This window comes from Candidatus Poribacteria bacterium (assembly GCA_009839745.1).
Taxonomy (GTDB): domain Bacteria; phylum Poribacteria; class WGA-4E; order WGA-4E; family WGA-3G; genus WGA-3G.
Window position 1 is genome coordinate 27,677 of sequence record VXPE01000041.1, and the last position, 115,343, is coordinate 143,019.

Below are 115,343 nucleotides of genomic sequence, written 5' to 3' on the forward strand. Positions count from 1 at the left end.
GATTAGAGAAGATATCCGTTCACTGCGTGCGTTTTCTTCTCAAAGGAATTCCTTATCAGAAGCCGATGTAGTTCTCCTTCACGCGGATCCCGGAACTGCAATAACAGACTTCACCCAACTTCGAAAATCCCAAATCGAAAAGCAAAGGCTTGAAATATCAAAGCAAGTTGACATCCTATCACAACGGGAAGATAATTGGGATGGACGCGGCTCACAAAAACCAACCGATTTAACCCTAGCTCACGCGAACGAGGTTATGGGAACATTGTTAGATTCTGTCATTTCTGCTGGGTATCACTGGGATACTCCGTCTATCTCCAGCGATGGAGATGGCAATGTAACCGCAGCATGGTACAAAAACGAACGGCAATTACACCTTCAAATCGGAGAACATGAGGCGGAGTACTTCAGAGTTTGGGGCACGAACATTGATACAGAAATGGACGTAGATTTTCTAAAACCTGAACATTATCTACCGCTTTGGGAATGGTTAGTTTATGGTCTGCCATTCCGATCAGACATCGGTGCGACACTTCATCTATATCCAGCGATGGAGGCAACAATATAATCGCTGCATGGTATAAAGACGAACGACAATTACACTAACCTGAACATTATCTACCGCTTTGGAAATGGTTAATTGATGAATAGCAGAGAGCCCGTGCAAGATAATGAAAAACTCTATCGAAACGTGCGAGGCAAATTGGAAGATAACGAATATTCTATTCAGGACGGAAAACTTAGGATTGAGTACCACGCCTTTTGGGATAGTTCTAAAAAACCGTCTGTAGATAGAGCGAAGTTAAAAGGTTGCGATCCTACTTCGGCTCTATTATCTAAGACGAATGGGATTGTTAGCGTTAAAGCGAGTGATGTCCGCGCGATAGGGGCTGTAAAAACAAGACATCAGAATGAAGTGATAGCTGATCATGCTGTAGATGTTATCCCTGATCCGACGGACGAAAATCCCGCTCATGCTATAATTGTTGTAAAGCCCGAATTCTTTGATTCAAAGAGCAAGCAGAGAAATGCATTTAAACTACTACAAATCGCACTTGCTGAACTTGCTACTAAAAACGGATGGACTTTAGAACCGAGCCCATAATAACGCCTTGTGCTAATTGACCATGTGTTTTGTTAAATTTCACAGTCGTTGGGGTCTCGTTGTAAATTCGACCTTGATTTCATTTCCTCTTTGTTCTCATATAGAAACCTTGGTTTAAAAATAGGGGAATATGAACCGAAACTGTCAAATTACAAATGGCAAAGAGTTAACACTGTGAAATCTAAATCTACAGAAAGTTAATTAGCACAAGCCGTCATAATAATAGGCGTAGAGAATTTCTCGGACATCCTCCTAAAGCGAAATTATATGAACTTTACAGAACTGTGAAACGTTGAATTCGACAATTTTAACATTTCTACTGGATAATCCACTAATTATGGCATATCTCTTGGTTCTGATTTCAGTGCTTTTAGGATCGCGTCTACGTGTTCATCGGGAATTTGATCCAAGTTGGCAAATTTGCCCATGTTTTCACTAAGCATATTGGAAAAGCCTGCGGGGTTGGCAAATCCAGAATATTCGGGAGATCTGCCACTATCAGTCACATAGTTCCCAGAGGAGCCTAAATACAATTCACTAACCTTTTCCATAAGGGGATGTCTCGAATTTACGAAGCCTTTGTTACAAACTTCAAAGCAATCTGTGAGAATTGAAGATAAGATTGGGGTAATATTTGGGTTACCGAAATTATCTAAATCAATTTGATCTGAATTCATAAATAATTTTACTACGTTGTGTTTACATTCCATCATCAAAATCGTCCGGAAGTCAGTGCCTATCAGAATTTACGTCTATAGATCAAATGGATATTGCAGAACTATGGAAGCCTTGCCATGACTGGATCCGGAGCCACAATGTAAACACTACCTAGGCAGAGTTGGCGATAAGTGAGTTCCTCAAGATAATTTAAAAGACGGTGATATGTATCTATATCAAAATCTGAATCGAAATGGACATTCTCAGTTAAATTCGCCATAAATTTTATCTTGGGTTCTTCTGTTGTTTCCATTACTTTTTTCAAGGTGGATTCCACGACTTCATCTATCTTGGATCGATCCGTAGGAGTTTTCTCAAAGACCCCATCCTCACGGTATTTTTCACCATTTGCCAATCTTTGAGCAATACCTTCCGCCGCTTGTTTTCCCCATTGAAACAGTCTTGCAGATTGCCTTTCACTCATCAATGGTGTAATAAATCTTTCTAAACCCCACTGAGTAATTACCGGAGCAACTGCTGCGGATATCCCAGTAAGATCCCCAATAGAGGCTGCCACGAGAGCACCGGATATTTGGTGAATAATCTGACTTATGGGAAATTCTTTTGCTTCTTCTTCTTGTTTAACAAGATTCATTTCGGTATCTGCCTTTACTATAGACTTTGTGCCTGCTGATGGGACACGGAAATTTGGTATGTGTGCTATAAACATTCGTTCAACCGAAGTGTGGGAATTAGCGTGCTACCGTGAGTAACGGCTAACGGCCGCGAAACCACGAAGTAATACTTAAGACTGATCCAATGATACCGAGTACTAATCCAATGATACCGAGTAGGGCAAAAAACCAATTTTCTTTTGTCCTTTCCATAACAAACGCAAAATAATTACCATAGATTCCCGTTAGTTTGGCGTTAGTTTTGAGCGTGGTGTCAACAGCTCGATCTGCGATGTATGAGATGATACCAACCTTGCAAAGGGTTGATTGATGTAGTTTTACATATTCGCTATTCTCAAACGCTTTAGCTTCGTCTGGTCCTTTGAGGAAGTTAGGGTGAGTGAGAGAATTTTTTTCGACCAAATTTTCAAGACGTGGGTGTTCAATGTAATCATGTCCGTACAGCCGATACAACAACAAAGACAAATCACAACGGCATGATTCATGAATTTCAAAGGGTTTACCACCGAGCACTTTGTAGCGGTGTTCCAATGCTGCGAAACCGTAGTTAATGTCTCGCATGTTCCAGTGCAGCCACGTATCATTCTTATGTTTTTCCGCGTAATCATAGAACTCTTTAATCATTTTCTTTTCTAGTTCATCGTAATGTACGTTAATGCTTTCAATTGGGAGTTTTTTATTACGCTCGGCAATTTGGTGAATTGAAAAGGACCCCGTTTGACCTGTTGCTAAATTTCGGACAGCAATTGACGTGATTCGTGGAGACGTTCCGTCAAGCCGATTATAGAAACTTTCACACGAATAGTGAATGACGACAACGTTATTACGATCCTTGTTAATCTCGGTTAGTTGCTTTTTAGCCTCACGGCGGCGGCGTAACCTTTCAGACGCTTTGCTCATAGGCATTTTGCCTCGGGTTTACTTGTGGTGGATAGTGAAACATGAAACAGATTCTTACTATTTCCTACTTGGGTTTCTGCAAGTATCGCGGCCTTACTCATCAAGGTACCAACTCGGAAACGGAATACCCTTCAGTTTCAGTTTCGCCAATTCCGCGTCAAGGTCACACTTAGACTTCTTCCCTCCGTGGATACTCGGTTCAGCACAGAGCATTTCACGCAAGGTCTGCATGGCTGTGAGAATACCGAGACTCTTGATACCAAGCACCTCTGTTAACAAATCTGTATCCAATTCGTGCCGGACAGGGTCATGGTCACACTCGTTGACAGGTAGCATCCGCTTATACTTCAACCGCTCAAAGAGAACATCAGCATTCGCTAACTGTTTATTAGAGAGGGTGTGCACATCCAGTGTTGGGAGGGTCTCTAATGTCTGCTGACGCAGCGTCCCCCGTCCCATATCCTGCTTACTGCTGTGTAACCAGTGACAGAAAAAGCCTAACGTCGAATTACACCACAGGGTCCACGCAACTTCGTGCCGCGGATCTTTGAGCAAAACATTTATCATCGAACGGACACCGATGGAAGGGTCCTCAGTGAAGGAAGATATAATTGAGTTTGCGGTGAATCTCAGATTAATATGATAATGCGTTTTGCTGAAACAGTCTAAGACTCGCTTAACCATAGCATTCTCATTTGAACGGGGTATCGCTTTATAGTCTGGTGCAGCAATCATGGAGCGTTGTAAAGGCGCGTCAACTTTCCATAACGCATCGTAGCCATCGCTATTGGGTTCACAGCCTTCTACCATGATAAATGGACCGTCCTTTTCTCTGTAAGAATCAGCAGATCCAACTTTTGCGATGTCCTGTACTTGACAGATGTCAATAGGGATAGGTTCTCTTTCCATAGGAAGATGTAGTTTTCCAACAGTAAGTTTGTGTCCACTCTGTAGCAATGCCATTGATCGCGTCCGTGTTGCAACCCATGCGACACCATCCTTGATAGGACAGTCTAACATCTGTCCACTGTTCGTGTCTCCTATGGGGATAGTACCACCACCATTGGGAGCATCTTCGAGTTTTCGCGTGCTGCTGCTTCGGGATATCTGATTTGCGACTTCCATGGCTTCGAGAGTGCTTTGAGGTCTTTGTTTCAAACAGACGAATGTGCCTCGCCCTGTATCATCTCTTACTCCCTTCGTCGCTACAACAATGCATTCCGCCTTCTCTGTGTCAGCGGAGAACGCACAATCGGTAGCACCAGTTTGTGCCATAGTTATCACAACGACGTTGTGATATTCGGTTGCCCACATATCTCTAATTCCTTGTGTAATGGGGGACCTCAGCACCGTTAATAGTAGGATAAACCCCATGGTGCCGCCGTGCTTAAGTTTCTTGTCCGCTACGTCAACGAAATTAGGCGCGAAATCAGTAGTTGCTTTGGTTACTCTCCTATCTTTAGACTTCAGCGTCGCCTGCATCATTTTTTGGTCTTCTTCGGGACGTTCAATTCCTTGAAATGTAGACTTCGGGGTTCCAGTGTTGCTGTCTGCCCCAGGCCGCGTAAAAGGTGGGTTCTGTATGACAATGTCAAAGTCTCCGTGCTGGAAGGCTTGTTGGAGTTTAACTATCCTCTTTTCCTCACCACCGATTTGTTCTGCATCGGTGTCAAATAGTGACACATCATCGAGTAATTCCAATGAACCGATTGCATAACTACCGCCATCCATAAGTCCGTAAGGCGCTGTGAGGATACGCGTATCAGTAAGTTTAATATCCGCATGCGTGCTTGCGAGGGCTGCTGCCGTTAAATGTGTAGCATTCGGCATAATGTCTGCACCGCCGATGTTATTCTCCAACATTTCCTGATGAATATCTCTGCCATTTCCACCTTGCTGTTCGTATAGCGATAAAATGCGTTGGTATACACCGTTGAGAAGCGCACCAGTTCCACAGGCAAAGTCCGCCACTTTCGGAAGTTTACCTTTAGGCAGTTCAGGCATCACAAGGGTTGATAACAGTGTCGCGCTCTCTGGCAACGTGTAGTTCGCCTTGACGTATTTCCTATCAGTGATTAATTTTTGGAAAACTATGCCAGCGAGTTCGTGAATCTGCGCGATGCCGGTGTCAATGAGGTCCTTGGCTGCCTCACATAGGAGTTTCAAAATATGTTTAACCAGTCTGTCGTCCGTTGCAAGTGCCTTAACGAGCTCGCGGGCATCTTCAAAGATGGGACGGTAGTTGACCTTGAGGATAATATTCCAGTCCGCGATAACATCGGCGTAATCAATTGTAGGTAGGAGTTGACGGAGTGAGCGGACGGATGTCATTTCTGCTTTGCCTGCGAGGGAGCTTTGGAAAACGAAGGCATCGGTAATAATCAGTGCCGCCATGCGGAGGGTTTGTGTATTGAGTTCTTCTTCGTCATTTTCATCCTTAGAGAAAACTTCTTGGTGCAGAATCGTCTCAATTTTCATCCCGATGGCACGGTGTTCAGTGATAGCGTTTTCAAATAGATGGGCTGCTCTGTTGATACCAAGTTCCATATCCTCCGCTGCTTGTTCCAGTTGAGAATTGGGTATTGCACCAACGTGAAGCGCGTTGGCGATGTCTCCCACGGTCCCAGTTGTCCACCCGTTTTCTGGAAAGTGTCCAACCGTATCTCCAAGAGTACTGACGAGTTTGTACTGTAAGTCATCCGCCTCATGGAGTGATGGAGTGATGTCCCGTCCTGGCATCGTCTTAAAACGGTCAGGGTATAGGATTGCCATAACGTTGTTGAGGGTTTTCGCTGAGGTATAGTATTCCGCTTCCAACTCGTGAACAAGTCTGGTTTCTGCCTGTTTAATGAGGTTTCTGGCGTTGGTAGTGGTAGCGAATTTGGCTTCAATACCGATGGGTTCTCTACCGCGTTCAATCACAATGGCATCGAGTTCGCTGTTGCCTTTGATGAAGGCATGAACAGCTGTTTCGACTTCCCATCCATGGCGCATGTTTCGTAGGATGTTAACCAGGTGATTTGTAATCGTCGTTTCGTGTTGATTCGGCATAATGTTTCCTTAGGATTGCTTTCGAGGGGTGTGGATCAGATGCGGTTAAGAAAGAGAACCTACCACAGGCATGATGGGGATATTTTTTTATAGAAACGCTATCGCTATGGGACTAAAGTAATTAACCTTGGGACTGGCCGACGTTACAAATCCTACCAACGGGAAAAGGACATATATAACACTACCAAATTTTCACAAGAGTAGCAACGATTTGCAAAACCTGAATAACAGTTTCGTCTGGCATGTCCCCTGCGTACCGCGCGCGTCTTTCCCACCAATCAAGACTTTTGATATGATCTGCTTGGATGACTCCGTCAAGCTCAATAATTTGGGTGAGGTCCTTGCTACGAATTTCTACTTCTGGTGGGATCGGAACATCAAGGTCTGCACGGTAGGGCTTCCGGCTGGTCGTGATTGGACACATAATTGCCAACCACAATCTACGATTATAGATTTCTTCAGAGAGGACAAGAGCCGGACGCTCTTTTGCTTGCTCGTGTCCAACGTGGGGTTCAAAGTCAATCCACACGATATCACCGTGTCGTGGAACGTACATAATGGCGTTTACCAAACCTCCCTACCCACTAGTGGTCCGGTGTCTGTCTCTTCCGAAAGGCCAGGTTTTCGGGATTCAACTTTGGGTTCTGGGATCTTGGCTAAAAGTTCTTCTATTGTATAATTCGGACGCGGTATAGGTCTACGCCTTTCTTTGCTACGAGGTGTTATCCCGGTCTTTTTACCGCGCAATTTGGATGCTGGAACTTTGGCAGAAAGTTTCTCTGGTGCAAGATCTGTTTTTTTCATAACATAGCCCCCCTTCGGGAAAGAGATTTAAAATAAAATAGATAGAACATCGGAGAAATTATAGCACAAATAGAACAGTTATTCAAACGAAATGAGTTCGGTATAGGGCTATTTATACCGAATAAAATTCCGCAGCGTTTCCATAGAAGAGCCTATTTCTCTCCGCGTCCGACGCGTCCGCCACGGTACCTAAGAGTGTCGCGACCCATTCCTGATATGTCGCCGCTAAGGTGCACACGGGCCAATCGCTCCCGAACATCAGCCGTTCATAACCGAAAGCCTCCACGAGATGTTGGATATACGGCTTCAGTTCCTCACGCGTCCAGTCCTCACTTGCAGTCGTCACAATCCCCGATACCTTGCAGTGAACGTTCTCGAAGGCGGCGAGTTCGTTGATGTGTGTCGCCCATGGCTCGAATTGCCCGCCCTTTATGTCGGGTCCCCCGCAGTGGTTAAGAGCATGCCGAACGTCCGGTGTTACCTTGACGAGTTCGATTGCCGCCGGAAGTTGTGCATGATTCGCACAGAGTTCAAAGGAGAGATCGAATTTCGTCAGCAATTTCACGCCGTTAATCAGCTCAGGCATGGCGTAGAACTGCGGATCGGGATGATGCCACGCCATGCGCCGCACGCCTACAACAAGCCCGAATCCTGTGAGTTGTTCGAGAATCGCCTCGGCGTTCGGTTTTTCAAGCGGTGCCGCTGCCGCTATCGCGCCAATCATTCCATCTGTCTCGGATATGTGTGTGAGCCACTCGACCTCCTTGACAACATCCGTTTCAGCGGGGTCGCCTTCAACGTGTACCGACCTGACGACGTTAAGGTCCCCAATCGCCTCGCGGTAATCTTCTGCCGTGTATCGTTTTCCCAATAGATCGAACCCTTCTAACCAAGGGTATTCCAAATTAGAGGTATCCCAAAAGTGTTGGTGGGTATCTATTATTTTAAACATCTATCACTCCTCGTCTATAAACATGTCGCCCCGCTGGGGCTTTATAGGTGAAAATGATTTGAATTTCGTCAAGATATTCTGTATAATTACTTAACCTAACAGATATGCATTAAAATCAGACCGCAAGCCTGCAACAGCGGCGCAGGCGGATTTGAGAAAAGCATGTGAAAGAGAAGCCCCACGTTGTTTCTCCGCAAGGTAAAATTAAAAATCCGCAAGGTAAAATTAAAACTATCGAACCACAAGCCTGCAACAGCGGCGCAGGCGGATTTGAGAAAGGCACGTGAAAGATAAGACTCACGTTGTTTCTCCGCAAGGTAAAATTAAAAATCCGCAAGGTAAGATTAAAAAGAGGTGTTTATTATGTTTTTGGGTTTCTTTGATCCACTCTATTTCGTATTCCTCGCACCGGGACTGGCACTGTCCCTCTACGCCACGTTTCGCACAAAATCGACATTCTCAAAATATTCACAAGTCGGATCGCGTAAGGGATTGACAGGCGCGCAAGCCGCCGATCTGATGCTGAAACGGCACGGTGTTAGCGGCGTCCGAATCGAACGCTCAAGTGGATGGTTAAGTGACCACTATGATCCGGGCGAGAAAGCACTCAGGTTATCCGATGACGTCTATTCAAGTCAATCGCTTTCCGCAATAGGGGTTGCCTGCCATGAAGCCGGACATGCGATGCAGGATGCACACGGCTATGCAATGCTGAACCTACGGACCGCCCTCGTCCCAGCGACGAACTTTAGTTCGATGGCCTCTTATATTCTGATAATGGTCGGTTTCTTTATTCAACCCTTCCTGCTGTTCGGTGTTGGATTTTTTGCAGTAGGAGTCGTCTTTTCGTTAATAACACTTCCCGTTGAATGGGATGCCAGTAAGCGAGCCAAAGTCGCAATGGCAGAAGCAGGCATGCTCACGCAAGAAGAGAACCAGCACGCCAGTAAAGTGCTCAACGCGGCATTTTTGACGTATCTCGCAGCGGCAGTGACGAGTCTCCTTACACTGCTCTACTACCTATTCCGATTGGGACTGTTGGGTGGCAGTGACGAATAATTATATTGATGGCGCAGCGTGAAGCCGCGCCTATTGATGTTACCGTGAATTATCACTTTAAGACTTACTATCAATGTCCACACCGGGCCACTGGTCGTCCTGCTCGGTAATATCGACGACGATACCATCCGGGTCTTCTATTTTGAAGGCTTCTGAAGGCAATTCGTCCGAATTTGGGTCGTAAGGTTTGTCACCCCCTAATCCTTCCCATGTGATTGTGAAACCGAGGTCCTCACACCGCTGCGCCGCTTCTCGCAGGTTCGGAACACGAACCCCGATGTGGAGGTAGTCTAACATCCCGCCGACATGTTTTGGACGATCCGGACCGCTGTGTTGAAACACGCGGAAGTTGTGATAACCGTCCGTAAGATCATAACATCCATTCATCGTTGAGAAGACCCGCAATCCGAGCGCATCGCGCCAGAAGCGAATGCTTTTTTCCAAATCGGTCGTGCGAACGCCGATGTGTACAAGTGTCGTTGACATAAAAGATTTCCTTTTCTGTTACGGCATAGGGAGTATGCCTACTACTTTAAATCCAGACAGTCGGTTCCCGGTTTTCTGCTCGGTGTTCATAGAGCAATTTGACATCGTCCGGTAACTTATCGAACGTTTCGCCCGGAATCGTGGCGGTATTCGCACCAAAGAGTTCTAAATTCAGCCACCACGGCGCGTATCTGACGACGACTGCAGTCCGCTTCCCAGCACTCGGATTTTCTGCATTGGAATGCCAAATCCGGCTGTCCATGATGAGCACACTGCCGGCGCTGCCAACGGCTTGCATCTCCCCGTCAAGTGGATTCCGGTCACCGATGTTGTCTTCTTTGCCTCTGGGGTTCCGGAGGTCCACATGCGTTTTGGGAACAATCCAGGTCCCGCCGTTTTCCGTTGTGAACTCGGAAAGCATCCAGAGGGTAGTGATACCGATGACAGCACTCGGAAACGGTTGCGGAATGTGCCACTTCTGGTTCAGATCATACGGAAAATCGGAGTGGTATGCACGCACCAATTCGTAATGTGGGGGACGGATCTTATACTCAGTCTGCGAAATACGCACTTGCGGTCCGAGGAGCTGTTGGATAGTGGTGAGGAGCCGTTCGTTCGCAAGGTGTGCGGCGAACTTCGGCATGAAACTGATGACATTGCGTCCCCAGACACCATGTTCTTTTCTAAATTCATTATAGTCCGATTCAGAGGTTTCGACCTCTTCACGGACCTCACCAACCACATCGGGGGGTATAACGTTCTCTAAGACGCACCAGCCCTCTTCTCGCAGTTGTGTAACGTGGGGTTCAATTGTTGCTAATAGATTATCGGTTTCCATTGATACCTCCTTTTTGGCGCGGCGACACCGATGTGCCGCTTGCAAAAACGCCGCGAATTCTCTAACAGCGTCGCGACTTAACCGAAAACCTGCTTGTAATGGAAAGCAGTCCAGTAGCCCATAAATTAAAAGCCTGTTTCTCGCTCGCGGTTGTAACCGACTGCTGTCTTGATAAGCGGTGCGAGCCGCATCACTTTACCAAGAGAGCCGATGACACCGATCTCGCGTGTTGTTATCGCTCCCATAACGTTGAGTTCGCCTGTCCAAAATTTGTAGGCGGTGTCACCTGTCATAGTGAGTTCAACGTCTGGAGCAGTGTCGGCACAGGTGCCGCGGGCAAGGGTATATTCGCCATTTGCTGCCGTTAGGATCATCTTGCAATCGGGCATGCTGTAGTTGAATTGGACGTTCACCGTCAACGACTTCAGTGCCTCTTGCGCTTCCGGTAGCGTGGCAATTTCTTCAAACAGTTCACTGATGTAACTATAGAGTTGATCGGGTGTTTCAAATATAGCCATAGTTTGCGGTATAGCATACTCCATAATAAATGGGAAGTCAAATAAAAAATGAGAATAAATCCATTCAAACTGTTTCGTGAGGAAATCTCTAAGGAGATACCTTTTGATGCGCAAGCTTACAAAGATGCGCGAAATTACTTCATCTCTCGGACTATCGCCTATGCGTCTCCGATGGGGTGTATGGGCATAGTCGCGGCGGATACGAGGAGTCTTTCGCATGTTTTCTTTACCGATGATTTTCCCTTCGGTGAATCATCACCCATCCATAGTCAATATCCTGTACTCACTTATGCACAGGAGCTGCTCGACCAGTATTTCGCTGGTGAGCCACTCGAGTTTTCTGGGGTTCCGATCCGATTCAACTGGGGAACGGACTTTCAGAACCGGGTGTGGGAGACTATTCGTCAGATTCCTTATAGAGAAGTGCGGAGTTACAAATGGATCGCAGAACAGGTAGGAAAACCGAAAGCAGTGCGTGCCATTGGAAACGCAGTCGGGGCGAATCCCGTATCAATTCTCATTCCGTGCCACCGTATCGTTAGAAGTGATGGCACATTAGGGGGATACGGGGGCGGTCTGGAACGTAAACGTCGATTGTTAACACTTGAAGGTCATCCTATTGAGCAATTAAGGTGAAGTTATTAAGAGGTTTTTGCTAACTCCAAGCCTATAGCCTGCAACAATACGCAGAATTCCCCCGGGGAAGCCCACACGGGCTTCATACCCGGGGAAGTCCATACGGACTTCATACCGTTGATTCTGATTCGCAAAAACACGCAGGCGGATTTGAGGAACGCACGTCCAAGTCCAAACGCGCGCTATTTCTCCGCAAGGAAAAATTAAAATATGACATCGCAAAAAAGTTTAGGTAAAGCCACCCAAGCCATCCATGCAGGTGAAGCACGGACATCCTCCACGCAAAAAACAGGGATGCCTCTGTTACCGCCTATCTATCAAAACAGTACATTCCGTTTCGCAACCGCCGCTGAGTGCGCCGAGGCATTCCAAGATGAAGAGAGTGGTTATGTCTATACGCGCTGGGGGAATCCAACACAAGAGGTGTTAGAGCAGAAACTCGCCGTCCTCGAAGCCGGTGAAGCCGCACTCGCTACCGCGTCAGGGATGGGAGCAGTCAGCACAGCACTCCTCACGGCTTTGGCGGAGGGTGGACATGTCGTCGCAATGGAGAACCTCTATTCCGCTACGTTCCAAATCCTCAATGAGGAGTTGCCGCGATTCGGGATTGAGACTACGTTTGTTGATGCTACAGACCCTACGCAAATCGCGCACGCTATCCGAGCGGATACCAAGGTCCTTTATCTTGAAAGCCCAACAAATCCACTCCTAAAACTCGTTGATTTACAGGCAGCCGCCGAGATTGCAAAAGCACACGGTGTGATCTCAATGATTGACAATACATTCGCTACCCCGTGCGGTCAGCAGCCGATTACCTTTGGCATTGATGTCGTCGTTCACAGCATGACGAAGTACATGAGTGGTTCCGGGGCAGTTATTGCGGGCGCGATTATTGGACAAAAGGAATTCATCGTGCGTGCCAAGGAGGGGGCACTCCGCAACTTTGGAGCAGTTATTAGTCCGTTCAACGCATGGTTAACACTTCACGGGCTCACGACTCTACCGTTACGGTTTGCACGGCACAGTGAGAACGCCACACGTGTCGCAGCGTTTCTTGAGGCACATCCGGCAGCGGCATGGGTCCGCCATCCCAGTTTGCCGAATCACCCGCAACATGAACTCGCCAAACGCCAGATGGATGCGTTTGGTGGTATGATAACGTTGGAATTGAAAGGTGGACGCGCCGCGGGTGAACACCTCGTCGATCATCTCCAGCTCTGTTCGCTGGCAGTCAGTTTGGGCGACGTGCGCACCCTCATCTGTCATCCTGCATCAACGACGCATTCACATGTTCCCGCAGAGATCCGTCGGCAGACCGGCATCACGGATGGGTTAGTCAGAATCTCCATCGGTCTGGAAGATACCGAAGATATTATCGCCGATCTCGGACAGGCGTTAGAGACCTGTGCTCCTTAAATTTTGGATGTAATTCTCATTGATATTATTCGACGGATGGGTCGCCTCTTTGTGCGGTTCCGGGAATTCTGTGATCAACTTCTGGTATGCGTCTACTGCTGAATCCGCATCGCCACCGTCTTCATGGATTTTGCCTACCCAGTACTGTGCCTGCCGCCGGTTATCGTAATCGTAAGTGCTGTTGTCTGCGACCTTCTGATACGCGTCAATGGCACTCGCCATGTCGTTGTTGGCATAGGCAATTTGCCCGATATAAATCTGTGAGTTGGCGGCATTCTCATTGCGCGGGTACAAGTCAATGGCTTCCTCAAGTCGAGCGATGGCTTCGTCATATTTGCCAAGCCGCTCATACGCCCACCCCATATAAAAGTACGCATCCTGACCCACTTTGGCATCTGGATAGAGATCTATGACTCTCTGGTAGCCGTCAATCGCCTCCTGATATTTCCCTTCCGCAAGGTAAGTTTGGGGAATGCCGAAACTCGCGAGCGGTGAAAGGTCGGGATCTCCGGAATCAACAACGTTTGTAAATTCCACGCGCGCGCTTTCATAATCCTGTTTCTTGATGTAAATTTCGCCGGTGACGTATAGAATCTGGTAGAGCAGCGGACTGTCACTGAACGGCTCTCTGAGCGCATCAAACTGAGCAAGTGCGAGGTTCAATTCACCCTTTCCATAATAACACATCGCTTTATTAAACTCCGCCTGATCCGAGAGTTCACTGCCCGGGTATATCGCAGTTAATTGGTTATAAAGCGCGAGTGCCCGGTCATAGTAAGCATCTACGGATTCAAGCGTCCCTGTCTTTTTTAACTGCTCCGCGATCTGATAAGAGGCGAAAGCGATGGCATACATCGAATCGTCTGCCCACTCACTATCTGGATAATTGTTGATAAGCCGACGAAAGAGTGCGAAAGCCTCTTCATCGGTGCGTGGAATCCGTGAAGCGAGTTGGTAGATAGCATCGTCTGCCCATAGACTGTCAGGATATTTGTCGAACACTTCGCGATATGCGGCTCGAACTTTGCGTAAACGGCTTTTGTCGGGTTCGTCAAGTGTGATTGGCGGATTGTCGAGTGCTTGTGCTGCTGTCCATGCTTTGTCGGCGTTGTCGTAGTAGTTTTCGTAACTCGTGTCGGTCCCCGTGATACGTCCGAGCCAAAACCCGAGGATGAGCGCGAGCACAACGCAAATTTCTGCAATTATGAATTTCTTCATCTTTTTTCTCCTTGGCAAGTATTGGTTCAAACTATACTAACAAGGTTGCTGAAATATGTCAAGTGTAGTTTATAGTAGAAATCCTGGCGTATGCACTTAACTTTAGCAAATTCTGTGCCGATCTGACGGCATCAACTGGTGCGACACTTAGCCAAATATTGAAGGTGTACTGCACCAAATAGTGCATACCTTGTGTTCAATTGCACGGAATGGGGCAGATTGACAAAGCCTTTAATTTGCTTGACAACATAAGGACAGTTTGATAGAATGTATGAAAGTATGACAATCGCTTTTCTGTTTGAAGAGAAGCATAAAAGAGATTTTAGTGAAATTGTGAGCAAATATAAAAAACGTTAATCAATCAAGGTATGTTGTTAAACGATCCCTATAGTCGGGATCATATTGAAAAGAGAGGATTTCTGTGCGTAAATTATTGTTTCGTGTTTCCGCATTCGTTTTAGCGATAGCATTGGTAGTCCCATTACTCGCCGAAGGTGAGGAGAGTATTCTGGATAAAGTTAAAAACAGAGGCAGACTGATATGTGGTGTGAATAAGGAATTGCCCGGTTTCGGTTTCCTCGGTCAAACTGGTGAATGGAAGGGGTTTGACGTAGATTACGGTCGGGCGATCGCTGCTGCCGTTCTGGGGGACCCGAATAAGGTTGAGTTCCGTCCCTTAAAGGCTGCTGAGCGTTTCCCCGCTCTCCAGACGGGCGAAATAGATGTGCTTATCCGCAACACCACTTGGACCCTGACTCGCGACACTGATCTCGGTGCTGACTTCTGCCCACCGACCTTTTACGACGGCCAGGGTTTCATGCTCCGCAAGGAGCTGGGGATAACATCACTCGAGGAGCTGGCGGGAGCAACTGTCGGTGTCACTGCTGGCAGTACCACCGAGTTAAACCTCGCCGATACGACACGCGCCTTAGGAATTGAAGTTGAACCTGTTGTCTTTGAGGAGACTGAAACGCTTTACCAAAGTTACGATCAGGGGCGTTGTGATGTAGTGACAAGCGACAAATCCCAATTAATCTCCCGTCGTCAATCCTTAAAAAACCCAGATGACCATATTATTCTTGATGTAACCATTTCAAAAGAGCCTTTGGGACCCGTCACCGTCCATGGTGATAACAAATGGAATGATGTCGTGAGTTGGGTCGTTTATGCCACGTTCGCCGCCGAGGAACACGGTATTACGCAAGCCAACGTCAGCACCTTTAAAACAGAGAATCCCGAAATCAAACGGTTCTTGGGTTTAGATGGAAGTGGTGGTATGGGTGAAAAACTCGGGCTGTCAAAAGATTGGGCACGCCAAGCCATCGCTGCTGTTGGCAACTATGGCGAGATTTTTGACCGTAATCTGACACCGTTGGGTCTACCGCGTGGGGTTAATAAACCGTGGATGCAAGGCGGTTTACTCTATGCGATGCCGTTCCGTTAAAGATGGAAAATAATTTACCTAAAGGTGTATCGGGAAAAATCCCCTTCTGGCGAGATATCCGAGTTTTACGGGTCCTATTTCAAGTTATTTTTTTGCTCGGTGTGATCCTGTTGTTAGTCATTCTTTACACGAACATGCTAAAGGGGCTCCGTGGGCTTGGGTTAACACTGAATCTCGATTTTCTTCAGGACGAAGCCGGGTTTGACATTTCGGAGGGTATTCCGTATGAACCTTCGGATGTGTATCTCAAAGCGTTCTGGGTTGGGATCCTGAATACCCTTAAAGTTAGCATCATCGGGATCGTCTGTGCGACACTGCTGGGACTCCTTTTCGGCATCGCTCGACTGTCGAGTAACTGGTTAATCCGAACGATAGCGACCGCTTATGTCGAATGCTTCCGGAACGTTCCGCTCCTACTTCAGATTCTGTTTTGGTACACTGCCGTAGTGGGTCAACTCCCCAGAGTTAGGGAGAGTATAGCACTATTCGGAGGCGTGTTCATTAACAACCGAGGGATATACCTACCATCGCCTGAGCCTACCTCAGGTCTGAGAATTTGGCTCGGTTTTCTTGCCGCGGGTCTACTCTTGGCAGTGGTTCTCTATGTTGTGCGATGGCGGAAACTCCAACAGTTGGACCGCCCCGGTTTTCGCGCCAAGTGGGCACTGCCCGCCTTCCTTATCGTGGCACTTTGCGGATGGTTTCTCACACCGAGTAGACCGTTTACGTTGGATTTACCGGTGTTACAAGGTTTCAACTTCAGAGGGGGGATGCGCTTTTCACCAGAGTTTTCTGCCCTTTTAATTGCGCTTTCTGTGTATACAGGGGCTTTTATTGCCGAAATCGTGAGAAGCGGTATACAATCGGTCGTTAAGGGCCAACGGGAAGCAGCGAAAGCCATCGGTTTGAAGGAATCGCAGACATTGCGGTTAATCGTCCTTCCCCAGTCTATTCCTATCATTGTGCCACCGCTGACAAGTCAGTACCTGAACCTCACGAAAAATTCAAGTTTGGCTGTCGCAATCGGTTTCCCCGATCTGGTTAGCGTCGGAAATACGATGATGACTCAAACGGGACAATCAATTCCCGTTTTTGCGATGATTATGGTGAGCTATCTGGTGATGAGTTTGACGACATCAGCCGCCATGAATTGGTACAACCGTTGGATTACCCGAGTTGGTTTTTAATTTTTCCTTGCGGTTCGGTCAGATAAGTTTCAAGTTTGACGTTCCTTTCCGTATATCCGTCCTCCATTACATTACGGACTACGGTTACGAAAATTAACTTAAGATGGTAGCCTGCAACAACGGCACAGGCGGATATAAGGGTATACCTTTCAATAAACAGAAGACTGTCGTTAACGCTTTGCGAATAATTAAAAATATGCAAGAAATGAAGCCCCCAGCCCATACAAAAGGTCCCGCACGATGGATTAAGGATAACTTATTTAACACTTGGTACAACGTGCTTTTAAGTTGTTTGGCGTTTATCTGCCTCTTTTTTATTTTTAAGGCACTTTTGACATGGGCTTTCACAGAAGCGAAGTGGGGTGTTATTCCGGCTAACCTTCAGCTCTTTGGTGTTGGGGCTTATCCACGGGAACAGATATGGCGCGTATGGAGTGTGATTTATATTTTATGCGTGCTTGTGGGTTTGAGTGCCGGGATATGGGGTGGCTTGGTTCTCCGATTTGCCATTGTGCTTGGGGGTATTTGGTTCATTGGTGCGCTGCTCCCTTTTGAACTCTCGACGCGAGGGTGGTTTTTAGGCGCGGTCGCCATAACAGCAGCCTCTTTTTTTCTTGGACGTGGCAGAACAGGGTTACGCCCTTGGATTTTGGGGGGTTGGTTGCTCTCCTTCCCCTTGATAATGATAGTGTTACGCGGGTTCGGGGAGAATGGTGTTCTCACAAGCAATTGGGGTGGACTTCTATTGACCCTAATTTTAGCGGTTGTAGGTATCGTCGTCTCTTTTCCACTTGGTGTATTTTTAGCACTCTGCCGTCAGAGCAATCTTCCTGTTATCCGATGGGTTTCAACGGCTTATATTGAGATGGTTCGCGGTGTGCCGTTGATAACAATCCTATTCATGGGGAGTATCTTGATACCGATCTTCATGCCGGGTTTTGATATTAACCAGGTTTTACGGATGATGATCGGGATCACTTTCTTCTCTGCCGCCTACATGGCGGAGAACGTTCGTGGGGGGCTCCAAGGGATTCCGCGCGGACAACATGAGGCAGCACAAGCGATCGGACTTAACTACGCACAGACAATGCTGTTGATCGTCTTACCGCAAGCACTCCGATCGGTCATTCCAGCGATTGTTGGACAATTCATCGCGTTGTTTAAGGACACATCTTTGGTTGCTATCATCGGGCTTATTGACCTCTTAGGTGTCGCCAGAAGTGTTATCGCCAACCCAGACTGGTTCGGACTGCAAGCCGAGGTCTATCTGTTCGCTGCAATTATCTATTTCGTTTTCAGTTATTCCATGTCCTACGGCAGCCAGGAAATTGAGGACGCGCTCCGTGTTGGGGAAATTTAGGAATAGGTGTCGGAAGCATGTCACTGCACCAACCTACTTCGTTTAATTCATGACCGACCTGACCGAACCGCAAGGAAAAATTAAAAAGATGAAGACGCATCTGACGGAACCGCAAGGAAAAATTAAAAATCCTATTATTATCTGCGAGGATGTACACAAATGGTTTGACGATTTCCATGTCCTCAAGGGGATTACGACCTCGTTTGAAAAAGGCGAAAGGGCGGTGATATGTGGTCCCTCCGGCTCCGGGAAGTCAACATTCATCCGAACCTTAAATCGCTTGGAGGAACATCAGCGCGGCACAATTGTCGTTGATGGCGTTGAGCTCAGTGATGATCTCCGCAATATCAATCTCATCCGTCAGGAAGTCGGTATGGTGTTCCAACAGTTCAATCTGTTTCCGCACCTGACGAACCTGCAGAATATCACCTTAGGTCCCATCCGAGTCAGGAAGATGACGAAAAGTGAAGCCGAAGAGATCGCTTTATCGCTCTTAGAACGGGTGGATATTGCGGATCAGGCGGATAAGTATCCCTCAGAAATTTCAGGTGGACAACAGCAGCGGGTCGCAATCGCACGGGCATTGGCGATGGAGCCTAAGATTATGCTTTTCGATGAACCGACAAGTGCCCTGGATCCGGAGATGATTACGGAAGTGTTGGATGTGATGCGTGAACTCGCACGTTCCGGCATGACGATGTTGGTTGTGACGCATGAAATGGGATTTGCACGTGAGGTCGCCGATCGGATCCTTTTCTTTGATGAGGGAGCAATTGTGGAGGACGCGGCACCCGCAGATTTCTTTGATAACCCACAGCACGAACGCACGAAGCTTTTCATCTCGCAAACGCTACAACATTAGGGATATATTGAAATAGGATACTTCCGCAGCATATTCGTTTATAGTAAAGTTTAGAATTAAAAAGACATTTTAACGCTCCGACATGCCTGCCTCACCTCGTAGGGGCGAGGTCCCCTCGCCCGCTGTCAAATGTCCCATTAATTATGGGTTTTACTATAATGTATTGCTTGTAGAAGTGTAATCGGGATTGTTTCGGAAATCGAAGGTGTATACGATGAGAGCAAAAGCAGTTCATTACCCGGGGGACGTTGGAGAATCTCCAGCACAATCTCTTGCAGATCCTCGGGTAACTCCGCTAAGCCCGTGAGAGGAAAGCTCCGAGGTCCCATATCAGTCTTCTGAGCGAGTAGAGAGTATTCCAGAAAGGTCAACCCAACAGCCCTACGTTCTTGTTTATTGAACCGCAGTAAAATGTGGGGAGTCAGTTCAATACCTGTTGCCTGTTCACCGGGGGCAAACGAAACGTAGAGTGTATCACTTACTTCATCGTAGTTAAAAATTGGTTGGGCCATATATTTTCTCTTTACGTGTTAAAATACTAATCTCAGTCTGGTTTTTATTATATCATACAAAATAAGTGAAAGCAAAATATGATTTTTCAGAGGGTGAACGCGGCAGATTCTATAATTCAAAAGCCGTCTTTAATATCCTCAATTCTCACAAAAAAGAGATAGGACAAAAGATGCGGTTGAATGGTAAAATAGCCATTGTCACAGGAGCTGGACGCGGTATCGGCAGGGCGGTTGCGCTTCGGTTCGCCGAAGAGGGAGCGAAAGTCGTCGTTGACGACGTGAACGATGCCCTCGGCACAGAAACCGTCGCTGCTATAATCGATGCGGGTGGTGAAGCACTCTTCATTAATGCCGATGTCTCCGATGCTGCCGATGCGGAAAGTCTGGTTACGAGAACTGTTGACACCCACGGCACGGTTGATATTTTGGTGAACAACGCTATCTGCTCGACGGCTGATGTGCTGAACAACAACTGGGAAGCGAACTTAGCCGTCGCGCTTCAAGGCACCAGCCACTGTTCCAACGCTGTTATCCCCGTGATGCAAGCGGCTGGTGGCGGTAGCATCGTCAATATCGCTTCTGTCAACGGTCTCATCGGGTTACAGGCGATCCATGCGTATTCTGCTGCGAAAGGTGGCGTTATCGCTTTGACCCGCTCGATGGCAGTCGCACACGGTAAAGACAACATCCGTATCAACTGTATCTGTCCCGGAACGATTCAAACCGAAGTCTGGGAGCCGATGATGGAGCGGAACCCACAGATCTTGGACGAAATCACGCCCTGGTATCCGTTAGGACGGATTGGACAACCGATTGATATCGCGAATGCCACGCTCTTCCTCGCCTCCGATGAAGCCAGTTTTGCAACAGGAGCGGTTTTCGTCATTGATGGTGGGTTGACGGCAGGCAATCACCAATTTCCGATCTGACGACTGATACTGCTAAAGTGTGGAAGTTGATTTATAGAAATGGTCTGTTTCTGCTTCCATTTTCACCTTGAAATTTGCCAACTATCAGGGGTATAATAACCTGAATTCTATAGAAGGAACTATGTGTTTCTGCTACGCCATCTACGAAAGGAACACAGCAACTCTGTAGCGAACATCTGGAATAACAGAGAGAAGTCGAAAAGGAAATTAAAATGGAATTGACTGTTAAATTGACAACCCAGCAGGTTATTGATTTTATCCGACAAATGCCCGGAGAGGAAAGGTTAGCGGTTGTTCTTGCGCTTGCAAAGGAGTCCCTGCCCGGACGCACTGAACGGATGAAGTCCCTTGAATCAAATGTCCAGAAAATCTGTGCTGAACGAGGATTAGATTGGAACACAATGACAGACGAGGAGCGCCAAGATTTCATCAACGATGTTGTCCATGAGGACCGTGAATGCGTCCAATAGTAGTTTACGATACAAATATCCTGATATCGGGCATGATTTGGGGAGGCACTCCTTATGACTGTATTGCGCTTGCACAACGAAATAGAGTTGAAGCGGGAACCTGTGCTGAAATACTTGATGAATTTTCGGAAAAGTTAACGACCAAATTTAAGGCTTCTCCGTTGCAAACAGCGGAAATAGTGACTGAACTCCTCACTTTTCATCAATCCATCAAAATTGTGAACCAACTTAAGGGTGTCACTGCGGATCCTGATGACGACAAGGTGATAGAATGTGCTGTTGTAGGCGGTGCGACTCACATTGTTACGGGTGGTGATAGACCTCCGACTGATGAAGTTTGTGCTACACAATAGGGTGTTGACATCAAAGAAGAGATAATCTTGACCATACTAACGTGAGTTTGATAAAAGTGGGATGTCGGGTTTCGCTATCGCTATTTAGACGAAAAAGGTCTTGAAAAAAGGCGTATTTTTCCAACTTTTCCAGTTTTTAGGTGTATTTACCGCTCTACCTAGAGGAAACACCCCAGCAAAAACACCTACAAATTTATTTTCAAACTGGCGTTATCAGAGATATTGATAGAAATAGAGGGCGATGTGTATCGGAAATCAAAACTGACGAATTTGTGGAACATTCCAAATGCCAGTTTGCATCTTGAAGGTGGCGTTGAGTTCAAAAATGGCAAAAAACCCGAAGTGTTGCTTAAAAAAATACTTAGTTTCGGCACGGTTGAAGGCGATCTGATTATGGATTTTCACGTTGGGAGCGGTACAGCCGCCGCGGTTGCTCATAAGATGGGCAGGCAGTATATAGGCATTGAACAGATGGATTACGTGAAAACCATCACAATAGAACGCTTAACAAAGGTGGTTGCTGGCGAGTCGAGCGGCATCTCCAGATCTGTCAACTGGCAAGGTGGAGGTGACTTCATTTATTGTGAATTAATGCCCTACAACCAAGTTTTCATGGAACGAATCCAATCAGCAAGATCAAGTGAAGAACTTTTGGGCATCTATCGCGATATGTCAAAAGATTCCGTTCTGAATTGGTACATCAAACCTCAAAAACCCGAGGAGGCAGAATAACACTTTATCGCTATCAACGACGCTGAGAAACAGAAACAACTGTTAGCGGAGCTGCTGGATAAGAACCAATTGTATGTCCATCTCTCGGAAATAGAGGACGAGACATTTGCGGTCAGTGAAGCAGATAAAGCATTAAACAGGGCATTTTATGCGGAATAAAAAAGTCGCAAAAGGAGCTCCTTCAATCCGTCACTATTTCGTAGATGAAGGCGGCGATGGTATCTTATTTTCACGTAAAGGAGAAATTCGCGTTGGGACAGAGGGGTGTTCTCGGTTTTTTATACTCGGTCTACTTGATGTATCGGATCCGTCGGTATTAAAGGAGCGTTTTGATGAACTGCGAGCCCGACTGATGCGTGATCCCTATTTCAGAGGTGTACCGTCTATGCAGCCGGACGAGCGAAAGACAGCAGTTGCATTCCACGCGAAAGATGATTTGCCTGAAGTCCGCAGGGATGTTTTTAGGATTTTACGTGACACTGAAGGATTACGTTTTTTCGCTGTCGTTGCTGACAAATTGAGCGTCCTTGAATACGTACGCCAACGCAACAAACGAGAACCTGATTATGGTTATCATCCTAACGAACTTTACGACTATTTGGCAGAATGTTTGTTGAAGGAACGATTAGGTCAGCATAGCAGCTATAATATTATTTTTTCAAAACATGGGAAATCTGACAGGCTCGACGTTTTGCAGAACCTTGTTGAAACTGCATCCGAACGACCATCACAACAACAGAATATCAGCACCGATTCTGTTCCGTATGTATCCGCTGCGACACCGACGGAACATGCAGGTTTGCAAGCAGTCGACTATTTTGTTTGGGCACTACAGAGACTCTGTGAACGAGATGAGGAGCGATATCTGGCATATTTATGGAAGGCTTTTCGACTTATACACGATATTGATGATACACGGGAAACCATTAATGGCATTTATTATACCCAAAGGAATCCTTTGACAGCGGAGACCTTAAGGTGGAGAAAATAAGAAGTCAGGGATATAGGATTGTACGAACCGCAGCCCGACAATCACGTGGCATGGAGCCATTTCGTCCCTGACTTTCCAAAATTATAATACATTTAGTGCTAAATGTCAACATTTTTTTTAAAGATTTAGTATCAGTAAGGAAATAAGGCGTTTTATGGCGATTCTTGATAAATCGTCCTACATTGAGACGGAAAAAGAAAGGTAGATCGAGAGATGCTAATAGACGAGTTTAAGGCAACATATACCTTGCGTTCCAAAGCCGTTCATACCGGAGAACTTCCGCAAACAGTCAAGATTAGGAAAGGTGAGTCTATTCCTAACGTGAACTTGAAAATAAATTCGTAGGTGTTTTTGCTTGGGTATTTCCCCCAGGTAGAGCGGTAAAACAACCGAAAAAACGCAACTAATCCGCGTGCTGATGAGAATCACGAGGCCGAGCGTCTCGCGAAAGCCGAAGAATGGTTTGCTTTTAATGGTCTCTACGGCACCGGTGAAGAAAAAGCATTCGTGCAATTTCTACAGACACATCTTGAGGAGCTACAAAAAACTTACGATGGTGTTTATCTCATCCGCAACGAGAGACATTTTTCCATCTATAATTTTTTTGATGGACAAGCCTTCCAACCCGATTTTGTCCTCTTTTTGGGCAAGGAAAACGGTGAGACACTGAGTTACCAACTTTTTATTGAACCTAAAGGCGAGCACATTGAAGACTTTGACAGATGGAAAGAAGATTTTCTGAAAGAGATTGATACCGAACGTAAAAGTGAACTCATCATAGAGGATAAGCACTATCGCATTATCGGTTTACCGTTTTATCAGGAGAAAAACCAAAATCAATTCCGTGAAACTCTTGATGAAGTCCTACAATTATAAACATCAAATTTACGAGGAACAGCCAATGGTAACACAAGAGCAGGTCGATTTTTTTCAGGAAAACGGCTACCTTAAATTTGGGAGCGTTTTAGATAGCGATGGCGTTGCAGCCATGCGCGCCGGGTTGGATGCGGTCATTGAATTAGAACTTAATGAAGGCGACGATTCCTCACCGGAGTTCAAATACGGACACGACCGACGCGAGAACCGACTCAATCGGGGAAGCGGGCACCCGCGCGCGATTCATCAGTACATTAACATGTGGAAGCGGGATCCCCATTATGAGGCAGCTATTCATCACCCACTTATCGCTGGGACGGCACGCGCCCTGCTGAATACACCTGAGGTCCGGCTTTGGCACGATCAGGTGATTTCCAAACCCCCAGAGGATAACGGTCATTTCGCATTCCATCACGATTTTTTCTTTTGGCCCCTCAGCCCACCGAATATTGTAAGCTGCTGGCTCGCGTTGGACGATGCAACGGTGGATAGTGGGTGCATGCACGTTATGCCGAAGAGCCACAAAGACGAACGCTTTTCCGTCGCAGCGAGGGCTGCAGCAAATGCAGCAGCAGCAAAGGCGCGCGAGGCAGGGCGAGAACCGCCGTCTGACCAGTGGGCAGAAAGACGGGAGTTGAGCATTGATCACGGCATTCCGGTGGAACTGAAAGCCGGCGAATGCATGTTTCATCACTGTCTCAACTGGCACGGCACGCCGCCGAATGTTACGGAGCATCAACGCCGCGCCTTCGTCATGATTTTCATGGCACAAGAGGTTTGCTATAACAACGCGCAATCCCCGAACCACGTCCTCGTCCCGACAATCGAGGTCGCGGATGGTGAGCAGCTCGTCGGCGAAGCGTTTCCCGTCGCGTAACTGTACCTCTTTTATACTGTTCGTAGTAGCGCAATTCATTGCGCGTTCAAGTAGGGTTGATCCAATGAAAAATTCAACGTTTATTACAAGAGTTGTTCTAAAAAACTATAAAAGCATCGCCGCATGCGATGTCCAATTGGGACCTTTGACGTTCCTTGTAGGACGCAACGGTTCGGGTAAGAGCAATTTCCTTGATGCGTTGCGATTTGTTGCGGATGCGTTGAACTTATCACTTGACCATGCCATACGCGATCGCGGGGGTATCAATGATGTTCGCCGCCGTTCTCGTGGGCATCCAAACCATTTCAGCATTCGTCTTGAGTTCGCGCTGCCTGAAGGTTCAACGGGGTACTATGCCTTTCGTATTGCTTCTCGTCCGCTCGGAAATGGACATGACAGGGTACGAGGAGGTTACCGAGTTCAGACAGAAGAATGTAGAATTCAAAATGAGAAACGCCTCACCCCAGAGCAATATTTTCGTATTGATGATGGGACTGTGGATACAAGTGTGAATGTAGCACCCGCTGCTGCATCCGATCGACTCTATTTGGTGAACGCTTCTGGATTGCCCGAATTTAGACCTGTTTATGATGCATTCTCTCGGATGGGGTTTTATAACCTCAATCCTGATATAATCCGTGATCTCCAAGCACCGGATCCTCGTGATGTGCTCCTTCGCGACGGGAGTAACCTTACGAGTGTCCTCACCCAACTTTCGCCCATTGTGAGAACAGACATTCAGGAGTATCTATCAGCGGTTGTCCCTGGTGTTCATGCGGTAGGTGTCAAAGATTTTGGAACGAGGGAGACCTTAGAGTTCAGGCAGAGCGTCACAGGGGACAAAAATCCATGGCGGTTTCGTGCAAATAATATGTCCGATGGTACCCTCCGCGTGTTAGGAATTCTGGTAGCACTTTTTCAGGGAGATCAGGACGCACAGAAACGCGTGCCACTCGTCGGAATTGAGGAACCAGAGATCGCGCTTCATCCAGCTGCGGCAGGTGTTCTGCTTGATGGGCTTCGAGACGCTGCCTACAGAAAGCAGGTTATTGTGACCAGCCACAGTCCAGACTTGCTTGAGGACAAGCACTTGGATGTAGAATCAATTCTTGCAGTTGAAGCACAGGATGGGAATACAGCAATCGCTCCTGTGGACGAAGTTGGAAGGTCTGTCGTGCGCGACAAACTGTTTACAATAGGGGAGCTGCTACGTGTAGATCAATTGCAACCGGATGCGGCATCCGTGGTTTCCGCTGAAAAAGCGAAACAACTCCGTTTGTTCGATTTTGAGAGAAGAAATTCTGGCAAAACGAAAAATAAGGAAAGACGCGGATGACGGTCAAAATCGGTTGCATTGTCGAAGGACATGGGGATGTAGTAGCTGTGCCACTACTGATTCGCCGCATCGCTGCAGAACTTCATCCAGACATGGGGATTGAAACGCCACGCCCGATTCGTGTTCATAGAAATCAGGTCATTCAAGCGGATAAGCTTGAGCAGAGGGTTGAATTAGCGGCTCGGAGGATTGGTGGACAAGGAGCTATACTTATTATCCTCGACGCTGATGATGACTGTCCTGCACAGCTAGGCCCTGAACTGCTTAATCGGGCATCACAAGCCCGCAGCGATCTACCCATTGCCGTTGTGCTGGCAAAATATGAGTTTGAAGCGTGGTTTCTTGCAGCAGCCGAGTCACTTCGTGGACAAAGAGAGTTAAGAAACAATATCCAGGCTCCAAACGATCCGGAAACAATCCGTGGGGCAAAAGAATGGTTAAGTCGACAAATGGAAGGAACCAGAAGGTATAGCGAAAGGTTTGACCAGCCCGCGCTTGCAGCATTTTTTGATATGGAGCAGGCACGCCAAGCGGTTTCGTTCGACAAATGCTATCGGGACATCACGCGCCTCCTTAGCGAATTACGACAAGCAATGGAGGCAACCCATGAAAATGTGTAAGATGGAGGACCCACTATGGAAAACAAGCCAAATGTCATCTTTGTTTTAACGGACGACCAAGGACCGTGGGCAGCGGGTTGTTGCGGCAACGATGAAGTCCGAACGCCTTATCTTGACCAGTTAGCCGCAGAGGGAACCCGTTTTCCCAACTTCTTCTGCACAAGTCCCGTTTGCTCACCGGCACGCGCAAGTCTTATGACAGGTCGCATCCCGTCAGCACACGGTGTACACGACTGGATCCGTGACGGAAATATGCCACCAGATCCCGCCCAATACCTCGATGGATTGACCTGTTACACCGATGTGTTAGCCGACAATGATTATACCGTCGGGTTGAGCGGCAAATGGCACCTTGGCGATAGTTTAACGCCCCAGCACGGGTTCAGCCACTGGTTCGCTTTGCTTACAGGCGGAAGCCAGTATAACGATGCAGATATGATCCGAGATGGACAAGTTGAAATGCAACCCGGCTACCTGACCGATGTCATCACTGACGATGCGTTGGACTTTATCTCGGCGAATCAGGAGGGACCGTTCTATCTCAGCGTCAACTATAACGCGCCGCATACGCCGTTTACGGGACACCCTCAAGACATTGTTGACTCCTATGACGATTGCCCCTTCAAAACATGTCCACAGGAGGCGTTGCACCCGTGGGCTGTCCAAGGTGCCGCTGTACACATGGGCAACCGCGAGTCGTTGAAAGGCTATTTCGCAGCGATTACCGCACTTGATTTGAACGTCGGACGTATTTTAGAACGGCTTGCCCAGTTAGGGATCCGTGAGAATACGCTCGTGGTCTTCAGTAGTGACAACGGCTACTCGTGCGGACATCACGGATTCTGGCATAAAGGGAACGGAACATTCCCGCTAAATATGTATGAAAACTCTGTAAAAGTCCCCTTCATTATCAGTCAACCCGGCAGTATTCCGGAAGGTCGCACCAGCGAAGCGATGGTGAGCCAATACGACTTCATGCCGACACTCCTCGATTATCTTGGATGTCCCGATCCGAACGACGATATGTCTCCGGGCAGAAGTTTTGTGCCCGCACTCTCTGGGGAAACAAACGACGCGAAAGATGAGATCGTCATCTACGATGAATACGGTCCCGTCCGCATGATCCGAACACAGGAGTGGAAGTATGTCCATAGGTATCCGTATGGTCCACATGAGTTGTATGACTTGGTAAACGACCCGGATGAACGGAAAAATCTAATAGATGACAAGTCTCAGAACGCTCGCATCACTGACATGAAACAACAGATGGGTGCATGGTTTCAGCGATACGTCTTACCGGAGTTAGATGGCGCGAGGTGCTCCGTTACTGGTGGTGGACAGGCAGCAAAAATTGAGGCGGGGCAGTGTGGTGAAGGTGCTTTCCATCCCAGATACGCCCCACCTCGACGGGGTGTGTAGAATGACGAGAGCCTTTGCCCCCGGCAACATTTCGTGTGTTTTCAAGGTTATTCCGCACGCCGATGCAACCCGTATGCATTCGCTCGGTATGGGGTTCACCGTTAAGGAGGGGATAGAAGTTACCGTCTCTGAGCACCGTGAAACAAATGTGTTGTTTAACGGACAAAGCATCGATTTTCCGACGGTCGGGGCTGTTGCGGATCGGCTAACCCAGGCGGCAGGCGCGGCAGGTGTGAAGGTAGACCTTACGTCTCCATTACCGCTCGGTTGCGGTTTTGGTCTCAGTGGTGCTGCTTCGCTCGCAACAGCCTACGCGCTCAATGAACTGCTCCATCTGGGTAAGGATATGGAGACCCTCGCGATGGTAGCACATGTCGCAGAGGTTGAAAATCGCACTGGATTGGGTGATGTCTGTTCACAATACCATGGGGGGTGCCTCGTCAAGTTAAAAGAAGGTGCCCCGTTGGTTGCCGATAGGTTACCCATAACGGAACAGCCTATCTATTACCGCTACTTCGGACCGATTCAGACCAGTGAGGTACTCGGAAACAGAGAACAAACAATCCGTATCAATCGCGCAGCCGATGCTGCATTGAGCGTTTTACAAACGCTTACCAGTGCTGAGCCTAATACCGAACTCTTTAACGCTTGTTTTAGGGTATCAAAGCGGTTTTCAGTGGAGAGCGGCTTGCTCAGTGATGCCCGTGTGATAGAGACAATCGAACAAATTGAGGCGGAGGGCGGTGTCGCTTCAATGATTATGTTAGGAAACGGTGTTTTCAGCACGCATCCATTTGAGGCAGCGGTGGAGACAAAACTTGTTCATAATCCAGCGCGTCTTGTATAGCCGAATAGCCGTCGGAAACCGGAAAATTAAGCACAAAAACGCAGCCTGCCACAACGGCGCAGGCGACTCGAACGCGAAAACCCTAAAGTTACCCACATCGTTATTACTCCGCAAGGTAAAATTAAAACATGGGAATTAAACATAGTATAAAAATCTTGGTTCTGACTTTTTTTGCGGCATCTATTGCTGTTAGTGCGGTAGAGATTGAGGATGTGACATTCGGATTCGGCGAGGGTTACAGAATAGGCACGTGGGCACCTTTAACTGTAACTGTCTGGAATCAAGATGAAGGCACTGTGTTTAGGGGTGAGTTGGTTGTGGAAGTTCGGAACTTTTCTTCGGACATCCCTATCGAACGTTACGCTACGTCCCTGCATCTTATTGGGCTCGAACGACAGCAGAAAAATTTCTATGTTTACTGCCCGAAAAACGCTACGCAACTCGTCATCCGACTTGTCCCCTCTACACCGTCCGAGACGGCAGGGGTACGCAGTCCGGCATCAGGTCTGGTGAAGGATGTACTGTTGCCAACACCCCTTGCCCGCCAAGACTATTTTATGCTGGTATTGGCTCCGAGCGGCGACACGTTAAAACGATTTGTTGACAAGAAACAGTTGGCGGTTCCTGGAGACGCACAGGTGCATGTCAAGTACCTTCCGAATTCGAGGGCGTTGCCGCGCGACTGGATAGGCTACAATGCCGTTGATATACTCGTTGTGCGTGAGATTGGCTTAACCGCACGGCGTATCCTAAAAGCACAACAGACGGCGATGCTGGATTGGATACAGCGCGGTGGGACGCTTATTGTCTCCGGCGGTAGCAGTTTTAACTACCTACAAGACAGTTTTATAGAACCCTTTCTTCCTGTCGAATTAAGGGGTATAAAGAAAACTGATAACTCTTCCGCCGACAGCCATTTTGAGTATATCCAATTTGCACCGAAAGCAGGCTGCGAGGTTTTAATTGGCACGGCGGAGCAAATTTATGTCGCAAAACGGAAATTTGGAGATGGACAGATTCTCTGTTTTGCGTTTGACTACAATGTTCCTCCCTTTGGTGTCCATTCCGAAGACAGTGTAGGAGGGGTTTCCAATTCTGATGACGCTCTCGCTGAAACGTTCTGGCACGGGTTACTGAGTCAGCACGGTAAATCTCCGCGTCACCTCGCGGACCGATACGCGCTTGCCCTCCAACATGAAGCGGAAATTCATAAGTACTTTCTATCGGAGATGTCTACCCGGGTGCCGCTCATTAAACTGTTGGCGATACTTCTGCCAATATACCTGCTGAGCTTTGGTGGGTTCTTGTTGTATTTCGGGAGGTCGAAGCAAAAATCACGCACGTATTGGATAGGCGGAAGCCTCTTCGTTCTGCTTTCGGTAATTGCGGTTGCATCGGCGCAAACTGTCTGGTTTCCGAACACCGTCACAGCGGACAGGTTGTCAATTTTATCGGTTTATCCTGAACGGCAGCGCACACACTTACTGAGTTATGTTTCCCTAAGAGCCGCATCGCGTGCCGAAACATCTATTGACCTTGCCCACGGAACATTCGTGCGTCATCCAGGGGTTGAGGTGTCAAAGGGTGAATTCTTTGAAAAAATTGGGACATTGATTCAAGATTCACGCGTTCAACTGCAAGATTTATCGGTGGAGCCGTGGCATCCAACGACGTATGTGGAAGAGAAATTTTTGACGATGGATACCCAGAAACTTCCGCCCACCCTTGAAAACACGTGGCGTGTTGCGGGAAAAGAGATGATTTACTTAGGGAGCGTCTCACTAAGAGAAGCATCGGGGTTGGAAATCAATCCTACATTCGATCCTTCAATGGCGGGACTTCGGTTGCGAGTGACACCAAAAATGCCGCCTGATGAGGCGTTGGATGGTGCCCGAAAGACGTTTGCGCGAATCCTACAGCGAGATTACGTGCTGCGGTATCTGGAGACAGAGGCGAACCTGAATCCTCCACCCTACTTTATCGGGTGGGTTTCTCAGGAGTACGGACGAGGTAACCTCGCCCCTACGATAGCAGACGAGAATATTGACACAAACGATGAAACCTTAGTAATTTTTCGTCCGGGTGCTTTTTAATTTGTGAACTCAAGGAATAATTAAAAATCCGTAAGGTAAAATTAAAAAATGGATGTGCTATCGCTCGGCATTTATGTCGTTGATGTGTTGGGACGACCCATAGATGAGTTTCCTGAAAAGGGGAAATTAGTCCTCTTTGATGAACTCGAAATCCATACAGGCGGCTGTGCGAACAACACGGCTATTGCGCTCACGCGCTTAGGTCTCTCTGCTGGCGCGATGGGTAAGGTTGGCACTGATGCGTTTGGCGACTTGATTCTGCAAAAGCTCAGGGATAACGGGGTCGATACAGTGGGCATGCAACAGGATCCGGGTTCCAGCACTTCCTTTACGTTCGTCGCAGTTGCCTCCGATGGCGAACGAACTTTCTACCACTACATCGGTGCCAATGGCGAACTCTGTGAGGCAGACCTTGATTGGGAAGTTATCAAAAGTGCCAAAATTTTGCACATCGCTGGGGCACTCGTCATGCCACGTTTTGATGGCGCACCGATGGCGAACGTCCTTCAAAAAGCAAAAACTTTGGGAATAACCACCTCACTCGATACAGCGTATGACGCCACAGGGAAGTGGATGGAGACACTCGAACCCTGCCTACCTTACGTGGATATGTTTATGCCAAGCATCGTCGAAGCGGAACATCTCACCGGTCTATCTGATGCTCGCGAAATCGCTCAATTTTTACGGCGTAGCTACGGTATCCACACAATTGCTATTAAAATGGGTGAAGACGGCAGTTACGTCTCCACGCCAGAGAGGGAGCATTTTGCGACAGCGTATCCGGTGACCGCTGTTGATGCAACAGGGGCAGGGGACGCTTACGTCGCCGGTTTCCTCGCGGGGACTCTCATGGGTTGGGACCTAAAAGCGACAGCGGAATTGGCTTCCGCAACCGGTGCCGCTTGTGTTACTGCCATCGGCACGACTGCCGGCATCCAAAATCTTGAAGAGACCCTGAAAATCTGTCAGGCGTGAATCCCACACAGAAAAAATATGAACAATACAGCAATTGTGCAAACGGAAAATCTATCCAAATGGTATGGCGAGGTAATGGGGGTAAACGATGTAACCCTCACAATTTATCCCGGAATAACTGGCTTGCTGGGTCCGAATGGGGCGGGAAAAACGAGTTTGATTAAGCTCATGACCGGGCAACTCAAACCCAACCAAGGCGAAGTCAGCGTGCTGAACCAGCCCGTATGGAATAACCCGGAACTCACGAGACGGGTCGGCTACTGCCCAGATATAGAATTGGCGTATCAATTCATGACGGGCTTTGAGTTTATCACTTTCTTTGCCACGTTGAGCGGGTCCGATAAATCAGAGGTTGAATCTCGGAGTCTACGCGTTCTTGAAACAGTGGATATGCTACCCGCAAAGGATCGTCCTATCGCCTCTTATAGTAAGGGGATGCGGCAGCGTGTCAAACTTGCACAGGCGTTGGTCCATGACCCGGAACTCCTTTTTCTTGACGAGCCGCTTACCGGCTTAGATCCGAATGGGAGACGACATGTTATTACGCTGCTACAGGAACTCGCTGCGCAGGAGATTAGCATCATCGTTTCGAGCCATATCCTGTATGAGATTGAAGCGTTAACAGAAACGATCCTACTCATCCATCAAGGGCGTATTCTCGCAGAAGGCACCATCTCCGACATCCGCGAACTCATTGACGAACACCCACACAAAGTCTATTTGAGCACAGATGAACCGCGCCGTTTGGCGCAGGTCTGCCTCCCGTTTGAGGATATTCTGAGCGTTACCTTTGTTGATGGCGATGGTCCTGTCAGTGAATCACAAGCAGAAAAAGAATCAGGCGATATTATCATAGAAACCGCCAAACCCGATGCATTCTACGCACGGCTCCCTGAACTTCTCATCGAGAACGAATTGAATGTCTCCCAACTCTATTCACCTGATGATAACCTTTCCTCTGTGTTTAAATATCTCGTTGGGTAGCCTATGCGATAGATTGTTATGCGCAAGCCTATAGAGGAGACCTGCGGGACAATGTTTCGGTTTCCGTAGGTTGCCCCAATTTCACAAGTTGTCCGATATCGGGTCCGTTGTCTGCTAACGCTGCGAAGCTCCCCTCACAAATAGCGCGTCGAATCCCACGCATTAAACTCACATAAAAATGTAAGTTGTGCAGTGTATGCAATTGTGAACCGAGGATCTCATTTTCGATGTGTAGGTGTCGGAGATACGCACGTGTAAAGTTCTGGCAGGTATAACAGGTACACGCTGCATCCAACGGACTGAAATCGTTCTTATATTTGGTGTTGCGAATGCGAATAATGCCTGCTGTTGTGAATAGAGAGCCGTTGCGCGCGTTTCGGGTCGGCATCACACAATCGAACATATCGATCCCACACCGCACTCCATGGACTAAGTCTTCAGGGGTGCCGACCCCCATGAGGTAGCGCGGCTTCTCTTCTGGTAGGAGCGGGGCGACATAAGCGAGTGTCTCATACATCAAATCCTTTTCCTCACCCACGCTTAAACCACCGATTGCATATCCCGGAAAATCGATCGATACAGTCCCGTCGACACTTGCCTGACGCAGATCGCGTTCCATGCCACCTTGCACAATCCCAAAGAGGAGTTGATCCGGGTTCCGATGCGCCTTTCGACACCGCTCTGCCCACCGCAAAGTCATCTCCATCGAATTCTTGAGATATGTGTAATCGTTCGGTAACGCAGGACACTCGTCGAACGCCATAATGATGTCAGCACCAAGAGCGTTTTGGATCTCAATCGAACGTTCCGGGCTGATAAAGTGTTCGGTTCCATCTATCGTGGAACGAAACGCCACACCTTCCTCTGTAATCTTGCGTAGGGGTCCGAGGCTGAAGACCTGAAATCCGCCGCTATCCGTAAGAATGGGGCTTTGCCAACCCATAAACGCATGCAAACCACCCGCTTCGTGAACGATCTCGTGTCCGGGGCGTAGATAGAGGTGATAGGTATTTGCAAGAATAATTTCCGCCTGAATCTGATCGGATAGCATTTGCGGTGTGCACGCTTTCACCGTCCCGCGTGTCCCAACAGGCATAAATATCGGTGTGTTCACAACACCATGCGCCGTTTGAATTGTTCCGACTCGGGCTGACGTTGCTTTGTCTTGATAAACAAGTGTATAGGAGGATGCTGTCATGTTGGGGTATTTCGGAGGAATGGCAGTCGGCATTAATGGTTATCGGTCTTCGGTTGAGTGGTTGTCGGTTCGTTCCGCTTCGCTCCACTTTCGGTTATCGGTTATCGGTGAAGAGGATCTCTTTTAACGAAAACCTCTTAACCGACAACTGAAAGGATTTTCGTAGAAAATCCGAACCGATAACTAATAACCAGCTAATGAATAATTTTTACCTTGACGATAGGGCTATCCTGTTCAAAGGGTTTATCGTTAATCGTCACAGATCCTCGGAATCTAAACTCGTATGTCTCCGGCATTAAGGAGCTGAGAGCCTTGAGTGGGACTTTTGCCTCCGTCTCATCTGCCGGGATGGTCACCGCTTCCGTGGTGAAGCCTTTAGGGACATCAATCGGTGTCAACGTTATTTCATCTGTGAAGCTCCCTTGTCGGACAATCGTTAACGTCAAGATCGCTTCCTTTGTTTGCGAATCTTCGGCTTTTGCTGTTTCGGTGTCTGCTGTGAGTGCGACAGTTTCGACTTCAGACCCTGAAGTTTCCGTTGCTGGGAAGACAATGCTAAAGCGCAACGGCTCAACCGTGACAATAAAGGGTGCCTCGACGATCGTCAAAGGGATAGCAGGGGTCGATTGTTTGACCGCCTCGCCATTGACAGTCGCCGTTCCGGTAACTGAAATATAACTGGTACCGGGTGTCGGCAGGACGGAAAATTCCTCTCTCCGTTCAAAAGTCCCGGCTTTAACCGAAATCATTGCTTCTGTTTCGCCTTCTGCAAGAGTGACAGGTTTTTCGGTAACAGGATCAGGAAGTGCCGAAACGCGATTTGGAAGTCCTGATACCGATAACGCGATCGGACCGACGAAATCATCGCGTCGTGTTGCTGTCACATGAAGATCAACCGTCTTGTTGTGGATAGCACTTAAGCCTATCTCTGCGAGCGTCAGCGTGAATTCCGGTGCATCCATCACGGTAAGCAGGATTGGAGACGGCGTGGCAACGCGCTCTATCTGGCGACCTCCGACAGCACAAACCCCAACGATAGAGAGCGGCATGAGTCCAAGTGAAGCATCCGATGGAGCTGTTATCGTAAGCATTGCTCGCGCTTGGTCTGCGCCAACGATGGTCGGACTTACATCGAATGTTTTCGGAAGGTCTGGGCAAAGCAGGCGAATTGGACCATCAAATAAGTCAAGACGCGTAACATCAACCTGCAATGTAACGCTGCTGCCTCTGCTGACGCGCGGGTTATCCAGAGCAGTCGGTTGATTCCGAAGGTCAAGCGCAACCACACTGAGTTCGCAGTCTGGTTCCAACGGGCGGATGTTTAATCGGTACGGGTAGGCTTCACCGCCTTGAGCGTTCAGATCTCGAATAGCGACAGAGTACTTTCCAGTTTCTTCAAAATTCCAGTCAATACGGGCATCGGCAGTGATGCCGTCGTCGTTTATCATCAAGACCTGTTCTTTGCTGTCATCCCATGCCATTTCTTCCGAGGCTTGCTTGTGTTCGCCTTGGGGTTTTCCCGGTCCGTAAAGCGTGAGGAGGGCATCCAGTTTTGATGACAGTTTATTTGCCTCTACCTCAAAAACGAGGAGTTGCGGTTCTTCAATTTCAAACGAAAAATAGTCAACATCACCGGATTTGTCGATTTTCCCATTGAGTGTTATCGGTGTCGTTACGGCGTTCGCATTTCCCGTTGTGTTATTCGGTTCAGTCTCCACCATCTCCCTCCAATTACCGATAGCAAACGGGTGTGAATTGGTAGCCAATCCAGAGGGTGTCTGGACCCGCAAGGATTGCTCGCCTGCCGGTGTTTCAGCACCTATTGAAACTTGTATGGATTCTACCATTTCAAGGTTCGCACCGGTGACAGTGACTGTATTCTCAGTGCTGCGTTGTCCACCAAGCGGAAAGATCGTCTCAAGATAGGGTAATTCACCGATGCTCAAACGATAGGCGTATCCATCTCCGCCTTTGTAACGAATATCGCGGATGTGGAGCGTGTATTTCCCGGTTTCAAGTGCTGTGTAATCCAAAACGGAGTCAAAGGCGTTGCCAAGACCGCTGTTGGCGACCTCAGTCCCATTCGCATCTCGGAGAACGAGGTAGGAATCCAGCAACGAGCCGATTTGCTGTGCTGCCACTTCACAGATAAGTCGCGCTTCCTTTTTCAATTGAAAGGTGAAACTGTCTTCATCGTCGATTGAAGCGATGGTGCCGTTCACGGTAACCGGCAGGGCGAGCCAGTCGGTTTCCATTGTAGACGCGGTTTCCGACTCCGATGCGGCTGTCTCTTCTTCAATGATTTCTCGCAGATTTCCAACGACGAAGCTGCCTGCATTGGAAACACCATACGGCGTGACGGCGCGTATCTCTTGGATACCTAACGGTGCGTCGCTGGCAATCGTCAGCAATGCGACCAACTGCGCGTCGCTCGGAATATTTCCAGAAACACCAACACCGTTGAAAACAACGGCGGCTTGCCCGGTTTTTTCTTTAATTTCCGCGGTGATACCTTTCCCACTGAACCACACCGCCGTTGCTGTGCCGAGATTTGTGCCTGTGAGTGTGACTTCTACACTGCGTCCCTGTTGACCGCCTTGAGGGAAGACAGCCGTCAAGGTCGGTTGAACCTGGGCGTATGCGAAACCAATCGTTAGGAGATAGATCGCTATGACGAGAAAGGACTTGCGTGGAAGGGTGGAAGGATGGAAAGATGCGTACCCAATCTTCCCGTCTTCCAATCTTCCATTCGAGCGTCTTCTATGTTTCCGAAATAGCGTATTCGGCATTTTTAATTACCTCATGTTTGAAAAGTCAGCGGAAGAATAGGGGTCAGCAGGCAGCGGTCAGCCATCAGCAAAAAGGGTAGGTTCATCAAAAACCCTCTTCACTGATAGCTGACAGCCAATGTCCTGATAATCAGTTAAAAGATTCCAGCAATCGGTTCGCCTTTCACCAACTCACGTGGCTGATCCAAGTGGTTGTACACGATGGTGTGCGGGTCGATACCGAGTGTATGGTAGACCGTGGCGAGGATGTCTGTCGGATGCACCGGGTTCTCAAGTGGCGTTGAGCCTGTTGCATCGGATTTCCCGTAGACCTGTCCACCTTGAACACCAGCCCCCGCAATCAGACCCGTGTAACAATAGGGCCAGTGATCGCGTCCATCAGGCGCGTTGCTGTTACCGGAGGTGCTAATACCCATCCGCGGCGAGCGTCCGAATTCACCGATCGTTAAGACGAGTGTATCTTCCAACATACCGCGTTGATCCAAGTCTTCCAGGAGTGAGGAGACAGCACTGTCTAACTTCGGACAGTGGAGGTTCTTCAACGGACCGAAGTTCGTTGCGTGCGTATCCCATGCCGTGGTATTCGGATCCCCGTTAGCAACAGAGGGCCAGTTCACCTGCACGAAACGGGTGCCTGCTTCCACCAAACGGCGAGCGAGGAGTGCGCTCTGTCCAAACGTGTGTCTACCGTATTTATCGCGCATCTCATCGGGCTCTTGAGACAAGTCGAACGCGTTGCGTGCCCGCTGCGACAGGATCAGATTATACGCCTTCTCATAATATTCGTTCAAGGCGTAGGAATCTGCGACCTTATCAATTTCGGGCATCCCTTTGTTAATCGTCTCAAGGAGGTTTTTCCGACGTTTCAAACGCACCGGCGGCACCTCTGGACGCAAACTCAAATCGTCGAGGTTAATCTCCTGATTCGGGTCTTGGAAGAGGAAATACGGATCGTATGCCCTACCAAGGAAACCAGCGTTTCCACCTTTACCGATGATGTTACTCTCTTGCATCGGACGCGGAAGTTGGACTGCCGCGAGCATCGGTTCATCGGGTGGACGATAGTTTGCGATATGCGATGCGGCATTCGGATGGTCGGCTGGAGACGGCGGATCGAGCTGTCCCGAAGGCGCGACCTTGTCCGGCGTTTCACCGGTTACCATTTGATACATCGCAGCGGTATGGTTGAACAGTCCTGCCGGTGTGTAACTTACGGAACGGATCAGACAGGCTTTATCCATCTGTTGTGCCAAGCGCGGCATCGTTTCAGACAACTGGATTCCTGGCACGTTGGTCGGGATCGGATTGAATTCACCGCGGATATTCGACGGCGCTTCCGGTTTCGGATCCCAGATGTCAAGGTGGCTCGGACCGCCTTGTAAGAAAAGAAGGATGACCGAGTTGGCTTTCCCCCATCCGTTGAGCGGCTTGGCGGGGTCAACCGCTGTATTCGCGTTGGCTTGGAGTGACAATACCTGTGGCAAACTAATGCCGAGCATCGCCGCACCACCGACACGTAGAAATTCACGACGTGAGAACCCGTCACATAAGCGTCCGGGTAGTTGTGGTAACGATAACATCGATTGTTTCCTCCGTTATGGTTGTCGGTTGTCAGTACGGGTTGCTGACGCAACCCTTTCGGTTGTCGGTGAAGAGGTTCTATAACGGTTTACCGCTTTTTGAAGCCCTCAAAGTTTGAGGTAATTGTTACAAACCTCTCTTAACTGATAGCCGAAAACTGATAACTAATTAGCGATTGAATAAGAAAGCGGGGCTGTTAATGAGTGCCCACAACAAGTCTTGCGCACCTTCTTCCTTAGATTCGGCATTCGCAAGGTGCTCAATCGCTACTGCGTATTCGTTCTTCTCCGGTAACCGAGAAAGCGTTGCGAGATAGAGTTCCTCGACGAGAACTCGGTCATCATGATTCGTTTTGATGAGTTGTGCAATACGTCCTTCAGGATCAATGAGGGACTCTGCAACCGTCGGTCCATTAATAAGGTTCATTGCGTGTGCGAGGCTGACCTCGGTGGTCCGTTCACATTCACACGAAGTTTCGCGCTCAGGTCTGCCAAACAACTTCAAGAATCCGTCATCTTTGACCTTGCTGTCTGGCAACTGCACTGCCCGGAATTTTTTCGGCATCTCTTCAAACCGTGGTCGGCTTCCTGTCGCGATCCCAATCGCATCCAACAACTGTTCTGCCGTCAAACGTCTGGCAGCTGCGTGCGAAAAGTTGATCGTATCCGCCTTGTTCCACTTATTCGTTGTGATGCTCTGTTGGTAGGTTCGGGAACGTGTGATTGTCTTCATGATATGTTTCATGTCAAACCCGCTGTCCACGAAATCCTTTGTCAATGCGTCAAGCAATTCCGGGTTAGTGGGTGGATTACTTGTGCGGATATCGTCCACAGGTTCGATGATTCCGCGTCCCATGAAGTAGCTCCAGATACGGTTCACACCTGCCCGAGCAAACATCGGATTCTCTTCATCGGTGAGCCACGCTGCAAGCATTTCGCGTTTGTCGTCTGTTTCCGCTGCGACTTCTCCGAACGGGACTGAGGGTTCAACCACCGCTAACGTCCGGGGGTGTTTTACAGGCTCTGGACTGTAATTGGCGTAGACGATCTCATCGCCGGGAAGTTGACCCGGTTTAACTTTAACATCCGCGAAGAACGCCCCGAATTCATAGTACTGGTTTTGCGTCCATTTTTCAAACGGATGGTCATGGCATTTGTTGCATGAGAATCGAACACCTAAGAAAAGTTGCGTCGTATTTTCCACTGCAGCCGTGTATTCACGGGAAACGCGGAAATAGTTCGCTGCGGGATTCGTGTAAGTGCTACCGGTTGCGGTAATCAGATCTCGCACAAACTCGTCATACGGACGATTCTCGGCAATGGCTTGATGGATCCATTGCTGGAAGAGCCAGATCCCACGCTCACCGAGGAATTTACGGTTAGACTGCAACAGATCGCCCCATTTATGCGTCCAGTGGTCGATGAACTCTGAGGTCTCGGCGAGAGTATCGATGAGTTTTTCCCGTTTGACTTTAGAGGCTGTGGTATCGGTCAAGAAACTCCGCACCTGTGCTGGCGTCGGTGGGAGCCCTGTTAAATCGAAATAGATGCGTCGGACAAACTCTTCATCTGTGCAGAGTTCAGAAGGTAGGATTTTCATCCGCTTCAGTTTATTGTGAACGTGCGTATCAATGTAGTTGTATTCAGCGGTTTTGACCCACTTGTAACCGCTCCTGTCGCCCATAACGATGATGCCGTTCGTGCTATAGGCACCTTCGTATCGGGTGAGGATCGCTGTTTCGCCGCGGCGTTCTGCGGTTACCACACCGTTGTCTGTGACCTTCGCCACCTCATTGAGGCTGCTTGTGAATTTCGCTTCACGGGTGACATCCCGTGTTGTGCCGTCGGGATAGTGTGCGATCACTATGAGTTGTTGCTTCATACCCGGCATTGCGAGTTCAGCCGAATCTGGTATGACTTCTAACCTTTCGACGCGTTTTGTGGTGTGAACGTCAGGAATAGCACCTTCCGCTATCCATTGATGGATAATTTCATAATCCCGATCTCCTGGAACGATGACCTGCCCACCTTTGTGCGGCACCTCCGATGTCGGTTTTAGCAACATCAGACTCTGTTCGGGAAATGCTCGGTTGAACCGCCGTCCGGATATGTCCTCAATCAAGAGTTCATAGTCGAAATCGGGGTCGTAGCCACGGAGTGAGAGTTTGAACCCATTTTTGCCCTTTGCTGCACCGTGACATGTGCCGTTATTACATCCAGCATGGCTCAAGAGCGGCATAACATCTCGCACGAAGCTGACAGGGGGTGCATCCATGCTTTTAACAGTCACGGGCAATTCAGTGCTGACCCCTTTAACCGTCACCTTAATTTTCGTTGTGCCAACCGCCATCGGGAAGATATAACCATCTTCATATACCTTCACCCCTGCGGTGGTGGGGGTCAGTGTGGCATAAGGTGTTACGTCTACATACATGCCACTTTTCGTTTTTCCTGACACAAGCACCCGTCTACCGTCGCGTGCATGCTCCAATGTCAGTGACTCAGGATGAACTTTCAACGCTTGCACCGTTGGAACTTCTGCGCTCACAGGCTGCTCCATCTCACTCGCCGCTGTCAATTGGAACGCGAGACAGATGGAAAATGCAACAAGGAATGTTGTTACAAAGTTAAACCTGGGTTTCATCTAATCTTCGGGCTGGAGCCCCTTGCCTTCAGGTAGGAGAGGAAGCCCGCCTCCTTTTTTAATTTTACCTTAAGTAAAGTCAGTAAAGCGTTCTAAAATCTGTAAAGTTCGTAACTTCGCAACTTTCGCACACTTGCACACTTCGTAACTTTGAACTTTCGCCAACTTATTATCTGTTACGCAAGCCGCGTGTGGGCTTGCGGGACAATCTATGTTAATGATTTACGTGATATCCCAAATAAGTACGGTGTGGTCGTCGCTGCCACTGGCGAGGACGCTCCCATCAGGAGAATACGCCACATTCCTAACACTCCCTGTATGTCCTGTGAGTGTTGCTTTAAGTGCTGCTGCCTCAACATCCCATAAACGAATCGTGTTGTCATTCCCACCACTTGCGACGGTTTTGCCATCAGGTGCGTAAGCCACGCCCCAGACATAACCGGCATGTCCCGTCAGGGTCGTTATCAATTCCCTTGTATCTGTATTCCACAACCGAACCGTGCCGTCAATACTTCCGCTCGCAAGCACCGCTCCATCAGCGGAATAGGCAATCGAATCGACAATATGTGTATGCCCCTTGAGGGTTGCTTTGTGCCTTCCGGTCGTAGCGTCCCACAATTCCACTGTGTCGTCTCCAGTTCCAGCGGCGAGGGTGCTTCCATCTGGGGAATATTTAACACATCTGATAGAGTCTGCGCGCCCTGTGAGTGTATTTTTAGCCGTTCCTGTGCTGGCATCCCATAACCGCACTGTCCCATCAGGACTTCCACTTGCGACGGTGGCACCATCCGTGGAATATGCAACACTCCTAACAGCATCCGTATGTCCGATAAGCGTCGCTGTCGGAGCTCCAGTCGTCGCGTCCCATAAAACTACCGTGTTGTCTATACTCCCGCTGGCAATCGCGCTGCCGTCAGGGGAATATGCGACACATCTGACGTATTCCTTGTGCTCAACGAGGAGGTTAAGTCCAAGACCGCTCTCCACGTCATAGACCCAAACGCCGATGTCGCAGGCGACAGCGAGTTGCGTGCCATCTGCTGAAAATGCTATGTCTCCGGTTAGGTTTCCTTGATCCAGGCGTGCTTTGACCCCCTCCGGTAAATTCGATTGTGCGTCTGTTTGTGTTTTTAGAGTATCCAATGGTAGAGTATCCTTTTTAGGCAATCAAACTAAAATTTGTTATTATTGCTACGCAAGCCGCGTGTGGGCTTACGGGAAAATGTAGTAGATTTGCAAATGCTGATACAATGTGAATCACAGTTAATGGCTATTCTTCAATCGTCCCCACACAATTGGGAGCTTACCGCCAGCGGAAACCGCCGCGTATTCCGATTCACTTGCTAACCAATTAATGACGTTTTCTGTGAGTTTCTCCAGTTGTTCGATATCCTCATTATTCTTGTGGTAGTTCGGCAGTCGCCAGTTCATATTGAATACCTTTCCGGCACCAGCCTCCCAATAGCCGAACGCTGCAATCCTGTCCTTGTAGTTGGTCCCCTGCTCCCAAGCGTGTGCGAGCGTCGTAAAATTCTCCCAAATCGTGTCGAAATAGTCACCACTGACTGGGTATCCGGTTGAATTGACTTGAATCCAATCGTCAACTTTCGGTGTTTTTCCATCAACATTCTTCAGTCCGTCTACCAACCCGAGTTCCAGTGTCTCTTTGAGGACGATGATACCGACATTGCTTCCATCGTTTTCAACGGGTCCAAATTTCCGTGGTTGCGCGTCTTCTAATCCCAACAGCGTAGCATACCGGATAGCCGCGCCCGTCAGCAGCACAGCACCGCCACTTTCAGCGTAATCTAAAAATGCATCAATTTCTGCGTTGGATAATCCGCCCGGATCGCTATCGCCATCATGCCACCAGATAACGCCGAACTGCTTGAATGTGGCACTCTGCAAGTCTGCTTTGGCGAGTTGTTTTGTTTTGAACGTCTTTTCAGCAAACGCCAATGCGGGTTCAGTAAAGTTGCCCTTATCACCGAGACAGATAAACCCGACTTCCATGGCTGCGTTGCCAATACTCATACCACAAAGGAGAAGAAATGTCAAGCAAAATACCATTTGGCGAGACGTGTGAGCCAAATCTTGCCATTTAAAAATTCGTTCCATGAGTACCCCTTGTATCTTTACACGAAAGTAGCGTGCGGAGGCTTATACCGACTGATAACATCCTCAAAGATGGCGTTGGTGTTCGTATCAGGTTCCTTTTTCCTCTGATTTACGATAAATAGTATCATGCAACAACGTTTTTGTCAAGGTTTTTGGCGTAGAACGCGTGGATACTATCCCGATACAGACAGACATGATCCATTATGGCACTCACGAAGCCTTTTATTCCCCGCTTTCACGAAACTCGGTTCAATCTCAAACCCAATGAAATTCCGCTGATGCCGCTGACACACCACAGGACAAGTGCCGACACCCGCAAAGGGATCCAGAACCAAATCCCCCGGTGATGAACTCGCCAATACGATCCGTTCAATGAGTCTCTCCGGTTTTTGGATTGTATTAAGGGCTTTCCTGCTCACCAATTCCTTGGATTTATAAGTTAATTGCTTTATATCGCCCCAGACATCGCCGGGATTCTTTCCTTTCGGATTGTATTTCGTCTTGCCAAATTTGCCGTTCGTTACCGATGGCACATTTTCGCACCGACTCCGATGCGCTAACTCAACAAGTTGCGAGACTCTGATAGCGTCCAAGTTGTAGCACCGCGGCTTTTTGCCCTTGATGAAGTAGCAGATAATGTCGTAGTTATTCGTGTAACTGATGCGTCCCTGTGCGAGCCGACTCGGTTGATACCATACGATTTTTGAACGCAGATTTAAGTATTCTCGATAGTCGATGAAGTCAATACAATCCGGTTTCCCAAACAGATAGAGCGCGCCTCCAGCCTTCAGTTTCGGCGCGAAATTTTGGATAAGCGTGAGATTAAATTCCTGAATTGAGGAAATCTCGTCCCACGAATTCCCTGTTATGCCATACGGTCCATCGCACACAATCAGGTCCACCGAAGCGTCTTTAATCTCTTTCAGTAGATTAAACATATCGCCACAATGAATAGTGTTTCGCTCAAGCATAATTCCGTTTTATCTCAATCTTTGCTAGCGTGGTATATCGAATTTCCAGTGACTATCCTGAGTCGAATGATAAACACTGCAAACGTGGTAATTGCAACCCATTCCATCACAATTCCTTCAAGATTTCACATCGGTCCCACGCGCCGGGAGCCTCTGTCCATGGCGAGCATGGATGCATCAAAACTCTGTTTTAAGAGTTCAAATTTGACCCCCTGTTTTGCATCGACATGCCAGAGATTCTCAAACTCGTCCGGATCATTGACGAGGTCGTAGAGTTCACCCTCTTCGTGTCCGTGATACACGACTAATTTATAACGTTCATTTCGGTACATTGTTGCGAAAGTGTGATCGGGCAGATCCACAGCGTCGTAATACTCACATCGGACGAAATCCCGGTGATGGTTCGGATCCGCTTCGCCTCGGAGCATCGGCAGGAGTGATCTGCCGTGCATCTCCTCGGGGACTGTTAAGCCTGCCAATTCCAAAAGCGTCGGTGCTTTGTCAACGAGTTCAACGAGTGCGTCACTCTTGAGTCCGCTCGCAAATTGCCTCTCCCATGAGAAAATCAGTGGCACTCTGACCAAACCCTCGTAAAACCGACATCCCTTTTGGATGAGTCCATGGTCGCCAAGTGTCTCTCCATGGTCACTTGTGAAAATGATGACGGTGTTTTCCCGTTGTCCTGTTTCATCAAGTGCTTCAAGGATCCTACCGAACTGCTCGTCAATCAGTTGGATCATGGCGTAGTAGGCAGCTACGAGTGTTTTGGCATCTCTTGCCCCGACCGCGTCTGCTTCTTGACGCGGGGTCTGGGGTAGAATTGGACTCCGAATGTCCAGTTCATCAGGTGTCCGCGCTTTGGATTGAAAATCGACTGCTTGTAGCCGGGTCTGCTGTTCCAGATCGCTGTTTTGGAAGAGTGGCTCTGGCATTTCCGCCGGATTATATTGTTCTCGATGTGTCTGTGGTGGATTGAACGGCGGATGCGGATCGTAGATATTGACACTCGCGAGCCACGGACAATCCCGATCTTCGCGAATGAATTCAATCGTCTTTTCCGCGCACCATGTCGTCTGATGCAACGCCGCTGGCACGCCTTCTGGGTTCCGGTTCAGTTCGCCTAAAATGTATCCCTTCGTGCGCACCCAATCGGCGTAGTCGTGTCCGTATTCCCAATCATCGCGTGGGGCGTGGCTGTATTGCCAGTACCGGTAGCCGTCGTTTACGCGGGGTTCCACCCGGCGGTAAGCACTCGCAAGATGGAGTTTGCCAATCAATCCGCAATCATAGCCGATGTCTGCAAGCGTGCGCGTTACAAGGGGATACGCATTTGGAAAAAAATCGTTTCCGTTGCGGATCGCGTGTGTTGCGTTTGGATACATCCCCGTGAGAAAACTCGCTCGGCTCGGGGTACAGATAGGGCTTTGACAATACGCGTGCGTGAACGCGACCCCTTCCGCCACTAAATTGTCGATGTTCGGTGTGAACACATACGGATTCCTTAATGCACCGATTGTATCGTAACGCTGTTGATCCGTGCAAACCCAGAGGATATTCGGCGTGTTAGCAGCCATATCAACCTTTGTGTATCTGCGGATTAGAGAAAGAAACTCTTGATAAGGGCGGCAAGGGCGATGACAGTTGTGCCTTACTTAACCCTTGCACTAAATCCTGTGGCTTTCACGATGTCTGCGAGATCGTCCGCAGTTGCAGTATTTTTTCGGACTTTAATAACGGCTTGATCGGGGAGAGTGACTTCAACGCTAATAACGCTTTGATGTTGTGTAAGTGCATCCTGCACTTTGGCGACGCAAGCCGCTCACGTCATGCCTGTCACTACCAGAGCGACATCCTGACTTCCCGCGGGTTCGATCGGGACAGACATAAAGGCATTCAGGAGTTTACCGGTAGCGGTATCAAATATCCGAATCTTTCCATCAAAGCCGCCTGTAGCGAGCTGCGTGCCATCCGGATGAAACGAGACAGCGAAAACACCAACTGTATCGCCTTGCATGCTTGCTAAACGCGTTCCGGCTTCTGTGTTATAGACACGCGCTTCACCACCTGTACTACCAGTAGCTAACCGACTGCCATCTGCCGAAAACGCGACCCCTTCAATCGTACCTGATTGTGCTTCATACGCTTGGATGAGATTGAAATCTGTGTTACCTACATCTCTCCGTATTTCACGAAAGATTTTATAGAGTCGTGGAATCCGGTCTTCACCGCCATTTAGAACCCAATCTTCAGTCGGGTGCCGGGCAATAGTGTTGATTTCTCCGTAACCTTTGTTACTGGAGTTGATATCGTCAACGAAAGAACCTGTGTCTACCTCAACCAACTTGAGGGCGGTATCCCGCCCCGCACTCACGAAATGGGAACCATCGGTAGAGAAAATCGTGCCGAAAACCCAGTCACTGTGGTTGTCGAACTTAATCAGTTCTTTCTCGTCTTCAACGGACAGAACGCGGACCGTCTGATCCGAACATCCGAAGGCGACGCGACTGGCATCTGGTGAGAAGGAGAGACCGTACACGGTGTCATAGCTGGAACGTATCGCTTTGATGAGCGTATTTGTTGCGGTATCCCATAGTTGCACTTCGCCGAATTGTGCGGGGGAGCCGCCTGCCATGCCTAAGATCTTTCCGTCTGCCGTATACGTCAGCGATTCTATACGATGCGCTTTGCCTACGAGTCTCGCTTTGAGTTCAAAGTTCGTTGTGTCATATAACAAAATTTCGCGGAACCCGGACACCGCGAGGGTGCCACCATCAGGCGAGTATGCCAGCGCGGTAACCACGGGCGGCACTGTGTAAGTCGGATAGTTTCCCTCACCCATATCGTCGACTTCAGTGGGTGTGTCGTCCGGCGCGCCTTCAAGAATCCAGCGTCGGAATAATTCGACCTCTTCGGTTGAGAGGGGTTCCATGTTTTGGGGCATTGCCGGTTCATCGCCGGAGATGAGTTCGATAAGGAGACTTTCATCCGGTTTTCCAGGGACAATTGCATTCCCCGCCATTCCACCCTGCTTGAGATCTGCGTAGGTTGTCACAATCAAATCGCCGTTCGGATCGCCGGGGTGATGGCATCCTTGACAACTCCGTTTGAGAAGTGGGACAATTTGGGAATGGTAACTGATGGCTGAATCTGTCGCGTGCTGGTCTGCCGTTACATACGGGCTTAATGCTACAAAACAGAGCAGATACACCCCTAAATGAATCATAAACCTTGATCGCGATGCTTTCATATTTGTTAAAAACCCTCCCTCTCATTACACCATTTCGGTAAACTTCACCCAAGATAGCACAGTTGACACGCTTTTAATTTAATAATTATATCACAATTTCGTAATGGAATTCAAGAAAAATGTTATGCAGAACATTTCACGTTGACATCTGTCAAAAAATACGATATACTGATTTTGCCGAATACACGGCAATATACTCTTAACAAAACTTAACTATCAACTGAATCAAGGAGATTTTTCTCAATGAAAATTCGCTCAGGACGCCCCCGACAAATTCCCTATGCTGCTGGTGTTATTTTAGCCTTACTTATCATCGGCTTCACTGGAAATATACAACTCACAAATGCCGCAGATACATACGAAATTGATGCAGCACATTCGATGATAATTTTTCGCGCAAAACACAGCGGTGTTAGTTACAATTATGGCAGATTCAACGAATTCACCGGCAAGATCACGATGGACGCGGACGTGTCCAACAACATGGTAGAATTTGAAGTCAAGGCAGCGAGCGTTGATACTGGCAACGAAAAACGAGATCAGCATCTCAGAAGTTCCGACTTCTTTAGTGCGAAGCAGTTTCCCGTTATTACCTTCAAAAGCACGAAAGTCAGTGCGAAAGAGGGGAAAGAGGATGTGTTGGAGGTCACAGGCGACCTCGAACTGCACGGTGTTAAAAAATCGGTCACGGTGGACGTTGAAATTACAGGGCGAGGTCAAGGCAGACAGGGTGAATCCCTGATCGGCTTTGAGAGCACCTTTACGATTCAGCGGAGCGAATTCGGTATGACTTACGGGATGGGATCCGTCAGCGACGACATCCGAATCACCGTCAGTATTGAAGCCGCGCAAAAGTAGTTTTTTAGTAATTCGCAAGGCGTTGAATGAACGGAATAGGACATCAATGCGTCTTAAATGCATTGATGTCCCAAAACACACAGAGGATATTGGCGGTGTTAATATTCAAACAACTGATCCTCGGTTTACTGCTACCGGCTGTTGTCACCGGCGGGATTCTTGTGTTCGCAAGGTCTTTGGTCTCTAAAGAAGATGGAGATGGCACTATAGGCGGAACCGGTATATCCTCCGGGTGCCGCATCGCCGTCGCGTTGGGTGCTGGATACATCGTTGGCTATATCGGTTTGGAAGGCTTGCCGCCCTTCCCGCCGCGTGAGGGTGTCCAGTGGCTTCCCTATTTCGCTGTACTTGGGGGGATCCTTGGATGTTTTTGGCATCTTTCGCTTTGGGGACGCGTGTGCGTCCAAGTCGTGCTGTCGATTGCTATACCACGGTTGCTTCTGAACTCAGCATTTAAGTATACATGGGGACCCCTTGAAGGGATCGTCTGGTGGGTATGTCTCGCCGCTGTAATTTTTATCTTTTGGCATCTGGTCCAGCAGAGTTTTACGCGCTTACCGACAAGTGCTGCCCGTTCCTTTGTATATTTTGGGATTTCTGGTGGAACTGCTTTAATCCTCGCGGTCTCCGGGACGCTGCGATTAGCGCAACACGGCGGTATTCTCTTAGCACTTTTCGCCGTGAGTTGGATTATGGTGCTTGTTCTACAACGGCGTCCCAGTAGCTGGGACCTCTTTCCATCCGGTGCGTCCCCCGTCGTGACACTCCTTCTTGCAGGTATCTGGATGAACGGTTATTTTTTTGAGGAGGTGCCAGCGGCAAGTGCTGTGCTGTTAGCGATCTCACTCTTTTTCGCACCCATCGGGCGGATAGCGGTCGTTCAGAGACTTGGTGCATGGCGTTCTACCCTTGTCCAGATAGCAGCGATAGCGTTACCCGTTCTTATTGCGATTGGTATCGCTATCGCACGCTCCGGCTTATTTGGGGACAGCAGCGGTTATTAATTAATGATGAACAAAAGGTTGAAGGCATTTGCCTAAATATCTTAATGTGAGCTCGGCTTAATGTGGAAAGAACAAACAATCGGAGGGAAAAATGAGTTTGGCACGTAATCTAACCCGTTTTGGCGTGTTGTATGCGTTAAAACTCGCTGTTAATAGTTTTGTCATGCCACTGCTGCTTGGCATCTTGTTCGTTTTTAACGGTTGTGTAAAGATGGAGGCAACCCGAAAGGCGGATTGGGAGACACACTTCACGGATCTGCACTTCGTCAATCACAAACAGGGATGGGTTGTCGGGGAAAAAGGGCTAATTATTCATACAATGGATGGCGGAAAAACGTGGAAGCAACAAGAAGTTGACACAACAGGCGTTGGATATCGCATACCCGATGCCTCCTTAGACTTCAAGGCGGTCTACTTTACGAACGCAAACAATGGTTGGGCGGTTGGCGATGAAGGGTTAGTTGCGGTAACTGACGATGGCGGTAAACACTGGACGCTGCAACGAAGCGGCACCTCGGCGATGCTCCTTGATGTGTATTTCGCCAATTCAAAAGAGGGGTGGATCGTTGGAGAAGATTCGGATGTCCTCTATACCAAGAACGGCGGAAAAGCGTGGAAACGGTTCGAGTACGTCAGCGAATTTATGCTCAACGGGGTCTGGTTCGTTAGCGATTCCACAGGATGGGTCGTCGGCACTCACGATAGAATTCTTCATACCAAAACCGGGGGCGAATCGTGGCGAGAGCAGAGTAACCGCTTTGCAGGTGAACGCGACCGAATGATCAACGACAATAAACAGGTCTTCTTCGTCAGCGATAACGAGGGCTGGATTGTCGGCAGTGACGGCTCTATCTTCCACACAGCGAACGCTGGGGTCAATTGGCAACGCCAAGATAGTCGGATTCCACTCATTAATGGACACGTCCGAGATACCATCAACAGTATCCATTTCACAGATGAAAATTACGGGATCGCCGTAGCAGATGTCGGCTTTATTACGCGGACCGAGGACGGTGGCGACAACTGGCAATTGATGGACAGTGGCACCGAAAACAATTTGACTGGCATCCAGTTTACGACACCTACAGAGGCATGGGCGATTGGGTGGTACGGCACTATTTTACACACGACGGATGCCGGGGCGACATGGGAGATGACCAGTGGAACGACTGCGAATGATCTACAGAATGTCCAATTTACGAATGCAAATCGCGCCATTGCAGTCGGTAGGCGCGGGACTATGGCGATGAGCGAGGATGGCGGACAAACTTGGAACGAAATTGAAACGGATATCTGGGACGGCATCTGGAACATTTATTTCGCAACGGACAAGCACGGCTGGGCTGTCGGTGAACGTGGACTCATCGTCCACACAAGTGATGGCGGCACGAACTGGGAACGCCAGCGCGGGCCTTCTGCCTTTACACTCCGGTCTGTCCACTTCATTAGTCCTCAAGTCGGTTGGGCTGTCGGGGATCTCGGGAGTATCATACACACAATTGATGGCGGCACAACGTGGCTTTCACAAACCGCCACGGGCGATTTTCTCTCCTTGATGCTAAAGGGTGTATTTTTTCTTGATGAAAAGAAAGGGTGGGCTATCGGATGGCCCGGGGTCTGCCTCACGACGGAAGATGGCGGGCTGACATGGAACCAGCAGGCGACTGGGACCTTCAATGAACTCTATGCCGTTTACTTCGCGGATGAAAACACCGGCTGGATTGTCGGACAGTTTGGCGAAATTCTACATACGACAAACGGCGGAGAGCGGTGGAACTTCCAACGCAGCGGCACGCAAGCAAACCTAAATAAACTCTATTTTGCGGGTACACAACACGGATTAATCGTGGGTGATGACGGTGTGATGCTCACCACTGTCAACGGCGGCAAAAAGTGGGAAGTGCAAGAGAGCGGCACCGATAACGACCTCTACGGACTCGCACTCTCACCCGACGGTGTCGTGGCTGTCGGTAAGGGTGGAATTGCGATGCGTTACTCTATTGAAGAGGCGGAATTGCCAGCAAAATTGCCACCTGTCGCCGAAGAACCAGAAATTATCACGGCTGAAGAGGAAATCCCTGTTGAACCCGTTGCCTATCATTGGGACATTATTCGTCAAGCAACGTGGCGAACGAACTTTGCCGATACGTATTTTGTGGATGCACAGAACGGATGGGCAGTCGGTTCTGGGGGCGCAATCGCACATACCACAGACGGCGGCAAGACATGGCTGCCACAACACAGCGGTGTCAGTGAAAACCTACGCCAGGTCGAATTTTCTGATGAAAAACACGGACGAATCCTTGGGACTGGTATTTTACTTCAGACCGAAAATGGGGGTGAAACGTGGCGACCGATTCTTCAGGCAACCAAGCAGAACCTACCACGCGTTAGCACAATGCATTTCCTAAATGCCAATGAAGGTTGGCTCGGAGGAACGATCGGGCAATTCGTGCATACCGCGGATGGCGGCAAAACATGGAAAATCCAGAAGACCGGAACCACACTGGCAAACATCACCGACATACACTTTATCAACAGTCAGGTAGGGTGGGCAGTCACACCGCAACGCCGAGATGGCGGGTTTATTCTCCATACTGTTGATGGTGGCGATTATTGGAAAATTCAGGCGAAGACAAATCAAGCGGGTGTTGCTGTCCACTTTGCTGATGAAAACCGAGGGTGGGTGGTTCTCGGCAACGGCAATTCTTTGTTGACTGAGGACGGTGGTGAAACATGGAGATTGCAGACCACGACCCGAAGCACACGCGGAAACCTGCGAGGCATCACCTTCCACTCACATACCAACGCTTGGGGACTCGGTGGTGGCGGCGTGTATATCACCGAAGACCAAGGGATCACTTGGAAACTTGTGTCTGTTGATACAGGAGATGATGCAGACGATAATATGTTCGCTATGGAAGAATCCAACGAAGAATTCAACCCGTTTTTACTCGGAGAATCCGAGCCAGAGATGGAGGAAACAGAAGAAGTGGAGGAAGAGGGAGCAGAGGGACCGACGTTACAATACGATGAAACCCCGGAGGAAATCCAAAATCGACTTCGGGCGCAGCGGCAACGCCCCGGACGTTTCGCCCCTGAAGGTGAACTTCCGCCTAACGCTGAACAAGCGACGCCACCCACAGTGCAGCGGCAGCAGCAACCACCCCCACCACCGCCAGAGCCGCGAGGACGCCGCGGACGCGGTGCCCGCCGCATCGCCAGCGTATACTTCTTGGACGCAGCACACGCCTGGGCTGTCGGAAGTGGCGGCAGTATCTACCACACCGCAGACGGTGGAGATACATGGGAACGCCAACTCGGTGAACAGCAGCGCAATGACTTCCGAGAGGTCCTCTTTTACGATGACAAAAACGGTTGGATAGCCGGGGACAGCGGCGTGCTATTGGAAACCCAAGACGGTGGACAGACATGGGAGACACTCCGAAGTCGGACGCGCCAGCGCCTCATCGGTGTTCACTTTGCGAGTCTCGAACCTGAAAAATGGGGATGGGCAATGCAACGCGACGGAACCGTCCTCTATACGACAGATGGCGTGGCGTGGACGGCAGGGGATACGCCTGAGCAACCGCCTTTCATGGAAGGCGACTCACCCGGGACGTTCTCACTGAACGATGTGGATTTCGGCAAGTTTTCTGAAGGGTGGGCTGTCGGGCGACTCGGATACATCATCCATAACAAAGATGGTGGTCCCACGTGGACAACTCAGCGCACCACTGCAAACGACACACTCATGGATGTGGATATGAAATTCGCACCCCTGGGGTGGGCTGTCGGGAAAAGCGGGGTGACCCAACGTACCATCAACGGTGGTGAGTATTGGCGGCTGCACGAAACGAAGATTAATTACGATCTCAATGCGGTTTCATTTGTTGCGAAGCGGACAGGCTGGGCGGCTGGTGAAGCGGGGATCGTCCTCAAGACGACGGATGGTGGTTTTAATTGGAGTCCCAAATCAACGGGTGTCAACAAAACACTTCACGGTATCATCGCGCTCTCTGAGAAGGAGGTCTACGCGGTCGGCGAAGAAGGGATCATCATCCGTTCAACCGATGGCGGTGAAACGTGGGAGCAGGAGCACACCGATATCGACAACAACCTCTATGTCATCACCCGTTCCAAAGATGGTAAATCGTTATGGGTTGTTGGGCAGTGGGGCGTTGTCCTCCGTCGCAAATTAGAGACCCCCGTGCGGATGTCAATGCGATAACATGGAGGCGTTCATGTCGTCTATTGCAACAAGAACGTAAAGGAAAATTAAAAAGAATGAAATCGAAATCCAGTAAAGCATTACTTATTTCTGTCCTATTGCACCTCGGTGCTGGGGTGCTCGGATTCTTTTTCTGGTTCAGCACCCAGCCGCAGCGAAATGCGGATGCCATCAACGCCCTGTTCGTCATTGAGGAAAAGCCGAAAGTCAGACGCGTGACACCTCCGAAACGCACGCAAGTCAGGCATAGAAGAACGCGGGATGTCAGCCAACCCCGCCTGAAAATCCTCACGAGCAATCAACCCGCCAGCACTCGGGGCGTTGTCTCCGCAGCCGAACCCGCACCTTTCCAACCCTTCGACTCGCAGGATGTCGGTGAGCCGATCGGTCCCACTGCAACCAATGTCGAATTTGACAATACGCCACGTGTTCAAAGGGTTATCGAACGTCCCTTCAAAAAAGAGAAGAAAGCCAAAGCACGTTTTAAGAGTCGGTTGGTGCGGTTCATTGAGGCACAGGAAGGACCGCAGCGTATTGTCTACTGTGTTGATCTATCTACGAGTATGCAAAACCTTCCGCCGCGGAAACTCAAGCGGATTATAGATCTCATGCGGAATTCGCTAACATTCCTTGAACCCCACGACAGTTTCAACATCATGGCGTTTAGCACGGAACTCATTGTCTACCGAGACGGATTTGTTCCGGTAACAGAACAGACGGTTGCCACAGCGTCAAACTATCTCGCCGACATTCACGCCCAAATCCACACAAAAGGGACCGACCACGATATGCTATCGGCATTGACGGAGACCGCTAAAACCGCGCCAACCCTCGTTGTTCTCTTTAGCGACGGCATTCCGACCACGATTTCAGGACCGGATCTCACGCTTGTGGGTGAACATGCTGCAGGCAACGGTCGCATCTTCGCGATGGGCATCGGAATGGCACCGAATTTCCCGGGTGCTGTGATGTTGAAGCGACTCGCGAGCGTCAGTGAAGGCGATCTGTGGCTCGTTGATAGGGGTAGGTAACCGAAGCTCGTAACGAAGTGGAGGGGATCTTGAGCGAAAACCGTCAAATTACAAACCACGTCCTGCCTCCGCAAGATAAAATTAAAACACGTGCCGAAGAGATTGCCGAAGGGCTCTATCCACATCAAATAGAGGGGGTCGCTTTCCTGCTCGGTCGCCGCCGGGCACTGCTCGCCGACGATATGGGGCTCGGTAAAACCCGGCAGTCCATCATCGCCATGGTTGAAGCAGAAGCCGAGGGTCCCTATCTCGTGATATGTCCCGCCTCTGTCAAACGGAATTGGGTACGTGAAATAGAATATGTGCTCCCCATGGCTGACCCCGTCATTGTGGGTCCCGGTCCTCTCCCGTCAACCGACTTCCGAGATTGGGTGATCATCAACTATGAGATCCTTGGCAAACACCTTAAAACGCTGCTCGCGTTTGAATGGAAAGGTATTGTCTTTGACGAAGCGCATTACTTAAAAAACCACCAGAGCCAACGCAGTCGGAACGCCGCGAAACTCGTCAAAGCACTTCAACGTCAACCGATCGTCCACGCGTTAACGGGAACCCCGATGACGAACCGGCCTCGGGACCTTTTCCCTATTTTACAATTGGTGGATCACCCGCTTGGCAAGAGTTTTCTCAGTTTCGCCAAACGGTACTGCGATGCCTATCAGGGCGACTTCGGGTTAGTCGCAGATGGCGCGAGCAATATTGAGGAATTGACCGTCCAACTCCACGGTGTGATGCTGCGGCGCACCAAAAATGAGGTGTTGGATCTGCCCCCCAAAGTCCGGACGTGGTTGGACGTTGAGCTCCATCCTTACGCAATCCAGCATTTCAACAACGCCGTCCGCGAGTTCTTAACGCAGTTTGACGCACCGGAATCCGTTGGGACGCTTGAAGATGCGTCGGAAAATTCGGAACGCCGACAAGCGGTTGGCAGGTTAACGACAGCCCGTCGAAAACTCGCGTTCGCTAAGTGCCGACACACCATCAAGTTTGTCGAAAACGCCTTGGAACAAGGGGAGAAGGTCATTCTTTTCACGGCGTTCCTTAATACGCTGGAACGGTTCCACAAACATTTCGGTGACCGATCGGTTTTCGTCTCTGGGGAAGTTCCCACCGAGGCGCGGCAGGACCGAGTGGATCAGTTTCAGAACGATGAAAACGTCAAACTTTTCATCGCCAATATGCACGTCGCGGGGGTCGGCATCAATCTGACCGCGGGTCGGCAAGTCGTCTTCAATGATTTAGATTGGGTGCCAGCGAACCATTGGCAGGCGGAGGATCGTGCCTATCGCATTGGACAGACAGGGACCGTTAACGTCACCTATATGATCGCGCGCGGCACAGTAGACGAATTCGTGCAGACTGTGTTGGAGACGAAAGCCGCGTTGATGGATGCCCTTGTTGAAGGCACGGTGTTGATCCCCGGTGACGAGAATGCGCGTCAACCGGATGTGCTCAGCGAACTCAAGCGGATGATGAATGCGCTCTCTGTGCATGCTGCGGCGGTCAAAGAACCGCAGTTGCTCACTGTTCTCCAACAAGCGAGCGATGCCTACTTTGAAGAGAACGCCTTGCATCTCGAAGAAGCCACGCGTGCGCAGTTGCGTCCCTATTCCGAAGAAGCCATCCGCACTTTAGCCCAAGTGCTGACGGGTCCCGAGCGCACCGTCTACCGCGCCGAAAGTTCTTCGCAAAAGGACAAATTTTATACGCTGGAAGTTGTCGGTGCAGATGTAACGTGTGATTGTCCGGGCTTCACGCACCGTGGCAGTTGCCGACACGTCCGTCCGCTGAAAGCTGCCCTCGTTGCAGGAAAGCCGTTGCCGAAAGGATATACGGAAGTTCCCCCCGAATAAATTTGACATCTGTCAGAAAGTAAGGTATATTTTACTACGAAGGAGCGGCGTAAGGTTATGAGAACCGAAACCAACATAAGGAGGCCGGATAAATGAAATGGATAATGATTGTATCTTTCGTGCTTTGTTGTCTCTTACCAATAGCAACGCGGGCAGAATTGCCTCTTGACGATCTTGTCCTCTATATGTCTTTTGACGATGTTCAAGGCAACAAAGTTATGGACGGTTCAGAACACGGAAACCATGGCACAATTATGAAGGCATCCCTTGCGAAGGGCAAAGGGAAATATGGCAACGCGATGGAATTCAAAGGCGGGGATAACCATGTCTTAATCAAGAGTTCTGATTCGCTCTCAATTAAGGACGAGGTCACGATTGCCGCTTGGGTCAATTGGAACGATGCCCCTGGCAATGGTTGGTTGTGTATCATGGCAAACGGGATGCAAGGCGGACCCTGGGAAAACTATGGACTCTTTGTCAACCGCGGGAGTCGCTACTTCTACTTTACACTCTCTGCGGGCGGTGAAGGTGCCCATAAGGTGATGAATTCTGGTGCCGGTACGACGGAACCTGAGAAGTGGACACACTGTGTGTGTACCTATGACGGCAAGGATGCCAAAATCTATATTGATGGCGACCTGATAAATCAAGCACCGCATGGACTCAAATTGATTGCTGGAGAGGAAGATTTGAGACTCGGCCATCGCGGTGGAAGCGGACACTGGTATAACGGTTTGCTCGATGAAATCGCAGTGTTTTCAGTCGCTTTAGATGAAAATCAGGTTAAAGAAGCAAGCGGCAACATCGATGACGCACTTGATGTTGAAGTGCGCGGAAAATTGGCGACTGTCTGGGGTAAAGTAAAGGCGGAGCGGTAGTTTGATACCGCAGGCGGTATCGTGTTTCTTGTATGGCTGGAGTAAAAACAATTTCTAATTCAAGAAAAGGGCGTGATGGGGCACAACAGAGATTTCCGATGGGGTTTCTGCTCCATTTCGTCCTTGTTTTTTTCTACTATGCCTGCTCTGAGCAAGAAGCATCCAAGCCCCCTGAAGGCATGGTGCTGATTCCCGCGGGCACCTTTCAGATGGGAAGCACGACAGGAGATGTCGATGAGGTGCCGGTGCACACGGTGGAACTCGATGCGTTTTACATGGATCAGCATGAAGTAACGAACGCCGAATATCAGGTGTTTGTTGCCGCAACAGGGTACGCTGCCCCGCGAGGGATCGGTTATACGTCTGTCTACGAACTTCTCAAACAGGGTTACGAACCGTGGGACGACCCGGATTTCAATCACCCAAATCAACCCGTTACAACCGTGACGTGGTTCGATGCGACTGCCTACTGTGAATGGATGGACAAACGGTTACCGACGGAAGCGGAATGGGAGAAAGCGGCGCGCGGCGGCTTGGAAGGCGCACGCTACCCTTGGGGTGATGCCGAACCGAATCACACAAGTGCCAACTTTGCTGACAGCCAAACGGAATTTGAGTGGCGGCGTGCCGATGTAAATGACGGATTCCTTTTTACCGCCCCTGTTGGAACGTTTCCGCCCAACCGTTACGGTTTGTATGATATGGCGGGGAATGTCTGGGAATGGTGCGCGGACTGGTACAGTCCGACCTATTACAGCGACGTGCAAGGGACGGAAAGTCCGCTCCGGAATCCGAAGGGACCTGACACCGGTGAACGCCGTGTCCTACGGGGCGGAACATGGTACCGCGCTGCGCATACCATCCGCACTGCCGAACGCATCAGCGATTATCCGAGGAATAGTCTCAACGTTGTCGGATTTCGATGTGCCATGGATGTCCCATAAATCACGGGGTTTTTGTTTTCAGATATATAAATTGCAACTTTACTTGACTTTTTGGCATAGAAACGGGTATAATTAAAATACCTCTTGGACAGAGGTTAAACCTACCCCGTCCTGAGGACGACGCTAATCTCCTCCATTTAATCAAGCTAAAAGGATGACGGGAGGGTATAGGGAACTCTCCCGTTATCTTTTTTCGTTTCCCCTGAGGCGGTTACAGATCGCTCCCACCGGAACTCGGCATACATACGTCCAAAACTTTCAGAGCCTTCGCATCAACAATCGCAATCGCAAGGGTCCCGCGACTGTGATTCGAGAAGGACACTACCCACGCAAACCCCTGAAAGGCGGGATACGCGTGAACCGCGCGCTGTCCCGCTAAAACGGTTTTGACCCGCGTATCCGATTCTGCGCACCGAATGACAAGGTTTGCTTCTTCCTGAGAAGGGACCCGCTGCGTTTCCAGTAAATCCAGGATCTGTTTGCCTGCGTCTACTTCCGGGGGTAATGCGTTCGGATGCTGCTGTGCAAGGTTTCGGAGATGGGTCGCGTATTGACGATAGGCATCTCGGTGTTTTTCGTAGTCCGTGAGTCCGTAAGCGATTGGAATTCGCTGATACTGTGCGGCGCACATCTCCGCGGCATCGGCTTCAAGCCGCAAGACTTCGGCGTAATCTCCCTTCTGTTCTGCCAGTTCTCGCTGTTTCCTGAAGAAGGTTGGATAGATACCAAACTCGTAAAACCGATGCGGATAGCGCGGTAACCACGTTGCGATGAATTTCACGATTTTTTCGCGCTCGGCATTCATCACGGCAGAGGCATCGGGGTTACAATCCGCTTCCATAAATTTCTGCCACGCGGCTTCGGCGCGAGTCAGGTGATATTGGTGGAGTTCCTGAATCTCACGCGCCTCTTTTTCGGCGCGTGCTACCCACTTCTCGTAGCCGTGTAGCGTATAGTAGGCGTGTGCGATCTCGTTCATCGGAACAGAGATGCGCTTGAGACATTCCGCGGCGGCTTCGTGCCAGAGGGCACGTCTACCAAAATCGCCGGATTGCGTGTAGCGGTCAATAAAGACCGCAGCGGTCGCCGTGCCTTCCCGAATTGCGATAGCGGGCTGCGCGGTTAAAAGCAGAATCGGAAGAATCAATAAGCCACGCATCAAAACGTGTCCCTCGTTTGTGACGGGTTATTGTAGCATAAAGCGGACGGTTCCAGAGAAGGTTTCATCAGGTGCAAGCACAATCACGCCTGCTGGGATCCCCCGTGCCTCTAAATTGATAGCATCCGTTGGGCAGGTGTAAGGCTCAAAACAGATGGCATCCCTATCAGGCGGGGTATAGACAACAAGCTCCCTGAACTGTGCGTCCGATTCCATCACCATACCGTAGCCGGTATCTCTGTTTTCTATGCGGCATCGACTGAACCCCTCAACCCATTGAACGTCCGTGAAAACATGGTCGAGTTTCAGTTTCGCGAACGGCTGCCCATTCCGGAGATCCAGCGTGTCAGCAACATCGTGCTGTGTCCCGGTTGGCACGAGAACCCCGTCCAATTCCCAATACTTCGCAGCGGGGACGGTAATTACGGCTTCGGCTGCGTTCGCCTCGGTGCCGAGGTCTACACTAAAATAGGGATGGATACCGAACCCCATCGGCATGTTTCGAGCCCCCGTGTTCTCAATCGCAATCCCCATCGTTAGCACGGCATCTTTGAGCGTATAGGTAATCTCGATTCTAAAAGGGAACGGATACTGGCGACCGACATCGGGAAAATCTTGAGAATTAAGTGAACATACGAGTGTCGCGCCGTTTTCATCGGCGATATGGCTCTCGACCTGATACGGGAGATTCAACAATAAGCCGTGGATCGTTGTAGGGGACTCCGGTGCTTTGTCGAACTGGTAGGTTTCTGCCTCAAATTGCCACGTGCCGTTGCGGATTCGGTTGGGAAAAGGAAATAGAATCGGATTGCCGTAAGCAGTCGGACGTTCCTCCAAGGTCGCGAGATCCGGCGGGGCATCTATCAGGTTCAACCACGTCTCCCCATCGGCGACCCTGAAGGCGTAGCAGTTATTACCGAGTGCCGGGACGATCTCAGCGACAGCCTTTCCATCTTGCTGGATGTAGTAAACTTGAAAACTACTTACCGTTTCTACGGCTACTGAATACGTTGTATCCGCCATCGTTCTCTCTCCATCTGCGTTTGTGGGTATTGTTGAAAGTAAGAAAAAAGCACAAGCCGTTGCGATTTGAAGTGCCGGGTGCCATCTCCTCCTTCCAGATCGACGAAAAGAAAAAATTCTCATTGCTGATTAGCACCTCTCTTTTGCTTTACGGCACGGCGACGCGTGCCTGCTACTTTTGAGCACACCAGTGAATCCCACGCTTTAGTATTTCCCGGAAGCTCGGATTCGAAAAGGTAACATCATCGTGTCCACTCTGGAAACAGAAGATGCGGGAATTGCCGTATTCACGCGCCCATCCCAATACATCCATACTGTTCGGATGATCGACTGTTAAGAGGATCGCACTATCATCACCGGCGGACTTCATGGTATAGGTTTCGTCGCCCATTTCCCAGTCTGCGAGCCCTTCTGTGATGGGATGCGTTGTATCAGCGATTTGCACCTGCAACGTCTGCCGAGGATAGTAGCCGAAATCGCGTTCATGGATACCGCACATCTCAGAGTAGGCATCCCAGTCTGGGAACGCTAAGATGGCGTGATGCAGAATTACCATGCCCTGCCCACGTTCCGTTAAACCAAGAATCGCCTGCGCTTGTGCATCCGTTGGATAGGGACGGTGAAAGTTATAAAAGACGACGGTATCGTAGTCCTTTTGGCGTGGGTCGTCTACAAAATCGTCCAGATCTTCCCGGACGAATTGAATGCCTTCCATACTTTCAAATACTGCGTCAAATTGCTTTTCCTGAAATCCGTGTTCACCGGTTACGACTGCGATTTTCATTTTTTAATTTTCCTTGCGGTTCGGTTCGGCGGATTTGGGGTTTAACGCTTCAGCCCGTATATCCGCCCTCCATTTCATTACGGGCTTGCAAACTTTGGCATCATGAAAAAAGTCGAAAAGCCCACCGACAAGACCCGTCTAATCCGTAATTGCTTGATATGTCAGCACGCGAAATTGGGCGTGGAACGGAGAAGCGCCGATCAACTGGGTCATCAGGATGCCGATTAAATCTTCCATAGGATCAATCCAAAATGTGGTACTTGCGAGTCCACCCCAACTGTAAGTGCCTTCAGAGCCGGGACCGTGCGTCTCAGCGACATCCATAACGACAGCAAACCCAAGCCCGAAACCGCATCCTGTTCTCTCAAGCGGTTGCCAATCGTCAGAGATATGATTGACCCTAATGAGTTCAACGGTTTTCCTGCCGAGCAGTCGAACACCATCGAGCTCACCCTCGTTGAGGAGCATTTGACAGAAGCGGAGGTAATCCGCCGCGGTTGACTGCAGTCCGGCGCCGCCCGAATGGAAAAAACTCAGCGGTCCGCTGGAAACCGGAGCGTTCTCAAGCACCTGAATACCGCCGTCTTCCGAGGGTTCATACAACGTCATGTATCTATCAGCCTTTTCGTCCGGCACTGAGAAAGCGGTATCAACCATACCCAAAGGCTCCAAAATCTGGGTTTTCAGGAATTCCGCAAACGGCATTCCAGAGACGACCTCCACGAGGTAGCCGAGGACATCGGTAGACATCCCGTAATTCCATGCGGCACCTGGATTGTGCAAGAGCGGAATATTACCGAGTTCGTTTGCCATGTTTGCGAGGTCCCCTTGGTAGTAATTCGCGTCTCTATACCGCTGATGAATCGGGTGCTCCCCATCCCCGCCATAGATAAGCCCGGAGGTGTGTGTGAGGAGATGCTTTACCGTCATTTCGGTTTCCGCGTCAACAATAGCCGCGCCACCCTCCGTGTAAACCTGCATGTCTTTGAAAGCGGGAATCAATTCAGAGACCGGGGTGCCGAGTTGGAAATGTCCTTCCTCGTAGAGCATCATCACCGCGATACTGGTAATCGGCTTCGTCATTGAATAGATGCGTAAGATGGTATCAAATTCTATCGGTTTCGCAGTAGCAACATCCTGCATACCGAACTTCTCAAAATGGACGAGTCTCCCCTTACGCGCGATCATCGTCAACGCCCCCGGGATTTTGCCATCGTCCACCCAGCGTTGCATCACTGGCGCGATGCGCTCCAAACGCGATGTGGACATGCCGACATCTTCAGGGATGGCGCGCGGTAATCCTTCATACAATGTCATTAAAAAACTCCTATGAGATAGTTATCAGTTGTCAGTTAAAGAGATCCCGACGGATATTATATTCCTCTTAGGACAACCGCTAATCGGTGAGAGCCTGATAGGTTAGAACCCGGAATTGGGCGTGGAACGGAGAATCGGCACCGACCAATTGGGTCATGAAAATGCCGATTAAATCTTCCACAGGATCGATCCAAAATGTAGTGCTTGCCATGCCGCCCCAACTGCAAGTGCCTACGGAACCGAGCGTGTGCGTTTCAGCGACATCCGTGACGACGGAGAATCCGAGTCCGAAACCGACACCTGTCCGATCAGGGGCTAACCAATCGGGAGGCACATGATTCATCCTGATGAGTTCGGCGGTCTTTCGTCCGAGGAGCCGCTCGCCATCGAGTTCACCGTCGTTGAGCACCATTTGGCAGAACCGGAGATAATCCGGAGCGGTCGATTGTAGCCCGCCACCACCAGAGTGGAAAAAACTTAGGGGTCCGGTTGCAGCATGGACTTTCTCAATTGCCTGCAGCTCACCCTCTTCCCCGAATTCGTATACCTTTGAATATCGGTTAGCGTTCTCAACTCGCACTGAAAAACCGGTGTCATCCATACCTAAAGGCTCAAAAATACGAGTCTTCAAAAACGTTTCAAACGGCATACCCGAGACGATTCCGACAAGGTAGCCGAGTATATCAATAGCCATACCGTATTTCCAGGCGGTCCCGGGTTGATGAAGGAGCGGGATACCGCCGAGCTTGCTTACCATGTTGGCGAGGTCACCGCCGTAGAGATCCGCGTCTTCATATCGCTGATCGATCGGATGGTCGTCCTTATTGCTGTCATAGATAAGCCCAGCGGTATGCGTGAGCAGGTGTTTGATTGTCACCTCGCGGTCGGCATCCACAATCGCACTGCCATCTTCCGTGTAAACCTTCATATCTTTGAAAGCGGGAACAAACTCAGAAACAGGTGTGGTGAGTTGAAAATGTCCCTCTTCGTAGAGCATCATCACCGCGACACTGGTAATCGGCTTCGTCATAGAGTAGAGGCGGAAGATGGTATCAAATTCTACGGGTTTGGCGGCGGCGATATCCTGCATACCAAATTTTTCAAAATGGACGAGTTTGCCCTCACGCGCGATCATCGTCAATGCACACGGGATTTTTCCGTTGTCAACATAGCCCTGCATGACCGGCGCAATACGTCCTAACCGCGAGGTGGACATGCCCACATCTTCGGGGATCGCTCGCGGTAATCCTTCATATCTTGTCATTAAGTCTCCTATATTAGCCGTCAGCCGTAGGGACGGGGTTTCCCCATCCGTGCGGGCGAGGAAACCTCGCCCCTACGATAGCCGACAGTTTCGGATAGCCATTATTTGGTTAATGCCTGATATGTCAATGCTTTAAAGCGTTGTTGGAAAGGGTAAGGATTATTGTGAATCTGCGTCATGAGCACGCCGACCACCTCTTCGACAGGATCGATCCAGAAGATGGTCGCGGCGGCACCGCTCCAACTGAAACTCCCAACGGACTCCGGCGTGTCTTTGGATTCTTTATCACCCTCATCATCTTTATCACCCTTATCATCAAGGTCTTTTTTATGATCCTCATCATCCTCATCATCCGATTTTTTGTCATTTACGACAGAAAAACCGAGTCCAAACCAACCCTCGTGATGCGGATACCGCATTAATTCGACCGTTTCTTTGTCCAATATACGGACCCCCTCGAGTTCACCCCCGTTGAGCAGCATTTGAGAAAATCGCATGTAATCCGCGGCAGTTGAGACGAGCCCGCCACCCCCGGAAGGGAAAAAAGTGAATTCACCGTCTGCGTCGGCTTTCTTTCCAACGCGTTCGAGTCCACTGTCCTTACTGAAAGTATACAGCGCGGCAAACCTGTCCCGCTTCTCTAATGGAATCGAAAATGCGGTGTCTACCATACCGAGGGGTCCAAAGATACGAGTTTGGAGGAATTCTTCAAACGGCATTTCGGAAACGACTTCTACAAGATACCCGAGGACATCCGTAGAGACCCCGTATGTCCATCTTTCACCGGGTTCGTGAACGAGTGGAATGTCACCGAGTGTTTTCGCCATATCCACTAACGTCGCGCTGGCACCAGACATTTTCAGCGCCTTATAGCGTTCATCGACGGGTTTACTGCCCCAGCCGTAAGTCAACCCTGCGGTATGCGTGAGGAGATGCTTGATCGTCATCTCCTTCTCCGCATCCGAGATTTCGGTCTGGTCCTCGTTATAGACCTTCATGTTCCCAAATTCAGGAATAAATCGAGAAACGGGTGTATCGAGTTGAAAACGTCCCTCCTCATAGAGCATCATCACTGCCACACTGGTAATCGGCTTCGACATGGAATAGATACGGAAGATTGTATCGGGCTCCACGGGTTTTTCGTTTTCGATATCTCGCATACCCACGGTTTCAAAATGGACGATTTTCCCACGTCTCGCGATGACTGTCAGGAACCCGGGGAGGTTCTCGGTATCGACGTAATCTTGCAGCATCGGGCGGATGCGTTCAAGATGCTCAGGAGAAAAACCGGCATCTTCTGGTGCCGTCATCGGTAATCCTTGCCCGAAAGCGAGTGTGGTGATACAAAAAAACAGTAAACACGTGTCGTTTAATTTTTTCAATTTCCTTTCCCCTAAAAATTTTGCTACTACGGTGGGGTTGGATGAAGTTTCAATAAATATCTCGGTAATCGACGGGCATTGTCCCGCAAGTCCACACGCGACTTGCGCAGGGTTGCCCTACTACAAACGGGTTGGTTCGTAGTAGTGCGATTTATCGCACGTTCAGATATTACCGATTTAAACTCCGAAACCTCATCAAACTACACCTACCGATTTTGGAAAGCGCTATGGCACCCGTTTGAGGTATCCCCACCGGGTTGCGAGTTTACCACCGGGGTCAACACTGAGAATCGCAGCTAACCCGACATCCATCGCTTCCTTGATTTCCGCTTCGGTTCGTGCGACATTGGAGATGCGTATCTCGTCAATGACACCTTTCAAGCCGTTTGCGTTATTGAGGTTCGGGACGCCGATTGTAATCGGATCTGCACTCTGAAACGAGGTCCCATTGGGTGCCTCGATCTCCAATTCACCATCGACATACGCGCGTCCCATCTTGCCATCATAGGTAAAGGCGAGATGATGCCATTTGTCGTCGGTGATCTTGGTTGTGCCATCTATACTAAACCCACATGCTCCATTTGCTCCAATTTCCGAATGCAACACATGTTGATCTACATGCACCCAGATACCGTAGTTACGATTGCCACACCCTGCTTTCTGTTTGCAGACGATGCCCTGCCATTTCCCTGTGCCTTCTGCCACTTTGACCCATGCTTCAATACTGAGTGTTTCCAATTCCAGTTTTTTGGTAGACTCGACGACGACATAACCACTGTCATTTCCAGGAAATTCTAATCCTCCCCCGAATTCTGCCTTGACCCACTTCGGTTTCCCCGCGAATTCGCCATCGTGTCCGTTACCGGAAACGTCTTTCACGACATCGCCGGCACCTTCGTCAAAGAGCCAAACAGCGACGGTGTGTTTATCGACCTCTGCATCAACAGCGGAAGAACCGAGCAGTGCGAAGACCGTTATTGCGATGAAAAGACACTTGAGACTATAGATAGATTTTGTATCCGTCGTGTACATAGTCATATCCCCCTTTGTTGCGATATTCTATCAGAAAACGAATGTCAAGTCAAACATTTGGTCGCGCGTTCAGAGATAAAAATGTTGACAGGAGACACTGTATCGCATATAATTTCGCATGTTCACTTGTCGGCGTGTGTCGGACACGCGTGAATCATGCGTTGAACATACAAGGAGGCTTTACATGGGAACCGAACGAATTAAAATGGGATTGGTCGGATGCGGGGGTATGTCCGGTGCACACATGGGTGGGTATCGCGAACTCTGGTCGAAAGGCATTAAGGATTTTGAGATCGTGGCGGCGTGCGACATCGCAGTGGAACGCGCGGAAGAACGCGCACATCAGGCACAGGAGTTCCAAGGCGGAACAAAACCTGCGGTCTACACAGAACTTGACGAGATGTTGGCGAAACACCCCGATCTGGCGTGCGTTGACATCTGTGCCCTCCACAGCGCACATCACACGCTTGCCGTGCCTGCACTCAATGCCGGAAAACATGTTATTATTGAAAAGCCGTTCGGTATTACCATGCGGGCATGCAAACTGATGATGGATGCCGCGGATCGAAACGATAAGATTATCTCCGTCGCTGAAAACTATCGTCTCGCACGCATTCAACGCACCCGAAGTTGGGCAATCGCCCAAGGACGTATCGGGGACCCGCGTATGTTCTTCTGGGTAGAGGTCAGTGAAGGCTTAGGGAAATGGGGATGGCGCAACTTTAAGATGGATGCAGGCGGCGGCTGGGCATTAGACGGGGGTGTGCATTTCACAGACCTGATGCGCTATATTCTCGGTATGGAAGCCGAGGAGGTCTATGCGATCAACAAGGCTTATGAACCCTTCCGCTACGACAACCCCGCAGAAAGAGAAGGCGGATACGCCGTTGACGTTGAGGACGCGATGATCGCCACCATCAAGTTTGAACAGGGCGTTACAGCGCAGTGGACATGGGTCGGCTCTGCTCCCGGACACGCTTTCCGTCAACATACCGTTTACGGCAGCGAAGGCTCGCTGGATTGGAACCAAGGGTTGGTGCCGCGCGGCGGCGAACCGATCTCCAACGATGACCTCATGCAAGAATTCACGAATAGCCTCAGCGACTCGGAACGGGAATACTACTTCCCAGGCGGTGTGGAGGATACCGTCGCGATTGAACTGAAATACTTCGCCGATGCCATTCGGAGCGGTGGTAAACCGGAAGTGGATGCCGTCGAAGGCATGCGGTCGGAAGCCATTTGCATGGCAGTCTATGAATCGGGCTGGTTCGGCCGTCCAGTGACGATTGAAGAGATCGAAAACTGTGAGTTGGAAGGGTATCAGAAGGAAATTAACGATAAGTTAGGTATTGGCAATTAGTTACCAGTTGTCAGTTAAGAGGTTTTTTTAAACTAAAGCGCGTAGCCCGTAAGCGTAGCGGAGGGCGGATATGAGCAACGCACGTCAAACTTCAAACGTCCGATGTTCCTCCGCAAGGTAAAATTAAAATATGGATCGATTGAATGGGAAAGTTGCGATTGTTACAGGTGCCGGCAAAAAAGGGGAGGTTGACGGCACTGGCTATGCGACCTCAATGCTCTTCGCGAGAGAGGGTGCGAAAGTGCTATTGGCGGACATCTCCCTTGAGAATGCCAACGCCACGCTCGCAGCGATTGAGGCAGAAGGCGGCGAAGCCTCGATATTCATCGGCGATGTGTCTACAGAGGAAGCCTGCGCTGGGATGGTAGAAGCCGCCGTCGAACGTTTTGGGAAAGTGAACGTCCTCTTCAACAACGTCGCGCTTGGCGGCGGTGGGACGGTCACACAGGTAGACGAGGCGGTGTGGGACAGAGTCATGGAGGTCAACCTCAAAAGCATGATTCTGGCGTGTAAGCACGCCGTGCCACGGATGGCTGAGGCAGGAGGCGGCTCAATTATCAACGTCTCGTCCATCGATGCGTTGCGTGCGGGGTGGGTTCGGAACTTGCCGTATGCTGCTGCAAAGGGTGGGATGATTTCTGCGACAACCGTGATGGCGGTTCATCACGGACGCGACAACATCCGGGTGAACTGTATCGCGCCCGGACACCTCTACGCTTCGTTCCCTGCGCCGTATATGAGCGAAGAGGAGCGGGAGCGGCGACGGCTTATCGGACCGCTCGGCACGGAAGGGACTGCCTGGGACGTGGCATGGGCAACCGTTTTTCTCGCCAGCGACGAATCGAAATGGATCTCCGGTGTTACTTTTCCGATTGATGCGGGTTTACTCGCAGCGACACCGCTTGCTGTCGTGCATCAGCTTGATGAATAAGCGCATTTGATAAACATGCCACCCCAGCGGAATGTATCGCGAGCACAGCTCGCTCCTACAACACAGGAAGGGTTGAACCGATCCGGCCGGTAAAACAGGCACAGATGATAGAAAAAAAAACGGGCAACGGACCGAAGTCCATTGCCCGTTGATTATTTCAGGGATTGAAATTAGAATATTCGTTGGTTGATTGGTTAATCTCGTGAACGTTTCAATTGTCCCCACTGCGTGGCAAGTTTACCTTTCGCGGAAACCAACCCTCTCAGGCGAACGGTCGCTAACGTCTGGCGTTCACCATCAAGAGATACGTCCTCAATTTGGTAATAGTAGACGAGGTTCGGCTTCGCCGTGGTATCTGTCCACGTGTAGGTGTTCCGTTCAGCGGTGGTGCCCGCCCCCGGAATTAGTTGGGCATTGATGACCTTGAATTCACCCGTCCTTGTTTGACCTCTCAATATATTGAATCCGGCGTTGTCCACTTCAGCCTCGGTCGCCCAATGAATGACAACCGTGCCAGTTTCGGTGCGATCTGGACGGAATTGAGAGAGTTCAACAGGCAGCTCGCCCCCTGCACGGATGCCGGGGCTACCGTGGTCGGTACTGAGACCATACCAGGTGACCAGTCTTTTCCTCGATAGATACAAGAAACTGGTTTCTGCTGCGGGGATCCACCCTGTGCGTTGGGTGCCATCGTATGCTGCGTCTTTGCGGTATCTTCGGATGATTGAGGTGCGGTCGTCGGTTTCTGTCCAACCACTCGGCAACCTCCATGTCGGCTCATCGTTGCTCCGGATTCTCCCATCAAGGTTGCCAATTTCATCGACGACGCCACCCCTCCCATCGACGAGTTGGATGTGGAACCCCTTCGTTGGATGTAAGAACGGATCCCGCCGCGTGCGCATCCCAAATTCAGTGGCGAGTTCTGCGTAGACATCGAAAACGCGGGTCGGCACAAAATGAGCCTTATTTGATCTTTTATAAACGTTGTTTGAGTTTCTGCCCGTTACTGAGACGATCAGCACTGTCTGCCTCGGCGGGATCGTTTTTACGGTCCCGCTGTTTTTAAAATTAATTATTCCGTTCAGCGGATCCTCATTTGAACGTAGATCGTTGTAGTTTTCAATGACTAACTCCCATCCATTACCAGTATCTAAGGCAACGGTTTGCGTTTTAGAACTATTGAAAAGCTCAATCCACTGAATGTCATTTGTGCCACCATCGGTAGCGAACATGATTTCACTAATCGTCACGTTTCCTCGTCCGAGAGTGGTTCCTGGTGGTCCGGCGGTCGACGCGACCTGAAAACTGTGCGCAGGGGAAGGCGTTGCTGTGTTTTGGACGCCACCTGCGTCGGTGACTGCGTTGGCATTGACTTGGACTGTCACGGTTGCCGCATTGGGATTGGGTGTGAGCGTTGCCACGTAACTATTTGTATTAGGAATTGCGAAGAGGGCGGTGATTGAGCCGCCGATGACGGTGACTTCATTCGGAATCAGCGCGGCACCTGTCTGAAGGGGTTCATCAAAAGTGATCGTTATGGGAAACACACCGCCGCCTACGGGAGGCGTTCCTGTAATTGTAGCGATGGGTCCGGTGGTATCCACAGTGAACGTACCTTTTGGGAAGACATACGCGCCGTTCGTCGAGGGTTCCACTGTTATCTGCGTTATGGCGACCCCGGGACGAATTGTCACTGTCCAAACCCTTCTGGCAGCGTCAGGTGTGAGACTGTCAATAGAGCCACCGACAACCTTGAGATCGGCGGATGTCAGTGTAATTGCTTTTGTTGAGGTGAGTGTCACCGTAAACGGCGCGTTGCCAGCAATGGACTCATTAGTGGACAGCGTGAGCGGTGGAGCTGCACTTCGAATTATGTGTACCACTATTTGGGCAGCCTCGGCAGTGGATTCTACCCCCTCACGGGTAAAATCAGGAGGGAGCACCCTACCCAAGGTGGAGGCAGCCTCGGCTGGTACATTTATAATGACCGTATTGACATTCCTCCCGGCAGTGACTCTCGTTGTATATACACTACGGTCAGCATTAGGTCGAACAGCAGAAGCTGTCGCCCCATCGAAAATAACATTGTTGCTGCCATCCACAGCAAGAAGTACTATATCACCATCGTCATCAAAGCCGGTTACTGGAGTATTCACAGGTGGATCGCTGTTATCTTGAAATGTGATGGTTAGTTCAAAAAAAACGGATTCGGCTCTGAGACCGTATCTTTGAATGCCTTGCGAGGGATCATCTGACCCTCCAACATTTGGCACCTCATCTGGGACCGACAACTTCGGTGTTACCGCGGCAGTTGCAGGTGTCACAACGAAGGCAAGGCCGGCAACGAGTAGCACGGCAAAAATTGAGATAAATTTTAATTTATTGAACAACATGCGTCATTTTCCTCCTCCAGGCGTGTTCAAACTCGGAAATATATTTGGGCGTTGATTTAGGTATTTTTCTCCTTAGATGTGGTTTCCAATTGTGCGCGAATTCTTAAATTTTCTCCTGAAGTAAGGTAACGTTATTTTTCGTAAAGGCGTTACGAAACGGCACTAAAAAAAATAGGGATACAGGGTCAGAGGACGTGTGGGATCTCTTGTCTGAATCGCGGATTGACACGGATTTTACAGATTTCGCGGATTTTAAGAATTTTCTCGTCAAAGGTGTTGCTCACCGTGGCGGGAGTGCTCCTGTTTTAGTTTGATGGTGCGGTTGGGAAACCGCACCTACCTTGTTGGGGATCTAATAAAAGCTGGACGCGATTAGGAAACCTCGCCAGCGGCTGGTATGGGCTGTTAATGTTACGTTAGAACTGGGCAGGGAAATTTCCGCGCGCAGCATCCATGACTTCGCTTGTAATTTCAGCGTAGCCGTTGTCTTTGGCGAAACTTTCAATTCCCATCTTCGCCATCGGACGGACAAACGCTGGGATCCGCTCCAAACGTTCAAGTGCCTCCGCTGACCAGACGAGACCGCTCGGTTCGACAGGCGCAGCCTCTTCCTGAAATGCCTCCGAGATGACACCCGTAAAGGGGCATTTGCCGCCCTCTTGTAGGGACGAGGTTGCCTCGTCCGCACCGGAACCCATCATTTCGGGGGAAAACTCGTTCGGTATCGCTTCGGTCTTTGCTGTCTCTAACTGTGAACGCACCATCTGCATCGGTTGCGCTGCTTCTTCGTTCCCACCGAGTTTGAGATCCAAGGATTTCAGCATCTGGGTCTCCCACGGGTTCAGGAACATGGCGATCTCTGTAAAACAGTCGGGACATTCAAAAAGTGCTGTCACGGAGCCTTGTTCGGGACGGGTTACGTCCTTAAATTTCATCGCTGTGTCACAATCCGTACATAAGAACTTCATTTTTTAATTATTCCTTGCGGTTTTCTAATTATACCTTGCGGTTCGGTCAGGTGAATTAGCTACATTGCGTTACTCGGCGTAGAGCCCCCTGCGTGTTTTTACTTGGGGTTTTTGATAGGGTATTTCTGCGTATTTCTGCGCATTTCTGCGTATTGATGCAGGCTACAACTTCGGGCTAATCTCGTTCTCAACCAGAAACCTCTTAACTGAAAACTACTCAAAAAACGCTTGAACCTTTTCAGCCACCTCCATGAGTACCTCACTCGCAAGAGTGTCCGGGTATTCATCAAGATAGAGCGTTCCGTCGTCCCCAGAACGAGCGAGTCTCGGATCGAAGGGAACACTCCCCAAAAGATCCTGCTGGAATGCGGTGTCCAGCGTCTTATCAGTAGAAAAAAGCGGTTCCTTCTCACCGCAGTGCTGACAGACATAGAACGCCATATTTTCGACAACACCGATGATTGGAACCTTGAGAATATCCCGCGCCATTGTCACTGATTTCTTGACGATGAGCTGCGATACCTCAGACGGGATTGTCACGACGACCACACCTCCGAGGTCCGGGATAAGCTCTGCCACGTTCGGAAGCCGATCGGTTCCGGGCGGCAAATCCAACAGCAGATAATCCAACGTTCCCCATTCCGTATCGGCGACGAACTCTCGGAGCGCGCCAACCTCCATTGTGCTACGCCACGTGAACGCATCCTTCTGGGTATGCGCATTCCAGAGGACCGGGGCATCGTCTTCCGCCAAGAGTAAATCCATAGAAATCAGCTTCGTGCCGAGTGCGGTAACAGCAGGCTTGATGCCCGCGGGTGTGTATTCCAACGTAGCGTTACGCACCCCCATCATCTTGGCAAGCGTCGGTCCGTTGATGTCAGCATCAACGACCCCGACAGTGCTCCCCTTCAGCGTGAGCGCGGTAGCAAGGTTTGCAGTGAGTGCGCTCTTGCCGACCCCGCCTTTTCCGCTCATAATCGCGACGGTGTATTTGACGGAGGCGAGCCGTTTCTGGAGTCGGTTCATCTGCGCCGTGACTTGTCCGATAATATTGGATCCGGCATCGTTTGGAAGTTCCGTGTAACTCTTCATTTGGTGCCACCAATGGCATAGAGTGCCTGATAACTGCGCAGATAGAGTGTCCCATTTGCGAGAACAGGAGAGGCAGCGATAACTTCACCCATCGAATTGCTGGCAACAATCTCAAACGCACGTCCCGCCTTTACAACGGTGATAACACCGTCCCGAGATGTGAGATAGACATACCCATTCGCATAGATCGGTGAGGCGCGATGTCGGTGTCGATGTGTTCGTTGGCGATAGAGTTGCTCACCGGTCTCGGCATCCAGACATATCAGATCCCCGTTTTCGCGACAGAGATACACTAAACCGTCATGGATAAGCGGAGAGGGGACATCTGGCGTGCCTTGTCGCAGTTTCCAACGTTGCCATTTGCTGTTCGTAATGTCGCCTTGTGCAGCCGGATCAATGCCCACAACGGGTCCGTTTTTCGCCGAAGGGACGACGATAAGTCCCTCCATTGCAACGGGAGAAGCCACGAATCGGAGGGTATAGTTATAACGTTCTTTTGGATTCAAATCCCCGCACCGCCAAATTTCACTGCCATCCTCAAGGCTGTGAGCGGTGACATAGTCTGCCCCGTGGACGACGAGATATTCACGTTCTGCATCACGGTAGAGAATAGGGGAGGTATAGGCGTGTTCACACTCCTCGGTTGCGTCGCTGTCGCGTTTATGTTTCCATATCTCGTCCCCCGTCATTTTGTCGAGCGCCAGCACGAGCCATGCATTGCTGTGGATGAGTTGGATGTAAAGCCGATCCTTATCCAGCAGCGGGGTTGTTGACATGACGAAATAGAGGTCGAACCTACCGTAGCGGTCCGCGAGATTGGTGTGCCACACCCGATTCCCATCGAAATCGTAGCAGGCGAGATCCCCAGTGCCGAGGAACGCCCAGACGTGTTCGCCATCGGTTACGGGAGACGGTGCGGCAGAGTTGCCTTCACCCCCACGAACGACGCGGTTGCCGCGTCCTAACGTCCGTTTCCAGCGTTCTTCGCCTTCGGTACTGATACACATCAAGACGAGTGCGTTACCTTCAGCAGAGGTGAGGAAAATTTTATCTTCCCAGACAACCGGGGTAGAGGCGGCATCACCGGGAAGTGGCAAACGCCAACGGATATTCTCGGTTTGACTCCACTGGATAGGCGCGTCGGTCTCTTGGCTGACACCGTCGTTGTTCGGTCCGCGCCACTGGTGCCAGTTGCCAGCAAAACCATTCGCGACAAGGACACACACCCCAAGTAGAAGTGTGAGTGTATTTCTCAGGATATATTGCATGTTTTTAATTTATTGAATCTGGTCACTGCTCCATTACATTTCGCAGTGGTTCTCGGTTAATTCAAGACCTGTTTTAACGGTTTATCTAAACATCAATACCAAAAATGAGGACAGGAATATCAATGTCAGCGACGCCACGCTGCTCTAAATCCCACACAAACTGCTCAAAATATGAGACACCTGTAGACATATCATCGGCAAAAGATTTCACAGGGACAATCTCAATGCCAGCATCAATGTAGTCTAAGTTACGAAAAATGGTCATTTTCGCACACACGTTGTAGACCATGAATGCGTATTTTCCAAACTGAATCTCCACGCCAAGTCGCTCCTTCAGGAAGTCCATTTCTCGGTATGCCGGGCGCATTTGTTTAGGTGAATATCCAGGACGGTAGTAGTCTGTTGAATAGTGACACGTTACACGTTTCTTCTGCCATCCTCTGGCTCCAAAACCTGCGGCAAAAGAGCGATTAAGGTCGGGCGGACTATACAACTTCTTACCCGGCATCGTGAGTTCCTTGCTTTCCTTAACTTTGTAGAGCGAGGCATCAACAACGGCAATAACATCCTTTACCTCTTGTAACAGGTAAGGGTGGGTCTCTTGAATAGAATGTCCATCATTAAATGAATACTCAGCAGCAATAATCACGATTGTTCCATCTCTACTATCTATTTCCACTCCAAAGGCATCTGTGCTGCCCGTTCTTTTTTCGTTGGCTGGTGAATGGGTTTCCCTAACGGACGGAGTGGTAGTGTCCCCTCTGCAAATTTCTGTATTCTTTCACGCGTAATAGCCAGGTAGTTTGAATCTTGCTCAGCAGCCATCGCTTTTCGGTTATACTGCAAGGCAGCAATAATAGTAGATCCGACACCACAATAGGGGTCTAAAACGACCCCATCAGGCTGTGTGAGTGCTAAAACGCATCGCTGGACTAACTCGACTGGAAACTGGCATGGATGCTCTGTTTTCTCTGGATGGTTTGCCTTCACATTCGGAATATCCCAAACACCTTCTTCCCAATCCTGTTTGACCACATCCCAAATATCAGAAGGATTCTTACCAAGCGGGTTTCCTGAAAGTTGACCTTTCTTCGGGCCTTTGAAATGTCGCTTCCCGGGATATTTTGCGGGAACACGCACTGGATCGAGATTGAAAACATACTCATCATCCTTCGTAAACCACAAAATAGTTTCATATCGACCTGAAAACCGCTTTGTGCAGTGCAACCCGTGATTAAATCGCCAGATAATCCGATTTCGTAATTTTAAGTCCAAGCGTTTGAAAATCTCATAAAAGTAAATATCAAGTGGAAATACTTCACCCTTCTGGACGTAATTCCCGACTTGCCAACAGAGACTTCCAGTCGTTGCAAGCACCCGAACTACCTCCACAATTACAGGCTCCATATCTTTTAGATATGACGCTAAGGACGTTTTTTTCTCGTATTTTTTCCCTATGTTGTATGGCGGAGATGTGATGATTAAATCTACAGAATCTGACGGGATACTTTTTAGTAGTTCGCTACAATCCCCATCAAAGAGGACAACATCCACGTTAGTATCATAGGCATCTGAAACCGTAATCTGACGCGGTTCATTGAAAATATTCGTCGTAAATTCAACCGTCTTAACGCGAGAATCTTGGGATGCCATGTCAATCTCCTAAGAATGTACCAATTCACAAAAGTTATCTACAACAGCGTAGTACTACTTATATTTTATAAACTTCTGTAACTTTTGTCCACCATATAAGACACGGAGCAAAGGAGTTTTCACGCTTTAGCGCAGAGGGGATATCAGTCTTGGTTTGGCTCCTGATAATACTGCCCAAGCACTTCATTGGCGAGACTTCTGCCGTCCTCAATGACGCGTGCGGCGAAATCAAGTGTAACTTGGGTAACGTTATTTTCCTGCGCTCGTTGTTCAATCCGCGTTTGCGTGATATTCCGCATAAATCCGGCAGGCACTAAGTTTAAACGTTCGATTGCCTCCTCCGTCCACTGCACTGGGCTCTCAAAACCCTGAGCGACTCCAGTGTTCCCAGCGTCGGTCTGTGCTTGCACGGCTCTGAGTTCGGGAGCATCTTCACGGACTGCCGCCGCTTCTCCCATACTCTCGTTGATAATCTGGGTTGCAAAATCGTTTGTAATCGTAGCAATCTTTTGAGAACGTGCGGATTTCTCAATACGTGCCTTGACGTTTCGGCGCATATAACCGCGCGGAACCCCCCGCAGTGCCTTTTTCGCCTGCTCTGACCACTGGAGTCGCACGCCGTCAAACGTCTCTTCTTCGGCAGTGCCGCCTTCGTCTACAGCGACATTCTGTAATGAATCCTTGTCAACCCTCTGAAAACGCTCCGGCGGTGAACTACAGACGGGGCATTTCACGGGCTGTTGGTTATGCGCGGCGTAACCACACTCGCCACAGATATACGTCTGGACGGCATCCGATTCCAGTACTTTTTGCTCAGCGATCTCCTTCGCGACGCGGGTCAACTTCTCAGAGGCACGCTGTGGCATAATCGCTTCCATTGCCAGATCAATGACGCTCTCGGTGATTACGGAATGCCCGCGCTCTATAGCGAACCGATGGACGGCTGTCTTGGCGATGCCACGGACGAGCGGTGGTGCCTTCTCCATCCTATCCAATGCTTCCTGCGTCCAGACAAGCGTCTCCTCCGCTTTCACATCGATCTGTGGGAAATAACGTTGGCTCGATAAGAAGACGTTACAAGGTGCGAGGCGCAACAGATTCTCGGCGGTGCTACCGATGTCCATATCCTGTTCACTGTGGACACCGATTCTGCCTAAGACGAGGAGCCACGGGTTCGTTTTTCGTGTGTATTGTAGGATTTTTTCGTAGGCTTTGCCATCAAGTAGGGTAATCTTTAAGGCGTAGTCGTGTTCCTCTTTTGCGATGGAGCGTGCAACCTCTAAGTGTGACTGATAGATTTTTGCCAAGCCTGTGTCAATTACCTCTTCGTGGAGTTGTTCCTGCTCTTTAAATCTGAAAGTCCGTGCGGCGCGTTCCGTGAGCACATTCACCACGGAATTGAAGACGATATAGTGTAGATACGGATCGTAGACACCAACGGCTTCAACCTGTTTATTGAACTTCCGTCCGAGTTGTATCGCGGTTTTCAAGCCTGAGAAAGATTCCGGACTCCCATCGATTCCGACAAGGATATTTCCTTCGCTCTCTTCAATCGGTTCAAGGTCCCGGACGACGAGTGTATCGGTATTGATACGACGAACGACGCGTTCACAGACACCCCCGATAAGACTATCCTTGACGGCACCCATACCGAGTGCCCCCATAATCACAAGATCGTAATCGCCTTCCTGAATATCCTCAACGAGTTTTATGTAGTGTTTGCCTTCCGGCATTCTCGGTTCAAATGGAATCCCAAATTCAGTGCACTTCTGTTTCATCACCTCAAGATAGGAATCCGAGATGAGTTGGAGCCCCATCGTAATGAGCGTGTCGTGGATACGGCGTTGTTTCTCCAGTTCGACCTCGTCCTGATATTCCTCTGGCAGGGTGTATTCCATCTGTTTAAAGCGGACATCGTGCATTTTTGCGGCGTAAACGTGCGAGCCTACCAATTGGGACCCGAACTGCCTCGCGAACGCAACTGATAGCGCGATACTCGCGTCGGAGTAGTCCGAATTGTCAACGGGCACATAGATTTTTTTCATTATTTTTTTCCTTTTAAAACCGTGATCGTTTTTATTTTTCCCTGCTCTCTGTAAAAGGTTTTCGACGCGAACCGCAGAAGCCGCCGAGGATATGCGCAATCAGTGTTGCGGGCCATAGGTAAATCATCGCGGTTTGCCAGTCCCAGTGGAGGACAAAACGGCGCATGACAATGTTAATAACAATCGGTATGTAGAGACATCTGCTCCACGGACGGCTGAACCTTTTAAACCGTCCGCGGTAAAACCCGAACGTGAAATGAACCACAAAAGCTGCAACGGAGATTAATAGGTTCAAATCATTCATTCTTAAGAAGTGCCTTGAGATCCCGTCGTAGGCGCAGGAGTGCCGGTTTACTTCGACTATCATAGTAGTCATGGATGTTCCCATCGGGCGCGACGAGAACGAACCGTGTGCTATGAAGGAGTTCAGTGCCGTTGTGCCCCGCAGCTAAACTGAATCCGTCTTCGGCTAACTCGTAGATAGCCGCCTTATTCCCCGTAAGAAAGTGCCAACGTCTATCGTCAGCCCCATAAGCCTTTGCGTAGCGCGAGAGGACGCGTGATGTATCCCGCTCCGGATCCACGGAGAAGGAGACGAAATAGACGGGATCCGCAACAAATTCGGACTGAAGGCGTGCCATCTCCTGTGTCATTGCCGGACAAATCGTTGGGCAATTGGTGAAGATGAAGTCTGCGACCCAAATTTTGCCCTTCATATCGGACAATGTTAACGGCTTCCCGTTTTGCGTTGTCAGGCGAAAGTTTGGCACGCTAACAGCAGTCGTTTTAGAGAGCTGCACCTCCGATTTGGGGTCAAATACCGACCACAAATTGAGTCCCGCAATGCCAATAATGATGACACCCAGCACTACCCAGATGAGGGTGCTTTTATCAAGCTTCCGTTTCACGTTACCAACATCTTCGGTATGTGTGTCCATATCCAGTCCCCACATCGTAGGGGCGAGGTTCCCTCGCCCGATTAATGAACGGACGTATCTACAACTTCTGTTGTTGGTTCCGTTGCGCCTTCGATTCGTGAGTCTAACGTGAGGTCGGGCATCAACGCGAAAACGAGCAGAACGCAGATAAGGAAGGGGGTCATTACGATAATCGCCAATGTCTTCCTCTCAAATTTCAGATGCATGAAATAATTCGCAACCAAGATGGCCTTAGCACATGCCAGTCCAATGAGCAGAATAGCTTTGACCACCGTCGGGAAATCCGGTATGACGACCAAAAGTTCGAGAACGGTCAGCCCGGTGAGCCACCAGAAAATATTCATGTATTTCGGATGCTCTTTGTGCCCATTTTGTGCCATTTTCATGTCCTCCTACAGTAGATAGATAAAGGTGAAAACCATAATCCAGATAAGATCAACGAAGTGCCAATAGAGTCCCAGGATTTCTACCTCATGGTTAAACTCGGCAGTATATCTACCGCGCAAGCCGTGTATTAAGATAACAATAAGATAGATAACCCCACCGGTTACGTGCATCCCGTGGAAACCTGTGATGGCGTAGAAAGTCGGACCAAAAAGCGTGGAACCGCTGATTGCGGCACCCGATAGCCCGTGGTCGGGGATCCCGGTAAGCGTCAGTCCGTGGTTAATTAGATGATACCATTCATACACCTGTAGGCCGAGGAAGATGATGCCTCCCCCGATCGTCAATCCAAGGAACATGCACATGCGTGAGACATTGCCGTTCTGGATCGACTCCAACGCCTTCACCATCGTGACGCTACTGCATATCAACAGGAATGTCATAAACGCGGTTAACTCAATGCCAAGAATCTCAGTGGGCGGAGCCCAACCGATTCCGCCTGCACCTGCCCGGACAGCGGCATACGCCGCCAACAACGCGCCAAACGACATCGTATCTCCGACGAGGAAGATCCACATGCCGAGTTTACCAAGGCTGTCCGGCGTAAGCGAAGGTTCATATACATCTTCAGTGTGATCTAAAGTGGTAGTGTGTTCCACTACATTTTACTCCTTTCCGTTAAAAGTTTCAGTCGTCACCCGTCAGCAATCAGTTAAGGAGACTTCTGATACGTAGAAAATCTTTCTTTAACCGACTACCGATCACCGATAACCGGTAACCATTCCAATGTAAATAAACTGTGCCACCGATGAGACCGAAAACCGTAAACGGCATCGCCATCAGAAAAAGGATACTCCAATTAAAACCCTTATTGATAGGCTCATCAAGTTCTTTACAGCCCGGACACGCCTCAAGAGACATCGGTACGATGAACATAACGAGTATCAAGATAGATGCCCAGAAAAACAATTTATGCATTCTAACAATTCCTTTACGAGAGATATACCAAAACGTAGAGAATTGGCCAGAGCGCGACAACAAAAATCCAGTAGATCGCACAGGTATCAACGCCGACGTAACGTTCAGCAGAAAAACGTCCTGCCATCGCCATTCCAAAAACGATGAACAGCCAGATAACAGCACTCAGCACGTGGACGGCATGGCACCCGATGAGTACATAAAAGATACCGCCATAGACCCCAGATTGGAGCGTCAGCCCGTTGCGAATCAGCTGCACCCACTCGCTCCCTTGCACACCGAGGAAGAGCAAACCAAGCCCGCCCGTAAGCAGTAGCCAATTGCGGAGTAACTTCAATCGGTCCCTCTGAATTGCGCGGCGTGCTTGAAACATCGTGTAGCCGCTCAATAAGAGCAGTGCCGTGTTAATACCGGTCACCGCACGTGGGAGTTCAATCCCGATGTGCGACGGCGGGGGCCAGGTGACATTTCCGACGCGAAACACGAGAAATGTCCCAATCAAACCTGAGAACAGCATCGTCTCCGCACCGAGCAGGACCAATATGCCCAATCGTGCGTTACTCAAAGGTTTTTTAGCGATTGCTTCTGAGCTGCTGCGTCCGTTGTCCTGGCAGTATTCCAATTGTTAACAAACCTCTTTTCATTGCAGAGCATTTCAAAATCTTGTTTTGAAGAACGGAATACCTACAACTCTGAACCGGTTTTTACATAGTTTTTTAACGACTTCTTCCAATTCGGAGAACGATCTCAACGACCGCCGCGACAATCAGCAACAACCCGATGATACCTAAAACCGGGGTGCCAATCCCCTTGACAACTTTTTCAACGAGCGGAGGCGTTTTGCTACCCGTAACAATTGCCGCGGTTGCGATGATAAACAATCCCACAAACAACAAACACAGGATAATAATGAGGCGACGGTTTCGCTTGCGATGCTCTGGTGCATTCATCTGTGCCATCATCCACGCCCCCTATTTCTCACAACTTTGTATTTCAAGGGATCGGGTCCAAAGCGGTTTTGACCGTAAGTTCCACTGCAACACCCTAATTCAATCAATAGCCAAAAGATACCGATACCCGTAAACGCGATGAGGAGCCACCATCCTGATTTGTCCCGATCATGCAAACGTTTGGTATTTGTAGCTAACAACGCCCAAGTGAGACAGAGAATACAGACACTCACGATCATAGAATCTGTATCCTCAATTTCGAGAAGTCCAACAATTCCACGAACGATAATAAAAACACCGAATATCAGCAACTGCGTCAGCCACCATTTCTCCCGATTAATCCGACCGCTGAACGAGAAGAGGAGTTCAAAGAGTGCCATTTTTCTAATTTTCCTTGCGGTTGGTTAAACGCTAAACCTTGTCCAACGCCATCGTCACAAACACCAACGGCAGATAGAGCAGCGAGGCATATAACAGATAGCGTGCGGCTTTTACGGAGCGTGTGCGTGCTAAATAGATACCAACCGCCAGAAACCCTACCCCTGATAGCAATGCTATGAAGAAATAGACGCTACCGGCGATGTTGTATAACGTCGGTAGCAAACCTATGCCGAGGAGTGCAACACAGTTAACCACAATTTGACGACACGTACTCGTCCCATCCGGATGAATAACCGGCAACAAACGGAATCCCGCATTTGCGTAGTCTTCGCGATAGATGTAGGCGATTGCGAGAGAGTGCGGTATCTGCCACAAAAAGAGTATCGTAAACAGCACCCACGCCTCACCCGTTAGCGATCCTCGTGCGGCAACCCATCCGACGACAGGCGGGAGCGCGCCGGGCACAGCGCCGATAAGCGTACACAGTGAGGTTTTCCGCTTCAGGGGTGTATAGAGAAAAAGATAACTCACGACTATCAGCGAAATGACAAAACCACTCAACATATTGACCGATATTGTCAGATAAAGCATCCCAGCACCCGTGAGGATAGAGCCGATAAGCAGTGCTGTCAGCGGATGCATTCTACCACCGGGGAGCGGTCTCTCTTGCGTCCGTTTCATCTGTGCGTCTACATCGCGTTCAAGATATTGGTTGAGTCCCAAGACACCCGCCGCTGTCAATCCTGCACCAACGAGTGTATGCAGGCATCGGAGCCAATCTACTGTCTGTTGTGCCCCGAGATAGAAGCCCGCAGCAGTCGTGATGAGTATCATCACCACCAATCTCGGTTTGACGAGTTCGATAAAGTCAGCGATGCGATGCACAAAAGTCACCTGCTTTAATGGCGGATTCACTGTATCTGTATTGTCTGGTAACGTTACCGTTGTTGAACGCATTCTTTAATTTTTCCTTATACTTGTCTCATTCTGGGACCAGCACATCACTCGCGGGAGCACCGACACCTACCGATGCATCATTCTCCCGCCAAGCCTATAGAGGCTTGCGCTATTCGGTAGATTTTTAAGGTAAGCACAAAACTGCTCACCAACATGAGGGCACCGACTGCGACATGCGCAGTTGTGATCGTGACCGTGAGTGCGGTTGCGAACGTTTCTCCGAAGGCAGTAAGTTTCGCGAAAAACGCTCCAGTGCCGAGCATCAACTGAATAACAAGCAAACCCAGCAACAATATCGACAGCGATTGCCCAATCCTCTGTGTCTCACTGTCCACGCTAAGCATACGCCTTGCCAACAAAAAGATATGCAGCGCAACCAAGAAAGCGAAGAGAAGATGTGCGTCAAGTCTGCTTCCTGTATGCCGCAAAATCGCGCCAAAGATGAGCTGCATATAAATGAGACACGTCGTAATTAGGCTTAACCGCCGCAATTTCTGTGCTGCCTCAATGAGAGGTTCCCCTGTGTCCCGCCGCCAATCGCGAGAGGTGAACCAAGCGATTCCACAGAGCAGGGCAAAGAACGCTTGTGCGAGGCATGCATGCACTATGGCGAAGTTGCGATTAATCTGCGTGACCCGAAGTCCACCGAGCACGCCTTGCACAATGACAGCGACAAGTGCGGCAAGCCCAAGCCATTTCAGCCATTTGCGTGAATCTCTCACCAAAAGGGCAACAAAGAGACCGACTGTCAAAAGTCCAACGAGGGAGCCCATAAGCCGATGACTATGTTCGTATAAGATGCCTCCTACCATTTCTGAGAGTGGATAGAGGAACATATTATACCCAAAGGTCGTCGGCCAATCAGGCACCGCTAATCCGGATTCTGTACTCGTGACAATCCCGCCGATGACAATCAATAAGAACGTCGCGCCTGCGGTGAGACGCGCCATTCTGTGCAGCCATGGGCTATAATTCATTTTTTCGTCCATGCCTATATTAGAAAATTAGTCACCGCTTGTTGCGGGGGCATGCTCAGGCTGCGCTTGCGGGGTCCAATCATCCTCTTCACCGGGAACACTATATTCATAGGGACCCCGGTAGACAGTCGGAATTTGACTGAAATTGCCGTGTGGCACAGGTGTGGGTGCCTCCCACTCCAAGGTAGTCACCTGCCACGGATTCTGTTCGGCAACCTTTCCTCGATACATGCTCCAGAAGAAGTTAAAGACCAGTATCAACTGTGCAAACCCAAGGGTAAACGCACTCATCGTGATAAAGATGTTCATGCCCTCAAACGTTTGTAGGAATTCATACTGCATCGGGTTGGAGATACGTCGCATGTGTCCACCCACGCCGAGAATATGCATCGGGAAGAAGGTACAGTTAAATGCAATGAACGTCAACCAAAAATGGATTTTGGAGAGTACATCGTTCATATAGCGTCCGTACATCTTCGGGAACCAGAAAATAATGCCCCCGAAAATAGCGAACAGACTTCCACCGAACACGACATAGTGAATGTGTGCGACAATGTAGTAGGTATCGTGGATGAAGATGTCAACCGGCGTATTTGCCATATAGATACCGCTCAATCCGCCAATCACAAACATTGAGACGAAGGCAATACCGTGGAGCATCGGTGCCGTGAATTTGATTGCCCCTCGGAACATTGTGCCGAGCCAGTTAAATGTCTTGATGGCTGACGGCACCGCAATGAGCATCGTTGTCGTCATGAACACAGAGCCGAGTCCGGGTCGCATACCACTCTGGAACATGTGGTGTCCCCAAACAATCCATCCCAGAAACGCGATGGCGATCATTGCGTAGACCATGGAACGATATCCGAAGATCGGTTTCCGTGAGAAGACAGCAATCAATTCGGAAGCGATCCCCATGCCGGGTAAGATAAGGATATAGACCTCCGGGTGTCCGAAGAACCAGAAAAGGTGCTGCCACAAGAGCGGGTCGCCGCCGCCTTCTGCAGTCGCAGTAAAGAACGTTGTTCCCGCAAGCCTATCAAAGATGAGCAGTGCGAGTGCTGAGGACAGCACAGGGAATGCGAGTAGCAACAGGATCGCGACGATGAAAAGCGACCAGATGACCAACGGGAGTCGGAAGAACGTCATTCCGGGTGCGCGCATATTGATAATCGTCGTAATGTAGTTAATAGACCCGACCAGTGAGGAGAACCCTTGAATGAGCAGGCTAATCGCCCAGAGGTTCTGTCCCCAGTCAACCCCTGTCCACTGCGGGTCAGAGGAGAGCGGTGCGTAGCCTGTCCATCCGGCTGCAGCGTGTCCACCGGGTACAAAGAAGCCGACGACCATAATAATTGCCGCAAGGACAGCCAACCAAAAGGAAAGCATATTGAGGATAGGAAACGCCATATCCCGTGTGCCAATCATCAACGGAATCAGGAAATTTCCGAAAGCCCCTACCAAGATCGGAACCACGACGAAGAACACCATAATGGTGGCATGCATCGTAAACAGCATATTGTAAAATGCCGGTTCGACGACGCCGTTGGGCATGTTTACCTCAAGCCACTCTTCTTTCTCGGATTCGTAAATACTCTCCCACATCCTGTCAGCACCGGTGACGACTTCACCCTCTTCCATATATTGTTCCGATGCCCCGATGATGGGTAACGGTTTTTCGGGATAGGCGAGTTGCCATCTAAAGAGAAGTGCAAGCCCGCCACCGAGGAAAAACATAATCAGTCCGTAGATCAGGAACTGCTTGCCGATCATCTTGTGGTCGAGCGAAAAGATATATTTGCTAATAAAACTTTCTTCGTGATGATGTGACGCATGTTCGTTATCGTGCATCGTTATTCTCCTCCTTTACGGCCATCTTTCTTGCACCCAGGCATCGTAGTTTTCCTGCGTATGCACATTGAGATACCCGAGCATCCCGGAGTGTCCAAATCCACACAATTCGGCGCACGGAATCTCATAACGACCTGCTTTTGTTGCCTCAAACCAGACGTTGATAAATCGGTTGGGCAAACTATCCTGTTTCAGTCGCAATTGCGGCACAAAAAAACTGTGGATGACATCCTCAGAGGTTAATCGGATATGCACGACCGCGTTGACCGGCACATGCAATTCGTTTTCCAATTTCAGGTCATCATCCGTTCCCAACTCGTTATCGGGTCCGGGGTAGGTCATATCCCAGTTAAACTGTTTTCCACTGACCTGGACGACGACATCTGGATTATCAGGAAATTGTGTTGGCGACTTAATATTATTCCACTGCGGGTAACTGAGCATCGCGAGTCCGAAGACAATCACCGTCGTAGCAGCGGTCCAGACAATTTCCAACGTTGTGCTACCTTCAATGTAAGCTGCCCTTTTTCCTTCCTGATGGCGATATTTAATCAGGAAAACGATAAGGGTTCCCATCACAAGGATGAACACAACAAGGGTAAGATAGTAAATACCGTAAAAGAGGTTATCAACGCCTTGCCCGAACGTTGATACGTTCTCTGGGAGCCATTGAAGCATTAAATTCTCCTTTTAAGGGTTATATTAATTTGCCTGTGCAGACGCGGTGAGCGTTGCCCCTAAATACGTCAAAACACAAAACAGACCGGTAATCAGCAAAGAGAGGGTCCACGCCGATCCCTCTCCAATTGCCTTCGCGGGGGTGTCAAGGTAGAGGCTCTGCCGAAAAGCGGCAAGCCCATACGTTAACGGATTGAATCTCATTGTCCATTCTAACCAACCGGGCACGCCCGTACTCGGGAAAAACGCGCCAGAGAGTAACCATATCGGAATCAGCAGGAGGTTCATAATCGCATGAAACCCTTGCGTTGATTCCATCCGCCATGCGATGAGGAGTCCGAGGTTTGTCAAACCAAACGCCAAAAGTGTCATTACACCGAGCGTAGCAAAGAGCGACGCCGCACCCAATCGGATGCCGGTTATCGGTGCGAGAAGTAGCAACAGAACACCCTGCAAGAGTGCCAATGTCGTGCCACCTAACGCCTGTGCGAGCACAACCTGCCATCTTGGCACGGGAGCTACGAGGACACCTTGCAAAAAACCTTCACGTCGGTCATTCACGACAGAAATTGTAGCGAAAATGGACGTAAAAAGCAAGACCAAAACGACAATGCCGGGATAAAAGTACGCAATATAACTCATCTCGCCGGTTTCACCCGAGGGCTGAAAAGAGGCACTCAAGCCGCTTCCGATGAGCAACCAAAATACTAACGGTTGCGCGATAGCACTGAAGAGTCGACTCCGCTGGCGATAAAATCTGATGATTTCACGCCACCATATCGTTGCAATCGGCATTATTTTAATTTTTCCTATCGGTTCGGTAATGACGCGCCGCTCCGTATATCCGCCCTCCGCTACGCTTACGGGCTATGCACTTGAGTTTACCCTAGACAGTAGCCTGCAACAGAATCAACGGTATGAAGCCGCGTGTGGGCTTCACCGGGCGCAGGCAGGACTACGGAAAACCCCTTATGCGTCAAATTCACCTGAACGAACCGCAAGGTAAAATTAAATTACCCGTCAATTTTATGAACACATCTTCCAGCGTCGGTTTCCCAAATCGAACCGATTGGACCTCATCTGGAAAGGCGGCAACTAAATCTCGGACGAACTCATGTCCGTGTTCACATTCAACCCGAAGGTGATTATCGGTTAGCACTGGTGAAATACCGAAATTCTCAACAATCCCGGTGCGGAGGACTTCAGTGTCCACGCACTCTATGAGAACAACATCACCACCGACGTGCGCCTTGAGTTCGTCAGGAGGTCCGAGGGCGACGAGCCTACCTGCATCCAGAATACCGACCCTGTTGCACGCCTCCGCATCATCAAGGAGATGCGTCGTTAGCAGAACGAGGATATTTTCTGTATGCGCGAGGGCACTGAGAGCATCGTTGAACTGCCGGCGCGCAGCGACATCCAATCCACTTGTCGGTTCGTCAAGGAGTAGAACACGCGGGGAATGGAGCATCGCTTTCGCGATTTCAACGCGTCTTTGTAACCCCCCTGATAAGCGTTCAACAGGCTCTTTTGCTCTATCGGCGACTCCAAAACGTTCGAGGAGTTCCGAGGTCCGGTGACGCAGTGTTTTACCAGCAAGCCCATATAGGTGTCCGTGGTGCCGTAAATTCTCAACGACGGTAAGCTTGCCATCGAGTCCTGGGTGTTGAAAAACCACACCTAAGAGATCCCGAACCGCCTTCACCTCAGCAGCTACGTCATGTCCGAAGATACGCACACGACCGGAAGTTATCGGCATCAGGGTGGACAAAATCTTAAAAAGGGTCGTTTTTCCACTCCCGTTTGGTCCGAGGAGCCCGAAAATCTCGCCGCATGAGACGCTAAAACTGACATTGTCAAGGGCGCGTCGTTCCTGATATGAATGCGAGAGATTTTCTACGTCAATCACTTCAGTTTCAGTGTGAAATCTTGTGTTACACTACCACCGGCTTCTACAGTAACAGAAGCGGGAGAACCGCTGTTCGTGCCACACGCTTCATGCCAATAACCGAGTTTATAGGTACCCGCTGGGACATCTTCAAGTGTGAATTCACCCTTTTCATTCGTTACAGCAAAATAGGGATGCGGGACGTAAGCGATCCAAGCGGACATCCATCCGTGAATGTCACACTTTACCGAGACGGGTCCTTCCGCCTTTTTTACACCAGCAAGGGGCATTTTCCTGCGGTTTTTCGTCTGCTGTTTGTTAACCGGCTTGTTGATACTACTGAAGATATGAACGTTGTGATTAACTTTATCGGTATTGAGCATCGTCAACCGAGTACCGACTGGAACAATTTGGACATGCGGCGTGAACTTGCAGCCTTTCTGATCCATTTCCAGTTTGGTGGCTTTGTCAAAATCTTTGCCTTTTGAAACGTCGATGAGGTAAACAATGGTATTTTTTAAAGCGTTGCCTTCACCGACGACGACCGATTCATCGTACTTTTCGGTAGCACCACAAACTGCTTGATCTTTTGTGATTTCCAATGCTTTCATTTCAGGCATGTCTCCCTCAAACTTCACAACGCCGTTAATTGTGCCGCCATTGCTGACGCTTCCAGCACTATAGGCATCAGGAAATACTAACATTTCCACTTCGCCTGCACCACTGTCAGCCGCAAAAGCACTACCGACATAACAGCACGCGAGAAGGATAGCAAGACTTGCCAAGAAATAGGTTTTCATTTTTTCTCCTTTTTTCAACTATTGGAATCTGGGCATCGCTCCACTACGTTTCGCGATGTTTTTTGGTTAAGTATGAGGCGTGAGTTGACCGAAAGCCTGCCTGAAACACAGTGGAAGGCAGCGCAAACGCCCAATAATTAGGAAACTGAATTTCTCCGTTGAACGGCTGCCCGTAAACCGAAGAGCAAGCCGAGAGAGAGAATCGCAATCAAAGGCGGATAAACGAACCGTCTTGAAGACGGAACGGGTTCAAGTACAAAAGTATACCAACTGGAGACGACCCGTTTCGCATCAACATCGCCGTTCGCGCCATCCCATGCGGAGAAGGCGATAGGCACAAAGACCCCCGGGTCAAGTTGCAAGTCCTTTTTGTCATCGGTCTTCAAGGCACGTTTTACCCACAATTTGTACTGTCCATCTGTGTAAACACCCTGCACTTGTAACGCCCCTTGTGCTTCCTGAACTTCGGCAGCGTTGATTCCCTTAGCGGTAAGCTCGGTTACCTGCTCCGGGGTGGAGGCTTTCCAGTGCCAGAGATAGACGGGTAACCTACCGCCCCATAAGAAATAAGGCTTCGGTGCGGTCGGACCTTGTGGCACCTTCACCGGAAATTGAATCGCCAACGCGTCCTCAAGGGGTTTCCCAGTCGTCTCGTCGGTGTCGTCGCCAGTCGTGTGTGTCCGATCATCCCACGTGAAGAGGAACACCACTTCCGTGTCGTTATAAAACGATTTGACGTCCACAGAATCAATTGTTGGATTGAACTGTCGAGGTTCAATGACGACCTGTCCAACGAGAGGAAAGTGCCTGGCTTGAAGCGTTTCCCACACGGCATCCTCTATTCCGGGTAGCGCGTCTTGAATGTATTGTGAGCGGAGGACGTTTTTTCCGATCGCAGGTTCCGGACGTTTTTCAGGCGCGAGAGATTTAACGTAGTTCGCTAAATGCCAACTCTTTTCATAGACGACCTGCATCGCGTCATCGTATGTCTGCTGCTCAGCCGCGGTCAGTTCTATGCCTTCTGTTCGATTGAGTGCGAGGTCAACAGCGACATCCATTTTCTCGTAAAACTTCTCGGATTCCGCTTCCTCTGCCTCTGTCAGTTCATCTTTGTTTTCCAATTCGGTGAGCCGTTTGGATTCTTCCACCGTCAATCCGAAATGCAGGAAACTATCACCTTCAAATGCTGGCATGGGTGAACCTGCGATTCCGCCGATGAATCGTTTGAAAATGGCTTCAGTGTCAGCGCCCCCTCGGAAATTCCAACTTTGTGCCAGATTCGCGGGCCACGTCTGGAACCCCCATTCATCCGTCAACGTAGGTGCGGACGTGCCATCACCCCGTCCAACATTACCGTGGCATTCCACACAACCGAGTTCAACATAAAGTCCCTTTCCAATTTCCACGCTCTGCTCAGCGTAAGAGATTTTACCGTCCAGACCGATTTCCCGGGGTGCTTCCCCCTCTTTAAACCCATCGTAAAAGGTTTTGATATATGCCACAACTTCCCAACGCTCGTCGGCACTTAGGGAGGTTTCCCAACCGGGCATTGACGATCCGGGCATCCCTATGGTAATAATGTCAAAGAGGTCTTGATCCGTCGGGAGTTGCCCGCTCTCTGTAGATCGAATCTTATACAAACCGCGTGTGAAATCCCTCGGTCTCGGCAGGAGATTTTCAGCGGCAGAACCGTCACCTCGTCCTTCGGTGCCGTGGCAGTGGGCGCAGCTCTCGTCATATACCTCTTTCCCTTTCTCAGAAGCCTCTGGAGCATTCTGAGCGTGCGCTGACATAACAGCACACAGCAATCCCAAGACCAGCATCAGGAGAGTTACATTTCTGGTTTTCATCTTTAGTGTGCCTCCCCAAAGGTTCGTGGCTGATAGCCGGTGTATTCGGATAGAAAGAGAATCACGTCCCAAATTTCGTCTTTTGTCAAGTAGTTCTCCCAGATAGGCATCGCCGAATCCCAAGGTGTGCCAGCTGCCGGTAATCCCGGTCCCCCCTTTGCGATCCGCCAAAAAAAGAAAGACTCTTGGAAGTTAGGAATAATCCCCGGATCTTGGAAATTAGCAGGAAGCGGTTGGAGGTGCGGTGCGAAATGCCCCTGCCCATCCAGGTGATCCCCATGGCAGTAAAAGCAGTTTTGGTAGTAGACGCGCCTGCCGTTCTCAACATGCGCTTTGAACGCCTCCGGATCATCTTTTTCATAATGCCGGAACGGATTCACGACATCTTGCATCGTGCCGATAACCTCATCTTTATAGGTTAATTCAAGCGGCGGCGATGGGTGTGCATCACGCGGGCTTCCAGGAGGATTCGCGCGCTGGGCGATAATCGAATAGGTATAACCGAGCAGGAACAACGGGATTAACACCGCGATAACGCGGCGGCGGACTCGACGTTTGTCCTCAACGAGCGTTTCACGGATAGGGCGCAAAAATTCCCGAAAGAGTGAATCCTCAACGGAAATATGCACCAAGATCGCGATTATAATCAACCCCATATACATCGCAATCACGCTGCCCGGTATCGGCACTGAGACGATGCCACCAATGGCAAACCGCAGGACTACCCAAGAACCTACCAGAACTATGAGACATATTGTGAAGAGTGACAGCTTTTTCATTTTTTTAACTATGTGCTTCGGGTCGGGGTTTCCGTTGTCAACCCCGATCTAAAGTTGATAAAGCACCTTTTTTAGGCTATGAAATGTTTTTTTAACGATTCAGTATCTGCAAGGACAACGGACGCAGCAGCCCAGAAACAATAGATTAAAATTATTCGGCGGAAGCGTCATCTGTCTCTGCTGGTGCTGCTTCCGCTGTCGCGCCAGTGAGTGTGCTTAAGAAGGAGAGCAAATTGCTCATATCCGATACCGATAACAGTAGTGGGAAATTTTCGGGCATCGGCGATGTAACCAGCAATTTCTTTCCGGAGGCACGGGTAAAGGTCGCTTCCTCAAGATCAAATGTATCAAAGATTTCTTCACTCCCGTCAACGATGAGGACGATTTCGTCGTCATCCATGGAGCCTGAAACGTAGTCGCCAACAATTTCATCGCCATCAAAAGTGATAACCGTCATCTGGCTTTTCACGTCTGTCTTGGAAAAGGACCGATCCTCGCCACCGATCTTAAGCGTCACGGTGTCATCGGTTTCCGAAACGATTTCCCCGCTTACGGGGGCATCTGAATCCGTAGGCGTTAGTGTCAACGTAAAATAACCTCTCGCTTGCAGGTTGCTCAGTTCTTCAATCGGCTCATCGTCGAGTTCGGTCAATAAAAGGGTATGCTCCTCTTCAACACCATCCGCCGTTTTGGTTCGGACGACAATCCGTTCTGTGTCCTGCGAGACAAGGGTGCCTTGATAGGTTGTTCCGTTCGCACGGACGATAACGGCACCGTAACCGCTTACGATTTGTGCGCCGGGCACCAAGACCGACTCCTCAAGATACCGCATGTCGTTAAAGGCGGCAATTTCAGAGAGGTCGGGTGCAGTGACGACTTCAAAATCTGTAGTCTCACCTGCAGCTGGACTTTCTATACCCGTCACAGCGTGGCACGAGATACACGCCGCAGTCACAAATACCTTTTTGCCGAGTTCGGGATCCCCCGTCAGCAGGGGTGGAAGTGCTGCAGCGATTGTCCCCGCATCCGCCCGATCTATCGGTTCATCAAAGGGTGTTGGGTCAATCTCACCACCGAGGCTCTGGAGGTAAGCGATAACTGCCTCAATCTCTAATTTAGAGAGAGCGATGGGTGGCTTCCAAATCTCTGGCATAATTTTGCCGTATCCGGGCACAAGATATTTGTGAGGTTCATAAAGCGATTCGATGAGATAGGTTTTGGCATCCGTGCCTGGGACGCGACTGGCGGCGTTAATGCCGATGTCTGTGAGATCCGGACACCTTCCTGGTGGTGCCGATGGATCAACGGTATGACATGCGGCACACTGCCCCTTTCCATTAAACACCAAGGCACCTTGCTCAGCGACTGCGTCTGGGTCGCTCCAATCCAGTGATGTCAGATTCACCGCTGTGGAACTTTCCGGGACCAGCCCCGCGACGAAGGCGTAAAACCATATCACGGCAAGCGAAAACGTCAACAACTTCATGACGTTCGACCACAAAACGATATTTACAATCACCGAAATGAGAAACCAAACCGACCACGGTAACAAGTTCTCTGAGGCGACCGGAAACGCCGATGCCCCGGCAATATAGGCGATGAAACTCACCACCATTAAGATGAGACTCGCGATTTTTATCAGCGTATCCCTTGACATTTTTTAATTATTCCTTGCGCTTAAATGACGTGGGTTTGAAATTTAACGTTTCCGTTCTCAACTCCGCTCTCTATTTCATTACGAGCGGGCTTCTGATTAAGGGATGATTTCGGTTCTGACGCTAATCATCACCTTCAGCAGTAACAGTGGCTTCGGGGGTAGCTGCCTTCTCTTCCTTCTTCTTTTCGCCCCACAAACCGAGCCAGAAAATAAATCCGACGAGCGCGAAGAAGGCTACCATGATGATTGCGACCATGTTCACCGCCTCACTGAGAAGCGGCGTAAAGGCATCCGGAGATGTATCTTGCATCACACCGAAGATATGCCACGCCTCTCGCAACCCTGAGCGTGCGTATCCCATCAGTCCCATCAAAGAAGTGAACGTAATTGCCACGAGAATTAACACGTATTGTGAGCGATCCGTCATCTCTCCCCATTTGATAGTGCCAGATGTTGTCGCCTTGCGGTACATAAAAATATCAACGATTGTGACGATTGCCATGACCGCGAGTGCAACCAGGACCTGATACGGCGTCAGGATATTGACCCGTAAATCTGTCGGGACGGTAAACCCAACGATGCCGATAACCACGATGGAGACGGTCGCGAGGAAGAAGACAGCGGAGATACCAATGTTGCCAATTTTTTTCCAACTCGCCGTAGGTGTCTTGCCTGAACGCCGATAAAATAGGAAACTCAAGAAGGTCGTGAGAATGATGATGTTAACTGCCGTATTTTTGGCAGTCATCAAGCCGAACAATCCGAGGTGTGGGTGGTTTGCCCCGCCCATCGCGCTCAGTTCACTGGCAGTTGAAATCTTAGAGAGCGTCCGCGGGGTCATCCAGATTGCGACACAAATAATGATAACGGTAATCATATACGGGCGGTATCGTGCATAGATCTCCGCCCCTTCAATCCGCCCCATGCCTGACCAGAGGTAGTAGTTCGCGCCAATAAACAGGACACCAATCATAACTGCCTGAATGATAAACAGCCAGGAAAAGAGGCTACCCATCATGTTAATGCCCATCGTGTTGTTGAACATGTAGATTTCTCTACCGAGCCAATAACCGAGGAAAGGCAGGGGTATCAGTCCACAGAGTGCGATGAAGTTTCCGGTATAGCCCATCCAATCGTAATGCGCTTTGTCCTCTTTCGTCTTCGCGACGAGGAATCGGAACGCCGCATAAGCCGCAACAATCGAGCCTCCGAAGGCAATGTTACCCACGAGGCGATGGATGTTAACCGGCATCCATGTAAAGTTGTTGACGGCGTCCCAAACGGTTCCCATGAACTCGCCGGTCGTCTCGTTGTGGAGCGGCACCATCGTATGGCTTGTAACACCTTCCATAGCGGTCTCAGGCGTGAGTGCTGGATCTGCTCCCAATTTCTCCTCAATCCAAGATTTTCGTCTGCCTTCAGAGAGGACACCGTATTGGGTTGCCGGACTGGTTTGGTAACTCAACCATGCGTTAGAAACGAACATAATCGCAGTGCCGAATACATTCAGAAGCACGCCGAGGAAGAGATGCCATCCCTTATGGCGTCCCTGCATCTTATCCCATCCATAGGAGTAAAGGTAAAGCGTAAAGGTTTCGCCGAAGAACAGGATGACGTAGAAAATCATCGTCGGTCCGAATATCCCACTGAGTTTCGTCATGACTTTCGGATAACACCAGATGAGGATGAAGACGAGAACGCCACCGAGCAAGGCTGTCGTTGAAAACGCGCCCATACAGAGTTTGATAAACTCCTGCGCCATCCGATCATATCGCATGTCCTTCGTCTTCCAGCCGATAAATTCGATGATTACGGCAAACATCGGGACACCGAGGATAAAAGATCCGAACAATAGGTGAAGTTGGGCAGCGATCCATGCTGCATTTCGGCTGCCGATCTTCGGGAAGGCGCGATATTCCGCTTCGGTCGCGTCTTGTGCAAACGCCGGTGCAACGGTTAGTAGCACGGTATATGCGATGAATACACAGCCAAGTATGAGATAGAGTCTCTTTTTAGACATTTTTTTAACTATGTGCTTCTGAGCGATGCCTCCGTTGTCGGCATCGATCTAAAATTGTTAAGAAACCTACTTGAGATTATGAGAGGCTTATTAACGATTGGAATACTGCAAGGACAACGGACGCAGCAGCCCAGACTTAATCATTTAAAAGATTATTTTGAGCGTTTCTTGAAGTCAGCACTTGTGAAATTTACAGCAATATCGCCACTCGCTGGCACCTCAACGGTTTTGTTTGCGGAACCGAGCTCTTCATGCCATGCGACGACACGGGCTCTACCGGCTGGCACTTCAGCGATTGAATAACTTCCTGTATCCGCGGATTTTTCATAGTCATCGGAACTAATCCATGTGCCATCAGCATTTTTGTAACCCGTAACCGTGAAAAAATTGTTAGGAACAGCGACGATGTAACCCGTCATCCATGCGTGAATATCGCAGGTGAACTTAATTTCCTCAGCCTTGGCGATTTTGTGCGGGATGACCTTGCCGGGCTGTGGAATCTGATAGTTTATCGCGTCGTTTTTCTTCGCGTGAGAGTGGACGTTGTGTGCGATCGGATCACTGGAGGTAATATCAACAGTAGAACCAGCAACAACTGCGAGGACGTGCGGGTAGTAAGCGCATGCCTTCTGGTCCATCACTGGGTTCTTATCCGGGAGGACAGGTTTCGCGCCACGGACGCGGGCGTAAATAACGACGTTTTTGATGCCCTTCCCTTTTGAGACAACGAGTGCCTCGGATTTCGTGCCTGTTACAGCGTCAATGCAATGTTGATCTTTGGTAGCCGTCAAGGCAGGACGCGCGGGTGCGTCGCCCTCATACATTACAGTGCCGGTGATGGTCCCTGCAAACGCAGCACTTGCAAGCATCGTGCCAACAAGCAGGGAGACGAAAACTTTCATAATTTGATTTCTCCTTATATGTTTTAAATTTGTTCAGTAATATATTAACACCACAGAATTTCAAAATGCAAACAAAAAGACTGAAAATTCGAACGAAGTTTCTTAAAAAGATGTTTTCAAGTTACGGACGAAACATCTCCTTGATATAGGCGAGTATTTCCCGTTGCTCCTCATCACTGAGGTAATAATAGAACGCCGGCATATCGTCCTTTCCGGCATTGATGCTCTCCAGCAATTGTTCGTCGCTGTGCATATCCCAAAGACCGCTGTCTGTCAGGTCTGCGGGATCCAACTTTTTGAAACGTCCGATGCGTCCATTGCCCTCTCCATTATTGCCGTGGCATCCCGCGCAATATCGAGCGTATTTGTATTCAACCTCTGACTGATACTTCGTACTCGGATCAACCTGCTTAGCCAACCAGATTAAGCCGTTGAGCCATACCATAATCATGACGATAATGACCGCAAGGTGTCTCATATCTTTAATTTATGGGATCGAAACGATCTTCAGACTCTGAACAATAAAGATCAGCGTCCCAAGGAGATGAGGTAATCTCGGACGAGCCGAATCTGTTTTTCAGCATCATTATCAGCATAGCCGTCGAGTGGCATGTGTTGTCCACCAACGAGGGGCCATGCTTGCGGCATCGCTGTTCCGGGTTGGAACGACTGCGGATCCTTCATCCAATCAATGAGCCAATCCGCCTTGAGCCGTTCTTTCGCCAACGCAAGATCGGGGCGTCCTGCCTTGTCGCTCCCTTCAGGAATAATTTCGCCCTGTGAAGGGTGGCAGGAGATACACTGCAGTGCGTCAAAAATCTGCTTACCGACTCGCAATTCAGCACGCGTCGGTGTTGGCGTTTCAAGCGTCTCATAAGGGAACGGTTCATCATCAAGAGCGGAGAAGTATTTAACCAGCGTTGTCGCTTCGTCATCAGATAACTCGAACGTCGGCATCCGGACCTTGAGTCCGTATCGGATGTCTGAGGGTTCTTTGAGGAACGTAAATAACCAGTCTGGATACACTCGCGCGCCTTCCGCTTTCAAGGGTGGCGGTGCAACCTGTTTGGCAACCATCTCACTCAATCCTTCGTGTGCGATGATAACCTCCTGATAATCGCCGCCCGCGCCTTCAATCTCGTGACATCCCGTGCAGTTATACTTTTTCACCAATCGCCTACCTGCATCAATGTCGTTCAATTTCTCGGATCGGTTATGGATATAACTCAGCGGATACTGCTCGGGTTGGAAACTCTTCAAGAGCACGGCGATCGCTCTCGCGTCTTCATCGCTAATCTGGAAGACCGGCATCCGAGAAACAATCCGTCGGGTTTGATAACGTCGTGGATCGGTAACTTTACCGACCGTCCATCCCGTCCAACTGTGTTCAACGCCAACTGTATCGCCAAAGTCAAGTTCATCAGCCAATTTCGCGCCGAACTCGCCGAGATCCGCACCGACCTTTGACTCATTTTCAAAACCGGGAATCTCGTGACACCCGAAACATCCGTAAGTCCTGACGAGTGCTTCACCTTCAGCGACATCTACTTCACCGATGGAGTCCGTAGCCACGTCTGTCGTTGCTTGTTGCAGACTCATCAGATAGGCGACGACGTTGTCAAGTTCGCGGGCACTTAACCGCAAACTCGGCATACTTGTATCCGGATCATAAGCTTTTGGATCCTCAATCCACTGGCGGAGATAATTCGCTGTAACTTTTGCGCCAACACTGTCGAGTGCCGGGGCAAAATCACTCCCTAAACCATCAACAGCATGACATGTGAGGCAGCCAACGGTTTTGACGGTCTCCTCGCCTGCCTTAATAGCCCTTTCGGCTGTGGAATAATTGGAACTGGATGCGTCCAAATCGGCATCGTGCATCGCGGCGAGGTAAGCCGAGATAGATTTCACCTCATCAACAATGCGAAGGACATAACTGTCAGGGTAGGGATATTCTGTACCATCGTCTGTTTTAATGACAATGCCAGTGTCAGTTTTGGTAACAACGCCGGTGCGCACTCCACCGTTTTTGAGATAGACGACCTGCGTCATGCCATCAACAGGGAAGAAATTCGGCATTGTCGTATTTGCGAGATAGGCTTCGGGTTTCTTAATCCAACTTTCAAGCCATGCCGTATCTTTCACCTTACTGCCGATTTTCGCAAGTGAGGGACCAACTTTGGCGATATTATCGATTGCGCTATACCCTTCAACAGCGTGACATCCGTGACACCCAAGGTCTTCAAAGAGTGCCAATCCCTTCGTCAAATTCGGGGCATAGTCCTGCGGTTCATCTGTTTCAGGGTTCACACCGTAATCCAACATCATCACGCCGTCGTGGCAGCGGCGGCAGTTAGATTCCATGTAGCCTTTCGTTTCTTCGGACGTTCTACCGGTATGCTCATCTAATCCGAGGACAGGCGTGAGCCAGTATTCAGCATGTGTCAAGGCGTGGGCGGATTTCGCTGTGAGTGCCTGTGCTTGCCCACCGTGGCACGGGGTGCATCCAAATCTATCAACAGGGTGTTTGTCAAGAAGGACATCGCGGTGCGGATGCGTTTGAAGGACAGAACGATAGCCGGTCTCATAAGAGATTTCAACTTCACCGAAGACATCCACGTCACTGAAGGTAAGCGTCCCGTTTTCCGCTAATGTATATTCATCGGCTTCCGCTTCAAATCCATCAATTATAACATTTTCACTACCGACCTTGACGCTTGCGTGCTTGAGACGCTGTACAACAGGATTTTCGCCATCCCCTTCCACTTCAAATATTTCTTGCGCGGATTGATCGTAACCGGTTCTATCGGCGGAGAAATGGCAGGTAGCACACCTGTCTGCGGTATGATTGAAGTCTTCAAGATAGTATTGAACAATGGTGCGTGTTTCACGGAAAGGGTTCTCTAAGAGACTCCCCAAGAAGTTTCGCTTGATACCCCCGACGGAATGTAGTTTCTCTTCGAGAAGCGCAACTTCGTCGTGTTTTGCTTTATCGGCTTGCAGTGACGCAAGAGAGGCTTGTGCGGCGGTGATTCCCGTAGCGATCTCTGTATCTGTAGGATTATACTTCTGGGCGATGAGGTAGGTACTGAGAGCACTTTGTGCGTCCCCATTGGCTTGATAAAACTGCGCCAGAGCTACGTTCGCGCTTGCAAAGGTTGCTTCCGCTTCCAAAACGGCTTCAGTGAGTTCGCCTTCAATTTGGGACTCGAAATCTGCTAACTTCTTCTGCCATTTGTCAACAGTCTCATTGCGTTTCCCCTTCGCTTCGTGGAGGCTGTGCTGATATTTATAGTTAATAGCATCCGACTCGCTCTGTCGGAATTTGCGTTCCTGCAGTGCTTCATCCAAGGCGACTTGAGCGTTCCTGACCTCCTTCGTTAACTGTGCGAGTGCCTTGGCATCTGGCTCTTGAGGTGTAGGAAGTTCAGGCAACGCCAATTTTGCGTTCTCTAATTCCGCGTGTGTCTTTTCATACTCATATTGATAAAATTGCTGCTGGATCTGCTTCCATGGACGCCGAGTAATCATCTCACTCCAGAATCCCCATATCGTCACCAATCCTAACAATCCGGATAAAATAAAGAACAAAGCAGAATACGACTTACTCTCAGCAGGAATTTCCTTTTTGCTCCTCACGAAGTTTTCTCCCTTTTTCTAATTTTCCTTGCGGTTCGGTAAAACGGGTTTGTGTATACTCGTGTCTTTCCGTATATCCGCCTGCGTGTTTTTGCGAATCAACGGTATGAATGCCGTGTGGCATTCCCCGGGGCATTTCTGCGTATTGTTGCAGGCTACAATTTAGGTTTAGGAGTCATTCTCAACCAGATGCCTGCGTGTAACGAAAAAGCCTGACTGCCCACTGTTATTCTTAGATGTTGAACCACGGGGACACCCAGATGTATTTCACATTTAAAGCGACGCGCAGAATCATCTTTATCGGCAATGCGAGCATCGTTAAGAACAGAAATGAGACGACGATATACCGGACAAGACCGAGTTCCTGTAAAAAACGGCTACTTTTATGCTTCCATAAGTAGAAAACGGGACCGACTGCGAAATAACCGGCAACCACCACGAACCCGAAAAAGTTCGCAGTAGCCGCGTCGCGGATGCCGAAAAGATATGACAAATTCACATTTGTCAGCGGAACGACAAGGTGTGGATCCCACGCTTCCCATGGCGCGAAGAAGTTCCATCCGGGACCTCTCAGGAAGGTCCCAACCACCATCAGAACTATCCATAAAATGATAAATCCGAAACAGAATACGGCGAGTGCGAAGGGACGTTCTTTTATTGTGTAATACCCCTTACCTTTGGGATTAATGTCAATGTAGGGGATCGCAATCAAACCGGCAATGATCAACCCTGGGAGCACGACACCTGCAATCCAGGGATCGAAGTAGACGAGCATCTCCTGCAGCGCAAGGAAATACCAGGGCGCTTTAGAAGGGTTCGGTGTCTTCGTCGGGTCGCTGGGTTCCTCAAGCGGGGCATCAATCATAATTGACCATACCCCGAGCACGAGCATCACGATAATAGCGCAAATAAACTCATTCCGACACAGATACGGCCACACGTAAACCTTATCGTTAAGAGCGGCATCCGAAGGGACACCTGTTTTATCAGTCTGGCGTGCCTGCCGGTATGAAAGATAGATGAAATAAGGTATCAAAAAGAGAATAGCAACAATGGGGACATTATCCGGCTTCGTCACCAGTGCTATAAAATGCTCCATATTCTTCTGCTCCTTTTCCGAAGTCACGCGATCACGATCATCGTGATGGCGTGCTTCCGCCGAAGATTAGATTCCTCGCTCGTGCGGATCCGACCTATACAAAAGACTCGCGTCTACCCTTCTCTATAGAGGTCCAGAGATACCACCGTCTTTACGGACCCGCCAGAAGTGCAAAGCCATCAAGACGCTTGCCAACAGCGGCACCGCAACGCAGTGTAAAATATAGAACCTCAATAACGTGGAGGGACCTACGATGGTGCCCGCCAGCAGTGCGAATCGGACATCGTTGGATTGTGTGATGTCTTGCGGGGCAAATGGACCCTCATGCCCCAAAACCGGTGTTGCACGTGCCATGTTCGTTCCGACCGTCACCGCCCAAAAAGCCAATTGATCCCACGGCAATAGATACCCCGTGAAACTCAGGAAAAATGTCACGAGTAACAAGATGACCCCGACTGCCCAGTTGAATTCTCGAGGCTTCTTATAGGAACCGGTCAAGAAAACCCTGAACATGTGGAGCATCACAGAGATAACCATCCCGTGCGCCGCCCAGCGGTGCATGTTCCGCAGGAGCATCCCGAACGGAATGTCAAATTCAAGGTACTGGACATCGTGGAAAGCGTATTCAGCTGTGGGTCGGTAATAGAACATCAGGAGAACGCCGGTGACGGCTGTCACGAGAAACATAAGGAAAGTGATACCGCCCATGCACCATGTGAATCGGAAGTTCAGCGCGTGCCGAGAAATCCGAGGAGGATGGAGATGCAGCCAGACGTTTTGGAGGACCTGTAAGGTATAACGGCGCCCGGTGTCTTCATACCCGTGGCGGAATATAGAGCGCCAAATGTCGGAATTCGTAATCTTTTCTTTGAGCCCTTTACGTTCTTCGTTCATACGTTTGTTAGCAAGTTTCGACGTGGACGTTAGCGATATGGGCTTTGGAGTTAGGCACCGTATAACGCCGAAACGCCTTTTCTACCTGACGAGTGCCAGGCACAAATGCTCTCCTTTCTTCAAACCTTCAAAAAGGAGCCTGGGTCGGTCCACTGCCCCTTTTCACCTAAAAACTTCACAGCCTTGTCGATTTCGATTTGACCATCTTCTGCCAATGTAATTTTAACACGTTCGAGCGGTCGCGGCGCAGGACCTTCGTAGTTTATGCCTTCCCGGTCAAAACCGCTACCGTGACAGGGGCACTTGAATTTGTTTTCTGAACCGAGCCAGCGCGGCGTGCATCCGAGGTGTGTGCAAATGGTTAAGAGCGCGTAGAACTCACCGTCTTGCTTCCGGACAATCCAAACACCAAACGGCTCTTTTTTGAACTTTTCACTAACACTGCCCGGTGGATATTCTGCTGGGAATCCTGCTTTAAAAACAGAGGAGGGTTCAAACAGCACACGTGGATATAAATACCGAACCAATCCCGGGCCGAAGGTCAAGCCCAATGCTGCAACGAAATTCCCCCAGCCGAGAAATTTAAAAAACTTACGTCGAGATACCACTTATACCCCCGATCTTGTAGGGTAACGCTTACGCGCAACGCCCCCGAATTAACTGTAAGGTAAACCGCAAAAGATTATAACCTAATTTGAAATAAATGTCACCAAAATCTTTCGCATTTAAACGTCTGCGCTGCACAAACAAGACAGATGCATCCATTCCAGACGAGTTCGCTTAAAATCGCACTCAGTTGAAGCCAAAGCACTTTTGCGAAATTAGTAGAGTAGGAACAAGGGATCACTCCCTTGCCCCTCTCTCCAAACCGTGCTTGCTACTTTCGCAGACACACGGCTTTCCATGTCAACAATAACGATATACGATTGTTGTTATATTTATACAATAATCAATAAAGAAAACCAAACAAATTAATTTTGCCGATTACTTAATCCTGTGATCCTATAGTGTTTTGTCCTTTAACATCTTTTATCCTAATAAACGTATCTCGATTAGATTTTGGATCTATTCTCCCTGTTATTAGGTTTATTCCGTGTTGTCTACTGTCATAAATATCAGGGGTTATTAAGATATTAGATTTTTCGGGATGCGCTGTTATAGAAATAACAGAATCTTGGGACGAAATTATAACATGGCTACCATCTTTATCGTTGTGTAGGAAGATTTGATTTTTACCTTCACCGACGACTAGAGTGCCTTTTATAACTACATTGTCAAATGCGGTTGTATTCTGTGGCGTTATATTAAGCCCTTCGGCTGTTAGATTATCCGTTTTACCTGCTATTAGCATTATTATTGTTGCTGTTAGCATACCGATAATAAGATAAACTATTTTGTCTTTCATAATATACCTTCCTTTAGGTTGGTATCGGTTGAAAGTTATTGATTTTCTATGATAGATACGATTGCTTACTATGCAGTTCCCAATGACATTCAGCGTGAATTAGCGTTAGGTTGCTATGGCTGTTAGTTCCGCCTTTTGCCTTTGGTAATATGTGATGGACTTGTAATTTATCAAGTGGCAATAAAGGATAGTTGCATTCGGTGCACTTCCCTTTTTGCTTTTTATAAAGTGATTTTCTATACTTCATAAATCTTTGACTCATTAGTCGTTCATCGCGTTTTTGCCAGTATTCTCTATCATCTTTACAATAGACTCTTACATCTTTCTTTACCTTTACATAATTAAGTATCGGTATATCTGATAGCCGTGATAAAGTTGGATTATTTCCAAATGTTCTTTTGTCTTTAGCAAAATATTTGTCTATAATCCAATCATTGCTTTTACTATGTCTCCGTCTGCCCCATCGTAAAAGTGTGTGGTATACGTAGTAGTCAATTTTATTATAACTGACTTTACTATTTGTATATCTGTAATAATTTCCCCACCCTCTCAGGATAGGATTTAGTAGTTTTATAAGTTGCTCTTGAGGTAGAGCAATAGACTTTTTGACTACTGTTTTTATAGAGGCACGCAAATTTTTGATCTTTTCTTTACTCGGTGTTATCAGCATGATGTAATCACTTATATCTTTCGGGCTTGTTATTCCGCGTCTAGGATATTTCCTAAACGTAAATCCTAGAAAATCAAAGCCGTCTTTGATGTGAGTTATACGAGTCTTTTCTTCGGATAGCGTTAGATTTATTGTTTTATATAGAAATTCCGCTATGTCAATTTTGGCTTGTTTTGCTATCTGTTTGGATTTACACAGGATAACAAAATCATCAGCATATCTTACCATTATGTTATCGGTATGATGTCTGATGTAATAGTCAAAAGTAGATAAAGCCACATTTGACAACATCGATGATATTACTCCACCTTGTGGTGTGCCTTGTGTATTATCTATAACTTTATTTCTATCAACAATTTTTGAGGTGAGTATTTTTCTGATAATGCGTATAGCGTATATCGGAATTTCCCAAGTCCGTAAAACTCTTAATATGTGGTCGTGTGATATGTGGTCAAAACATGACTTTATATCGCCTTCCACAATATAGCGTCTGCGATCTTTTCTATTCAAACATACGTATAGCATCATCATTGCATCTTGACAGCTTCGTTTTGGTCTAAAGCCGTAACTATCTTCGTCAAGATGGTACTCAACAATTGGATCTAATGCTATTCGTAGAATTTCTTGATTGATTCGGTCTTTCATGGTTGGTATACCAAGCGGTCTTTGCTTTCCATTTGATTTTGGAATATAAGTCCGTCTGATAGCATCAGGCTTTGATTTGATATTGATTTCTTTTAGAAGTTTGTATCTTATCAGATTCTGATGTTCCCTGCTTGCTTGTGGCATTTTTACTCTGTCAACTCCAGCAGTGTTTTTGCCTTCGTTGAGATATGTTATTCTCCACACAGCAAGCACTTTTACCGCAAAAGAACGTTTTACCAGAATTGTAAAGATTGTGCGTATCTTCTTCTTATCGTTATTGGCAACCGCTTCGTCAAGTCTTTTCTGCATAGTCTCAACGTAGTTCTCACATTTTCTGATATTTTCAACAGAAAATGTGCGATCTGTTGTGCTGGCTATGGTTGCTTTACATGAGTTGTTAATCATGATATAAAGGTCTTTTCAGAATGAAATGTTGAAGGATTGACACTAATCGGGCTTTGAAAAGAATTTGACGGGATTATCAATAAGCGTTATACATAATTTAAAACGTGATAAATGGTAGTCATAGATCACGTTTTAAAATTATGCAGTTTGCTTGACATGCATATTTGAAATACTGAGAATTACCCCTTTTTCGGGGTTTTCCTCAGTATATATCAATTATTGTGAATTTTGCATGAAACCTGTGCATAATTCTTTACTTTTTCCGATTTCCTCAATCTTATTGACTGCGTGAGTCAACTTAGATTCTATATGATTTCCCAAATGATAACTTGATACATTGACGTTAGGATCAATCTTTACCCCTATGTTCTGCATCGCAGACTTATGCCTGTTATCCCAATCCAAGTAAACATAACGCAGATTTACTTGATTATCAAAATAAATATAAGATTTTGACTTGGGCATTACACTTTAGTGATAAATCACATCAAAGGCTGTGTATTTAATTTAAAGAGGCTTACAATTATTCAACTTTCGCTTATCCATAGTCAACTTTGGCGGACGTTTACACGGAAAATCTATATTATTACTAATATAAATTGTGCCTTATTCCTTTCTCTCGCCTTGTCCCTTTGCTATTGCCCTTGCCGTTTCCGACAAAAGATTTAAGGTAAACCATACACAGTTGGGATTGTGTAGCGGGTATTCTCCGCATTTATCATTTGATCATCATATCGCACGCGTTAAATATTATAACATATCTTCAAATGTTTGTCAACCAATTTTTTCAATTTCTATACACAGAATATGACAAATTTGAATTGATAGAAAATAGTAGGATAGGTAACCCGTTCGTTACCGATCCTACTTCGGCATCAAACCCCTCATTCTATCCGCTGCCTTCTTAGTGAAAATAAACAAAATTATATTCAATTCTCTGACGATTCGTGATAAAATCTACCCAGAAATTTCCCAGTTTTCAGAGACAAATAATCCATAAACACATGAACAAAGGAGAATTGATATGGCTCGCTTGACAATCAGCTTAATCATCGTCGGTTTCATGTTCGCACACCTCTGCAACGCTGAAATCGATCCGGGATCTATTGTGGGTGCGTGGTTGTTTGATGAAACAGGTGGAAAAGTCGCCAAAGATTCATCCGACAATGGCAACGACGGCGACCTTGTCGGGGGTGCGAAATGGGTGAAGGGTAAATTCGGCAACGCCATTGAACTCAATGGTAAGGACGCTTGGGTCACCGTTCCAGCGATCGGACCGCTTGATGATTTTACACTCATGAAATGGTTCAATTCCACAGGTAGGGTCGGACTCTGGAGATGCTTCTTCAACCGTGATGGTTGGGCTGCCGGATACGTCCACTATCAATTCCGCCCAGACAACAAGATGGAGATGGCTATCCACTCGAACAACCCAGTGCGACACCCGGGATGGCCTGAATCGGATTTCACGGCGGATAAAAGCATTCTGGATAAATGGTTCCATCTCGCAGTGGCTTATAGCAGGACCGGTAAATTCGTTCGCGTCTACTTCGATGGTGAACTTGACGCTGAGGGGAATTGGGGACCCTTGGCCGGGGAATTTGGACCCGGACGGATCGGTTCGTGGAGCGGTGGCGGCAGAGAGTGGGAGGGTCTGTTCGATGAAATGCTACTCTTCGATGTCGCACTGGAGGTAGAAGACATTCAGATGCTTATGGAAAACGGATTAGAAGCCACGCTCGCTGTTGAACCCGCAGGTAAACTTACAACAAATTGGGGGGACCTTAAGTTAGGACGGACACACAGCAGATAGGCAGAAACGATAGATAATCTCCGATAGGCGCGCTCCGAGGCGCGCCTGGAGGACATTATTCCTGCTTTAATCGTCCCCACAAGGTCGTCAGCAACACAGCACTTGGCTGAACAGGGAAAGCACGGCGCTCAGGGACCCATGCGGAGCCCCAATTCATAGAGAGTTCATCTGTCAATTGGCGAGGCTCACCATCCGCTGCGTTCATAATATAACGCCAGTTTGAAAAAAGTCCGAGAAGTCAAGACAAACGCACATTTAAGAAAAAAGAGCCATTTTTTCACGGAATTAACCCCCTAAAGAATCAACGGTATGAAGCCCGTGTGGGCTTCCCCGCCCCTTATCAGGGGGACTTTAAGAGGAGATCGTCTACCCCAAATATTTATCAAACTCACGTTATCCTATTAATTAAAAAAGAGTCAACTGTGGAATTTCGACCGCCTCTTGTAACTTTCGCATCGCCTCGGCGATGTCATCGACAAGGACTTGCCGGAGTGCCGTAAAATTCTCACCCTCCTGCCGTAGGACATACGCAGGGTTAAACGTCGCCATTGCGAAGGGAGCATACGTGGTATCCGTAAACCAGACACCCCGTTCCTCTGTAATGCGGAATCTACGATGGATAAGCACTTTCGCGGCAGGCGCGCCCATACAGAGAACGACTGAGGGTTGCATCACAGTCAGCTCACCATCCAGCCATTTGGAACACGCCTTAATCTCTGATGCCTTCGGTGGACGGTTCTTTAACACATCCCCTTTACGACTCGCGGCACGACATTTAATGATGTTCGTGAGCCAGATATCGCTACGCGTCAACGCATTTACTGCCAAAACATCATCCAGCATATCCCCAGCAGGACCTGAAAATGGGAGTGCTGTCCGATTATCCGCAGCAGAGGGTCCCTCCGCAACAATCGCTAACTTTGCGGTGGCATCGCCGCTACCGAAAACAACATTCGCACGGGTTTTCGACAAGTCACATGCTGTACAAACGCTTGCCCGCGTTTTAAGGGTTTGCATCTGTGTCTGAACGCTATTCATGTTTCACACCGACTTCACTACAGATTATCTCATAGGCAAAGGGCTTCTTCTTTCCGAATTGGTGCGGTTAGAAACCGCACCTACCGGGGTTGGTGACGAGTGAGAGTGATACCACCCACACGCTAAAGCGTCGGGCTTCGGCTTCATAGACAGTGCGGTTTTCTCTAAGAGTCCACCGTCTTATTCCGTCTCCACCCGCAGGCAATTCCCTATCCCCCTGAAAAAGCGGGGTAGGCATATCGTGCGGAAACTTTCACGGGTATCCCTGCCTGCCTCTCACCAAAGGGTGAGAAAAGTTGAGAAGGCGGGCAGCAATACAACGTGCGAGATTTCACCTTCGCTCCGATTCACGCTTTCGCGCAATTACGCGTCAACTGCCCATACATGTTTTTCAAGTGGTGTCACACTTAGCACTTTTTGACTCCCTCTCACAGGAGTGGACAACTCCCCAACAAGTGTTGGGGGTGAGAGCGTTGTCCTAAGTGTTAAGAATATTAAACCACAATTTATGAAAAATGTCAAGTATTTTTTTTCAAAAAACGCTGCAGCCTAACACACGAGGGCGGTTTTTCATCCCCAAACCTAAGGGATGGGGCTTTCACACCGAAAGGTTGGTAAAACTACAAGTTGCCTCCCGAAGTTTTCGAGAAGTGAACACTGGCTTGGACCAACTGATCCGGTTGCGTTCCCGTAAAGGTTAGTTTATAAATCGGTTTGTCCCAATTATATTGATAATCGCTACCATAGGTTGCCACACTTACGGGTAGGTAACCCTCCGGCACATGAATAAAGCAGGTGCCTTCGGCTTGGCGAAGCGGTTTGCAGACGATCATGTAAGTCTGGCTGTGCCTATCCCAACCCGCAGATAGGATCTCAACACCGCCCTGTGTATAGTGCATATCCGTAGCGAGGAATTGTGGCACATCCTGTTCTTCACGGAAGCAGAGCAGTTTCGCAGAACGGGGTGGAATGTTCAATAAGGTGACACTGTGCGAAACCTTTCCAAGATATTCGCGCATCCAGAAGTCATGGACGAGGAAATCCTTAGATTTGGGTAACCCAAGTGCCTCCATTTCAAAATAAGCGTCATCTTCATGGTCGTCCCAGTTGAAAACTGCGGCGAGATACCAAGATTCACGCGGTGTTGACACGGGTAGACACCATATCTTGGGAAACGGTTCATCGTAAAGGTCTATAGGTGTAGCAGCCTCGCCTATGAGTGGAAAGATTTTCGCTAAGTAACCCGCACGCGACGCACGCAGTGTTAGAGATTGGTCTGCACACAAGACTGTCCCCCCACTCAAGGCAGCCGCCGTCATTTCCACAATCGCCTCGTTGATCGGACGAGGTTCATCAACAGCAATCTCACCAAAAATGTGTCCCCAGAGAACGTTATGTTCCGTGAGATGCGCTGCATACCGGCTCAGACGATGCTTCGTCCCACGCTGATGATGCCATGAGTCACTTGGACGGTTGGAAACCCCGCCGATAGCAGAAAGGGAAGGACTGAGGAGTGGGGTATTAATATCAATACTACCGACGCACGGACCTGGAACCGTATTGTATCCTGCCAGCAGCACATCATCCGTGAGACGGACGCTTTCTGACTGTATTTCATCAATCGTCTCTCTGAGTAATTTTCCAGCAAGACGATACAGTTGGACCGAGGTCAGGCTGCTATCATGCCAGTGCAAGTTGTGGGAAGCGTTCGTGAGCCCCAGCGTATAAGCTGTAAAATCGGCGTGGATGAAGGAATATCCACATTCGCCCACCACCTGTTTCATCTGTTTACGAATACGTGCCTGCACCTGTGGATGCGAAACATCCAAGAGCGCGACCTCTTTACCACTCTCTGGTAGATGAACAGAGGCAGGTTTGTAGCCCTTACGCATAGAATGATGCCGTGAATATTTTCTGCCACCTCGGGCGGCAGTTTTCTCTTGTATACAATAATCTGGATGGTTTTGGACCAGCCTCGAATCCAGTGCGGCACAGAAAGGATTGAACCGGAGCCTCGCTTTGAAACCCTTTGCTCGGATCTGACTGACAACCGCTTTTATTTCCTCACGATTTTGGGATCCTGCGGCATTTGAACCTTGCGAAAAAATCCCCACTTCTGATTCCGAGACAGCATTCAATTGAACAGAATCAATGCCGCCGGGAAAGTTCGGCTGAAACATCGGACTCTCGGCGAGAGCGTCTACTTGGGTTAAGATAGCACTGGCATCAATTGATCCTTCTGTATCCGAAAGCGTCCACACAGTAGCCGGAGTGCCGGATTCGCGGGACCTTCGATTTTGAATACGATCGCGCTCGTGTGCGCTGTTTTGCGCGGCTACCAGCGAAATATAATGTTCATAGGCTGCAGACGCTGGGTCTGCGAAATTGATATAAGCAGTTTCGGAGGTGATCTTTTCACCGGGATCGCACGCTTGCCGACACTCATGGTAAAGTGCCCACGGATTGACACCCGACGCGGAGGACCTCTTACCCTGTCCGCGTGAGCCACGCCCATTATTTTTCTGGCAGCCCACTTGAATTCGGGGCCACCATTTCTCAGCCGTCAGGAACCCGAAGACCAGTGCTTTCCCACCTTTTGTATTGCAAAGCACACCATCATTGCTCGGATGCATGGCGTCGGTCTCACTCAGTAGAAACCCTTCATAGAGTTTTCTACTGATGCTGGGAGAAACAGGTGGCGTGTTAATAAAGAGGTGGCAATCCGATGGAAGCCCCCCAAGGAACACCCCCCCACTACGGTTGGCTGAAACCCCAAGCACGGTTACACTGTTGAGCCGAATGGGTTTCGGTTTTAGGTTCTCAATACTCACCTTAACGTGTATTGCGGAGTGTTCGGTATAGCAATTGAGGTCGGTGTTTATCCGAATCCACTTACCTGTCGCTTCGTATGAGAAGCGAATTTGGTGATAACTCCCGAAAGCGTCGGTCTTCGGAAGTTCTGTAATAAATTCGCGAGTCCCAGCATCCTCAGTTTTGACGACCTTTCCATCGTCAAGGGTTACCTGCGTACACCCCTCTCGGATAATTGTGTCACCGTTCTCATCAATATAATCCCATGTCCCTCTTGCAAGATTAAACTTAATTTCAAATTGCGTATGGTTTATCACGACCAAGTTGCCCTGTCGTGAAACTGTTATCTCATCTGATCTCATCCATCAATTTCCTTTTTTATAGTAGCTTTCAGCAAAACAACCGTCAGCAGTCAGCAATCAGGAAAGAGGTTCTCTTTCCGAAAACCGTCAGTCGATGGTTTCCGATGGCTGATGGAAACCGATAGCCAATTTGCTGCGAGCCATTAACTCCCGGAAGCGGCAACTGCCCAACAAGATATGATCGCTGCGGGTTCATCTCCCATTTGAGAAAGCGAAAAGGTGTCTCCAGGGGACAGGAAGAGGACATCATGTCGTTCCAAAGCACATGTCTCTCCAGTGTCCATTGTCACTTCAGCACATCCATCGCGCAACACATAAATTGACTCGCTGTCTATCGGTTCATGCGCAAAGTTTTCGCCTTTGTTGAGATGGATGTAATCTACAGAAAGATGTACAGAACCTTTTTGTGGAGAGACCACACTTCGCCACTCGGTGGATTTCCCAAAAACAGGACCACTGCGCGCCATACTGATGACTTGGACGTTACTTCTATGCCCAGCTTGAGGTGTGGGGGCTGTATCTGGCGTATCTCGTTCACCCCGGTAGAGTGCCATATCCGGTGGAGCCTGGAAACTAATTAAACGCGCCATGTTCGGTGTCGTATTAACCGTTCCATGGACCTCGCCTGCGGGCACAAAGATGACATCGCCCGCAGCAATCGGTGTATAGACCTCTCCTTGACGGATAGCACCACCACCTTCTAAAACGACAATCGCGTCTTCCGACGCATCGTGATAATGCTGCGTAAACTCTTGACCGGGCGCGTGAACCCCATGGTTTAAAGTCAATTGTTTGGATCCCATATCGGGATGGACAACACGCCAGTTTTTACCTTTACCCATTTGAAAGGGCGTTCCGGATTGAAGATTCAAAATTTTCATTCTTTTTGCCCCAAAGCACAAGATGCCTTATATTGCAGATGTCGGGATTCGGAGATCCCTCCTACAAATTTTTCTCATAAAACGATACAACCGTATCCCCGTAACGCGCCTGCCGACTCCGCCTCAAACCCCCGACTGCATCCGGCACAATATGCTGCTTCGCGTGTTCAACGAGCAGAAGGCCACCGACACAGAGCAGCGAACTCTCGGCAAGCAGTGATAAACAGGGCGTATACAGCTGCGATCCCCCTGCTACATCAAGACCGTATGGGGGATCAAAATAGATAATTTCAAATACACTGGACCGCTTACACAGATACGTAATCCCTTTTATAGCATCGCGACGGAGTAGACGATACCGCGCGTGGGATTCAATAAGCAGACCACACGTTCGAAGGTTTTTTTCTATAATCTCGATGCACCGCGGGGCGCGCTCCAAAAACGTGACATGCTTCGCACCACGGCTCAACGCTTCAATTCCCATACTCCCAGTGCCGGCACAAAGGTCCAGGAAATTTGCATCTACTATCTGTTCCTGCAGGATACTAAAAACCGATTCTTTAACCCGATCAGCAGTAGGGCGCACGAGGCGATTCCCTTTCGGAGCCGCCAAGCGTCTACCTCTGAATGTGCCAGCAATCACTCTCATCTTTTAATTATACTTTGCGGATTTTTAATTATACCTTGCGGAGGAACAACAGACGTTTCGACTTTGACGTGCGTTCCTCAAATCCGCCCTCCGCTACGCTTACGGGCTGCGCGTCTGGACTTATGAAAACTGAAAACTGACAACTATATGAACAACTCCTCTATCACAGAACCATCGTCAACGACTCGGATCGGTCGTCCGGCGCGAGAATAGTTCTCTTCATCAGCATCAACCCCAAGGGCGAAGCAGAGCGATGCGAATAAGTCTGGAACGCGGACTGTGCCACTATCAACCTGAGTGCCATCTTCATTTGTACTTCCGATGACCTGTCCACCGCGGGTCCCCCCGCCAGCGACGGCAGCCGACCATCCCTGGGTATGATGGTCGCGTCCGTCTCTATTGTTAATTTTCGGGGTGCGACCAAACTCACCCAGCCATAGCACAATCGTTTCTTCAAGAAGGTCCCGTTCAGCCAACTCCTTGAGGAGCATTGCGAACGCCGGATCTACCAGCGCGAGGAGCTCTTTCGTCCGCGCAAAGTTATTTTCATGTGTATCCCATCCGTCCAACGAAACCTCAACAAATTTGACCCCAGCCTCTATCAACCGACGTGCCATCAAACACCCCTGACCGAACTTATGCATTCCATACGCCTCGCGGATCGCCATGGGTTCTTCGTTGAGATGAAACGCCTCGATTTTCGGGGAGTTGATAAGCTGATCGGCTTTTTTGTAAATCGCTTCATGTGCCTCTGTGCTGCGTCCCGTCCGTTTTGCGATAAAATCTGCCTCAATCGCTTTAAGCATTTTCAGACGCTCTCGAAAACGGTGCGTATCCATCTGCCAAGGATAAGAGAGATCCTCTACAGGTCTCATCGGATCTTTGACGACGAACGGATCGTGCGTTGCACCGAGGAAACTGCCGGAGTAGGTCGGTGAATTGATATTAACGCAACTCGGAAGATCGGAGAGATTGTCAAGGTAATAAGAGGTGAGCGAACCGAGGGTTGGGTGCCTGATTGCCCCCCCAGGGGCATAACCCGTATGCAGTAAATAGCGAGCGCGTTCATGATTGCCTTCACGTGAAACTATCGATCGGATAATAGAGAGATGGTGCGCCTGTTCTGCAACTTGCGGAAGATGTTCGGAAACCTCTATCCCTTTAACGCTTGTCGGGATTGCTGCAAAGGGACCGCCATTTTTAGTGCCGGGCTTGGGATCAAAGGAGTCTAATTGACTCGCGCCACCGCTCATGAACAAAACGATACAGTGTTTGGCGCGCGGCACAATATCTTCAAGCTGCGCAAGGCTCCTCGAACTGAAATGCTGCATCGCGACGAGTCCCAGAAAACCGCTGATACCGCTTTTGACAAAACAGCGGCGTGAGATCTCTTTATGCCACAACTCTGGCGCGTCGTATTCTGGAACCCATAATTTCGCGTCCATGTCCACGCTCTCCTCAATCATTCATTCCTATCATTTTAACACGTCAATGTCTTTTAAACAAGGAAAAAAGGAAAACGTTAGGGTCGGTATGTGCGCGGCTGATTACTGCAGTTAGCATCATTCTTCATTGGATTCCGTTATCTTAACCCAACTTGCTACCTATGTGATTTTAGACGCATGAACACCGTTCTTCAGCCAAAAGCGATCATTTTTGTGAAAAACTGAGTGCATTCCCTGCCATTTTCAGCACGAAGAGGCACAGGCTAACGGTCTCCTATGCTACAAACTGGCAACTTAGGTTAACGTGAGTTTGATAAAAGTGGGAAATCAACGGTATTCATGCTATAAAGCATGAACCGGGGTTTCGCTACTGCTATTTGGTTAGAAAGTGTCTTCAAGAAGAGCGTATCTGTCCAAATTATGCGTTTTTTCGGTTGTTTTCCCGCTCTACCTGGGGAAATACCCAAGCAAAAACACCTACGAATTTATTTTCAAGTTCACGTCTATAATACTGCGCCCCCTTTAAATGTTTGAATGCGACTGACAGCCATCAACGTTCACACAGGCACCCGTTACAAGACTCGCGCGTTCCGACGCAAGAAAAACGACGACATTCGCGATCTCTTCGGGCTTCCCGAACCTCCCCAGCGGCATATCGCTTTTCACAAAGGCTTCCATCGCCTCCGGATCCGCTGCGATGCGACGCGCCCAGCCACCCCCCGGAAAGAGGATCGAACCCGGGGCGACGCTATTCACGCGGATATTGTCGGGTGCGAGCTCCCTTGCCAACGACTTTGTCATGCTGATCTCGGCGGCTTTCGCGGCGTTATAGGTGATGTGTCCACCGCCTTCCCTACCGTAGATGGAGGTGATCATCAGGATCACACCGCTTCCCCGTTTTTTCATTTCAGGGATAACACCTCGGTTCACTCGCGCTGCAGATACCAAATTCAGGTCGAGGATTTCGTGCCATTCGGTATCTGAAATCTCTTCCAGAGGGGTCCACCGACTGCCACCGACGTTGTTCACAACAACATCAATTCCACCATACGTTTCCACGGTTTCTGCTATGAACGCGTTAACCTGTTCGCCATCCGTAACATCTGTGCGTTTGGCGAAAACCTCCGCACCTTTTGCGGACAGTTCATCTGTTACGCTTTGGAGTGTATCTTGGGTTCTGCCGCAGATGCTCAACCGCGCACCTTCTTCAGCGAAACCGTGCGCGATAGCACGTCCGATGCCGCGGCTTGCACCTGTCACAACGACCACTTTGTCCTTGAGTCCTAAGTCCATTAGATCTCCCATGTCGTTTTATAGTATAGGCTTAAAAAGAAAGCCCTAACATTTTTATGTCACTATTATAGCGGATACTCCCGAA

The 115,343-nt window shown here is 49.2% G+C and carries 100 protein-coding genes and 1 pseudogene; 33 read left to right on the top strand and 68 right to left on the bottom strand.

Translation table 11 applies throughout. The annotated features are described in order from the left end of the window. Positions 1–256 precede the first annotated feature (256 nt). Positions 257–568 (top strand): hypothetical protein, encoded by a 312-nt coding sequence (locus F4X88_06225; GenBank protein MYA55869.1) that lies wholly within the window; start codon positions 257–259, stop codon positions 566–568. Positions 569–661: 93 nt separating this feature from the next. Continuing rightward, positions 662–1,105 (top strand): hypothetical protein, encoded by a 444-nt coding sequence (locus F4X88_06230; protein MYA55870.1) that lies wholly within the window; start codon positions 662–664, stop codon positions 1,103–1,105. Positions 1,106–1,440: 335 nt separating this feature from the next. Here F4X88_06230 and F4X88_06235 read toward each other — a convergent pair whose 3' ends face one another. The 7 genes from F4X88_06235 to F4X88_06265 all read right to left on the bottom strand — a co-directional run bounded on the left by F4X88_06235 (position 1,441) and on the right by F4X88_06265 (position 8,164). Beyond that, positions 1,441–1,782 carry a hypothetical protein gene (locus tag F4X88_06235; protein ID MYA55871.1) on the bottom strand — a complete coding sequence of 114 codons (342 nt, stop codon included), beginning with the start codon at positions 1,780–1,782 and terminating at the stop codon, positions 1,441–1,443. A gap of 101 nt (positions 1,783–1,883) precedes the next feature. Next, positions 1,884–2,417, bottom strand: a complete 534-nt coding sequence (locus F4X88_06240; GenBank protein ID MYA55872.1) for a hypothetical protein — start codon at positions 2,415–2,417, stop codon at positions 1,884–1,886. 121 nt (positions 2,418–2,538) lie between these two features. After that, positions 2,539–3,357: a hypothetical protein gene (locus tag F4X88_06245; protein MYA55873.1), complete on the bottom strand. Its 819-nt coding sequence runs from the start codon at positions 3,355–3,357 to the stop codon at positions 2,539–2,541. A 93-nt stretch (positions 3,358–3,450) separates the two neighbouring features. Next, positions 3,451–6,408 carry a hypothetical protein gene (locus tag F4X88_06250; protein ID MYA55874.1) on the bottom strand — a complete coding sequence of 986 codons (2,958 nt, stop codon included), beginning with the start codon at positions 6,406–6,408 and terminating at the stop codon, positions 3,451–3,453. 181 nt (positions 6,409–6,589) lie between these two features. Beyond that, on the bottom strand, positions 6,590–6,979 hold the full coding sequence (locus F4X88_06255) for an mRNA-degrading endonuclease (GenBank protein MYA55875.1): 390 nt from the start codon (positions 6,977–6,979) through the stop codon (positions 6,590–6,592). After that, positions 6,973–7,212 carry a hypothetical protein gene (locus tag F4X88_06260; GenBank protein ID MYA55876.1) on the bottom strand — a complete coding sequence of 80 codons (240 nt, stop codon included), beginning with the start codon at positions 7,210–7,212 and terminating at the stop codon, positions 6,973–6,975. The genes F4X88_06255 and F4X88_06260 overlap by 7 nt, the downstream gene beginning before the upstream one ends. A gap of 112 nt (positions 7,213–7,324) precedes the next feature. Further along, positions 7,325–8,164: an amidohydrolase family protein gene (locus F4X88_06265; protein ID MYA55877.1), complete on the bottom strand. Its 840-nt coding sequence runs from the start codon at positions 8,162–8,164 to the stop codon at positions 7,325–7,327. 363 nt (positions 8,165–8,527) lie between these two features. On the opposite strand from F4X88_06265, the gene F4X88_06270 reads away from it, so the two are divergent. Then, entirely contained in the window at positions 8,528–9,223 is a 696-nt protein-coding gene (locus F4X88_06270) for a zinc metallopeptidase (protein MYA55878.1), read from the top strand. A gap of 57 nt (positions 9,224–9,280) precedes the next feature. On the opposite strand, the gene F4X88_06275 is transcribed toward F4X88_06270, so the two are convergent. From F4X88_06275 to F4X88_06285, 3 genes are all read right to left on the bottom strand, one after another. Continuing rightward, positions 9,281–9,709 (bottom strand): VOC family protein, encoded by a 429-nt coding sequence (locus F4X88_06275; protein ID MYA55879.1) that lies wholly within the window; start codon positions 9,707–9,709, stop codon positions 9,281–9,283. A 46-nt stretch (positions 9,710–9,755) separates the two neighbouring features. Next, a complete protein-coding gene (locus F4X88_06280) occupies positions 9,756–10,547 on the bottom strand; it encodes a phytanoyl-CoA dioxygenase family protein (GenBank protein MYA55880.1) in 792 nt (263 codons plus the stop codon). Between the two features lie 125 nt (positions 10,548–10,672). Beyond that, positions 10,673–11,284 carry an SCP2 sterol-binding domain-containing protein gene (locus F4X88_06285; GenBank protein ID MYA55881.1) on the bottom strand — a complete coding sequence of 204 codons (612 nt, stop codon included), beginning with the start codon at positions 11,282–11,284 and terminating at the stop codon, positions 10,673–10,675. Here F4X88_06285 and F4X88_06290 point away from each other — a divergent pair. Further along, entirely contained in the window at positions 11,114–11,701 is a 588-nt protein-coding gene (locus F4X88_06290) for a methylated-DNA--[protein]-cysteine S-methyltransferase (protein MYA55882.1), read from the top strand. The genes F4X88_06285 and F4X88_06290 overlap by 171 nt on opposite strands. Positions 11,702–11,911: 210 nt before the next feature. Beyond that, positions 11,912–13,117 (top strand): aminotransferase class I/II-fold pyridoxal phosphate-dependent enzyme, encoded by a 1,206-nt coding sequence (locus F4X88_06295; GenBank protein ID MYA55883.1) that lies wholly within the window; start codon positions 11,912–11,914, stop codon positions 13,115–13,117. Here the strand turns inward: F4X88_06295 and F4X88_06300 are convergent. Continuing rightward, positions 13,097–14,335, bottom strand: coding sequence for a tetratricopeptide repeat protein (locus F4X88_06300; GenBank protein MYA55884.1), 1,239 nt, complete (start codon positions 14,333–14,335; stop codon positions 13,097–13,099). The two genes, F4X88_06295 and F4X88_06300, sit on opposite strands and share 21 nt — an antisense overlap. A gap of 415 nt (positions 14,336–14,750) precedes the next feature. Here F4X88_06300 and F4X88_06305 point away from each other — a divergent pair, with 415 nt between their 5' ends. The 4 genes from F4X88_06305 to F4X88_06320 all read left to right on the top strand — a co-directional run bounded on the left by F4X88_06305 (position 14,751) and on the right by F4X88_06320 (position 19,188). Beyond that, positions 14,751–15,779: an amino acid ABC transporter substrate-binding protein gene (locus tag F4X88_06305; protein MYA55885.1), complete on the top strand. Its 1,029-nt coding sequence runs from the start codon at positions 14,751–14,753 to the stop codon at positions 15,777–15,779. Positions 15,780–15,781: 2 nt separating this feature from the next. Beyond that, positions 15,782–16,966, top strand: coding sequence for an ABC transporter permease subunit (locus F4X88_06310; GenBank protein ID MYA55886.1), 1,185 nt, complete (start codon positions 15,782–15,784; stop codon positions 16,964–16,966). A 205-nt stretch (positions 16,967–17,171) separates the two neighbouring features. Continuing rightward, complete coding sequence (locus F4X88_06315) at positions 17,172–18,326, top strand: amino acid ABC transporter permease (GenBank protein ID MYA55887.1); 1,155 nt, start codon at positions 17,172–17,174, stop codon at positions 18,324–18,326. An 88-nt stretch (positions 18,327–18,414) separates the two neighbouring features. Further along, on the top strand, positions 18,415–19,188 hold the full coding sequence (locus F4X88_06320; protein ID MYA55888.1) for an amino acid ABC transporter ATP-binding protein: 774 nt from the start codon (positions 18,415–18,417) through the stop codon (positions 19,186–19,188). Between the two features lie 137 nt (positions 19,189–19,325). Here F4X88_06320 and F4X88_06325 read toward each other — a convergent pair whose 3' ends face one another. Further along, a complete protein-coding gene (locus F4X88_06325; protein ID MYA55889.1) occupies positions 19,326–19,700 on the bottom strand; it encodes a DUF2283 domain-containing protein in 375 nt (124 codons plus the stop codon). Between the two features lie 65 nt (positions 19,701–19,765). Between F4X88_06325 and F4X88_06330 the strand changes: the two genes are divergently transcribed. The 14 genes and pseudogenes from F4X88_06330 (at position 19,766) to F4X88_06395 (ending at position 33,202) form a co-directional block, all read left to right on the top strand. Beyond that, the gene (locus tag F4X88_06330) at positions 19,766–20,629 is read left to right on the top strand and encodes an SDR family oxidoreductase (GenBank protein MYA55890.1); all 864 of its coding nucleotides are present in this window, start codon (positions 19,766–19,768) and stop codon (positions 20,627–20,629) included. A 212-nt stretch (positions 20,630–20,841) separates the two neighbouring features. Then, positions 20,842–21,099: a hypothetical protein gene (locus F4X88_06335; protein MYA55891.1), complete on the top strand. Its 258-nt coding sequence runs from the start codon at positions 20,842–20,844 to the stop codon at positions 21,097–21,099. Next, on the top strand, positions 21,087–21,452 hold the full coding sequence (locus F4X88_06340) for a putative toxin-antitoxin system toxin component, PIN family (protein ID MYA55892.1): 366 nt from the start codon (positions 21,087–21,089) through the stop codon (positions 21,450–21,452). The genes F4X88_06335 and F4X88_06340 overlap by 13 nt, the downstream gene beginning before the upstream one ends. Positions 21,453–21,647: 195 nt before the next feature. Beyond that, a pseudogene (locus tag F4X88_06345) lies at positions 21,648–22,343 on the top strand (site-specific DNA-methyltransferase). Then, positions 22,333–23,175: a DUF3800 domain-containing protein gene (locus F4X88_06350; GenBank protein MYA55893.1), complete on the top strand. Its 843-nt coding sequence runs from the start codon at positions 22,333–22,335 to the stop codon at positions 23,173–23,175. Before F4X88_06345 ends, F4X88_06350 begins: the two are co-directional and overlap by 11 nt. 507 nt (positions 23,176–23,682) lie before the next feature. Further along, a complete protein-coding gene (locus F4X88_06355; GenBank protein MYA55894.1) occupies positions 23,683–24,051 on the top strand; it encodes a hypothetical protein in 369 nt (122 codons plus the stop codon). Next, complete coding sequence (locus tag F4X88_06360) at positions 24,032–24,928, top strand: phytanoyl-CoA dioxygenase family protein (protein MYA55895.1); 897 nt, start codon at positions 24,032–24,034, stop codon at positions 24,926–24,928. Before F4X88_06355 ends, F4X88_06360 begins: the two co-directional genes overlap by 20 nt. Before the next feature lie 64 nt (positions 24,929–24,992). Continuing rightward, positions 24,993–26,264: an AAA family ATPase gene (locus F4X88_06365; GenBank protein MYA55896.1), complete on the top strand. Its 1,272-nt coding sequence runs from the start codon at positions 24,993–24,995 to the stop codon at positions 26,262–26,264. Beyond that, positions 26,261–26,884 carry a DUF4276 family protein gene (locus F4X88_06370; GenBank protein ID MYA55897.1) on the top strand — a complete coding sequence of 208 codons (624 nt, stop codon included), beginning with the start codon at positions 26,261–26,263 and terminating at the stop codon, positions 26,882–26,884. The genes F4X88_06365 and F4X88_06370 overlap by 4 nt, the downstream gene beginning before the upstream one ends. Positions 26,885–26,899: 15 nt before the next feature. Then, positions 26,900–28,303, top strand: coding sequence for a sulfatase-like hydrolase/transferase (locus F4X88_06375; GenBank protein ID MYA55898.1), 1,404 nt, complete (start codon positions 26,900–26,902; stop codon positions 28,301–28,303). Further along, positions 28,191–29,150: a GHMP kinase gene (locus tag F4X88_06380; protein ID MYA55899.1), complete on the top strand. Its 960-nt coding sequence runs from the start codon at positions 28,191–28,193 to the stop codon at positions 29,148–29,150. Before F4X88_06375 ends, F4X88_06380 begins: the two co-directional genes overlap by 113 nt. A 128-nt stretch (positions 29,151–29,278) precedes the next feature. Further along, the gene (locus tag F4X88_06385; GenBank protein MYA55900.1) at positions 29,279–31,243 is read left to right on the top strand and encodes a hypothetical protein; all 1,965 of its coding nucleotides are present in this window, start codon (positions 29,279–29,281) and stop codon (positions 31,241–31,243) included. Positions 31,244–31,291: 48 nt separating this feature from the next. Next, complete coding sequence (locus tag F4X88_06390) at positions 31,292–32,218, top strand: sugar kinase (protein MYA55901.1); 927 nt, start codon at positions 31,292–31,294, stop codon at positions 32,216–32,218. A gap of 18 nt (positions 32,219–32,236) precedes the next feature. Further along, positions 32,237–33,202 carry an ABC transporter ATP-binding protein gene (locus F4X88_06395; GenBank protein ID MYA55902.1) on the top strand — a complete coding sequence of 322 codons (966 nt, stop codon included), beginning with the start codon at positions 32,237–32,239 and terminating at the stop codon, positions 33,200–33,202. 28 nt (positions 33,203–33,230) lie between these two features. On the opposite strand, the gene tgt is transcribed toward F4X88_06395, so the two are convergent. From tgt to F4X88_06440, 9 genes are all read right to left on the bottom strand, one after another. Then, the gene (gene tgt / locus F4X88_06400) at positions 33,231–34,400 is read right to left on the bottom strand and encodes a tRNA guanosine(34) transglycosylase Tgt (GenBank protein MYA55903.1); all 1,170 of its coding nucleotides are present in this window, start codon (positions 34,398–34,400) and stop codon (positions 33,231–33,233) included. Positions 34,401–34,594: 194 nt separating this feature from the next. Further along, entirely contained in the window at positions 34,595–37,189 is a 2,595-nt protein-coding gene (locus tag F4X88_06405; GenBank protein MYA55904.1) for a hypothetical protein, read from the bottom strand. 134 nt (positions 37,190–37,323) lie between these two features. Further along, positions 37,324–38,769, bottom strand: coding sequence for a DUF1501 domain-containing protein (locus tag F4X88_06410; GenBank protein MYA55905.1), 1,446 nt, complete (start codon positions 38,767–38,769; stop codon positions 37,324–37,326). A gap of 169 nt (positions 38,770–38,938) precedes the next feature. Further along, positions 38,939–41,413: a DUF1553 domain-containing protein gene (locus F4X88_06415; GenBank protein ID MYA55906.1), complete on the bottom strand. Its 2,475-nt coding sequence runs from the start codon at positions 41,411–41,413 to the stop codon at positions 38,939–38,941. A gap of 222 nt (positions 41,414–41,635) precedes the next feature. Beyond that, positions 41,636–42,580, bottom strand: a complete 945-nt coding sequence (locus tag F4X88_06420) for a WD40 repeat domain-containing protein (protein ID MYA55907.1) — start codon at positions 42,578–42,580, stop codon at positions 41,636–41,638. Positions 42,581–42,676: 96 nt separating this feature from the next. Beyond that, a complete protein-coding gene (locus tag F4X88_06425) occupies positions 42,677–43,531 on the bottom strand; it encodes a hypothetical protein (GenBank protein ID MYA55908.1) in 855 nt (284 codons plus the stop codon). Positions 43,532–43,704: 173 nt separating this feature from the next. Further along, positions 43,705–44,502 (bottom strand): hypothetical protein, encoded by a 798-nt coding sequence (locus tag F4X88_06430; protein MYA55909.1) that lies wholly within the window; start codon positions 44,500–44,502, stop codon positions 43,705–43,707. Positions 44,503–44,627: 125 nt separating this feature from the next. Continuing rightward, the gene (locus F4X88_06435; GenBank protein MYA55910.1) at positions 44,628–46,076 is read right to left on the bottom strand and encodes a sulfatase-like hydrolase/transferase; all 1,449 of its coding nucleotides are present in this window, start codon (positions 46,074–46,076) and stop codon (positions 44,628–44,630) included. A gap of 245 nt (positions 46,077–46,321) precedes the next feature. Beyond that, complete coding sequence (locus tag F4X88_06440) at positions 46,322–47,749, bottom strand: hypothetical protein (GenBank protein ID MYA55911.1); 1,428 nt, start codon at positions 47,747–47,749, stop codon at positions 46,322–46,324. 243 nt (positions 47,750–47,992) lie between these two features. On the opposite strand from F4X88_06440, the gene F4X88_06445 reads away from it, so the two are divergent. The 7 genes from F4X88_06445 (at position 47,993) to F4X88_06475 (ending at position 58,548) form a co-directional block, all read left to right on the top strand. Further along, positions 47,993–48,607 (top strand): YceI family protein, encoded by a 615-nt coding sequence (locus F4X88_06445; GenBank protein MYA55912.1) that lies wholly within the window; start codon positions 47,993–47,995, stop codon positions 48,605–48,607. Positions 48,608–48,702: 95 nt separating this feature from the next. Next, a complete protein-coding gene (locus F4X88_06450; GenBank protein MYA55913.1) occupies positions 48,703–49,611 on the top strand; it encodes a hypothetical protein in 909 nt (302 codons plus the stop codon). Between the two features lie 91 nt (positions 49,612–49,702). After that, entirely contained in the window at positions 49,703–53,842 is a 4,140-nt protein-coding gene (locus F4X88_06455) for a hypothetical protein (GenBank protein ID MYA55914.1), read from the top strand. Beyond that, positions 53,770–54,873: a VWA domain-containing protein gene (locus F4X88_06460; GenBank protein ID MYA55915.1), complete on the top strand. Its 1,104-nt coding sequence runs from the start codon at positions 53,770–53,772 to the stop codon at positions 54,871–54,873. Before F4X88_06455 ends, F4X88_06460 begins: the two co-directional genes overlap by 73 nt. Positions 54,874–54,902: 29 nt before the next feature. Next, complete coding sequence (locus F4X88_06465) at positions 54,903–56,726, top strand: DEAD/DEAH box helicase (GenBank protein MYA55916.1); 1,824 nt, start codon at positions 54,903–54,905, stop codon at positions 56,724–56,726. A gap of 92 nt (positions 56,727–56,818) precedes the next feature. Next, positions 56,819–57,604: a LamG domain-containing protein gene (locus F4X88_06470; GenBank protein ID MYA55917.1), complete on the top strand. Its 786-nt coding sequence runs from the start codon at positions 56,819–56,821 to the stop codon at positions 57,602–57,604. Between the two features lie 32 nt (positions 57,605–57,636). Next, positions 57,637–58,548 carry a formylglycine-generating enzyme family protein gene (locus tag F4X88_06475; GenBank protein ID MYA55918.1) on the top strand — a complete coding sequence of 304 codons (912 nt, stop codon included), beginning with the start codon at positions 57,637–57,639 and terminating at the stop codon, positions 58,546–58,548. A gap of 211 nt (positions 58,549–58,759) precedes the next feature. Here the strand turns inward: F4X88_06475 and F4X88_06480 are convergent, their stop codons facing one another. The 7 genes from F4X88_06480 to F4X88_06510 all read right to left on the bottom strand — a co-directional run bounded on the left by F4X88_06480 (position 58,760) and on the right by F4X88_06510 (position 66,515). After that, the gene (locus F4X88_06480; GenBank protein ID MYA55919.1) at positions 58,760–59,707 is read right to left on the bottom strand and encodes a hypothetical protein; all 948 of its coding nucleotides are present in this window, start codon (positions 59,705–59,707) and stop codon (positions 58,760–58,762) included. A 27-nt stretch (positions 59,708–59,734) separates the two neighbouring features. Next, a complete protein-coding gene (locus tag F4X88_06485) occupies positions 59,735–60,853 on the bottom strand; it encodes an aldose 1-epimerase (GenBank protein ID MYA55920.1) in 1,119 nt (372 codons plus the stop codon). A 49-nt stretch (positions 60,854–60,902) separates the two neighbouring features. Next, positions 60,903–61,514 carry a ThuA domain-containing protein gene (locus F4X88_06490; GenBank protein ID MYA55921.1) on the bottom strand — a complete coding sequence of 204 codons (612 nt, stop codon included), beginning with the start codon at positions 61,512–61,514 and terminating at the stop codon, positions 60,903–60,905. Between the two features lie 138 nt (positions 61,515–61,652). Continuing rightward, positions 61,653–62,831, bottom strand: coding sequence for a beta-lactamase family protein (locus F4X88_06495; GenBank protein MYA55922.1), 1,179 nt, complete (start codon positions 62,829–62,831; stop codon positions 61,653–61,655). A 79-nt stretch (positions 62,832–62,910) separates the two neighbouring features. Further along, positions 62,911–64,095, bottom strand: coding sequence for a beta-lactamase family protein (locus F4X88_06500; GenBank protein ID MYA55923.1), 1,185 nt, complete (start codon positions 64,093–64,095; stop codon positions 62,911–62,913). A 101-nt stretch (positions 64,096–64,196) separates the two neighbouring features. After that, positions 64,197–65,477: a beta-lactamase family protein gene (locus tag F4X88_06505; protein ID MYA55924.1), complete on the bottom strand. Its 1,281-nt coding sequence runs from the start codon at positions 65,475–65,477 to the stop codon at positions 64,197–64,199. Between the two features lie 225 nt (positions 65,478–65,702). After that, positions 65,703–66,515 carry a LamG domain-containing protein gene (locus F4X88_06510; GenBank protein ID MYA55925.1) on the bottom strand — a complete coding sequence of 271 codons (813 nt, stop codon included), beginning with the start codon at positions 66,513–66,515 and terminating at the stop codon, positions 65,703–65,705. Between the two features lie 112 nt (positions 66,516–66,627). Between F4X88_06510 and F4X88_06515 the strand changes: the two genes are divergently transcribed. Both F4X88_06515 and F4X88_06520 read left to right on the top strand, forming a co-directional pair. Then, positions 66,628–67,869: a Gfo/Idh/MocA family oxidoreductase gene (locus F4X88_06515; GenBank protein MYA55926.1), complete on the top strand. Its 1,242-nt coding sequence runs from the start codon at positions 66,628–66,630 to the stop codon at positions 67,867–67,869. 130 nt (positions 67,870–67,999) lie between these two features. Beyond that, positions 68,000–68,800 (top strand): SDR family oxidoreductase, encoded by an 801-nt coding sequence (locus F4X88_06520; GenBank protein ID MYA55927.1) that lies wholly within the window; start codon positions 68,000–68,002, stop codon positions 68,798–68,800. Between the two features lie 194 nt (positions 68,801–68,994). Here F4X88_06520 and F4X88_06525 read toward each other — a convergent pair whose 3' ends face one another. The 34 genes from F4X88_06525 to ltrA all read right to left on the bottom strand — a co-directional run bounded on the left by F4X88_06525 (position 68,995) and on the right by ltrA (position 104,966). Continuing rightward, positions 68,995–71,193, bottom strand: a complete 2,199-nt coding sequence (locus tag F4X88_06525; GenBank protein MYA55928.1) for a hypothetical protein — start codon at positions 71,191–71,193, stop codon at positions 68,995–68,997. A 416-nt stretch (positions 71,194–71,609) separates the two neighbouring features. Beyond that, entirely contained in the window at positions 71,610–71,891 is a 282-nt protein-coding gene (locus tag F4X88_06530; protein ID MYA55929.1) for a hypothetical protein, read from the bottom strand. A gap of 483 nt (positions 71,892–72,374) precedes the next feature. Next, on the bottom strand, positions 72,375–73,253 hold the full coding sequence (locus tag F4X88_06535; protein ID MYA55930.1) for an Mrp/NBP35 family ATP-binding protein: 879 nt from the start codon (positions 73,251–73,253) through the stop codon (positions 72,375–72,377). Then, positions 73,250–74,521 (bottom strand): PQQ-binding-like beta-propeller repeat protein, encoded by a 1,272-nt coding sequence (locus F4X88_06540; GenBank protein MYA55931.1) that lies wholly within the window; start codon positions 74,519–74,521, stop codon positions 73,250–73,252. The genes F4X88_06535 and F4X88_06540 overlap by 4 nt, the downstream gene beginning before the upstream one ends. Before the next feature lie 85 nt (positions 74,522–74,606). After that, complete coding sequence (locus F4X88_06545) at positions 74,607–75,170, bottom strand: restriction endonuclease (GenBank protein ID MYA55932.1); 564 nt, start codon at positions 75,168–75,170, stop codon at positions 74,607–74,609. A gap of 20 nt (positions 75,171–75,190) precedes the next feature. Continuing rightward, positions 75,191–76,174 (bottom strand): site-specific DNA-methyltransferase, encoded by a 984-nt coding sequence (locus F4X88_06550; GenBank protein ID MYA55933.1) that lies wholly within the window; start codon positions 76,172–76,174, stop codon positions 75,191–75,193. Between the two features lie 143 nt (positions 76,175–76,317). Beyond that, the gene (locus tag F4X88_06555) at positions 76,318–78,219 is read right to left on the bottom strand and encodes a universal stress protein UspA (GenBank protein ID MYA55934.1); all 1,902 of its coding nucleotides are present in this window, start codon (positions 78,217–78,219) and stop codon (positions 76,318–76,320) included. Between the two features lie 31 nt (positions 78,220–78,250). Then, a complete protein-coding gene (locus F4X88_06560; protein MYA55935.1) occupies positions 78,251–78,523 on the bottom strand; it encodes a hypothetical protein in 273 nt (90 codons plus the stop codon). Further along, complete coding sequence (locus F4X88_06565) at positions 78,516–79,172, bottom strand: SCO family protein (GenBank protein ID MYA55936.1); 657 nt, start codon at positions 79,170–79,172, stop codon at positions 78,516–78,518. Before F4X88_06565 ends, F4X88_06560 begins: the two co-directional genes overlap by 8 nt. Before the next feature lie 26 nt (positions 79,173–79,198). After that, a complete protein-coding gene (locus F4X88_06570; GenBank protein ID MYA55937.1) occupies positions 79,199–79,543 on the bottom strand; it encodes a cytochrome C oxidase subunit IV family protein in 345 nt (114 codons plus the stop codon). Positions 79,544–79,549: 6 nt separating this feature from the next. After that, positions 79,550–80,200: a cytochrome oxidase subunit III gene (locus tag F4X88_06575; GenBank protein ID MYA55938.1), complete on the bottom strand. Its 651-nt coding sequence runs from the start codon at positions 80,198–80,200 to the stop codon at positions 79,550–79,552. Positions 80,201–80,249: 49 nt separating this feature from the next. Continuing rightward, the gene (locus F4X88_06580) at positions 80,250–80,519 is read right to left on the bottom strand and encodes a hypothetical protein (protein ID MYA55939.1); all 270 of its coding nucleotides are present in this window, start codon (positions 80,517–80,519) and stop codon (positions 80,250–80,252) included. Between the two features lie 13 nt (positions 80,520–80,532). After that, complete coding sequence (locus tag F4X88_06585) at positions 80,533–81,141, bottom strand: heme-copper oxidase subunit III (GenBank protein ID MYA55940.1); 609 nt, start codon at positions 81,139–81,141, stop codon at positions 80,533–80,535. Positions 81,142–81,235: 94 nt separating this feature from the next. Continuing rightward, on the bottom strand, positions 81,236–81,481 hold the full coding sequence (locus tag F4X88_06590; protein MYA55941.1) for a hypothetical protein: 246 nt from the start codon (positions 81,479–81,481) through the stop codon (positions 81,236–81,238). Next, on the bottom strand, positions 81,478–81,849 hold the full coding sequence (locus tag F4X88_06595) for a DUF805 domain-containing protein (protein MYA55942.1): 372 nt from the start codon (positions 81,847–81,849) through the stop codon (positions 81,478–81,480). Before F4X88_06595 ends, F4X88_06590 begins: the two co-directional genes overlap by 4 nt. 31 nt (positions 81,850–81,880) lie before the next feature. Beyond that, on the bottom strand, positions 81,881–82,807 hold the full coding sequence (gene cyoE / locus F4X88_06600) for a protoheme IX farnesyltransferase (GenBank protein MYA55943.1): 927 nt from the start codon (positions 82,805–82,807) through the stop codon (positions 81,881–81,883). A 77-nt stretch (positions 82,808–82,884) separates the two neighbouring features. Beyond that, positions 82,885–83,796 (bottom strand): hypothetical protein, encoded by a 912-nt coding sequence (locus F4X88_06605; GenBank protein ID MYA55944.1) that lies wholly within the window; start codon positions 83,794–83,796, stop codon positions 82,885–82,887. Positions 83,797–83,811: 15 nt separating this feature from the next. Continuing rightward, complete coding sequence (locus tag F4X88_06610; protein MYA55945.1) at positions 83,812–85,635, bottom strand: cytochrome c oxidase subunit I; 1,824 nt, start codon at positions 85,633–85,635, stop codon at positions 83,812–83,814. 15 nt (positions 85,636–85,650) lie between these two features. Then, the gene (gene coxB, locus F4X88_06615; GenBank protein ID MYA55946.1) at positions 85,651–86,313 is read right to left on the bottom strand and encodes a cytochrome c oxidase subunit II; all 663 of its coding nucleotides are present in this window, start codon (positions 86,311–86,313) and stop codon (positions 85,651–85,653) included. A 24-nt stretch (positions 86,314–86,337) separates the two neighbouring features. After that, the gene (locus tag F4X88_06620) at positions 86,338–87,102 is read right to left on the bottom strand and encodes a multidrug ABC transporter permease (GenBank protein MYA55947.1); all 765 of its coding nucleotides are present in this window, start codon (positions 87,100–87,102) and stop codon (positions 86,338–86,340) included. Between the two features lie 193 nt (positions 87,103–87,295). Further along, the gene (locus tag F4X88_06625; protein MYA55948.1) at positions 87,296–88,222 is read right to left on the bottom strand and encodes an ABC transporter ATP-binding protein; all 927 of its coding nucleotides are present in this window, start codon (positions 88,220–88,222) and stop codon (positions 87,296–87,298) included. 345 nt (positions 88,223–88,567) lie between these two features. Continuing rightward, positions 88,568–88,636 (bottom strand): hypothetical protein, encoded by a 69-nt coding sequence (locus F4X88_06630; GenBank protein MYA55949.1) that lies wholly within the window; start codon positions 88,634–88,636, stop codon positions 88,568–88,570. Positions 88,637–89,138: 502 nt separating this feature from the next. Continuing rightward, complete coding sequence (locus F4X88_06635) at positions 89,139–90,851, bottom strand: c-type cytochrome (protein ID MYA55950.1); 1,713 nt, start codon at positions 90,849–90,851, stop codon at positions 89,139–89,141. Positions 90,852–90,853: 2 nt separating this feature from the next. Further along, the gene (locus tag F4X88_06640; protein MYA55951.1) at positions 90,854–91,630 is read right to left on the bottom strand and encodes a cytochrome c; all 777 of its coding nucleotides are present in this window, start codon (positions 91,628–91,630) and stop codon (positions 90,854–90,856) included. A gap of 151 nt (positions 91,631–91,781) precedes the next feature. Beyond that, complete coding sequence (locus tag F4X88_06645) at positions 91,782–93,287, bottom strand: c-type cytochrome (protein MYA55952.1); 1,506 nt, start codon at positions 93,285–93,287, stop codon at positions 91,782–91,784. Between the two features lie 121 nt (positions 93,288–93,408). Further along, positions 93,409–95,307: a hypothetical protein gene (locus F4X88_06650; protein MYA55953.1), complete on the bottom strand. Its 1,899-nt coding sequence runs from the start codon at positions 95,305–95,307 to the stop codon at positions 93,409–93,411. 152 nt (positions 95,308–95,459) lie between these two features. After that, positions 95,460–96,209 (bottom strand): hypothetical protein, encoded by a 750-nt coding sequence (locus F4X88_06655; protein ID MYA55954.1) that lies wholly within the window; start codon positions 96,207–96,209, stop codon positions 95,460–95,462. 121 nt (positions 96,210–96,330) lie between these two features. Continuing rightward, positions 96,331–96,687, bottom strand: a complete 357-nt coding sequence (locus F4X88_06660) for a cytochrome c (protein ID MYA55955.1) — start codon at positions 96,685–96,687, stop codon at positions 96,331–96,333. A 50-nt stretch (positions 96,688–96,737) separates the two neighbouring features. After that, positions 96,738–99,848: a c-type cytochrome gene (locus F4X88_06665; protein ID MYA55956.1), complete on the bottom strand. Its 3,111-nt coding sequence runs from the start codon at positions 99,846–99,848 to the stop codon at positions 96,738–96,740. Positions 99,849–100,080: 232 nt separating this feature from the next. Next, on the bottom strand, positions 100,081–100,947 hold the full coding sequence (locus F4X88_06670) for a cytochrome C (GenBank protein MYA55957.1): 867 nt from the start codon (positions 100,945–100,947) through the stop codon (positions 100,081–100,083). 123 nt (positions 100,948–101,070) lie between these two features. Beyond that, a complete protein-coding gene (locus F4X88_06675; protein ID MYA55958.1) occupies positions 101,071–101,841 on the bottom strand; it encodes a DUF4405 domain-containing protein in 771 nt (256 codons plus the stop codon). Positions 101,842–101,960: 119 nt separating this feature from the next. Then, on the bottom strand, positions 101,961–102,449 hold the full coding sequence (locus F4X88_06680; GenBank protein ID MYA55959.1) for a Rieske 2Fe-2S domain-containing protein: 489 nt from the start codon (positions 102,447–102,449) through the stop codon (positions 101,961–101,963). A 380-nt stretch (positions 102,450–102,829) separates the two neighbouring features. Continuing rightward, positions 102,830–103,246: a hypothetical protein gene (locus F4X88_06685; protein ID MYA55960.1), complete on the bottom strand. Its 417-nt coding sequence runs from the start codon at positions 103,244–103,246 to the stop codon at positions 102,830–102,832. A 46-nt stretch (positions 103,247–103,292) separates the two neighbouring features. Then, positions 103,293–104,966, bottom strand: a complete 1,674-nt coding sequence (gene ltrA / locus F4X88_06690; GenBank protein ID MYA55961.1) for a group II intron reverse transcriptase/maturase — start codon at positions 104,964–104,966, stop codon at positions 103,293–103,295. A gap of 1,024 nt (positions 104,967–105,990) precedes the next feature. Between ltrA and F4X88_06695 the strand changes: the two genes are divergently transcribed. Continuing rightward, positions 105,991–106,779, top strand: a complete 789-nt coding sequence (locus F4X88_06695) for a LamG domain-containing protein (GenBank protein MYA55962.1) — start codon at positions 105,991–105,993, stop codon at positions 106,777–106,779. Between the two features lie 405 nt (positions 106,780–107,184). On the opposite strand, the gene F4X88_06700 is transcribed toward F4X88_06695, so the two are convergent. From F4X88_06700 to F4X88_06725, 6 genes are all read right to left on the bottom strand, one after another. Beyond that, on the bottom strand, positions 107,185–107,817 hold the full coding sequence (locus F4X88_06700; protein MYA55963.1) for a uracil-DNA glycosylase: 633 nt from the start codon (positions 107,815–107,817) through the stop codon (positions 107,185–107,187). Positions 107,818–108,437: 620 nt separating this feature from the next. Beyond that, positions 108,438–110,990: a hypothetical protein gene (locus F4X88_06705; protein ID MYA55964.1), complete on the bottom strand. Its 2,553-nt coding sequence runs from the start codon at positions 110,988–110,990 to the stop codon at positions 108,438–108,440. Positions 110,991–111,133: 143 nt separating this feature from the next. Then, positions 111,134–111,871, bottom strand: a complete 738-nt coding sequence (locus tag F4X88_06710; protein ID MYA55965.1) for a cupin domain-containing protein — start codon at positions 111,869–111,871, stop codon at positions 111,134–111,136. 61 nt (positions 111,872–111,932) lie between these two features. Beyond that, positions 111,933–112,520: a 16S rRNA (guanine(966)-N(2))-methyltransferase RsmD gene (gene rsmD, locus F4X88_06715; protein ID MYA55966.1), complete on the bottom strand. Its 588-nt coding sequence runs from the start codon at positions 112,518–112,520 to the stop codon at positions 111,933–111,935. A 143-nt stretch (positions 112,521–112,663) separates the two neighbouring features. Then, positions 112,664–113,986 carry a DUF1501 domain-containing protein gene (locus tag F4X88_06720; GenBank protein MYA55967.1) on the bottom strand — a complete coding sequence of 441 codons (1,323 nt, stop codon included), beginning with the start codon at positions 113,984–113,986 and terminating at the stop codon, positions 112,664–112,666. Positions 113,987–114,487: 501 nt separating this feature from the next. Further along, complete coding sequence (locus F4X88_06725; protein MYA55968.1) at positions 114,488–115,258, bottom strand: SDR family oxidoreductase; 771 nt, start codon at positions 115,256–115,258, stop codon at positions 114,488–114,490. Positions 115,259–115,343 lie beyond the last annotated feature (85 nt).

Coding starts and splice junctions, on each gene's coding strand:
- F4X88_06260 (MYA55876.1), bottom strand. CDS start 7,212: ATGAAAAAAACAGATCTTGCACCAGAGAAACTTTCTGCCAAAGTTCCA.
- F4X88_06360 (MYA55895.1), top strand. CDS start 24,032: ATGAAGTCCTACAATTATAAACATCAAATTTACGAGGAACAGCCAATG.
- F4X88_06640 (MYA55951.1), bottom strand. CDS start 91,630: ATGAAAAAGCTGTCACTCTTCACAATATGTCTCATAGTTCTGGTAGGT.
- F4X88_06320 (MYA55888.1), top strand. CDS start 18,415: ATGAAGACGCATCTGACGGAACCGCAAGGAAAAATTAAAAATCCTATT.
- F4X88_06265 (MYA55877.1), bottom strand. CDS start 8,164: ATGTTTAAAATAATAGATACCCACCAACACTTTTGGGATACCTCTAAT.
- F4X88_06635 (MYA55950.1), bottom strand. CDS start 90,851: ATGAAAACCAGAAATGTAACTCTCCTGATGCTGGTCTTGGGATTGCTG.
- F4X88_06415 (MYA55906.1), bottom strand. CDS start 41,413: ATGAAACCCAGGTTTAACTTTGTAACAACATTCCTTGTTGCATTTTCC.
- F4X88_06645 (MYA55952.1), bottom strand. CDS start 93,287: ATGTCAAGGGATACGCTGATAAAAATCGCGAGTCTCATCTTAATGGTG.
- F4X88_06700 (MYA55963.1), bottom strand. CDS start 107,817: ATGAATAGCGTTCAGACACAGATGCAAACCCTTAAAACGCGGGCAAGC.
- F4X88_06705 (MYA55964.1), bottom strand. CDS start 110,990: ATGAGATCAGATGAGATAACAGTTTCACGACAGGGCAACTTGGTCGTG.
- F4X88_06720 (MYA55967.1), bottom strand. CDS start 113,986: ATGATTGAGGAGAGCGTGGACATGGACGCGAAATTATGGGTTCCAGAA.
- F4X88_06315 (MYA55887.1), top strand. CDS start 17,172: ATGAAGCCCCCAGCCCATACAAAAGGTCCCGCACGATGGATTAAGGAT.
- F4X88_06580 (MYA55939.1), bottom strand. CDS start 80,519: ATGCATAAATTGTTTTTCTGGGCATCTATCTTGATACTCGTTATGTTC.
- F4X88_06655 (MYA55954.1), bottom strand. CDS start 96,209: ATGAAAGTTTTCGTCTCCCTGCTTGTTGGCACGATGCTTGCAAGTGCT.
- F4X88_06270 (MYA55878.1), top strand. CDS start 8,528: ATGTTTTTGGGTTTCTTTGATCCACTCTATTTCGTATTCCTCGCACCG.
- F4X88_06560 (MYA55935.1), bottom strand. CDS start 78,523: ATGAATGATTTGAACCTATTAATCTCCGTTGCAGCTTTTGTGGTTCAT.
- F4X88_06390 (MYA55901.1), top strand. CDS start 31,292: ATGGATGTGCTATCGCTCGGCATTTATGTCGTTGATGTGTTGGGACGA.
- F4X88_06460 (MYA55915.1), top strand. CDS start 53,770: ATGGGTTGTTGGGCAGTGGGGCGTTGTCCTCCGTCGCAAATTAGAGAC.
- F4X88_06225 (MYA55869.1), top strand. CDS start 257: ATGGGAACATTGTTAGATTCTGTCATTTCTGCTGGGTATCACTGGGAT.
- F4X88_06290 (MYA55882.1), top strand. CDS start 11,114: ATGAGAATAAATCCATTCAAACTGTTTCGTGAGGAAATCTCTAAGGAG.
- F4X88_06535 (MYA55930.1), bottom strand. CDS start 73,253: ATGAAGAGTTACACGGAACTTCCAAACGATGCCGGATCCAATATTATC.
- F4X88_06385 (MYA55900.1), top strand. CDS start 29,279: ATGGGAATTAAACATAGTATAAAAATCTTGGTTCTGACTTTTTTTGCG.
- F4X88_06375 (MYA55898.1), top strand. CDS start 26,900: ATGGAAAACAAGCCAAATGTCATCTTTGTTTTAACGGACGACCAAGGA.
- F4X88_06710 (MYA55965.1), bottom strand. CDS start 111,871: ATGAAAATTTTGAATCTTCAATCCGGAACGCCCTTTCAAATGGGTAAA.
- F4X88_06695 (MYA55962.1), top strand. CDS start 105,991: ATGGCTCGCTTGACAATCAGCTTAATCATCGTCGGTTTCATGTTCGCA.
- F4X88_06250 (MYA55874.1), bottom strand. CDS start 6,408: ATGCCGAATCAACACGAAACGACGATTACAAATCACCTGGTTAACATC.
- F4X88_06540 (MYA55931.1), bottom strand. CDS start 74,521: ATGCAATATATCCTGAGAAATACACTCACACTTCTACTTGGGGTGTGT.
- F4X88_06325 (MYA55889.1), bottom strand. CDS start 19,700: ATGGCCCAACCAATTTTTAACTACGATGAAGTAAGTGATACACTCTAC.
- F4X88_06660 (MYA55955.1), bottom strand. CDS start 96,687: ATGAGACACCTTGCGGTCATTATCGTCATGATTATGGTATGGCTCAAC.
- F4X88_06470 (MYA55917.1), top strand. CDS start 56,819: ATGAAATGGATAATGATTGTATCTTTCGTGCTTTGTTGTCTCTTACCA.
- F4X88_06605 (MYA55944.1), bottom strand. CDS start 83,796: ATGGACGAAAAAATGAATTATAGCCCATGGCTGCACAGAATGGCGCGT.
- F4X88_06610 (MYA55945.1), bottom strand. CDS start 85,635: ATGCACGATAACGAACATGCGTCACATCATCACGAAGAAAGTTTTATT.
- F4X88_06675 (MYA55958.1), bottom strand. CDS start 101,841: ATGAACGAAGAACGTAAAGGGCTCAAAGAAAAGATTACGAATTCCGAC.
- F4X88_06520 (MYA55927.1), top strand. CDS start 68,000: ATGGATCGATTGAATGGGAAAGTTGCGATTGTTACAGGTGCCGGCAAA.
- F4X88_06480 (MYA55919.1), bottom strand. CDS start 59,707: ATGCGTGGCTTATTGATTCTTCCGATTCTGCTTTTAACCGCGCAGCCC.
- F4X88_06410 (MYA55905.1), bottom strand. CDS start 38,769: ATGTTATCGTTACCACAACTACCCGGACGCTTATGTGACGGGTTCTCA.
- F4X88_06525 (MYA55928.1), bottom strand. CDS start 71,193: ATGTTGTTCAATAAATTAAAATTTATCTCAATTTTTGCCGTGCTACTC.
- F4X88_06285 (MYA55881.1), bottom strand. CDS start 11,284: ATGCGAAAGACTCCTCGTATCCGCCGCGACTATGCCCATACACCCCAT.
- cyoE (MYA55943.1), bottom strand. CDS start 82,807: ATGCGTTCAACAACGGTAACGTTACCAGACAATACAGATACAGTGAAT.
- F4X88_06555 (MYA55934.1), bottom strand. CDS start 78,219: ATGAAAAAAATCTATGTGCCCGTTGACAATTCGGACTACTCCGACGCG.
- F4X88_06370 (MYA55897.1), top strand. CDS start 26,261: ATGACGGTCAAAATCGGTTGCATTGTCGAAGGACATGGGGATGTAGTA.
- F4X88_06490 (MYA55921.1), bottom strand. CDS start 61,514: ATGAAAATCGCAGTCGTAACCGGTGAACACGGATTTCAGGAAAAGCAA.
- F4X88_06430 (MYA55909.1), bottom strand. CDS start 44,502: ATGCTTGAGCGAAACACTATTCATTGTGGCGATATGTTTAATCTACTG.
- F4X88_06275 (MYA55879.1), bottom strand. CDS start 9,709: ATGTCAACGACACTTGTACACATCGGCGTTCGCACGACCGATTTGGAA.
- F4X88_06570 (MYA55937.1), bottom strand. CDS start 79,543: ATGAAAATGGCACAAAATGGGCACAAAGAGCATCCGAAATACATGAAT.
- F4X88_06530 (MYA55929.1), bottom strand. CDS start 71,891: ATGGGTTCCGGTGCGGACGAGGCAACCTCGTCCCTACAAGAGGGCGGC.
- F4X88_06455 (MYA55914.1), top strand. CDS start 49,703: ATGAGTTTGGCACGTAATCTAACCCGTTTTGGCGTGTTGTATGCGTTA.
- F4X88_06565 (MYA55936.1), bottom strand. CDS start 79,172: ATGTGGGGACTGGATATGGACACACATACCGAAGATGTTGGTAACGTG.
- F4X88_06335 (MYA55891.1), top strand. CDS start 20,842: ATGGAATTGACTGTTAAATTGACAACCCAGCAGGTTATTGATTTTATC.
- F4X88_06395 (MYA55902.1), top strand. CDS start 32,237: ATGAACAATACAGCAATTGTGCAAACGGAAAATCTATCCAAATGGTAT.
- F4X88_06725 (MYA55968.1), bottom strand. CDS start 115,258: ATGGACTTAGGACTCAAGGACAAAGTGGTCGTTGTGACAGGTGCAAGC.
- F4X88_06590 (MYA55941.1), bottom strand. CDS start 81,481: ATGATGGCACAGATGAATGCACCAGAGCATCGCAAGCGAAACCGTCGC.
- F4X88_06405 (MYA55904.1), bottom strand. CDS start 37,189: ATGCCGAATACGCTATTTCGGAAACATAGAAGACGCTCGAATGGAAGA.
- F4X88_06685 (MYA55960.1), bottom strand. CDS start 103,246: ATGAAAGACAAAATAGTTTATCTTATTATCGGTATGCTAACAGCAACA.
- ltrA (MYA55961.1), bottom strand. CDS start 104,966: ATGATTAACAACTCATGTAAAGCAACCATAGCCAGCACAACAGATCGC.
- F4X88_06550 (MYA55933.1), bottom strand. CDS start 76,174: ATGGCATCCCAAGATTCTCGCGTTAAGACGGTTGAATTTACGACGAAT.
- F4X88_06350 (MYA55893.1), top strand. CDS start 22,333: ATGCGGAATAAAAAAGTCGCAAAAGGAGCTCCTTCAATCCGTCACTAT.
- F4X88_06340 (MYA55892.1), top strand. CDS start 21,087: ATGCGTCCAATAGTAGTTTACGATACAAATATCCTGATATCGGGCATG.
- rsmD (MYA55966.1), bottom strand. CDS start 112,520: ATGAGAGTGATTGCTGGCACATTCAGAGGTAGACGCTTGGCGGCTCCG.
- F4X88_06425 (MYA55908.1), bottom strand. CDS start 43,531: ATGGAACGAATTTTTAAATGGCAAGATTTGGCTCACACGTCTCGCCAA.
- F4X88_06495 (MYA55922.1), bottom strand. CDS start 62,831: ATGACATTGTATGAAGGATTACCGCGCGCCATCCCTGAAGATGTCGGC.
- F4X88_06235 (MYA55871.1), bottom strand. CDS start 1,782: ATGAATTCAGATCAAATTGATTTAGATAATTTCGGTAACCCAAATATT.
- F4X88_06515 (MYA55926.1), top strand. CDS start 66,628: ATGTTCACTTGTCGGCGTGTGTCGGACACGCGTGAATCATGCGTTGAA.
- F4X88_06485 (MYA55920.1), bottom strand. CDS start 60,853: ATGAGAATTTTTTCTTTTCGTCGATCTGGAAGGAGGAGATGGCACCCG.
- F4X88_06280 (MYA55880.1), bottom strand. CDS start 10,547: ATGGAAACCGATAATCTATTAGCAACAATTGAACCCCACGTTACACAA.
- coxB (MYA55946.1), bottom strand. CDS start 86,313: ATGCTTCAATGGCTCCCAGAGAACGTATCAACGTTCGGGCAAGGCGTT.
- F4X88_06595 (MYA55942.1), bottom strand. CDS start 81,849: ATGGCACTCTTTGAACTCCTCTTCTCGTTCAGCGGTCGGATTAATCGG.
- F4X88_06300 (MYA55884.1), bottom strand. CDS start 14,335: ATGAAGAAATTCATAATTGCAGAAATTTGCGTTGTGCTCGCGCTCATC.
- F4X88_06310 (MYA55886.1), top strand. CDS start 15,782: ATGGAAAATAATTTACCTAAAGGTGTATCGGGAAAAATCCCCTTCTGG.
- F4X88_06365 (MYA55896.1), top strand. CDS start 24,993: ATGAAAAATTCAACGTTTATTACAAGAGTTGTTCTAAAAAACTATAAA.
- F4X88_06240 (MYA55872.1), bottom strand. CDS start 2,417: ATGAATCTTGTTAAACAAGAAGAAGAAGCAAAAGAATTTCCCATAAGT.
- F4X88_06245 (MYA55873.1), bottom strand. CDS start 3,357: ATGAGCAAAGCGTCTGAAAGGTTACGCCGCCGCCGTGAGGCTAAAAAG.
- F4X88_06295 (MYA55883.1), top strand. CDS start 11,912: ATGACATCGCAAAAAAGTTTAGGTAAAGCCACCCAAGCCATCCATGCA.
- F4X88_06475 (MYA55918.1), top strand. CDS start 57,637: ATGGCTGGAGTAAAAACAATTTCTAATTCAAGAAAAGGGCGTGATGGG.
- F4X88_06500 (MYA55923.1), bottom strand. CDS start 64,095: ATGACAAGATATGAAGGATTACCGCGAGCGATCCCCGAAGATGTGGGC.
- F4X88_06445 (MYA55912.1), top strand. CDS start 47,993: ATGAAAATTCGCTCAGGACGCCCCCGACAAATTCCCTATGCTGCTGGT.
- F4X88_06510 (MYA55925.1), bottom strand. CDS start 66,515: ATGACTATGTACACGACGGATACAAAATCTATCTATAGTCTCAAGTGT.
- tgt (MYA55903.1), bottom strand. CDS start 34,400: ATGACAGCATCCTCCTATACACTTGTTTATCAAGACAAAGCAACGTCA.
- F4X88_06435 (MYA55910.1), bottom strand. CDS start 46,076: ATGGCTGCTAACACGCCGAATATCCTCTGGGTTTGCACGGATCAACAG.
- F4X88_06650 (MYA55953.1), bottom strand. CDS start 95,307: ATGTCTAAAAAGAGACTCTATCTCATACTTGGCTGTGTATTCATCGCA.
- F4X88_06670 (MYA55957.1), bottom strand. CDS start 100,947: ATGGAGCATTTTATAGCACTGGTGACGAAGCCGGATAATGTCCCCATT.
- F4X88_06380 (MYA55899.1), top strand. CDS start 28,191: ATGGCGCGAGGTGCTCCGTTACTGGTGGTGGACAGGCAGCAAAAATTG.
- F4X88_06440 (MYA55911.1), bottom strand. CDS start 47,749: ATGAAAGCATCGCGATCAAGGTTTATGATTCATTTAGGGGTGTATCTG.